Annotated in this window: 94 protein-coding genes, 7 pseudogenes and 1 riboswitch (1 of these 102 running past the window's edge); of the genes and pseudogenes, 79 read left to right on the forward strand and 22 right to left on the reverse strand. The window is 47.6% G+C overall.

Features of this window, described 5'->3' with window-relative positions; all coding sequences use genetic code 11:
* Nucleotides 1–453: 453 nt before the first annotated feature.
* From ASG81_RS05345 to ASG81_RS32505, 3 pseudogenes are all read left to right on the forward strand, one after another.
* Nucleotides 454–918, forward strand: a pseudogene (locus tag ASG81_RS05345) (reverse transcriptase domain-containing protein); the annotation flags it as partial.
* 1 nt (nucleotide 919) lies between these two features.
* A pseudogene (locus tag ASG81_RS05350) lies at nucleotides 920–1,850 on the forward strand (reverse transcriptase domain-containing protein); the annotation flags it as partial.
* A 184-nt stretch (nucleotides 1,851–2,034) separates the two neighbouring features.
* Nucleotides 2,035–2,217 (forward strand): annotated as a pseudogene (locus ASG81_RS32505) (group II intron reverse transcriptase/maturase); the annotation flags it as partial.
* A gap of 72 nt (nucleotides 2,218–2,289) precedes the next feature.
* On the opposite strand, the gene ASG81_RS05355 reads toward ASG81_RS32505, so the two are convergent.
* The 4 genes from ASG81_RS05355 to ASG81_RS05375 form a co-directional block, all read right to left on the reverse strand.
* The gene (locus tag ASG81_RS05355) at nucleotides 2,290–2,673 is read right to left on the reverse strand and encodes a hypothetical protein (protein WP_056630109.1); all 384 of its coding nucleotides are present in this window, start codon (nucleotides 2,671–2,673) and stop codon (nucleotides 2,290–2,292) included.
* Between the two features lie 20 nt (nucleotides 2,674–2,693).
* Nucleotides 2,694–4,085, reverse strand: coding sequence for a hypothetical protein (locus tag ASG81_RS05360; protein ID WP_056630113.1), 1,392 nt, complete (start codon nucleotides 4,083–4,085; stop codon nucleotides 2,694–2,696).
* A gap of 464 nt (nucleotides 4,086–4,549) precedes the next feature.
* Nucleotides 4,550–5,065: a hypothetical protein gene (locus ASG81_RS05370; RefSeq protein ID WP_235548739.1), complete on the reverse strand. Its 516-nt coding sequence runs from the start codon at nucleotides 5,063–5,065 to the stop codon at nucleotides 4,550–4,552.
* 86 nt (nucleotides 5,066–5,151) lie between these two features.
* A complete protein-coding gene (locus tag ASG81_RS05375; protein WP_056630123.1) occupies nucleotides 5,152–6,723 on the reverse strand; it encodes a DNRLRE domain-containing protein in 1,572 nt (523 codons plus the stop codon).
* A gap of 217 nt (nucleotides 6,724–6,940) precedes the next feature.
* Here ASG81_RS05375 and ASG81_RS05380 point away from each other — a divergent pair, with 217 nt between their 5' ends.
* Nucleotides 6,941–7,177 (forward strand): hypothetical protein, encoded by a 237-nt coding sequence (locus ASG81_RS05380; RefSeq protein ID WP_235548740.1) that lies wholly within the window; start codon nucleotides 6,941–6,943, stop codon nucleotides 7,175–7,177.
* A gap of 106 nt (nucleotides 7,178–7,283) precedes the next feature.
* On the opposite strand, the gene ASG81_RS05385 is transcribed toward ASG81_RS05380, so the two are convergent.
* Nucleotides 7,284–8,048: a DeoR/GlpR family DNA-binding transcription regulator gene (locus tag ASG81_RS05385; RefSeq protein ID WP_056630128.1), complete on the reverse strand. Its 765-nt coding sequence runs from the start codon at nucleotides 8,046–8,048 to the stop codon at nucleotides 7,284–7,286.
* A gap of 174 nt (nucleotides 8,049–8,222) precedes the next feature.
* On the opposite strand from ASG81_RS05385, the gene ASG81_RS05390 reads away from it, so the two are divergent.
* The 5 genes from ASG81_RS05390 to ASG81_RS05410 all read left to right on the forward strand — a co-directional run bounded on the left by ASG81_RS05390 (nucleotide 8,223) and on the right by ASG81_RS05410 (nucleotide 13,977).
* Nucleotides 8,223–9,266 (forward strand): oxidoreductase, encoded by a 1,044-nt coding sequence (locus tag ASG81_RS05390; protein WP_056630132.1) that lies wholly within the window; start codon nucleotides 8,223–8,225, stop codon nucleotides 9,264–9,266.
* Between the two features lie 268 nt (nucleotides 9,267–9,534).
* The gene (locus ASG81_RS05395; protein WP_056630135.1) at nucleotides 9,535–10,578 is read left to right on the forward strand and encodes a multicopper oxidase domain-containing protein; all 1,044 of its coding nucleotides are present in this window, start codon (nucleotides 9,535–9,537) and stop codon (nucleotides 10,576–10,578) included.
* 17 nt (nucleotides 10,579–10,595) lie between these two features.
* Complete coding sequence (locus ASG81_RS05400) at nucleotides 10,596–11,795, forward strand: ZIP family metal transporter (RefSeq protein ID WP_235548741.1); 1,200 nt, start codon at nucleotides 10,596–10,598, stop codon at nucleotides 11,793–11,795.
* Between the two features lie 33 nt (nucleotides 11,796–11,828).
* Entirely contained in the window at nucleotides 11,829–12,014 is a 186-nt protein-coding gene (locus ASG81_RS05405; RefSeq protein WP_056630138.1) for a twin-arginine translocase TatA/TatE family subunit, read from the forward strand.
* 202 nt (nucleotides 12,015–12,216) lie between these two features.
* Nucleotides 12,217–13,977 carry an ABC transporter ATP-binding protein gene (locus ASG81_RS05410; protein WP_056630140.1) on the forward strand — a complete coding sequence of 587 codons (1,761 nt, stop codon included), beginning with the start codon at nucleotides 12,217–12,219 and terminating at the stop codon, nucleotides 13,975–13,977.
* Nucleotides 13,978–14,045: 68 nt separating this feature from the next.
* Here ASG81_RS05410 and ASG81_RS05415 read toward each other — a convergent pair whose 3' ends face one another.
* From ASG81_RS05415 to ASG81_RS05425, 3 genes are all read right to left on the reverse strand, one after another.
* Nucleotides 14,046–14,513 carry a MogA/MoaB family molybdenum cofactor biosynthesis protein gene (locus ASG81_RS05415; RefSeq protein ID WP_056630143.1) on the reverse strand — a complete coding sequence of 156 codons (468 nt, stop codon included), beginning with the start codon at nucleotides 14,511–14,513 and terminating at the stop codon, nucleotides 14,046–14,048.
* Nucleotides 14,514–14,597: 84 nt separating this feature from the next.
* On the reverse strand, nucleotides 14,598–15,605 hold the full coding sequence (locus ASG81_RS05420) for a CobW family GTP-binding protein (RefSeq protein ID WP_056630146.1): 1,008 nt from the start codon (nucleotides 15,603–15,605) through the stop codon (nucleotides 14,598–14,600).
* Between the two features lie 76 nt (nucleotides 15,606–15,681).
* Nucleotides 15,682–16,704: a CobW family GTP-binding protein gene (locus tag ASG81_RS05425; RefSeq protein ID WP_056630150.1), complete on the reverse strand. Its 1,023-nt coding sequence runs from the start codon at nucleotides 16,702–16,704 to the stop codon at nucleotides 15,682–15,684.
* Between the two features lie 223 nt (nucleotides 16,705–16,927).
* On the opposite strand from ASG81_RS05425, the gene nikA reads away from it, so the two are divergent.
* From nikA to ASG81_RS05480, 11 genes are all read left to right on the forward strand, one after another.
* Nucleotides 16,928–18,457, forward strand: coding sequence for a nickel ABC transporter substrate-binding protein (nikA, locus tag ASG81_RS05430; RefSeq protein ID WP_056630153.1), 1,530 nt, complete (start codon nucleotides 16,928–16,930; stop codon nucleotides 18,455–18,457).
* Nucleotides 18,458–19,411: a nickel ABC transporter permease gene (gene nikB, locus ASG81_RS05435; protein WP_056630156.1), complete on the forward strand. Its 954-nt coding sequence runs from the start codon at nucleotides 18,458–18,460 to the stop codon at nucleotides 19,409–19,411.
* A gap of 50 nt (nucleotides 19,412–19,461) precedes the next feature.
* Nucleotides 19,462–20,250: a nickel transporter permease gene (nikC, locus tag ASG81_RS05440; RefSeq protein WP_235548747.1), complete on the forward strand. Its 789-nt coding sequence runs from the start codon at nucleotides 19,462–19,464 to the stop codon at nucleotides 20,248–20,250.
* Nucleotides 20,247–21,047 (forward strand): ABC transporter ATP-binding protein, encoded by an 801-nt coding sequence (locus ASG81_RS05445; RefSeq protein ID WP_056630162.1) that lies wholly within the window; start codon nucleotides 20,247–20,249, stop codon nucleotides 21,045–21,047. The genes nikC and ASG81_RS05445 overlap by 4 nt, the downstream gene beginning before the upstream one ends.
* Nucleotides 21,044–21,808, forward strand: a complete 765-nt coding sequence (locus tag ASG81_RS05450; RefSeq protein ID WP_056630165.1) for an ABC transporter ATP-binding protein — start codon at nucleotides 21,044–21,046, stop codon at nucleotides 21,806–21,808. Before ASG81_RS05445 ends, ASG81_RS05450 begins: the two co-directional genes overlap by 4 nt.
* A gap of 25 nt (nucleotides 21,809–21,833) precedes the next feature.
* Entirely contained in the window at nucleotides 21,834–23,150 is a 1,317-nt protein-coding gene (locus tag ASG81_RS05455) for an MATE family efflux transporter (RefSeq protein WP_056630167.1), read from the forward strand.
* A gap of 151 nt (nucleotides 23,151–23,301) precedes the next feature.
* A complete protein-coding gene (locus ASG81_RS05460; protein ID WP_235548742.1) occupies nucleotides 23,302–23,760 on the forward strand; it encodes a Fur family transcriptional regulator in 459 nt (152 codons plus the stop codon).
* A gap of 35 nt (nucleotides 23,761–23,795) precedes the next feature.
* A complete protein-coding gene (locus ASG81_RS05465; protein WP_155971239.1) occupies nucleotides 23,796–24,503 on the forward strand; it encodes a metal ABC transporter ATP-binding protein in 708 nt (235 codons plus the stop codon).
* Entirely contained in the window at nucleotides 24,449–25,375 is a 927-nt protein-coding gene (locus ASG81_RS05470) for a metal ABC transporter permease (RefSeq protein WP_081417147.1), read from the forward strand. Before ASG81_RS05465 ends, ASG81_RS05470 begins: the two co-directional genes overlap by 55 nt.
* On the forward strand, nucleotides 25,359–26,330 hold the full coding sequence (locus ASG81_RS05475; protein ID WP_056630174.1) for a metal ABC transporter substrate-binding protein: 972 nt from the start codon (nucleotides 25,359–25,361) through the stop codon (nucleotides 26,328–26,330). The genes ASG81_RS05470 and ASG81_RS05475 overlap by 17 nt, the downstream gene beginning before the upstream one ends.
* Before the next feature lie 24 nt (nucleotides 26,331–26,354).
* Nucleotides 26,355–26,723 (forward strand): (2Fe-2S) ferredoxin domain-containing protein, encoded by a 369-nt coding sequence (locus tag ASG81_RS05480; RefSeq protein WP_056630176.1) that lies wholly within the window; start codon nucleotides 26,355–26,357, stop codon nucleotides 26,721–26,723.
* An 83-nt stretch (nucleotides 26,724–26,806) separates the two neighbouring features.
* On the opposite strand, the gene ASG81_RS05485 is transcribed toward ASG81_RS05480, so the two are convergent.
* Entirely contained in the window at nucleotides 26,807–27,718 is a 912-nt protein-coding gene (locus ASG81_RS05485; RefSeq protein WP_056630179.1) for an alpha-E domain-containing protein, read from the reverse strand.
* A gap of 41 nt (nucleotides 27,719–27,759) precedes the next feature.
* Nucleotides 27,760–29,223: a circularly permuted type 2 ATP-grasp protein gene (locus ASG81_RS05490; RefSeq protein WP_081417148.1), complete on the reverse strand. Its 1,464-nt coding sequence runs from the start codon at nucleotides 29,221–29,223 to the stop codon at nucleotides 27,760–27,762.
* A 473-nt stretch (nucleotides 29,224–29,696) separates the two neighbouring features.
* Between ASG81_RS05490 and ASG81_RS05495 the strand changes: the two genes are divergently transcribed.
* The 10 genes from ASG81_RS05495 to ASG81_RS05545 all read left to right on the forward strand — a co-directional run bounded on the left by ASG81_RS05495 (nucleotide 29,697) and on the right by ASG81_RS05545 (nucleotide 45,616).
* Nucleotides 29,697–32,420 carry a response regulator gene (locus ASG81_RS05495; protein WP_056630182.1) on the forward strand — a complete coding sequence of 908 codons (2,724 nt, stop codon included), beginning with the start codon at nucleotides 29,697–29,699 and terminating at the stop codon, nucleotides 32,418–32,420.
* A 40-nt stretch (nucleotides 32,421–32,460) separates the two neighbouring features.
* Nucleotides 32,461–33,279, forward strand: a complete 819-nt coding sequence (locus ASG81_RS05500) for a CheR family methyltransferase (RefSeq protein ID WP_442952807.1) — start codon at nucleotides 32,461–32,463, stop codon at nucleotides 33,277–33,279.
* Nucleotides 33,251–35,029: a PAS domain S-box protein gene (locus ASG81_RS05505; protein WP_056630186.1), complete on the forward strand. Its 1,779-nt coding sequence runs from the start codon at nucleotides 33,251–33,253 to the stop codon at nucleotides 35,027–35,029. The genes ASG81_RS05500 and ASG81_RS05505 overlap by 29 nt, the downstream gene beginning before the upstream one ends.
* 90 nt (nucleotides 35,030–35,119) lie before the next feature.
* Complete coding sequence (locus tag ASG81_RS05510; RefSeq protein ID WP_056630193.1) at nucleotides 35,120–36,178, forward strand: LacI family DNA-binding transcriptional regulator; 1,059 nt, start codon at nucleotides 35,120–35,122, stop codon at nucleotides 36,176–36,178.
* Between the two features lie 295 nt (nucleotides 36,179–36,473).
* Nucleotides 36,474–39,278, forward strand: coding sequence for a beta-galactosidase (locus tag ASG81_RS05515; protein WP_056630195.1), 2,805 nt, complete (start codon nucleotides 36,474–36,476; stop codon nucleotides 39,276–39,278).
* Between the two features lie 26 nt (nucleotides 39,279–39,304).
* Nucleotides 39,305–40,273 carry an ABC transporter permease gene (locus ASG81_RS05520; RefSeq protein ID WP_056630197.1) on the forward strand — a complete coding sequence of 323 codons (969 nt, stop codon included), beginning with the start codon at nucleotides 39,305–39,307 and terminating at the stop codon, nucleotides 40,271–40,273.
* A 12-nt stretch (nucleotides 40,274–40,285) separates the two neighbouring features.
* Nucleotides 40,286–41,197: a carbohydrate ABC transporter permease gene (locus tag ASG81_RS05525; RefSeq protein ID WP_056630200.1), complete on the forward strand. Its 912-nt coding sequence runs from the start codon at nucleotides 40,286–40,288 to the stop codon at nucleotides 41,195–41,197.
* A 76-nt stretch (nucleotides 41,198–41,273) separates the two neighbouring features.
* Nucleotides 41,274–42,884 (forward strand): ABC transporter substrate-binding protein, encoded by a 1,611-nt coding sequence (locus ASG81_RS05530; RefSeq protein WP_056630202.1) that lies wholly within the window; start codon nucleotides 41,274–41,276, stop codon nucleotides 42,882–42,884.
* Between the two features lie 423 nt (nucleotides 42,885–43,307).
* Complete coding sequence (locus ASG81_RS05540) at nucleotides 43,308–45,287, forward strand: PrsW family intramembrane metalloprotease (protein ID WP_235548743.1); 1,980 nt, start codon at nucleotides 43,308–43,310, stop codon at nucleotides 45,285–45,287.
* Nucleotides 45,287–45,616 carry a hypothetical protein gene (locus tag ASG81_RS05545; protein ID WP_056630217.1) on the forward strand — a complete coding sequence of 110 codons (330 nt, stop codon included), beginning with the start codon at nucleotides 45,287–45,289 and terminating at the stop codon, nucleotides 45,614–45,616. The genes ASG81_RS05540 and ASG81_RS05545 overlap by 1 nt, the downstream gene beginning before the upstream one ends.
* A gap of 105 nt (nucleotides 45,617–45,721) precedes the next feature.
* On the opposite strand, the gene ASG81_RS05550 is transcribed toward ASG81_RS05545, so the two are convergent.
* On the reverse strand, nucleotides 45,722–46,261 hold the full coding sequence (locus ASG81_RS05550) for a MerR family transcriptional regulator (RefSeq protein ID WP_056630218.1): 540 nt from the start codon (nucleotides 46,259–46,261) through the stop codon (nucleotides 45,722–45,724).
* Between the two features lie 256 nt (nucleotides 46,262–46,517).
* Between ASG81_RS05550 and ASG81_RS05555 the strand changes: the two genes are divergently transcribed.
* From ASG81_RS05555 to ASG81_RS30620, 3 genes and pseudogenes are all read left to right on the forward strand, one after another.
* Nucleotides 46,518–47,279, forward strand: coding sequence for a sugar phosphate isomerase/epimerase family protein (locus ASG81_RS05555; RefSeq protein ID WP_056630222.1), 762 nt, complete (start codon nucleotides 46,518–46,520; stop codon nucleotides 47,277–47,279).
* A gap of 155 nt (nucleotides 47,280–47,434) precedes the next feature.
* Nucleotides 47,435–48,091: a ThuA domain-containing protein gene (locus ASG81_RS30615; RefSeq protein WP_056630223.1), complete on the forward strand. Its 657-nt coding sequence runs from the start codon at nucleotides 47,435–47,437 to the stop codon at nucleotides 48,089–48,091.
* Nucleotides 48,092–48,108: 17 nt separating this feature from the next.
* Nucleotides 48,109–48,654 (forward strand): annotated as a pseudogene (locus tag ASG81_RS30620) (Gfo/Idh/MocA family protein); the annotation flags it as partial.
* Nucleotides 48,655–48,722: 68 nt separating this feature from the next.
* Here the strand turns inward: ASG81_RS30620 and ASG81_RS05570 are convergent.
* The gene (locus ASG81_RS05570; RefSeq protein WP_056630224.1) at nucleotides 48,723–49,352 is read right to left on the reverse strand and encodes an SGNH/GDSL hydrolase family protein; all 630 of its coding nucleotides are present in this window, start codon (nucleotides 49,350–49,352) and stop codon (nucleotides 48,723–48,725) included.
* A 463-nt stretch (nucleotides 49,353–49,815) separates the two neighbouring features.
* Between ASG81_RS05570 and ASG81_RS05575 the strand changes: the two genes are divergently transcribed.
* The 3 genes and pseudogenes from ASG81_RS05575 to ASG81_RS05585 all read left to right on the forward strand — a co-directional run bounded on the left by ASG81_RS05575 (nucleotide 49,816) and on the right by ASG81_RS05585 (nucleotide 51,259).
* Nucleotides 49,816–50,010 carry a hypothetical protein gene (locus tag ASG81_RS05575; protein WP_056630234.1) on the forward strand — a complete coding sequence of 65 codons (195 nt, stop codon included), beginning with the start codon at nucleotides 49,816–49,818 and terminating at the stop codon, nucleotides 50,008–50,010.
* A gap of 262 nt (nucleotides 50,011–50,272) precedes the next feature.
* Nucleotides 50,273–50,348: pseudogene (locus ASG81_RS33815) on the forward strand (DUF3934 family protein); the annotation flags it as partial.
* A gap of 353 nt (nucleotides 50,349–50,701) precedes the next feature.
* The gene (locus ASG81_RS05585) at nucleotides 50,702–51,259 is read left to right on the forward strand and encodes an NUDIX hydrolase (protein WP_056630240.1); all 558 of its coding nucleotides are present in this window, start codon (nucleotides 50,702–50,704) and stop codon (nucleotides 51,257–51,259) included.
* A gap of 41 nt (nucleotides 51,260–51,300) precedes the next feature.
* Here the strand turns inward: ASG81_RS05585 and ASG81_RS05590 are convergent, their stop codons facing one another.
* Complete coding sequence (locus tag ASG81_RS05590) at nucleotides 51,301–52,611, reverse strand: arsenic transporter (protein ID WP_056630420.1); 1,311 nt, start codon at nucleotides 52,609–52,611, stop codon at nucleotides 51,301–51,303.
* 268 nt (nucleotides 52,612–52,879) lie between these two features.
* Complete coding sequence (locus ASG81_RS05595) at nucleotides 52,880–53,794, reverse strand: helix-turn-helix domain-containing protein (RefSeq protein WP_056630242.1); 915 nt, start codon at nucleotides 53,792–53,794, stop codon at nucleotides 52,880–52,882.
* Between the two features lie 132 nt (nucleotides 53,795–53,926).
* On the opposite strand from ASG81_RS05595, the gene ASG81_RS05600 reads away from it, so the two are divergent.
* The 13 genes from ASG81_RS05600 to ASG81_RS05655 all read left to right on the forward strand — a co-directional run bounded on the left by ASG81_RS05600 (nucleotide 53,927) and on the right by ASG81_RS05655 (nucleotide 70,248).
* On the forward strand, nucleotides 53,927–54,988 hold the full coding sequence (locus ASG81_RS05600) for a Gfo/Idh/MocA family protein (RefSeq protein ID WP_235548744.1): 1,062 nt from the start codon (nucleotides 53,927–53,929) through the stop codon (nucleotides 54,986–54,988).
* Nucleotides 54,981–55,769: a ThuA domain-containing protein gene (locus tag ASG81_RS05605; protein WP_056630252.1), complete on the forward strand. Its 789-nt coding sequence runs from the start codon at nucleotides 54,981–54,983 to the stop codon at nucleotides 55,767–55,769. Before ASG81_RS05600 ends, ASG81_RS05605 begins: the two co-directional genes overlap by 8 nt.
* 197 nt (nucleotides 55,770–55,966) lie before the next feature.
* Complete coding sequence (locus ASG81_RS05610; RefSeq protein ID WP_056630255.1) at nucleotides 55,967–57,289, forward strand: extracellular solute-binding protein; 1,323 nt, start codon at nucleotides 55,967–55,969, stop codon at nucleotides 57,287–57,289.
* 79 nt (nucleotides 57,290–57,368) lie between these two features.
* Entirely contained in the window at nucleotides 57,369–58,328 is a 960-nt protein-coding gene (locus tag ASG81_RS05615) for a carbohydrate ABC transporter permease (RefSeq protein ID WP_056630258.1), read from the forward strand.
* 12 nt (nucleotides 58,329–58,340) lie between these two features.
* Nucleotides 58,341–59,174 carry a carbohydrate ABC transporter permease gene (locus tag ASG81_RS05620; protein WP_056630261.1) on the forward strand — a complete coding sequence of 278 codons (834 nt, stop codon included), beginning with the start codon at nucleotides 58,341–58,343 and terminating at the stop codon, nucleotides 59,172–59,174.
* Between the two features lie 4 nt (nucleotides 59,175–59,178).
* The gene (locus ASG81_RS05625; RefSeq protein ID WP_056630264.1) at nucleotides 59,179–60,984 is read left to right on the forward strand and encodes a glycoside hydrolase family 66 protein; all 1,806 of its coding nucleotides are present in this window, start codon (nucleotides 59,179–59,181) and stop codon (nucleotides 60,982–60,984) included.
* 115 nt (nucleotides 60,985–61,099) lie between these two features.
* Entirely contained in the window at nucleotides 61,100–62,434 is a 1,335-nt protein-coding gene (locus ASG81_RS32515; protein WP_056630267.1) for a glycoside hydrolase family 66 protein, read from the forward strand.
* A complete protein-coding gene (locus ASG81_RS05635) occupies nucleotides 62,365–62,811 on the forward strand; it encodes a CBM35 domain-containing protein (protein WP_235548748.1) in 447 nt (148 codons plus the stop codon). Before ASG81_RS32515 ends, ASG81_RS05635 begins: the two co-directional genes overlap by 70 nt.
* 69 nt (nucleotides 62,812–62,880) lie before the next feature.
* Complete coding sequence (locus tag ASG81_RS05640; protein WP_056630273.1) at nucleotides 62,881–65,382, forward strand: glycoside hydrolase family 66 protein; 2,502 nt, start codon at nucleotides 62,881–62,883, stop codon at nucleotides 65,380–65,382.
* The gene (locus ASG81_RS33480; RefSeq protein WP_268795760.1) at nucleotides 65,354–65,488 is read left to right on the forward strand and encodes a hypothetical protein; all 135 of its coding nucleotides are present in this window, start codon (nucleotides 65,354–65,356) and stop codon (nucleotides 65,486–65,488) included. Before ASG81_RS05640 ends, ASG81_RS33480 begins: the two co-directional genes overlap by 29 nt.
* 115 nt (nucleotides 65,489–65,603) lie before the next feature.
* Nucleotides 65,604–67,373, forward strand: a complete 1,770-nt coding sequence (locus tag ASG81_RS05645) for a cache domain-containing sensor histidine kinase (RefSeq protein ID WP_056630275.1) — start codon at nucleotides 65,604–65,606, stop codon at nucleotides 67,371–67,373.
* Between the two features lie 49 nt (nucleotides 67,374–67,422).
* Nucleotides 67,423–68,970, forward strand: a complete 1,548-nt coding sequence (locus ASG81_RS05650; RefSeq protein WP_056630279.1) for a response regulator transcription factor — start codon at nucleotides 67,423–67,425, stop codon at nucleotides 68,968–68,970.
* Nucleotides 68,971–68,988: 18 nt separating this feature from the next.
* The gene (locus ASG81_RS05655; RefSeq protein ID WP_056630282.1) at nucleotides 68,989–70,248 is read left to right on the forward strand and encodes an extracellular solute-binding protein; all 1,260 of its coding nucleotides are present in this window, start codon (nucleotides 68,989–68,991) and stop codon (nucleotides 70,246–70,248) included.
* Between the two features lie 96 nt (nucleotides 70,249–70,344).
* On the opposite strand, the gene ASG81_RS05660 is transcribed toward ASG81_RS05655, so the two are convergent.
* Nucleotides 70,345–73,689, reverse strand: coding sequence for a DEAD/DEAH box helicase (locus ASG81_RS05660; RefSeq protein WP_056630284.1), 3,345 nt, complete (start codon nucleotides 73,687–73,689; stop codon nucleotides 70,345–70,347).
* A gap of 170 nt (nucleotides 73,690–73,859) precedes the next feature.
* On the opposite strand from ASG81_RS05660, the gene ASG81_RS05665 reads away from it, so the two are divergent.
* Nucleotides 73,860–74,834: an aldo/keto reductase gene (locus ASG81_RS05665; protein ID WP_056630287.1), complete on the forward strand. Its 975-nt coding sequence runs from the start codon at nucleotides 73,860–73,862 to the stop codon at nucleotides 74,832–74,834.
* A 114-nt stretch (nucleotides 74,835–74,948) separates the two neighbouring features.
* On the opposite strand, the gene ASG81_RS05670 is transcribed toward ASG81_RS05665, so the two are convergent.
* Nucleotides 74,949–76,322: a YheC/YheD family endospore coat-associated protein gene (locus tag ASG81_RS05670; RefSeq protein ID WP_056630289.1), complete on the reverse strand. Its 1,374-nt coding sequence runs from the start codon at nucleotides 76,320–76,322 to the stop codon at nucleotides 74,949–74,951.
* A gap of 62 nt (nucleotides 76,323–76,384) precedes the next feature.
* Complete coding sequence (locus ASG81_RS05675; protein WP_056630292.1) at nucleotides 76,385–77,137, reverse strand: YheC/YheD family protein; 753 nt, start codon at nucleotides 77,135–77,137, stop codon at nucleotides 76,385–76,387.
* 219 nt (nucleotides 77,138–77,356) lie between these two features.
* Between ASG81_RS05675 and ASG81_RS05680 the strand changes: the two genes are divergently transcribed.
* From ASG81_RS05680 to ASG81_RS05690, 3 genes are all read left to right on the forward strand, one after another.
* Nucleotides 77,357–78,400 carry a YheC/YheD family endospore coat-associated protein gene (locus tag ASG81_RS05680; RefSeq protein WP_056630294.1) on the forward strand — a complete coding sequence of 348 codons (1,044 nt, stop codon included), beginning with the start codon at nucleotides 77,357–77,359 and terminating at the stop codon, nucleotides 78,398–78,400.
* A gap of 253 nt (nucleotides 78,401–78,653) precedes the next feature.
* Nucleotides 78,654–79,673, forward strand: coding sequence for an NlpC/P60 family protein (locus ASG81_RS05685; protein ID WP_081417151.1), 1,020 nt, complete (start codon nucleotides 78,654–78,656; stop codon nucleotides 79,671–79,673).
* 226 nt (nucleotides 79,674–79,899) lie between these two features.
* Entirely contained in the window at nucleotides 79,900–81,015 is a 1,116-nt protein-coding gene (locus ASG81_RS05690) for a CapA family protein (RefSeq protein ID WP_056630299.1), read from the forward strand.
* A 130-nt stretch (nucleotides 81,016–81,145) separates the two neighbouring features.
* Here the strand turns inward: ASG81_RS05690 and ASG81_RS05695 are convergent, their stop codons facing one another.
* Nucleotides 81,146–81,664 (reverse strand): C40 family peptidase, encoded by a 519-nt coding sequence (locus ASG81_RS05695; RefSeq protein WP_056630302.1) that lies wholly within the window; start codon nucleotides 81,662–81,664, stop codon nucleotides 81,146–81,148.
* A gap of 296 nt (nucleotides 81,665–81,960) precedes the next feature.
* Here ASG81_RS05695 and ASG81_RS05700 point away from each other — a divergent pair, with 296 nt between their 5' ends.
* The 4 genes from ASG81_RS05700 to ASG81_RS05715 are packed head-to-tail and all read left to right on the forward strand — an operon-like array spanning nucleotide 81,961 to nucleotide 86,045.
* Nucleotides 81,961–83,451 (forward strand): spore germination protein, encoded by a 1,491-nt coding sequence (locus ASG81_RS05700; protein WP_056630304.1) that lies wholly within the window; start codon nucleotides 81,961–81,963, stop codon nucleotides 83,449–83,451.
* Nucleotides 83,452–83,485: 34 nt separating this feature from the next.
* Nucleotides 83,486–84,643, forward strand: a complete 1,158-nt coding sequence (locus ASG81_RS05705; RefSeq protein ID WP_056630307.1) for a Ger(x)C family spore germination protein — start codon at nucleotides 83,486–83,488, stop codon at nucleotides 84,641–84,643.
* Between the two features lie 12 nt (nucleotides 84,644–84,655).
* Complete coding sequence (locus ASG81_RS05710; RefSeq protein ID WP_056630310.1) at nucleotides 84,656–84,901, forward strand: hypothetical protein; 246 nt, start codon at nucleotides 84,656–84,658, stop codon at nucleotides 84,899–84,901.
* A 31-nt stretch (nucleotides 84,902–84,932) separates the two neighbouring features.
* Nucleotides 84,933–86,045 (forward strand): GerAB/ArcD/ProY family transporter, encoded by a 1,113-nt coding sequence (locus ASG81_RS05715; protein WP_268795761.1) that lies wholly within the window; start codon nucleotides 84,933–84,935, stop codon nucleotides 86,043–86,045.
* Between the two features lie 43 nt (nucleotides 86,046–86,088).
* Here ASG81_RS05715 and thpR read toward each other — a convergent pair whose 3' ends face one another.
* Both thpR and ASG81_RS05725 read right to left on the reverse strand, forming a co-directional pair.
* Complete coding sequence (thpR, locus tag ASG81_RS05720; RefSeq protein WP_056630317.1) at nucleotides 86,089–86,658, reverse strand: RNA 2',3'-cyclic phosphodiesterase; 570 nt, start codon at nucleotides 86,656–86,658, stop codon at nucleotides 86,089–86,091.
* Between the two features lie 91 nt (nucleotides 86,659–86,749).
* A complete protein-coding gene (locus ASG81_RS05725) occupies nucleotides 86,750–88,534 on the reverse strand; it encodes an ABC transporter substrate-binding protein (RefSeq protein WP_056630320.1) in 1,785 nt (594 codons plus the stop codon).
* 98 nt (nucleotides 88,535–88,632) lie between these two features.
* Between ASG81_RS05725 and ASG81_RS05730 the strand changes: the two genes are divergently transcribed.
* The 7 genes from ASG81_RS05730 (at nucleotide 88,633) to ASG81_RS05760 (ending at nucleotide 96,772) form a co-directional block, all read left to right on the forward strand.
* Nucleotides 88,633–90,165, forward strand: a complete 1,533-nt coding sequence (locus ASG81_RS05730) for a DUF4153 domain-containing protein (RefSeq protein WP_056630324.1) — start codon at nucleotides 88,633–88,635, stop codon at nucleotides 90,163–90,165.
* Nucleotides 90,166–90,230: 65 nt separating this feature from the next.
* Nucleotides 90,231–90,683, forward strand: a complete 453-nt coding sequence (locus ASG81_RS05735; RefSeq protein WP_056630328.1) for a metallophosphoesterase — start codon at nucleotides 90,231–90,233, stop codon at nucleotides 90,681–90,683.
* A 60-nt stretch (nucleotides 90,684–90,743) separates the two neighbouring features.
* Nucleotides 90,744–91,220: a UPF0158 family protein gene (locus ASG81_RS05740; RefSeq protein WP_056630331.1), complete on the forward strand. Its 477-nt coding sequence runs from the start codon at nucleotides 90,744–90,746 to the stop codon at nucleotides 91,218–91,220.
* A gap of 337 nt (nucleotides 91,221–91,557) precedes the next feature.
* Nucleotides 91,558–92,712, forward strand: coding sequence for a type III polyketide synthase (locus ASG81_RS05745; RefSeq protein WP_056630335.1), 1,155 nt, complete (start codon nucleotides 91,558–91,560; stop codon nucleotides 92,710–92,712).
* Nucleotides 92,705–93,439 carry a methyltransferase domain-containing protein gene (locus ASG81_RS05750; RefSeq protein ID WP_200961433.1) on the forward strand — a complete coding sequence of 245 codons (735 nt, stop codon included), beginning with the start codon at nucleotides 92,705–92,707 and terminating at the stop codon, nucleotides 93,437–93,439. The genes ASG81_RS05745 and ASG81_RS05750 overlap by 8 nt, the downstream gene beginning before the upstream one ends.
* Nucleotide 93,440: 1 nt before the next feature.
* Complete coding sequence (locus tag ASG81_RS05755) at nucleotides 93,441–94,583, forward strand: NAD(P)/FAD-dependent oxidoreductase (protein WP_056630341.1); 1,143 nt, start codon at nucleotides 93,441–93,443, stop codon at nucleotides 94,581–94,583.
* A 38-nt stretch (nucleotides 94,584–94,621) separates the two neighbouring features.
* On the forward strand, nucleotides 94,622–96,772 hold the full coding sequence (locus ASG81_RS05760) for an MMPL family transporter (protein WP_235548745.1): 2,151 nt from the start codon (nucleotides 94,622–94,624) through the stop codon (nucleotides 96,770–96,772).
* 56 nt (nucleotides 96,773–96,828) lie between these two features.
* Here the strand turns inward: ASG81_RS05760 and ASG81_RS05765 are convergent, their stop codons facing one another.
* Entirely contained in the window at nucleotides 96,829–97,887 is a 1,059-nt protein-coding gene (locus ASG81_RS05765) for a ParB/RepB/Spo0J family partition protein (RefSeq protein ID WP_056630344.1), read from the reverse strand.
* Between the two features lie 395 nt (nucleotides 97,888–98,282).
* On the opposite strand from ASG81_RS05765, the gene ASG81_RS05770 reads away from it, so the two are divergent.
* Nucleotides 98,283–98,879 carry a methyl-accepting chemotaxis protein gene (locus tag ASG81_RS05770; RefSeq protein WP_056630347.1) on the forward strand — a complete coding sequence of 199 codons (597 nt, stop codon included), beginning with the start codon at nucleotides 98,283–98,285 and terminating at the stop codon, nucleotides 98,877–98,879.
* A gap of 198 nt (nucleotides 98,880–99,077) precedes the next feature.
* Here ASG81_RS05770 and ASG81_RS33820 read toward each other — a convergent pair.
* Nucleotides 99,078–99,653: pseudogene (locus ASG81_RS33820) on the reverse strand (AlkZ-related protein); the annotation flags it as partial.
* A gap of 193 nt (nucleotides 99,654–99,846) precedes the next feature.
* Between ASG81_RS33820 and ASG81_RS05780 the strand changes: the two are divergent.
* The 14 genes and pseudogenes from ASG81_RS05780 to ASG81_RS05840 all read left to right on the forward strand — a co-directional run.
* Nucleotides 99,847–100,749, forward strand: coding sequence for a copper amine oxidase N-terminal domain-containing protein (locus tag ASG81_RS05780; protein ID WP_056630353.1), 903 nt, complete (start codon nucleotides 99,847–99,849; stop codon nucleotides 100,747–100,749).
* Nucleotides 100,750–101,335: 586 nt separating this feature from the next.
* On the forward strand, nucleotides 101,336–102,469 hold the full coding sequence (locus ASG81_RS05785) for a glucose-1-phosphate adenylyltransferase family protein (protein ID WP_327205145.1): 1,134 nt from the start codon (nucleotides 101,336–101,338) through the stop codon (nucleotides 102,467–102,469).
* A gap of 866 nt (nucleotides 102,470–103,335) precedes the next feature.
* The gene (locus ASG81_RS05790) at nucleotides 103,336–104,076 is read left to right on the forward strand and encodes a spermidine synthase (RefSeq protein WP_056630356.1); all 741 of its coding nucleotides are present in this window, start codon (nucleotides 103,336–103,338) and stop codon (nucleotides 104,074–104,076) included.
* 63 nt (nucleotides 104,077–104,139) lie between these two features.
* Nucleotides 104,140–104,347, forward strand: a riboswitch (cobalamin riboswitch).
* 130 nt (nucleotides 104,348–104,477) lie between these two features.
* Nucleotides 104,478–104,996: a hypothetical protein gene (locus ASG81_RS05795; RefSeq protein WP_056630359.1), complete on the forward strand. Its 519-nt coding sequence runs from the start codon at nucleotides 104,478–104,480 to the stop codon at nucleotides 104,994–104,996.
* A complete protein-coding gene (locus ASG81_RS05800; protein ID WP_056630362.1) occupies nucleotides 104,986–105,489 on the forward strand; it encodes a hypothetical protein in 504 nt (167 codons plus the stop codon). Before ASG81_RS05795 ends, ASG81_RS05800 begins: the two co-directional genes overlap by 11 nt.
* 34 nt (nucleotides 105,490–105,523) lie before the next feature.
* Entirely contained in the window at nucleotides 105,524–105,670 is a 147-nt protein-coding gene (locus ASG81_RS33825) for a CbtB domain-containing protein (protein WP_442952812.1), read from the forward strand.
* 445 nt (nucleotides 105,671–106,115) lie between these two features.
* Nucleotides 106,116–107,951: pseudogene (locus tag ASG81_RS32520) on the forward strand (ATP-binding protein); the annotation flags it as partial.
* A 108-nt stretch (nucleotides 107,952–108,059) separates the two neighbouring features.
* A complete protein-coding gene (bluB, locus tag ASG81_RS32525; RefSeq protein ID WP_235548750.1) occupies nucleotides 108,060–108,722 on the forward strand; it encodes a 5,6-dimethylbenzimidazole synthase in 663 nt (220 codons plus the stop codon).
* 30 nt (nucleotides 108,723–108,752) lie between these two features.
* Nucleotides 108,753–110,492 (forward strand): precorrin-3B C(17)-methyltransferase, encoded by a 1,740-nt coding sequence (cobJ, locus tag ASG81_RS05815; RefSeq protein WP_056630369.1) that lies wholly within the window; start codon nucleotides 108,753–108,755, stop codon nucleotides 110,490–110,492.
* Between the two features lie 34 nt (nucleotides 110,493–110,526).
* Nucleotides 110,527–111,603, forward strand: a complete 1,077-nt coding sequence (locus ASG81_RS05820; protein WP_056630372.1) for a sirohydrochlorin chelatase — start codon at nucleotides 110,527–110,529, stop codon at nucleotides 111,601–111,603.
* Between the two features lie 15 nt (nucleotides 111,604–111,618).
* Nucleotides 111,619–112,386: a precorrin-6A reductase gene (cobK, locus tag ASG81_RS05825; RefSeq protein WP_056630376.1), complete on the forward strand. Its 768-nt coding sequence runs from the start codon at nucleotides 111,619–111,621 to the stop codon at nucleotides 112,384–112,386.
* Between the two features lie 53 nt (nucleotides 112,387–112,439).
* Nucleotides 112,440–113,090 carry a precorrin-8X methylmutase gene (locus tag ASG81_RS05830; protein WP_056630426.1) on the forward strand — a complete coding sequence of 217 codons (651 nt, stop codon included), beginning with the start codon at nucleotides 112,440–112,442 and terminating at the stop codon, nucleotides 113,088–113,090.
* Nucleotides 113,091–113,105: 15 nt separating this feature from the next.
* On the forward strand, nucleotides 113,106–114,215 hold the full coding sequence (locus ASG81_RS05835) for a cobalt-precorrin-5B (C(1))-methyltransferase (protein WP_056630380.1): 1,110 nt from the start codon (nucleotides 113,106–113,108) through the stop codon (nucleotides 114,213–114,215).
* Nucleotides 114,208–115,343: the 5' portion of a bifunctional cobalt-precorrin-7 (C(5))-methyltransferase/cobalt-precorrin-6B (C(15))-methyltransferase gene (locus tag ASG81_RS05840; protein WP_056630382.1), read on the forward strand. It continues 115 nt past the right edge of the window; the window shows 1,136 of its 1,251 coding nt (coding positions 1–1,136); its start codon is at nucleotides 114,208–114,210; its stop codon lies beyond the right edge, outside the window. The genes ASG81_RS05835 and ASG81_RS05840 overlap by 8 nt, the downstream gene beginning before the upstream one ends.

Genomic DNA, 115,343 nt, shown 5'->3' on the forward strand with positions numbered 1-115,343 from the left:
GCGGCAAATCTCCGGTCTGAGGAACACGAACTTCATATAAGGCTAACGTACGTTGGATGAGACTGCGCAACAAGTCAAAGTCCTTACTGCCGAAGGCGTGCGGGAGTAAATGGAGCAGATAGATGGAGAGGAAGATAGCGTTCTTACCTGGGGAGATCTGTATGGAACGCGAAGTCATCTTCGTAACCCTGCCCGAGAGGACAGGCTGAGCGTACASAAGTCAGCAGAAGCYATAGTACGCGGGGCTGTTGCAACAGCTTGCGGAAGGGCTGAACATGAAATAAGCATTTGTACATCAAGGCGTTCAGGATGAGTGATGATGAGTGATGAAAGCAGAAAATCCGAAAGGACCTGACTGAAGAAGGAAGCGGTGAATTCCGTGTGGGGCTTCGGCAGGGCAGAGCTTATCTCTGGCACAAGAGGAAAGTACAAATCACGTAAGGAGTTGTAGAAATGTTGGAGCAGTTGCTGTCACGGGAAAACCTTCTTGAAGCCTTAAAGCGTGTGGAAGCGAATAAAGGAAGCCACGGCGTAGATGGGATGTCCGTAAAATCCTTACGCGAACACATCGTACAAAACTGGCCGACGATACGCAAGGAGATAGAAGAAGGAACCTACCAGCCTAGCCCCGTAAGACGGGTCGAAATCCCGAAACCGAATGGCGGAGGCATTAGGATGCTAGGTATACCTACCGTGACAGATCGCATGCTTCAGCAAGCAATCGCACAGGTGTTAAACCCATTGTTTGATCCACAGTTTTCCGAACATAGCTATGGCTTCCGCCCTAAAAGGCGCGGACATGATGCTGTGAGGAAAGCAAGAGCATTCATGAAAGAAGGATACCGATTCGTGGTCGATCTGGACTTGGAGAAATTCTTTGACCACGTCAATCATGACGTCTCATGTTGAAGGTTTCGGNTAAAAGGCGCGGACATGATGCTGTGAGGAAAGCAAGAGCATTCATGAAAGAAGGATACCGATTCGTGGTCGATCTGGACTTGGAGAAATTCTTTGACCACGTCAATCATGACCGTCTCATGTTGAAGGTTTCGGAGAAAGTGAAGGACAAGAAAGTTCTCCTACTTATCCGCAAATACCTGCAATCGGGCGTYATGGAGAATGGATTGGTTAAGCCGACGATGGAAGGAGCGCCGCAAGGTGGTCCACTCAGTCCGCTATTATCCAACATCGTTCTAGACGAATTAGACAAAGAATTAGAGGAGCGTGGACACCGCTTCGTCCGCTATGCGGACGATTGTAACATCTACGTGAAAACCCAAAGAGCAGGCGAGCGAGTCAAGGCATCGGTTACCAGATTCATCGAGACCAGGCTGAAATTAAAGGTAAACCAAGCCAAAAGCGCGGTAGATCGTCCATGGAAACGGAAGTTTCTTGGGTTTAGTTTTAGCTTGAACAAAGAGCCTAAGGTAAGGATTGCAAAGCAATCCTTACAGAAAGCAGAGTCGAGGATTCGGGAGATAACCTCCCGAAGAAGATCGATGAAGATGGAAGAGCGGATAAAGGAACTGAACCAATTCCTAATGGGATGGAGCGGTTACTTCTCGCTTGCGGATACGCCAAGTGTCTTTCTGAATATGGATAAATGGATCCGAAGAAGGCTAAGAATGTGTCTTTGGAAGCAATGGAAGAAACCGAAAACCAAAGTAAAAAGGCTTATATCCTTAGGCATGCCCAAGGAAAAAGCCTTTGAATGGGGAAATACCCGAAAAGGGTACTGGCGAATTGCAGGAAGTCCGATTTTGAACCGAACATTGGATAATCGCTATTGGGAATCTAATGGATTGAGGAGCTTAGCGGACAGATACAACGAATTACGGAATATTTCGTGAACCGCCGTATACCGAACGGTATGTACGGTGGTGTGAGAGGTCGGGGGCTAGCCGCCCCCTCCTACTCGATTTGGAAAACGTGCTGCCAGCTCATTGATCCACAAGCGAACCGAAGGGCTAAGAGCTGCTGAATCNTATTTAACACTGACTCACCCGTATATTTTTGTGGTCCTGTCATCGCCTTTTTAGGCTTATATCCTTAGGCATGCCCAAGGAAAAAGCCTTTGAATGGGGAAATACCCGAAAAGGGTACTGGCGAATTGCAGGAAGTCCGATTTTGAACCGAACATTGGATAATCGCTATTGGGAATCTAATGGATTGAGGAGCTTAGCGGACAGATACAACGAATTACGGAATATTTCGTGAACCGCCGTATACCGAACGGTATGTACGGTGGTGTGAGAGGTCGGGGGCTAGCCGCCCCCTCCTACTCGATTGTCACCAATTAAAAACCCCTGGTTTACCGTCTAAAGCATCGGGAACATAGATTGAGACACGGTATAACCGATTCTTTTTTGGATTAAAGCTTGTACCGTCTTGTTTGGTAAACTCCGTTAAATTCAGACTGGTACCGCCCCTAGGAATGTCGGATTCGTAGAAGTAACGATTATTTATGGTGATTTTTGCGTTATTCCACACATAGCTATTTCCGTTATCGATCATGATATGCTCGGGAGTCGCTGAAAGGGCGACGATTAAATCTACTTTGTCAGACTCATTCGCAGTGCCGCAGGCACTTATACTCAACATCAGTAAAGATGTTAGGAGACATTGCTGTAGGATGTGTGCTATATCTTTTTTTGGATTGTTATGTCTAAACACAATGGACCTCCCCGTATCTGTCATTCCTCATAAGATAAGCTTAAATCAAACAGCAGATTAGGCGCTTTGGGATGACTGCGATGAACTTCCACAGCAATGGTGTTGGTTCCTTTCACCAGCTTATTGATATGGTTTTTTAATGAAAAGATGTTGTAAAAGTTGTATTCGCTAGGCAGTGACAGCGACCTATAATCGACTAAGCCTTCTCTTATGCTGTCGCGATAAATTTCTGACCCATTCAAATAGGCTACAAATCCATCTTCGTATGATATGTGCAAGAGCAGATTGCTTAATTTACCGGGATCATCATCGATTACAAATGTTTTACGAAAATAGTAGACGGGTGATTCGCCATTTACAGGCAGCGTTTTTTGGATTTTTCGTTGATCCGCTTTGTCTTGCGTATGGCCCAAAGGGGCTCGTCCAACTTCCCATGAAGAGTCGTCGTATTGCGGGCTGCGCCAGTCATCTGCCGGCAGGGTAAATGGTTTTTGAATGGGATTTTCCCCTGTTATATCAAGCTCTAGCGGTACAGCTGCCTTGATATCCTTACTCCCGGGGTGATAATGCCATAACGATTGTATACTAATATAAGCACGCTCATTTACGCTGTCTGCGAACCTGATACTCGCAACATCCTGCTTTAATTGATCTAATTCATTCCCTTTCTGATCCTGCACTTTTACTGTTAATTGAGTGTCTATTCCTTCAATGATAAGCATATGGGACTGAGAAAATTGATGATATACGTCCCAAAGCCCCCATTCCGGATAGGCAGTTGAACGATATTCTGCACTTTCTTGCGTAAGGACAGCATGTGGGACATAAACGTTATCCTGAATGAGCACAAGATTTACGCCAAGCTTGCGAACGGTTTCCCAGAAAGCCGGAAACCCGGGATCCTGATTTAAAAGAACGAAATGATGGACTTGCTTATTCTCGCTGACGGTCTTCTGCAACCAATCCAATTGGGCGTTGTTCCCCTCTGTTATGCCAGCTGCATCTAAGAACAGTAATCGGGCATTTCCATAATCCATGTAATAGACCGACCTTCCATAAGAAGGCAATAAGTTATTGGGGAGATAGGAATAATTTTGTTCGAAGTTTTCCGGGTTCGCTGATGACGATGAATCAAATACAGGAAGGAAAGAGTGAAGCGGTAATTTATCGTTTTTTTCAAACAAATGGTCTGCCGCTGCAAATAACGAAACGCCCTTGGATTGATTTATCCAGCCGCGAAGATCAAGCTGATTTTTTTGTTCGCCAAAATAACCGAATCGGAAGGATACGGGAGCGTTATTAGCTTGCAGATAGCCATGGAGAGGGAAATTTGTTGTAAACAAGGAGCCGAATAAAATGAAAATCAGTAAAGAGATCAGGTAAAAAAGTTTATATTTATAGAAATGAGACATATGTATAAACCCCTATCTTTTAATAAGAAGTGGTAGGATTCCAACCGAAAAGCGCGTGAATCACAGGAGGCCAGATGAAAACCGTGATGATTATCATACCGGCAACAAAGGCATAAATCGAATGCCTTAATGAAAATTCCCGGTTTTTTAGCAGGAAAAAAAGCAATAACCAGCTCACTAACCAAACGATAAGTCCGATCGTTTCTTTCCCTGCATAGGGACCGATTTTTTCCCATCCCGGTATCCAAACGCTCATTTTTAACAGAAATAAATTAGCGCGTTCGGGTTTAGCTACACTCCATAGATGACTGCAAACCAAGCTTGCTAATCCGAGCCATACGGAAAGCAAAGTGGCCGCAATTTCTCCGGAATTCCGATTTCCGGAACTTCGATTAAAGGATTCTGTCATTTCTTCACTCCTCAAGAGTTTAGCTTTAGCAAAACTGGCATCATAAGCATAGTCTTTAGACTATTTTTAATTTAGTGATACCGAGTCCAAACACGAAACCAATCAACAGAAAAAACCACATTAAAGTTACAAGCAAAGCGATGACAGATGAAACCCCTTTAACGGCTTCGATATCGCGTTTAAACCTCCACAGTAAAAAGCTTGCAGCCACGCCTAAAGGCAAAGGGAACAAAGAGGCAAATTCCTTAAATTCCATCATCACTAAATGACCTAGCGGAGCATTATATAAAAACCATTGCTGTGCGCCATCGGGAGCCCGATAGCCTATGTAAAGCCAGTTTCCAATAATAATTGTCACGAGAATTAGAATATTCGTTATCCATAGCGGGAGTTCAAGCTTCTTCACAGATCCTTCTTTAGCGCGCAGGAAAGGATACAACGCATGCAGGACATAACAGCTTAAAATAACGGTTAAGGTTGCCCCTAATCCGTGCAGGATACTATCAAGCTTGTGGGTGCTTAGACCGAATAAGTTAAAAACGGGAATAAGAAGAAAGAAGAAGGCGGCCATAATGCCTTGAGTGACCGCCAAATCCCGAGAGTTAAATATAGGCTTCATCTATGAAATCATCTACCTTTTTATTATGAATGTACTCTTTACTCGTACGTTACGGTTAACTTTGGACGACTGCTCGCCGTAGAGTATTCACTGGATCTGATATCGAGTCCATCTGCATTGCTGCTGTCCGTAATGATCATTCCATAATTAGTTGAAGGGTTGTTTATCCAAGATTGTACGAGAGCCTTGCCGCTCGTATTTAAGTTGATCGTATAGGTTCCTATACTGCTAGCTGTCATCGTCCCGAGTACGGTTGTCCCTCTATCCGTTGATCCGCTGGCTCCGGCCGTTGTCCAATTCGAGCCGCTGGCAAATTGGTTCCATGTAGCTCCGCCTTCCGTCCAGTTTCGTTTCATTTCATAAAGCTCATAGGTATTCGCACTTGCGTCGAATACACTCAGGGCGATGCTTGCCGAGGTCACTGTTTTTCCAGTTGGAATACTCGAAGTGTCCCATTTCATAATCGATGCTAAATCCTTCGTGCTGCCGCTAGGATCATCGCCATCTACAAGAAGTGTTGCTGAAATACCGTAGTTTGCTGTTGCACTGTTTTGCGAAATGTAAGTATCTAAGTTTCCAGCGTAGCCAGTTGAAGGATACACGCCATTTTGGAACGACGTTGTAGTCGACGGAGGAGGAGTGGAACCGTCGCGCGTTACCGAGAAAGAATCAATCTGGTTATTGTTAATATCGAATGTGGTAAAGGTAGCTGTCGCGTCCGCGATATCCACAACCGTATATTGATAGCTGGCTGCAGGCCCAACCACGACATTTGTTGAATTGGTATTTGTAGAAGAAAGGGGGGCGCCGCCTCCGCCAATCGTCAATTGATAGATCGTATTGCCGAACGTATATCCGTTCCCGTTAAACGTACTGTAAATTTTTCGGCGATTGTAATTGTGCTCATGCCCAACTAGAACGGCTGTAACATTGTTTGCGTCCAGAATATCCCAAACAGCATCGCGCTGAGCAGCGTTAGCGTCAAGCGAAGCGCCGTAATGAGCTCCGATTGGATAAGCCGGAACGTGAAATTGTACGATATTATGTGTTTTTCCACCGCTTTGAATGGTATTCTGCAACCAAGCGCGTTGGTTAGAATCAATAATATATTTGCCGTTTGCATCTTTGCGATTGGAGTTCAATGTAATAATCCGCGTATTTCCGTAATCAAAATAATAAGCTGATCTTTGGTATCCGGACAATTGTCCTGTAGGCAAATGTGTAAATGCATTGCTGAATATGGTTTCATCATTTTCGTGATTTCCCAAAGTCGGATAAATCGCAGTCATCGGATAATAATCATCCATAATATTTTTCCATGCAGTCAGCTGATTGCCGACATCTGCGCCTCCTGTCACCTGATCCCCTGTAAATAACACAAAGCTTGGCTGAACGGCTAAGCCTTTTACTTTTGTCATTAAACTGCGAAGGGTTGTTTCATTAACCCCATTTGTCGATCCGCGGCTATCCCCCAAAACGACAAATCGGAATGATGTTGTTACGGCATCGACCTTGTTATTATGATTCACTGCAAATACGGCGAACAGTGTAAACATCATGGCAGCGATGAGCAAGTAGGCCAGCCATTTTTTTTGTGAAATGATAATCATTACTTACCCCTCCAACTATTTTATTTTTGGTTAAATGTGTCCTGACATGTAACCAAATATTACTATAAAATAGTTTTGTGCTCTGAAAGTTATGAAAATGCTAAGTTTATATGGTGATATTATATTGGTTTTGTGAAAATTATTTTTGTATAAATTCTTCCTTGTTCATGCAAATTAAACCTTATGGATGATGAGAACTTTAGGAGGCGAAATTAGCGTGGAAGACGACCGGAAAGACAGGGTAAACGAGGATAATGATGGAGTTCTCATGGAGGAGTTGGAGGTTGATTCCGATGTTAATGAGGATCGTAACCGGGAACAGCAATTGGACGATTCATTTCAGGACTGGTACCGTAATATTGGGTATTGGGTACAGCAAAAAGATGATATAACTCAGGTGCCGAAGGCGAACGTTTTCGATGCCTTTCCCGATTTAGATGACGAATACGTGTAAGATAAAGCGGAAAAGTTTTTTTGTGTTAGGGGATCGAGTGATGAAACTCGATCCCGCTTTTTATTATGTAAGCCTGTCCGCCGGATGTATGCTTCCACGTGCACCCCTAGTTAAGCCCGGGGACGATCATAAGTTCAACTTGTTTATCCGTTAAAATTTCTATCATTTTACGATCGGGTTCCTGATCCGTAACAATGACATTAATTTTTCCGAAATCGCAAATTCGGTGGAAAAGATGTTTTTCGAATTTTGATGAATCAGCCAATACGATAACTTGATCAGCTCTTTCAATCATCTTTAATTTCAAATAAGCCTCGTCAACAGAAGGGGCCGATAACCCGTCGGATGAAATGCCGCATGCGCCAAGAAACAATTTATCTACTTTGAAGTCTGCTAACATTTCTAATGTACGGGGTCCGGAGACATTCCGGTGCCAGGCATTTAATTCGCCGCCCAGCAGCTGTGTCTTTATATCCGGGTTTTCACACAAAACGCTGGCTATATCAATGGAATTGGTTACAACGACGTTGTTTTTCGTACATAAGTATTCAGCGGTAAATTGTACGGTTGTCGAGGTATCCATTAATAGATAGTCTCCATCTTTAATAAGAGAAGCCGCGAATTGACCAATAGCGCGTTTGTTTCCCGAATCTTGAAACCGTTCCCTGTAGCTCCTTATATTTTTCGTAAGAGTGGGCAGCATGGCTCCGCCCCGAATACGAATAATAGCTCCGTCTTCTTCTAATTTGACTAAGTCGCGTCTTGCAGTATCGCGGGAAACGCCATACAGCTCACAAATATCCTCAAGCTGAATTTTTTGTTTTTCTTTCAAATATTGAATGATCGATTGTGTTCTTTCATCTTGATTCATCACTAGACCTCTTCCAAAAAAGGATTTCACTTATAAGTATAAGTTTCTTGTCAAAATGTTTCAACATTACTTAAAATTATAAGCAAAAAACTTAAATATCTTGCTTTATTTAGTTTTTTGACTTATTATGAGGTCGTATTTAATCATTTTTTGCAGATGAAGGGGATGGATTATTTGAGAAAAGTAAAGGTCGGCATCATTGGTTACGGTTTTTCCGGGAAAACTTTTCATGCGCCTATTATCCAAACGGTTGAAGGATTAGAAATTTCAAAAATCGTTTCTTCAAATGCTCTGAAAGTAAAGGAAGATTATCCTGACGTCCAGGTTGTTCCCGATGTTGAACAGCTGTTTACGGATCCTGCTATAGACCTAATTGTCATCACTACGCCAAACACTACGCATTATCCATTTGTCAAACAAGCCTTATTATCGGGAAAACATGTTGTGGTCGAGAAACCGTTCGTTATCCATTCTAAAGAAGCGCAAGAGCTGATCGAAATAGCTGCCGCGCAAAATAAAATAATAAGCGTTTATCAAAACAGAAGATGGGACAATGATTTCCTTACCGTTAAGGAATGCTTGGAGTCGGGCGTTATGGGTGAAATCTATTCGTATGAAGCGCATTATGACCGGTTTCGTCCTGAAGTAACCAGCCGGTGGAGAGAGCAAAATATGGAAGGCTCGGGTATGCTTTATGACCTTGGCTCGCATTTGATCGATCAAGCTCTTCATTTATTTGGGCTTCCCGAAACGGTGTTTGGCGATGTGATGGCCCAAAGAAACGATTCGGTCACCGATGATTATTTTCATATTATTTTAGGATATGGAAGATTAAGAGTTATTTTGCATTCCGGTTCGATCGTGAAGAGCGCCGGTCCTAAATTTCAAATACACGGGGATAAGGGCAGTTTTATTAAATATGGCTTGGATTCGCAAGAGAATTCATTAAAGCAAGGGAAAGTGCCTGGCGACGCTCTTTGGGGCAAGGACCTTGAAAAAAACTATGGAGAATTAACGGTAAATGTAGGTGATATGCAGCTGAAAGGAAAGCTTGAAACAAAAGCAGGCGCATACGAATCTTTCTATAATGGTATTTACGATTCCATTGCTGAAAGCAAACCAGCTCCTGTAAACGCAGCCGATGCCATGAATACGATAAAGGTTATCGAGTTGGTTAAAAAGAGCAGTCAGGAAAAAAGAGTCGTTTCATTCGAATAATGGTATAGTGCATACACAAATTACAGCCGTATAACGGAGAAATTGTCTCAAAAAAGCTTCCTGCACCGGAAGTTTTTTTTTATGCCCGCAAGTTTATTAAAAAGCAAAAAAAAGTAGATTTATAATAGGCATGAGCAGCATATACTTTAATAAGAGGAAAGTTTCCGCAGGGAAACATTTTGTTCTCCGGTAAAATAATATTTTTTTATTAATTTTGTTGCATTGATGCAACACAATTTTCTTATCTAAACTTGGAGGTGAATGTATAATGTCACTTGGTCAAAAAAATAATTTATCAAGAAGAAGTGTATTGAAAATCGGAGCAGCAGGAATTTTGGGTGTATTAGGCAGCAGCTTTTTGAATACGAGTGCATTATTCGGCAAAACGGCGAACGCCATGGGGAAGGAAGAAACGAATCATGCCCTTCATAATCAGATGAAGCATGGCATGGCGCATGGCTACGACCCAGGCACCGATTCCACTCCGGGTTTGGAAGCAGCGGTCAAGGCATTAACTTCATTTGATTATGGTGTAATCAGCAAGTCTCCAGACGGAAAAACAATAAGAGAGTACAGCATTATCGCATCGGAGACAGAGGTGGAAATTGCCAAGGGAATGAAGTTCCCGGGATGGACGTATAACGGCACCATTCCAGGGCCGACTATTCGCTGTACAGAAGGAGACATCATACGAATAAAATTTGGAAATGCTTCGTCACACCCGCATTCCATTCATATGCACGGCATCCATCCTACGAATATGGACGGTTTGGAGCCGATTGCCCCGGGTGAGGAATTTGTTTACGAATTTGAAGCGAAGCCTGCCGGCTTGCAAATTTACCACTGCCATGTACCGCCGTTAGCGAGACATATTCATAAAGGGCTTTACGGCAATTTCATTATTGACCCTAAGAAACCGCGGAAACCGGCAAAAGAGCTCACGATGGTCATGAACGGCTTCGATTTGGACTTGGATGGCGAGAACGAGGTATACACCGTAAACGGCTACGCATTTGCTTATCAGTCCAGACCGATAAAAGTGAAAACGGGAGAGCTGGTACGTATTTATTTAAGCAATTTGACGGAGTTCGACCCGATTAACTCGTTTCATTTGCATGCCAATTTCTTCGACTATTATCCGATAGGGGCAGACCCGGATGCGCGTTCGCTATATACGGATGTCATCATGCAGTGCCAAGGTGAAAGAGGTATTATTGAGGTCACGTTTCCTTCGTCCGGAAAATATATGTTCCATGCGCATCAGAGCGAGTTTGCGGAGCTTGGATGGATGGGATTCTTTGAAGCCGAATAAAAAAGGAGGAGTATCATGTGCAGACTGAATTGATGAACAAAAAGTCAAACCATCTATCCGTTTGGCTGCTGGGAATATTGCCGTTGCTCCTGCTCGCAGGCATGATCTATTTTATCGGCAAATGGGGTACAGGAGTTGAAGAGCAGCAAGCCGCGCCAATTGAAGTATTAAATATTGAAAGAATCACTTTAACGGACAACGGGTTCGAGCTTCGTGTGCTAAATTCAGGGCCTGAGGAGCTGACGGTTGCACAGGTTACGGTAGATGACGCTTTCTGGAACGTGACCTATTCACCTAGCCCAACGATTAAACGCTTTGAAAGGGCTACCGTATCTATCCCGTATCCGTGGGTAGAAGGAGATCCGCATGAGATCAAGCTGATTACGGAAAATGGATTGATTTTTAGCGGCGAAGTAGCAGCTGCGATGAAAACTCCGGAAGCGGATACGAATCGTTTCCTGCAGTATTCTTTAATTGGTTTTTATGTAGGCGTTGTTCCTGTTGGACTTGGCTTGCTATGGTTTCCGTTCATGCGCCGATTCTCTTCAAGAGGAATTCAAGGCGTATTGGCATTTACGGTCGGTCTGCTCTTTTTCCTTACAGTCGATACGGTTCAAGAAGGTTTGGAGCTTGGTGCTGAGGCGCCCGGCATCTTCCAAGGTACAGGACTCGTGTGGTTCGGAGCGCTGCTTAGCTTTTTATTTTTGATTGCAGTAGATCAAGCTGGCTCGAAAAAATCAAAGCTTAACAGTGACAGCGGCAAAAGGGTAGCCTATAAAATGGCCGGGGGAATCGGGCTGCATAATCTTGGCGAAGGACTTGCAATAGGAGCCGCCTTTGCAACCGGCGAGGCAGCGCTTGGAACGTTTCTCATTATCGGCTTTACGCTCCACAATATTACGGAGGGTGTAGGTATCGCCGCACCGCTGCTGAAAACAAAACCATCGCTTAAAACATTTTTGGCATTAGCTGTTATGGGCGGAGGACCGGCCATCCTAGGAACCTGGATCGGTGGATTTGTGTTTAACCAGACATTGGCGGCATTGTTCTTTGGCATAGGCGCCGGCGCAATTGCCCAAGTTATTTATGTCATTTTCAAAATGATCTTAAGAGACGCCAAAGCAGAGGGTACGCCTTCCCTATCATGGATTAATTATGGCAGTATAGCGCTCGGTATCTTGGTCATGTATGTAACCGCACTTTTGGTTAACTTCTGATTTCACACTTTACACAAGAACGGAGTGATTCCTATGCCAATGAACATAGGCGTAGCAGGTATTGTGCTGCTTGTAATACTAGGCTTGCTGCTATTTGGACCATCCAAGCTGCCTCAATTGGGGAGAGCGATTGGAACGACTTTGTCGGAATTTAAAAGAGGGGCCAAAGGAATGATCGACGAAGAGGAGAAGCCGAAGAATACAAAGGAAGAGGCTTGAACAACGAAAAGCAGTCCAAAACCAGAAAGTGTGGTTTTGGACTGCTCATTTTTTTAGACGACAATTTGTTTTTTTACCTTCTAATTCGTAGAGTTGTATTTTAATAGTTAGCAAATACATGTATAATACATCGATTGATCCTTTATGGTACCGGCAGGGCCGGGAAATAAAATCGAGTATCAAGTTATAAAAGGAGTAATCTATGTCGAGCTTCAAAACCTATTTTACATTTGTAAAACCTTATTGGAAGTTAGTAATCGTTACGCTATTGATTGGGATGGTTAAATTCGGGATTCCGTTGACACTGCCACTCCTTATAAAATATGTTGTTGACGATTTATTGCTAAGCTCACTTCCTGCAGATGTGAAAATCGAAAAATTAAGTTATGTAATGCTGGGCGCCATTGCGCTGTTTGTTGTGGTTAGGGCGCCCATAGAGTACCTCAGACAATACTTTGCTCAATTAATAACGAGCCGAATTCTATACGACCTTCGCAATCGTCTCTTTGTACACATTCAAAAGCTGTCCTTAAGGTATTATCAAAATCATAAAACCGGTGAAATCATATCCCGGATGATTAATGACGCTGAACAAACAAAGAGCATCGTGGAAACCGGCATGATGAATGTATGGCTGGATCTATTCACGCTGTCCATCGCTTTGGGATTCATGTTTCATATGGATTTTGAATTAACATTAGTCTCCATAGCGGTATTGCCCTTTTATGCTTTGTCCGTAAAAAAGCTGTATAAAAGGTTAAAGGCATATACGAAGTCAAGGTCACAAGCGCTGGCAAATATGCAAAGCTATCTTTTTGAGCGGGTCAACGGCATGCCGGTCATCAAGAGCTTCACGCTGGAGGGCGTCGAAAAAGAAAATTTTGACGGGAAAAACCGGCACTTTCTGCAACGAGCTTTAGCTTTGACCAAATGGAATGCATTGACAAACGCCATTATCAATACATTAACGGACCTTGCTCCTTTATTGGTTTTGTTTTATGGAGGCTATCAGGTTATTCAAGGAAATATTACGTTAGGCGCCTTTATCGCATTTTTTGCATACCTGGATCGGCTATATAGTCCGCTTCGCCGCTTAGTTAATTCTTCGACGGAATTGACTCAGGCAAGCGCCTCGCTGGAACGTGTGGTTGAACTCATGAATGAACCTTACGATATTGTGGATTCACCGCAAGCGAAACCGATAACGGATGTAAAAGGAAAAATTGATTTTAACGATGTCAGTTTCCGGTATGAATCATCTGCCGGCTGGATTTTAAACAATCTTGGGCTAAGCATTCGTCCAGGAGAGACGATCGCTTTCGTAGGGATGAGCGGGGGAGGCAAATCATCGTTAATCAGTTTAATTCCCCGGTTTTACGATATCCAGCAAGGAAGCATACGGTTGGATGATACGGATATCAAGGATATAACCATAAAAAGCTTGCGAAGCCAGATTGGAATGGTGTTGCAGGATAATATCTTATTTAGCGGCAGCGTCCGCGAGAATATACTTTTTGGAAATCCTGATGCTGCAGAAGAACAAATCATTCAAGCGGCTCAAGCCGCGAATGCGCATGATTTTATTTTGAATCTGCCAAACGGCTATGACACGGAAATCGGAGAACGGGGTGTAAAGCTGTCAGGGGGACAAAAGCAGAGGATTGCTATTGCCAGGGTGTTTCTAAAAAATCCGCGGATTTTAGTCCTTGATGAAGCAACCTCCGCCCTTGATTTGGAGTCTGAGCATTTAATTCAAGAATCTCTTGAAAGATTGGCTAAAGACAGAACGACTTTGATTGTCGCACACCGCCTGTCAACGATTACTCATGCGGATCAAATTGTACTCATTGAGAATGGGGAAATTAAAGAGAAAGGGTCTCATGAAGAACTGATGAGGAAAGATGGGGGATACGCCCGTTTGTTTAATGTACAGAACCTAAAAGAAGTCGACCCCGTAAGTTAATACTTCTATAAACGTGAAGGAAGAGCTCATCGCTCTTCCTTTTTATATAGTGCAGGGTTAGGAGCAGGTTACGCTAAATCCTTGCAGATCTCTCGCATCACATGCCTGAGCTCTGGAATAATAATGTGGTTAACGGCAAGCTTCACAGCTCCGCTTGAGCCCGGCATTGAGAATACTGCCGTATCTTCATATACACCGGCGATAGCCCGGCTGAGAATAGCAGCCGTTCCGATATCCTCTGCGAAGCTTAAGTAGCGGAACAGCTCGCCGAACCCGTGCATCTCCTTAGTTAACAGGTCTCTTACTGCTTCGTACGTCGTGTCCCGCTTGGCGATCCCTGTCCCGCCGTTCAGGAGAATGGCTTCTACTGAAGGGTTAGCCGCACCGCTGCGGATGGCGGACTGAATTTCCTCATATTCATCCTTCACAATTGCATATTTCATTACCCTGTAACCGGATGCCTCGAGAAGCTCCCGCAGCAGAGTTCCGCTCTTGTCCGTTTCTTCCGTTCTTGTATCAGACACGGTAATAATCATACAGTTGACGGAGGAAGGCGCCTCCTTGCGGTGCTGTTCAACAGATGCTGACACTGTGATCCCGCCCTCTCTTTGTGAAAAGCCTTACGAAATGGCTACACAGTTTGTAAATTGTTCGTTAAACCATTCCGTGTCCAGATTTCTGCCGATAATAACGAACTCGCTGACCCGCTGTTCATCCGCTCTCCAGTCGCGGTCAGGGTAGGAGCTGAACAACATATGGATGCCTTGGAACACAACGCGCTGCTTGACCCCTTTAATATGAAGCACACCCTTGTAACGGAACGTATCAGTGCCATGATCCGTCAACCACTCCTGTAGGAACCGTTCCAATTTCGCCAGATCAAGCGGCTGTTCCTCACGGAAGAACAGGGAGTAGACATCATCATCGTGATCATGGTGCTCTTCCTCAAGGAAGCCGGGATCAAGCTCAAGCTTCTTCTCCAGGTCGAATGCTCCGATACCCAGAATATGATTAATATCGACTTGAGATTGCCGGGTATGGTATAGCTTGGCAGCAGGGTTCATGGATATTAGTCGATGCTCAAGTTTCTTAAGTTCGTTTTCCGTGACAAGATCCGTCTTATTTAACAGCAGCACATCAGCGAAAGCGACTTGCTCTTGCGCTTCATGACCATCATCTAAATGCTGGTCAGCATGCTTCGCATCAACGACAGTTACAATGGCATCCAACTTGTAGAACTTTGCCATTTCCTCATCCACGAAGAAGGTTTGAGCTACCGGAGCAGGGTCGGCCAAACCAGTTGTCTCAATAAGCACACGGTCGAAGTTAGCTTTACGCGAATCACCAGCACCTCTCTTGGCATTCATCAGCTCACCGAGAATTCGGATAAGATCTCCCCGGACCGTACAGCAAATACAACCATTGTTCATTTCGAAAATCTCTTCATCCGCTCCTACGACGAGTTGATTATCGATTCCAACTTCTCCAAATTCATTCACAATTACCGCGATCTTCTGACCGTGATCGGCCGTAAGGACGTGATTCAACAGGGTGGTTTTGCCTGCTCCAAGGAATCCGGTCAAAACGGTGACTGGTATACGCGGATCGGCTGCTACAGCTTGCGACATAAGCGACACTCCTTTTATGTAGGATTTTAATCGTAAATATTACTATTAATGAGTATAAAAGGTTCAGTAATATTTGTCAAAGAGGACGAATCCCGTCTATTTGCAGCAAACGATTCCATTCCGTTTCCAGCTGATGTTCATTAAGGTTTATGCCTATGAAGACGATGTAGGATTCGCCGCTATAGCCGGACTCCGTCCAAGTTATCCGTTTGCCTGCGTATTGCATCAGCATGACAGGCTCATCTGCTTTAAGGCGAATATAGCCTTTAGCCCGGAGCAGCTGTTCCTTGAATTTAAGAAGAAATTTTTCAATTTGCCTGCGGCTTGGCTGTGTTGTGGGTACGATCGGCAGCGTTATGGTCTGAACTCGGGAGAAAGACATCGTTTTTTCGGGCTTGATCTGATCTTTAGCTCCATGATGTCCGACGGGAACTGCCTTTAGCATCCGGAACGACCGGGCAACGGGGATCACTTGCTGTTCCTGCTTCTTAACGGATGCAAGGAGCAAATCCAGATCGACCTGGCTATGAGTGGCAGGAATGACAACAGCCGTATCATTCTGTTTGCGAATCGCCTTGTCAATCTTGCTCAGCTTAGATGCTGTTACAAGATCCGTCTTGTTTACGATAATGAGGTCGGCCGTTTCCATCTGCCGCCGTAAGGTTCTAAGCAGCGATAGATCAGATTCAAAAATACTGTTGTAGGCGAGTACATGCTCGGCATCGATCAAGGTTACGATCTGTTTGAGCAGAACGAGACCGAGCAATTGCGGCTCCGTAAGCGCATCAGCTATTTCTTCGGGATTAGCTACTCCTGTCAGCTCGATAAAGATGACGTCCGGCATCTGCTTGGACAAGGTTTGGATGCTGCTTGCCAACTCACTGCGTCTGCTGCAGCAGACGCAGCCATCCAACAGTTTCTCGATCACTGTATCCGAGTGTCCATTCAGAATATATCCGTCAACATCCATGCTGCCTAATTCATTCATAATTACGCCGGGATGCAAACCCCGGTTTTTCGCTTCGTCCAGTAACCGAAGGAGCAGTGTTGTTTTGCCGCTGCCTAGAAATCCGCTTAGTACAATAACTGGTATTCTCATACGCTAATTCTCCTTTTATCTTCGTTTAGTTGTATGTATTCATGGGGCGGATGAAAGAGTCCTTCATTCGTTAAAAGAAATGATTACGATTTAATACATTCATCATACTATATAATTCAGCATTTTTATTAATCGTAATTATAACTGTTTACGATCACGAAGTGATGTGATAACCTTAATCGTAATGTATACGAATTGCGTGCGAAAAAATGGAGGTAAAACGATGTTTAAGGGATACAAGTTATTATCAGTTTTCATTTTATCCGTTTTTATTTTGGCAGCTTGTTCTTCTGAGCCTACTGAAAAACAAGTTGAGGGAAGTAAAGAGGTAAACCTGCTCTTTAATTTTGCGACTAGCTCGCTTGATCCTAATGTGGATACAAGTTATGTCTCCGTTCGTGCAGGAATAACGGAAACTTTGGTACATCTCAATGATACGGACTTGACCATTGAGCCTTGGCTTGCAGAAAGCTGGGATAGTCAAGATGGCCAATTGTGGACAATTGAGCTAAGAAAAGACGTGACCTTTCAGAACGGCAAACCTATGGATGGAGCAGCTGTTAAAGCCTCTCTCGAGCGGGCAATGAAAGATAGCCTTGCGATAAAAAATGCCTTGCGTATTGTATCAATAGAAGCTAATGCCAATACGCTGACGATTAAAACAGAAGTTCCATTTCCCGAATTCCCATCTGAATTAGTACATCCAAACACTTCAATTATTGACGTAACGGAAGCAGACTTTGTTAATAAACCGATAGGAACAGGACCATTTGCTGTATCTTCTTTTACACCGGGTACGGCTGTGGATCTTGTGCGTTATGACGGTTACTGGAACGGAGCTGCAAAACTGGAATCAGCGAAATTCTCGTTTAACGAGGATGCCAATGCCCGCTCTCTTACACTTCAATCAGGAACCGCTGATATTGTCTTCCGTCCTGAAGTAGAAACACTCACTAATTTAGAAGCTTTACCGGAAGTAAAAGTTGAATCCACATCTACGTTCCGAGTGCACCAAATGACGATGAACCTGGAACGGAAATCGCTGCAAGACATCCATGTTCGTAAAGCTGTTGATGCATTAATTAATCGGCAAGCTATCGTGGACACTATTTTAAGAGGACATGCTGAAGTTGCGACTGGACCTTTCCCATCCACCTTTTCGTTTGCGCCGGACTATCCTGAAAAAGAGACCGGAATGGACGCTGCTAGAGCCTATCTTCAAGATGCCGGGTATACAGAAGTGAATGGGGTTATGCAAAAAAACGGCGAACCGCTTACATTTAAACTCCTAACTTACAGTGCGCGTGCTGATTTGCCCTTGATAGCACAAGTGTTTCAATCGGATGCAGGCCAGTTGGGAATAGATGTTCAAATAAAGCAGATCGAAATTCCGGAAGAGTATATGGCAGCCAATCGAGATTGGGACCTGACCACATACAGTAATTTAACTGCACCTCGAGGGGATGCAGGTTACTATTTGAATGCAACGTATCATCCAAAAGGCGCTTTGAATTTCAGCGGAGCGGATGATAATCATTTAACAGCTCTTATTGATGAGTTAAACGCAACCGTTGGACAAGAAAAGCGCTCGGTTAAAGCTGAACAAGTTGCCCTGTATGTCGATGAGCAAGTATATAATTCTTTTATACTGCATCCGAACACACTCGTTGCTTATAAGTCTGATAAAGTTCTGAACTGGGTGACCTCCCGAAGTGAATATTACATGTTAACGAATGAATTGGATGTGAAGTAAATGTTTCGGATTCTAAGCCGGCGGTTAATCGAGGTTGTGATCTTTCTTCTGGTTATTACGTTCATAAGCTTTCTATTTGTGCGTCTCGCTCCTGGCGATCCGGTTCTTTCCATGCTTAGAGTCGATGATGTATCGGTTACAAATGAACAAGTGGAAGCACTTCGTGAACAATTAGGATTTAATGATCCTTTGCTCGTGCAGTATGGTCGCTGGTTGGCTGACTTTGTAAGATTAGATTTTGGTAACTCATATATAACGAATCAGCCTGTGATGGAAATGATACTAAGCGGATTACCGGCAACACTCGAATTGTCTTTCGGTGCACTTATCGTCATGCTTAGCGTGGCTATTCCTCTTGGTTCACTCGCTGCTCTGTATCGGGGAAGCTGGATTGACCAGGTAAGCCGGGGAGTATCGTTACTCGGCGCCGCCATCCCGAGTTTTTGGCTGGCACTCATTTTCATTGATTTATTTGCGGTACGGTGGGGCATTCTCCCTCCGATGGGTCGGGATGGCATTATTTCTGCCGTCCTTCCATCCATTACTTTAGGACTTGCCATAACAAGCGTTTACGTTCGATTATTGCGTTCAAGTTTGCTTGACTCTCTCAGCAATGAATTTATACGGGCAGCACGGTCCAGAGGACTATCGGAAATGCGTATTTTTTTCGCCCATGCATTTCGTCATAGTCTGCCGCCTGTTATTACCGTGTTCGGTATCAGCTTAGGCAGCTTGATCGGTGGAGTTGTCGTTATTGAAGTTATTTTCGCCTATCCTGGTATCGGCAAGATGGTAGTTGACTCGATTCGATCACGGGATTACGCTGTCATCCAAGGATACATTTTTGTCATGGCGATTATCGTATTTTTCGTGAATAGCGCTGTTGATTTATCTTATCGATATTTAAACCCGGAACTGCGGATTAAGGAAAGGAAGAACAGCACATGGAGTTAGCGGTTACAAAAAAACGCAAGAACAGTCAAAAGCGCTGGAAAATTGCCCTAATGCTCTCTATGCTAACTTTGTTGCCAGCTGTGATTGCTTACACCTTCCTTGTGCTGAATCATGACCCGTCATTAGTTAAGCTTACCGAACGATTGTTGCCAATGAGCCTAGAACACCCGCTTGGAACAGATCATCTGGGGCGTGACGTATTAACACGTTTGCTATTAGGTTCACAGCTGACGGTTGGTTATGGTCTCTTAGCACTGTTAATTGCTGTTATCATTGGTGTGCCGTTCGGTTTGTTGGCTGGCTTTAAAGGTGGTATTGTTGATCGGATTTTCATGCGTATAGCAGACGTTTTTTTGTCATTTCCGGATACCATAGTGGCGATCGTGTTGAGTGGTTTACTAGGTGCCGGCATTGAAAATCTGCTTCTGGCCATTGTTCTGGTTAAATGGGTTAGTTATTCCCGGCTTGTTCGAAGTACAGTATTAACTGAACGGCAAAAAGACTATGTCACTATAGCTAAAATTAATGGTCTTAGTTCTGGGCGTATTATGATCAAACATATATTTCCGCATGTTATTGGAAACGTACTCGTGCTTGCCAGCCTCGATTTAGGGAAAATCATTCTGCTCATTTCTGCTCTTTCCTATATTGGACTCGGCGCTCAGCCTCCGGCACCTGAATGGGGGGCAATGCTCAATGACGCTCGTCCGCATTTTCAATCCAATCCGACACTCATGATTTATCCGGGACTCGCGATTGTGTTTATCGTTCTCCTGTCAAACTTAACCGGAGATTACTTCCGAGATAAATTTGACGTGAAAAAGGAGGTTGGAAATTGAACGTTTTAACCGTTAACCATTTATCCGTGACGGGTAAACAAAATAGGATCGTTAATGATATTTCGTTTAAAATTCAAGAGGGAGAATGGTTTGCGCTTGTTGGGCAAAGCGGCAGCGGAAAGAGCATGACTGCATCGGCAATCGGACAATTACTATCTCCGAACCTTCAGGCAACAGGTGAAATAAATTATGCAGGCAGCAATTTATTAGCTCTATCCCCTTCGGAGATGCGTAAAATTCGCGGTAAACATCTTTCTTATATATTTCAAGACTACCAAGGTTCGTTTACACCGTTTCTTACCATCGGGCGTCATTTTGAGGAATATCAACAGCGGCATTTAGATTTATCCAAAACCGCAAGAAAACAGCAAGCCAAGCAAGCACTTGTTTCTGTAGGCCTATCTGAAGAAATTTATACCAGATACCCGGTTCAATTAAGCGGCGGCCAGCTGCAGCGGGTATCCATCGCGATTGCTCTGCTACTAAAGCCAGATCTACTGATAGCGGACGAACCAACTACGGCATTAGACAGCGTCACTTCTTTTAAGGTTTTGGAACTATTGTCTCAGCTGCAAGCGGAAACAGGCTGTGCGATTTTGTTTATTACGCATGATTTACGTCACGTCAGAAAATATGCGGATCGCATTGCTGTAATGAAAGACGGAGTAATTATTGAAACGGGTAACAAAGATCAGATGCTGAATCATCCAAAGCATGCTTATACAGAGCTGTTGATCAAATCATCGCCATCACTTAGAACCAAGCTCTCATTATCGACTGAAGGAGTGATACGATGAGCTTATTAGAAGTAAATCATGTTTATAAGAAATACGATAATGGAGCCGCTGTGCTCCAGGATGTGAGTTTTACAATGGAGAGGGGGCAATGTGTAGGTCTTGCAGGCGAAAGCGGCTGCGGTAAAAGCACGCTTGCGCGCTGCCTTTTACACATTGAGCCAATTGATGAGGGAAGTATTCTGTTCGAGGGCATACCTCTGCATAACAAAAACGAACGGAGTTTAAAACCCTATCGAAAACATATCCAAACGGTTCTGCAAAATCCTTCTGCAGCGTTGAATCCGAAGCTTAAAATAAAAGATTCCCTAATGGATCCCTATTTGCAATTTGGCAGCCAGGCAACGATGAAACATTTTCAGTATACGAATAATAAAGACTTTGTCGCACAATTGTTAGATGCTGTAGAGCTTCCGGCAGGTCTAGCTGATCGATATCCTCATGAACTGAGCGGCGGGCAGAAGCAGCGGGTGACTATTGCTCGCGCTATTAGTATTGAACCTGATATTATTATATTGGACGAACCAACTTCAAGCCTTGACGTTCTATCTCAAGCTGCCGTTTTGCGTTTATTGGATGATTTGCGGGAGCAGTTAGGCACCTCTTATCTATTCATTTCACACGATCTCTCAGCAGTGTATACAATGAGCCAAACCGTTATGGTAATGCGCGATGGCGCTATTGTGGACCGCTTCGAGAAGGAAGAGCTCTTTTCTAAGGGACGCCATCCGTATACGCAAGAGCTTGTAGCCATGTTTGAATGATAAATGTGTATAGGGAGAGGTATCTTTGAATCATCGGTCTTATCTGGCATTAGCAATTCCCCTCATTATCTCAACTTTAACAACCCCTTTACTTGGTGCTGTAGATACAGCAGTTGTCGGGCACCTGCCTGACCCTGCTTATATTGGCGGAGTAGCTGTAGGGAACATTATTTTTAATACAATGTTCTGGTTATTTGGTTTTTTACGAGTCAGTACTTCGGGTTTTACTGCCCAGGCACATGGAGCAAATAATGAAATTCAAGGAGTTTTAGCTCTTACAAGGCCGTTTTTCATTGCTGCTGCGGTAGGGATAAGCTTTATACTCCTTCAAGGACCTATTGAGCATTTGTCTTTAGCTCTAATGAATCCGGAAGCTGACGTTCGTACGGTCGCGTCTGACTATTTCAGTATTCGCATATGGGGTGCCCCGTTTACTTTGTTGAATTACGTGATCCTTGGATGGTTAATGGGAATGTCCAAAATAAAAGTTTCTTTGTTCATCCAAATATTTATGAACCTTATGAATATCGTTCTTGCCTTATTGTTTGTGAGCGTGTTTGCTTGGGGGGTACCCGGTGTCGCGACAGCAACCCTTATATCAGAAGCAACAGCCTTTGTCATTGGAATGATTTTTATATGGAAGGTTTCTCCTTTTCAATTTAGGCTGCCTCCTATAAAAGAGATCGTTGATTCCGCCTCATTGGGAAAAATGATGACCGTCAACCGGGATCTGTTTATCAGAACCCTTTGTTTATTAGCCGTATTTAATCTCTTCACGGCGAAGGGGGCTTCTTTTGGCACGGAAGTCTTGGCTGCGAATGCTGTTCTCATCCAAATTCATTACATTATGGCTTACTTCTTTGATGGATTTGCTAATGCTTCAAGTATACTAGTTGGAAAAGCCGTAGGCTCGGGGAATCAGCGGCTTTATAAGAAGACTCTTATGTTATCGTGCCAATGGGCTGTCCTTTCGTCTCTATTTATCGCAGGTACTTACTATCTGTTTAGTGAATACTTCATTCAGTTATTTACACGTATACCGGATGTCATCAATTTGGCTAACACGTACGGATTGTGGATTTTGCTGTTTCCGCTTTCGGCAAGTTTCGGTATTATTCTCTATGGTGTGTTTACTGGGGCAACCGAAGCTTCATCCATTCGAAACTCGATGATTTTGGCATTGATGGTTTATCTGATTGCTCATTTTACATTGGTGCCTAACTTTCATAATCACGGCCTATGGTTAGCTTTCATTGTATTTAGTATAGGGCGGTCGGCGTTTTTAGCGATCTTTATTCCGAAATTGAACCGGAAGCTGTTCTCTAAAGCGTATAATGAATGAGTGCTCTGTATTGACGAATGAGAAGTCAGTTGATACAATTTATTAAACGTAATCATTACCATTAAGCCGACCTTGGTCGGTTTTTCTCTCATGTAAATATCGTAATTATTACGAATTAAACTCGAAGCATCTAAGAAAGGCGGTACAGTCAGTGAAGGAACGGGATGCAGAGCTTATTGTTCAGTCCATGACCAGACATGGCCTGCGAATAACAGAACAGCGCAGAACGATTGCCCGGCTGTTAGCTAACGCTTCCGGATTTTTGACGGCTAAGGAAGTGTTTCTTGGTATGGTCGATAAATACAACGGTCTTAGCTTTGATACGGTATATCGTAATTTGAAATTGTTAGAGGAATTAGGTGTGATCGAGCAATTTCAGATAGAGGATAGCAACAAGTATCGAGTGGGCTACTTCGGACATCATCGCCATCATCATCACTTGATCTGTCTGACATGCAGCCGTCTTATTCCGCTCGAATATTGCCCTATGGACCATTTTCAGGCTCCTGATCAATTTCAAATTGTAAAGCATAAATTTGAAATTTATGGCTATTGTGACAATTGTCAGCGGCATGGTGTGGGAGAAGCAGCCGGTACGATGCCGGCTTAACCTCCTGCAAATTTAAGAATGAAAGGATGATTACATTGCTCTTAGCTTCCATGAATAAAGTGGTGTTCGGTTATAGCGATGCGCCCTGCTTAGAAAATGCAAGCATGGATATTTATTCTGGCGAATTCGTCGCGGTAACGGGCCCGAACGGCGCTTCCAAATCAACGCTGCTCAAGCTGGCGCTGGGCTTACTCAAGCCGTGGTGCGGAGATATTTACTTGGCTAAGCAGAATCAGATTGGCAAGAAGCTGGTTATTGGTTATGTTCCACAACAGATTGCCGCATTCAACAGCGGATTTCCAAGTACGATTCTGGAATTTGTGCGGTCGGGTACCTATGTAAAGGGTTCTTGGCTTCGTAAGCTCGGACCAAGAGATCACGCCTTTACGGAGCAGGCGCTCCGTCAAGTGGGGATGTGGGATCACCGCAATAGGAAGATCGGCGAGCTGTCAGGCGGACAGAAGCAGCGGATTTGCATTGCCCGAGCTTTAGCTCAGCAGCCGGACTTACTCATTATGGATGAGCCTACTACCGGAATGGATCAGGAAAGCAGATTCGGCTTCTATGAATTGATGCACCATCATGTGAAAGAGCATGGAAGGACCGTCGTTATGGTTACCCATGGTCTTACAGAGGTCCGCTCTTATCTGGATCGAATTATTGAGCTGGAAAGGAAGGAGGACGGAGGATGGAAATGCTGCACTACGACTTCATGCAGCGGGCATTTTTCGCCGGTGGGATAATCGCTCTTGTTGCTTCCGTACTTGGTGTGTATCTTATGCTCAGGCGCCAGGCGCTGATGGCTGATATGCTCTCGCATGTCTCGCTGGCAGGAGTAGCAGGAGGCGTATATCTTCATCTCAATCCGGCGCTTACCGGCTTTGCTATTGCGGTTGTCGGGGCCATTGCTGTGGAATATGTAAGAAGATCGTACAAGACTTACAGTGAGATCTCTACAGCTATTATTATGATTGGCGGCTTGTCCAGCGCGGTTGTTCTAATGAGCTTGAATCAAGGCATGAACAAAGGCTTCTCCTCCTATTTGTTCGGGTCTGTCGTAGCCGTGAATCAAACAGAATTGTCATTAATGATAGCAGTAGCCATTATAGGGGCAGTATTTTTTATTGTGTTCCGCAGACCTTTGTATCAGTTAACCTTCGATGAGGAGACGGCTGCGACGAATGGTATTCCGGTCAAGTGGATCTCACTGTTTTTTAGCGTCATTACCGGTATGATTGTCGCAGCAGCTATGCCGATTGTCGGCGTTCTGTTAGTATCCTCTCTTATCGTACTGCCCGCTGCACTTGCAATCCGGGTTTCACCAAGCTTTACATCTGCCTTATTCATCGCTATGGGAATTGGATTAACTGGCGTTTTTTCCGGTCTAACTGCCTCTTATGAGCTTAGCACGCCGCCCGGAGGAACGATTGCACTTGTACTCTTAGTCCTGTTGTTTGCTGGAATTGGCGTAAAGAAGCTGACGTTATACGCAGGCAAATTAAGAAATAAGAAGACAAGCAGCAAGGCGGATATCGTTAATACCGTATTTCCTCGATTCACTAAGAACTCATCTATTCATACAAATGGAGGCAAAGAAAATGAAAGCATGGTCTAGCAAAATCATTCTAATCTCTGCAGTAACCGCATTACTATTAGCAGGATGCGGAGGGAATAACGATGGTATTAAAAACGGCAACATCGAGTCTGAGGGCAGCGGCAAGAAGTTAAAGGTTGTAACGTCTTTCTATCCGATGTACGAATTCAGTAAGCAGGTTGCCGGCGAGCACGCTGACGTTATCAGCTTAATTCCGGCAGGCGTAGAACCGCATGACTGGGAGCCAAGCGCCAAGGATATGGCTAATATTAAAGAAGCGGATCTATTCGTCTATAACGGGATTGTCGAAGGCTGGGCAGAGCAAGCACTAGAGAGCGCACCGAATGATAAGCGTGTCGTGGTAGAAGCAAGCGGCGGAGTACAGCTAATGGAAGGCGTAGAGCATGAAGAAGAAGGCCATGAGGAAGAAGAGCATGAAGAAGAGGGGCACGGCCTCGATCCGCACATCTGGTTGAGTCCGGTATTGGCGCAGCGGGAAGTGCTTGCGATTCAGGAAGCATTCATGAAGGCGGATCCGGAGCATAAAGATGATTATAAGGCGAATGCGGATGCATACATGGCTAAGCTGAAAGAACTGGATGATGCCTTTAAATCCGGACTTCAAGGCATTAAGCATACCGAATTTGTAACCCAGCATGCGGCATTCGGCTATCTCGCTAAGGAATATGGTCTGACCCAGGTTCCGATTGCGGGGCTGTCGCCGGAACAGGAGCCGTCTCCAGAGCAGATGGCGGAAGTGGTTGCGTTTGCGAAAGAGCGTGAGATCAAAACGATTTTATTTGAGACGCTCGTCGATCCAAAGATTGCTCAGACGATCGCGGATGAGATCGGAGCTAAAACGGACGTGCTTAATCCGATCGAAGGGCTGACGGAAGAGGAAAAGAAGGACAATCTCGACTATATCGGCATTATGGCCAAGAACCTGGAAGCCTTGAAAAAAGCATTAAACGAATAGGTGATGAAAGGGGCTTAGCGAGTAATGGCGACATGGAATTTGTCCGGAACGAAGCATCATCTTCTTCTATGCAACGGTGGAAGCTGCATGCTAAGTCATGCGGAAGAGGTGACGCATGCCATACGAGACGAGATTAACTTGCATAGTGCGGATTCGCTCATTCATACGACGAGAACACTGTGCAACGGAAGGTGCAGCGATGCTTGCACCGTCGTTCTATATCCCCAGGGTATTTGGTATCATAACCTCACTCCTTCTCTTGGAAGGGAGCTCATTCGTCGGCTTCTAGAAGAAAAGAATCCTCTGCTTGAACAGATTTCCTATACGTATCAGCATCAGCAGTTTGTTGCAACCGGCCGTGCCGCAGTTGGAGAATTTAAATCAGTAAAGTGAACCCGATGAACGTGAAAAACCCATGAAGCACCAATGCTTCATGGGTTTGGGTTTCGGTCGGTTTGGACGGGCTGCTTCCATTATCATGCTCCGACGACATTCGCTTGAAAAAAAGCTTTTGAAATCAAGAAACCCAGCTGATTGCAGCATTGTAACCATTCATGAAGCGAATCGGAAACGCCAAGCCCGGGATCTGGCAGTACCGCATAATCAAAGCCTTCCTGCTTGATTGCCTTTAAATAGCTTTCCAACGATGTAAAAGCAAATGGGATGGAGCGCGGAAAATGGGGATTCAGAATCAAAAATTCCGTCACTTTTGCAAAAGTTACGTGATCAGCATGTAATTTGCGGAAGGCTTCATAGCCGCCGACTGATTTTAACAGCACGATCATGCGGTTATAATGGTTCTGGTCTTGAGAAGAAGCGGGATCACGAATCAAATTTGTATGGACGGTTTGAAGAATACGTACCGTGTTTTCCGTACGCTCCAAATATTTGCCGGCTTGAAGGAAATTCCATTCCTGTTCCCGAAGCATGGTTGAATCCGCTGCGCCGTTAAAGAGAGATATCCACTCTCTCACGCGCTGATAGAACTTGGAGGGGGATTGCTGCATCATCTTATTGATATCCTGATCATGCAGCCAGAGATATAAGGAATTCGTAATTTCCCACAGCTCTTTCGGCAGCAGCTGCCGTAAAGCCCGGATATTATTTCTTGTCTGCTGAATAATAGAATAGATCGAATTGCTGTTCGTACGCTCAAAAGTCAGAAAATGAAGGACAGTCCATTCATTCGCAATGGCGTTATCTTCCTTGAATTTGGCGAGATCTCCTACTGCCGCCACAAGCTTTTCCCATATGTAATCCCGATCATTATCGTTTCCTTTTAATTCATGCCGCATATGATAATTGGCATCAATCAGCCTGGAATGATTTTCGGCTCTTTCCATATAACGTCCTGCCCAGAATAACCATTCCGCGTAGCGATTTATCATTGTTCATCCGCCTTTATAAATAGTGAATTACTTTGGAAAATTTATAAAACCCACGTATCTTTTGTGCCCCCGCCCTGTGAGGAATTCACGACAAGCGAACCCTGCTTGAGTGCTACCCTTGTCAGCCCGCCCGGAACAATATGAGTCTCTCTCCCCATAAATACGAAAGCGCGCAAATCAATATGACGGGGAGAAACTTCGCTGTCCGTGAAAGAAGGACTGCATGACAGCTTCATAGTCGGCTGGGCAATATACAGCTCTGGCGATTCTTTAATTTTGCCCGCGAACGCTTTAAGCTCCTGCTCGGAAGCGGCAGGACCGATCAACATCCCATATCCTCCGGAAAGCGATCTTTCTTTAACCACCATCTCAGACAACCTTGCAAGCACATACTCTCTTTCATGCGGTCTTGATAGAATATAGGTGGGCACGTTCTTCAAAATCGGTTCTTCGTCCAGGTAGTAGCGGATCATATCGGGTACGTAAGCATAAACGGCTTTATCATCTGCAACTCCTGTGCCCGGAGCATTGGCAAGTGCGACATGCCCGGCGCGATAAGCTTGCATCAGTCCCGGCACGCCGAGTAAAGAATTCGGATGGAACGCGAGCGGATCCAAGAATTCATCATCGATCCGCCTGTAGATCACATCAACCTGCCGAAGACCCTGTATGCTTTTCAAATATACTTTCTGATCAATGACGGTTAAATCTCTGCCTTCCACCAGTTCAATCCCCATTTCTTGTGCCAGAAACGTATGATCGTAGTAAGCAGAGTTATGAATGCCGGGTGTGAGCAGCACAACGAGCGGATCCGGCTTAGCATTAGGGGCGAGACTGCGCAAGCTGCTTAACAAAGCGTTCAAACCTTGATCGATATCGCGTACCCGGTTTTCAAAATACAGCTCGGGAAAAAGGTTTGTCATCAAGGAGCGGTTCTCATAAACATAAGACAAGCCTGAGGGCGTTCTCAAATTGTCTTCCAATACATAAAATTCACCCGTTTCGCTGCGGATGATATCAATTCCCGACAAAGGGATATACCTGCCGTTCGGAACATCCAGACCGACCATTTCCGGGCGGAAATAGGGATTATCAACGACCAATTTCCTTGGGATAATGTCATCCTTCAGAATCTTTTGCTCATGGTAGATGTCCCCGATGAATGCATTCAATGCTTGAACTCTTTGTTTCAAGCCCTGCTCAAGCAGCGTCCATTCATCTGAAGTAATGATTCGCGGAATCATATCAAAAGGAATGGTCCGTTCCAGGGATGTGTCTCCAAGGCTTTCACTATTTAATGTAAACGTAATGCCTTGCGTAACCATATGGGATTGCATGAATTCGTTTCTTTTGTTCAATTCCTCAATCCCCATCTTCGAAAAACGTTGAAAAGTTTTGCTGTAGGAGGACCTCACTTTACCGTATCGGTCAAACATTTCATCATAAAATGCGGGGCTGCCATATTGAGTAAACAAATGCTTGCGTTTCGTCATCAGCATGTTCATGAGTCATCCTCCAGTTTCTTCTTATCTCTCCGCTCAATTAAGTGCTACTTTTCATCACGTGCTGAGAATATGGTTAAGTATAGGGGATGGAAACCATTAATGTATGTCGAAATTACCCCTCTAAATTGTGACGATATTGTGTCTTTCTGATCCGCTCCATTTCACTTGTTAATGTTATGTAAATTTATGTGACAAACATAGTTAATTATAGTTACATTGAGAGAAATGGAGTGTTTTCGCAAAAAAGGATAGCTGAGCTAGGTTTCTGAAACAATTTCGCCCGAATTGGGGCTTTGTCAAACAAAATGGACTGATATATGATAGGAATAGAATAAATAGCAAGCTGGCAATGACGCCCTTTCCCAAGACAACGATGTCTCTATCCGATGGATAGAGACATTTTTTTTTACATGACTTATTTTTGGATTTCATAGTTATAAACTAGAAATAGACGATAACGGCGGTGTGTACAAATGAGGTTTGCGATTGGAAAAAAAATATTTACAGGGTTTTTATCTGCGGCTGTTTTACTCGGCGCTGCAAGCGGAATCTCCTTTTACTACATGAACAAAGTCAACGACTCCTATTCCGATTTAATTAACCGCCAGGTAACGATACTTACCGCCACCAAGGATATACAGGTTTTGGCCTTGCAGCAAACCAACGGTTTGCGTGGCTATCTGCTGACGCAAAACCCGGATTTTATTCATGAACTTGAAACGGCAAACGAACAATTAAACGTTCGGATTGAACAAACGGGAAGTCTTGTGACTCAGCCGGAAAGTAAAGACTCTGTGCAAAAGTTAACAAGATTAAACCGGCAATTTAAAGAGAACTATGATCAGCTGCTGGCCAGTTATGCGCAGGACCGAAATCAAGAGGAAGCCTTAAATACCTTCAAAACGAAAGTGCTGCCTGTGGGGATCCAACTGGGGCCGTTGGCCAAGTCAATAATGGACCGTCAGCAGCAGCTATTGAATCAAGGAACAAAATTGAATACGGAAATGGTCAATCAAGCCAATAAAGCAGTCAGCTTGTTAAGTATGCTTACATTTGCTCTAACCCTATTGATCGGCTTTGTCATAACGCGGCACATTACGGGTAATTTATTTAAAATCACAAAAGTGATGGCTGGCGTTACTTCAGATTCCAGTTCAAGAACAAGATTGCCTCGTATCGATGTTCGTACCCGGGATGAAATTGGTGACATTGCCTATTCTTTTAATGAAATGGCGATAGCTTTGGAGAATTATTCAGCCCACGAGCAGGAAAAAAGCATGCTCGAAACAAACATTGCGGAAATGGCTACGATGTATCAAGGGATTCATGACTTAAATACGCTGGCGCAGCTGTTCATCACCAAGATTACGCCGATGACGGGAGCTAGCTGCGGTGTGTTTTATCTTAAGCAAGGCGCCGGGGACAGGCAGCGGCTTCATAGGCTGGCCGGTTATGCTGACAACCGGCAGGAAATCGGTTTCGAAAGCTTCCTTTATGGAGAAGGGCTTGTCGGGCAATGCGCTTTTGAAAACCGGACCATTATGCTCACCGACATTCCGGAGCATTATATTCAAATCATCTCCGGTACCGGGAAAGCATCACCTTCGAACTTGATCATCATGCCGGTGGAATATGAAGGGCATGTCGTTGCCGTCATTGAATTAGCCTCGTTTACGAAGTTTAGCAAGGCCCAGCAAACTTTATTGCAGCAGGTATTGAACCATGCCGGGATTACGATTAACAGTATTGCAGGCCGCATGCAAGTGGAAAGATTGCTGCAAGAATCACAGGCTTTAACGGAAGAACTGCAAAATCAGTCCGAAGAGCTGCGATTGCAGCAGGAAGAACTCAGAAGGATTAACGGTCAGCTGGAGGAGCAGTATAAAAAATCCGAACAGAAGACTAAGGAAATAGAAATCACGAAAATGGAGCTTGTAGAGAAGGCCGACCAGCTTGCGCTCAGCTCCCGGTATAAATCGGAATTTCTGGCCAATATGTCGCATGAATTACGAACGCCGCTTAATAGCTTACTGATCCTGTCCAATCTGCTTGCTGAGAATTCTGAAGGCAATCTTACGGAGAATCAAGTGAAGTTCGCTCAAACGATCCATTCATCCGGAAATGACTTGTTACATTTAATCAATGACATTCTGGATTTGTCCAAAGTCGAGTCGGGGAAAATCGAGATTGTCCCTGATGAGGTCAGCTTAACGTACATCTGCCAATTTGCGGAGCTTGAATTCCTTCAGGCCGCGCAGCAAAAGGGGCTGAAATTTACAACAGAGCTGGATGCCGGACTACCGCCGACAATCTGTACCGATACACATCGATTAATGCAAATATTGAGGAATTTACTGGCCAACGCCTTTAAGTTTACGGAACATGGTGAAGTGGCGTTTCGCATACACAAAGCGGACAACCAAATTTTCTCCGATTACCGTGGACGGATAAATCTGGAAGCGGCCGTTGCCTTTTCCATATCGGACACAGGCATAGGAATTCCGGAAGAGAAGCTGAGCCTCGTATTTCAGGCGTTTCAACAAGAGGACGGGACGACCAGCCGGAAATACGGAGGCACGGGATTGGGACTTTCGATCAGCCGGGAATTGGCTCATTTGTTGGATGGCTTCATTGAGGTTAGCAGCGATAAAGGGAAAGGGAGCACTTTTACGCTTCTATTACCAGGTTATGGAGGGAGCACGGCAGCCGAGCCCCCTATGAATAATGATGAAGCCGCGATCGTTCATGTTGAATTTGAAGAGAAGGAATGGCAGGCTCCTGTCATACACCATGAGGATATTTTCTTCGCGGGTAAGAAAGTGTTAATTGTCGATGACGATATGCGCAATATATTTGCTATCACAGCCGCCTTGGAAAACAAACAAATGAAAGTGGTGTTTGCGGAAAACGGAAGAGAGGGCATTCGTGTCCTGCAGGACAATCCGGACATCGATCTCATCCTTATGGATATTATGCTGCCGGAGATGGATGGTTATGAAGCGATGCGTATCGTACGGCAAATGCCGGAGTTTCACTACTTGCCGATTATTGCGCTTACGGCGAAGGCCATGAAAGATGATAAAGAGAAATGCATGGAGGCTGGCGCCTCGGATTATATCAGCAAACCTGTGAGCTTGGAGCAGCTTTTCTCGTTAATGCAGGTTTGGCTGTACAGACAGGCGGGATCGTATGCGTAACAAACCTTTTGACATTTACGCGACGATTGAAGCGGAAGAAATGGATGAGCTGGAAAAGATCGAGATGGAAATGTTCCTGGAAGCTATTTATAGACATTATGGATGTGACTTCCGAAACTATGTGACCCCTTCGATTCGTCGTCGATTATGGCATCGAATCCATGCCGAAAATTTATCCACCGTTTCCGGCTTGCAGGAGAAGGTTCTACATGATCGCCAGGTGTTAAAAAAGCTGCTGTCGGACTTCTCCATTAACGTGACGGAAATGTTTCGTGACCCGAATTTTTTTATGACTTTCCGGAAAAAAATCGTACCATTACTTCGTGACTATCCTTCTATTCGGATTTGGCACGCAGGCTGCTCAACAGGTGAAGAGGTCTATTCGATGTCCATTCTTTTATACGAGGAAGGCCTGCATCACAAAACAAGAATTTATGCCACGGATATGAATGAAGATGTCATTGAAGAAGCAAAAAATGGCGCTTTCCCACTCGAAAAAATGCAAACCTACACAAAAAATTATGTAAATGCCGGGGGGGCGAAAGCCTTTAGTGAATACTACACCGTAAAATACGAGCGAGCCGTTTTCCACCCTTTTTTGAGTGAAAATATCGTTTTTGCCCAGCATAATTTAGCCGTCGACGGCTCGTTTAATGAATTTCATGTGATCATTTGCCGAAATGTCATGATCTATTTTAATAATGTCTTACTAAATCGTGTTCATAATTTGTTCTACGAAAGTTTAGTATTGTCCGGATTTCTGGGACTTGGGAATAAGGAAAGCATTGCCTTTACCAGCCAATCAGCGAATTATGAGGAGATGGATGCGAATGAAATGCTTTATCGAAAATTTAAGTAGCCGCGTTCAAAAAGTAAATATTTTATTGGTGGATGACCGCCCTGAAAATTTACTAGCCCTCGAAGCTTTGTTGGACTCCCCTCATTATCGCTTGTTCAGTGCAAATTCCGGCGAGGAAGCATTGAAGTATGTTCTTTCTGAAAACTTTGCGGTAATTTTGTTGGACGTACAAATGCCCGGTTTAAACGGGTTTCAAACGGCAAGCCTTATCAAATCAAGAGAAAAATCGAAGCATATCCCGATCATCTTTATAACCGCAATCAGTCAGGCTATGGAGCATGTCAAACACGGTTACTCCGTAGGCGCGATAGACTATATATTCAAACCTTTCCATTCGGAAACCTTAAAAATGAAAGTAGAAGCGTTTGTGAAAATGCATCAATATCAGGAGCAGATTAAGCTCCAGAACGAATTAATGAAAGTGATCGGTGAAACATCCAGCGATACCATCGTTACTACGGACGAGGAAGGGAAAATGTTAACCGTTAGTTCCGCAGTGGCGCGAATGTTCGGCTATCGCCCCGAAGAGTTAATTGGACAGCACATCGACACCCTTGTCCCTGCGATATTTTTCCATTTTTCAGAGGAGCAGGAACTAAGTAAGATCATTGAAACCTCGGGGTTGCGAAAAGATACAGGTATATTCCCGGCCGATGTCCAGACTGGAGAAGCAAGCATAGAAGATCAGCGTATATGCGTCTTTTGCATTCGCGATGTGACCGAACGCAAGCTAATGGAGGAGGAACGTTTCCGTAAAATATTCGATGCGTCTCCAAATGTAGTTGCCTTGAGATCGCTTAAGGATGGAAGATATATTAATGTGAATAATAGTTTTCTGAACGCTACCGGTTATCGGCAAGAGGAGGTACTCAACCAGACTACAGATTTGCTGCAATATATTATCGCTTCTGATGGAAAGGGGGCAGTTGAGGATATTTATGAACCGGGAAATCCGGATAAAAATGTAAGAATAAGCTATATGACGAAATCCGGTGATCTGCGTGAAGGATTAATGTCATCTGAAATCTTGGAGATACATGGCGAACAATGCCTGCTTAGCGTAGTGACTGACATTACGGAACGTCTGTTTCTTGAGAAGGAAATGGTCAGGCTGGACCGTCTGAATTTGACGGGGGAAATGGCAGCCGGAATTGTGCATGAAATCCGTAATCCAATGACAACTGTACGCGGTTTTTTACAATTGTCAAGAAGTCGTCCTTCAGCGGAATATACGGATATTATGATTGAAGAACTGGATCGGGCTCATAACATCGTGACGGAGTTTCTCGCCGTTGCTAACACGAACCCGACAAACCGTAAAATAAAGCAGCTAAATGTTGTGGTTGAAGCGCTGTTTCCGTTAATCCAGTCGAAGGCGATGTGCGATAATCATCATGTCAACCTTGAACTTGACCATTGCCCTGAATTGCAATTGGATGAAAAAGAAATTCGCCAGCTGATATTAAATCTCGCACTCAACGGTTTGGACGCGATGCCTTCCGGAGGAATATTAACCCTTAAAACGTACAGGGAAGAAAACGAAGTTGTCTTGGAGGTAAGGGATCAAGGCTGCGGGATCAAAGAAGAGCTGATCCCCAAATTAGGGACTCCTTTCTTCAGTACAAAAGTGAATGGCACCGGGCTCGGCTTATCTGTAAGCTATGGTGTTGCCGCCCGGCACGATGCGGTCATTAAAGTGAAGACCGGCGAAAAGGGAACGATATTTTATGTGCACTTTAGGCTGCAGTAATTACAAATAAAGGGAATCATCCGTTTTCATTTCATCAAAAGTCTGTTATTCTACTGAAGAATGAAATTATAGTCAGAGGAGTGAACAGCTATTAAGCAGGTTACTGTATATGATATCGCTAGGGAAGCAAACGTCTCAGTAGCCACTGTGTCGCGCGTAATCAACAACACGGCTCCGGTAAAAAAATCGACGAGAGATCGGATAATGGAGCTGATCACGAAGCATCAGTTTCAGCCGAATGCGCTTGCCAGAAGTCTGTTTAAGAAGGAAACCGGGATGATTGGCGTCATTTTACCGGATATTACGAACCCTTTTTTCCCCGAAGTGTTGGCCGGTCTCGATCAGGAAGCGAGAAGTAAAGGCTACACGTTTTTTCTATGCGATACCGTTTCGACAAACGGCGATTCGGAGGAGCAGTACGTGCGCGAGTCGCAATATTTGAATATTCTTATCGAGAAGCAGGTAGACGGCATTATTATGTTAGGCGGCCGGATCAACCTGGCCAAGCCTAGCAAAGAATTGGTAAACGAGGTTGTTGAGGTCAGCAAGCGCGTGCCGATGCTGTTAATTAACGGCAATATGCCGGGCGAAGGGCTGAACCGCGTATATACCGATGAAAAAGAAGGCGCTGAATTAGCGACACAGCATTTAATTGATCTCGGTCATCGCGACATTGCTTTCGTTGGCGGCTTTCGGCATATGTCCAATACGATCCAGCGTATTCAAGGCTTTGTGAAAACGATGGAGAAAAACGGTTTGCAAGTTCGGAAGGAATGGATATTGAACGGCGGCTTTTCTGTAGATAGCGGAAAGGCATTTTTGAATCAGCTTCTTGGTCTGTCCGAGCGGCCGACCGCTGTTTTTTGCGCGAACGATCTTCTCGCCATCGGGGTGATGAAGGCGGCGAGCAAAGCGGGACTTCGGGTGCCGCAGGATCTATCGCTTGTCGGATTTGACGACATTCCGTATGCCTCTAACAGCATCCCTGAATTGACGACCATCTCACTGAAATGCTATGACGCAGGACGGAGCGCGGCTGAGATGCTCCACCAAATGATTATGAAAAATAAGGTCAGCAAAAGTTTGAAGCTAAGACCTGAGCTCATTGTAAGAGAATCTACAGCACCTCCCAGAGATGGAAATGGTTAATAAGTAATTAATATTTTTAAAAAAAAGATATTGACAACGCTTACATTGTTGAATAAAATCAAGATGTCTAAAGATTGAATAGTGTCGCCGGCAAAAATGTAACCCGTTACATAATAGCCGGGCTGCCGCTTTCAATCGAGTCTTCACGTAAATACACATCAGTTTACCGTGCAGAAATGTTGTTCTGATTATACCGGTCATGGAGTGTATTTATTTTTTATTTAAAAATGTAACGGGTTACATGTAACGGGTTACATTAATAATGCTTTTAGCCAATTCCGTTGGGGGTTAAGACATGAATATGGAAATCGGAGCAAGAGCGGTTGTGAAGTTTGATGCGGAAGCCGTGAAAATTAATGAAACTCCTCATATTTTGCTATGCGCTTCGCTGTTTTACTTCCGCATTCCAAGAGCGCTTTGGAAGGAGCGGATGGAGCAGCTGAAAGCATTCGGCTATAACAGCATCGATGTCTACTTTCCGTGGAACTATCACGAAACGGCGGAAGGGGAATGGGATTTCAGCGGGGAGCGTGACGTTGCCGCATTTCTGAAAACGGCGGCGGAGACAGGCTTATACGTCATAGCAAGACCGGGTCCCTACATCTGCTCCGAATGGGATGGAGGCGCTCTGCCCGCCTATCTGCTGACTAAAGGCTTGAAGCTTCGTGACAATGATCCCGGCTTTCTAAGCTGCGTTTCGGGTTGGTTTGACCGCATTTTGCCTTTATTGAAGGCGAGTCAAGCGGGAGAGGGCGGAACCGTGATCGGCGTTCAGCTCGATAATGAGCTTGATTTCTATGATTGCCAGGACCCAAAAGGATATATAGCTGCCCTGCGCGATATGGCGCTTCAGCACGGCATTACGGTTCCGCTGTTCGCCTGCGCCGGGCAAGGCGGCTTGCTTCAAGCTTCGGGGCTCGCGGACAATGTGGTGCCGACCTGCAACTTTTATCCGGATAACCGGGAGGCCGAATTTGAGGAGAAGGTGCTTCACTACGGCAATGCCGCAGCTAAACTCGGTTACCCGCTGCTCGTAACGGAGACGAATCGGTCGCATTACCTGCTGCGCAGATTGCTCTCCTGCGGAGTCAAGCTGCTCGGTCCTTATCTTCAGGTGTCGGGTACGGATTTCGGCTTTACGAACGCGACGAACAACTGGGGCAAACCGCTGGCGTTCATGACCTCGGATTATGATTTCGGCGGCATGATCTCTCCGGAAGGTCATATCCGCGGGGAAGCGTATGAGGGCAGGCTGCTAAGCCGGCTAATCGCGGCTTACGGAGCCCCGCTTGCAGAGGCTGCGGCAGATAGCGGCGTATCCGCCAAATGGTCGATGGCCGGAGATTGCGGGAGAGTGGCCGGTCCTTATGCCTTGCAGCTAAAAGGCGGCGGAAGCCTTCTGTTCGTAACGAATCTGGATGACAGGGATAAAGAGGCAGCAGTTGTCATTGCCGGCGAAGCGAATGCTGCAGCCGAAATCGGCCTCACGCTCAGAGCCGGAAGATCGCTGGCGCTTCCTTTCCAGGTTCCGCTCGGCCTGTGGGGCTGCGGGGGACAGCTTGAAAGTTCGACGGCAGAGCTTTATATGGCACAATCTTCCTATGAAGGAGTAAGCCTTGCCTTTCATACCGAAGGAAAAGGAGAAATCATTCTGCAGCTCGAAGCGCCGTTTGAAGTGAAGGCGGTCAATGTAACGGCCGAATCGGTTGAAAGCCGGTTAACGGTAGCTTTTGACGGGAATGAGGATGGCTTCTGTACGATTCTTACTGCTGACGGGCGTGAGCTGAAGCTGTTTATAACCGACAGAATGAAAGCGCTTTATGCGGAAGGCGTAGACGATTGCGGCGTCATGCAGTATGGCGAACCGCTGCTTTACCCGGAAACCTCTGAGGAGGCGGCAGCCGATTGGCGTCTCCGCATCTTCGATGCTGCAGTGCCGATGACAGCGGAAGCCGAGGGCGGGCGGCCCACTGAGGAGAAGGCGGATTACTTGGAGCACGGCGGCATATACCGCGGTTACGCCTGGTATGAAGCGGCAGTTCGGCTGCCTGAAGATAAGGCGGTACAAGGGGTGCTGATCCGGCAGGGCAGTGACGTCATATCGCTGTATGCGGGAGGCCAATACGCCGGTACGGTTGCGCCGGGCGGAGGCAGCTCCTTCCTGCCGCTCAGCGGCGGTCTTCGTGACGAAAGGCTGCTTGCCAGAGTAGAAATTTGGGGACATTCGAACTTTGACGACGCTAGACTGCCCGGGCTGCGCCTGCATGCGATGAAGGGGCTTACAGGGTTGTCGGCCGTAACGGAGATTCGTGACCTCAGCCGCAATTGGAGCGTATATCGCACGGCGGATCGGGCCTTGCGCACGGAGCTGACTGCATCACCCGACTGCAGTTTGTGGCCGGTCGTAAACTTTGGGGGCTGGCTGTCTCCCGATCACCCGGCGTTCGAATATTACCGGAAAACGTTCCAAGCATCCGAGTCTGCCAGCTCTTGGACGCTGCATTTCCAAGGCATCCAGTCATTGGCCCGGCTGTTCGTAGGCGGCAAGGAGATCGGAGCGGTGAATCCGTTCGACCCCTACCTCGATATTTCTGAGCATGTAACGGCTGGAGAAATAGTGGAGCTGACGGTATACGTCGAGAGAGTGCTCGGTTTACCGTCCGGACAGGTGTACTTGTATGAAGGCGTCGCTGCTGCAGAGTGGTCGGTTAGCGGAGCGGAGGAGAAGGAGCTGTTCGCGCATGCAGAGATGCTGCGGACGGATGTAAGATCGGCAGAGCTCCCCGTCGTCTTGGAGCCGGGCGAGACAGCCTGGCTGTATGCTTCTACGGTCAATTCGGAAGCGGGGACGGGCTGGCGTGCAAGGGCAGCCGGGTCAGGACTTAAGCTGACTGTGTTCTTAGAGGAGCGGATCGTTGGACGGATTTGGCTGCCAAGCAACGATGCGAGCCGGCCTGTCTTTTCGGGCGGAAGCCCGGATTCCTTCTATTTGCCGGGAGCCTGGTATGAGGCGGATAAGGGAAGGCTGGCGATTTTAGTGGAAGCGGTGGACCGGAATACGCAAGGCCGATTGGAATCGGTTCAATTCATAGCCGTCTAGCCTATGACAACGAGAGGGGAATGAGGATGGAAACAGCTTTAGTCGAAAGGGTGCCCGCGAAAAAGCTGCAGCGAACGAGCAGCGCCAAGTTGAGACGATTTTGGAATAACAAAACGCTGCTGCTCATGTGCGTGCCGGCCATCATCTTTTTTATCGTTTTTGCCTACCTGCCGATGCCCGGCCTGTATTTGGCTTTTATTAACTACAATTACTCCGACGGCATCTTCAAAAGTCCATTTGTCGCATTTGATAACTTTCGCTTTCTCGTCATTAACGGAGACTTGTGGCGGCTTTCGTTCAATACGGTTGCCTATAATCTTGTATTCATCGTTTTAGGAAATGTGCTGCAAATTTTTGTCGCCATCCTGCTGAACGAGATCCGCAGGAAATGGTTCAAAAAAGTAACGCAAACGCTCATGTTCCTGCCTCACTTTATATCGGCGGTCCTTATCGGCCTGATCGCCTACAACGTTTTGAGCTACGATTACGGCTTGCTGAACAGTATTTTAGGATCTCTGGGCATGGAGCCTGTCAAGACGTATTCCGATCCGAAAATATGGCCGTTTATTATCGTGCTGACCTTCCTGTGGCAGTCGACGGGATACGGATCCATCGTTTATTTTGCGGCTATTATGGGGCTAGATAACGAGATTATCGAAGCATCGGAAATCGACGGCGCCAATGCGTTCCAACGCATCATTTATATCGTGCTTCCTTGGCTGAAGCCTACCTTCATCATTCTGATGCTGTTCTCGCTCGGCGGCATTCTCAAAGGAAACTTCGGTCTGTTCTTCAACCTGGTGGGAGCTAACAATACGGCATTGTATCCAACGACGGATATTATCGAAACGTATGTGTTCCGCTCCCTCATGACAAACTTCAACTTCTCGATCGGCAGCGCCGTGAGCCTCTATCAGTCGGTATTTGGCTTTGTCGTCGTCTTGACCGCTAACTGGCTCGTGAAGAAGACTTCGCCCGAAAACTCGTTATTCTAGGAGGTGTCGAATATGGAAAATACGGAAGAATCACGGAGCATTCGTACGGACATAAGCGGAATTGTCGTTAAAGTCTTCGGATATCTCTTCATTTCGTTCTTTGCGCTATGTTGTCTATTGCCCTTCTTGCTCGTTCTCGGCACCTCGCTCACAGCGGAGGGCACGATCAAGAAGTACGGCTTTAACTTTTGGCCGCGCGACTTTAGCACGTTTGCCTACAAAATCGTTTTTGAAAATCCTGATCTTATTATCGGCTCTTATCTCGTCACGATGGGGATCACGGTTGTCGGCACCGCACTGGGCCTCTTCCTCGTAGCGATGACCGGCTATGCGCTGCAGCGCCCGGATTTCGGCTACCGTAACGGTATCTCGTTTTTCATTTATTTCACAACGCTGTTCTCCGGCGGGCTTGTCCCGTTTTACCTGCTGGTGACGCAGTATTTGAGCTTGAAGGACAGTTACCTTGCCGTTCTGCTTCCGGGGCTGCTCAGTCCGTTTCTCATTATTATGATGAAGAGCTTTGTCCGTTCCATTCCGCATGCAATTACCGAATCGGCTAAAATCGACGGCGCCGGAGACTTTACTATTTTTATGAAGCTGATTTTGCCGATGACCACGCCCGCGTTAGCGACAATCGGTCTGTTTATCGCACTCGGCTACTGGAATGAGTGGTACAACTCCATGCTTTTTCTGTCGCCGGATTTGAAGTACCGTCCGCTTCAGCTGTTTTTGTATAACGTCGTTACCAGCGCAGACTTTATCCGCAATTCCGCGGCCGCCTCTAATGTGGAGCTCCGGGACATGCCTCTGGAATCGATGAAGATGGCTACCGCAGTTGTAGCCACGGGGCCTGTCATTTTGTTCTATCCATTTGTGCAGCGGTATTTCATCAAAGGAATTACAGTTGGCGCTGTAAAAGGCTGATGTGCCGGGGGTCTATAAAGGGCCTCTTCACATAACGGGCAATGCCCGATTCATAAAAACAAAGGGGAGTAACGCTATGTCCAATTTCAAGAAGGTTTCCGCTTTGATGATCGCGATCATCATGATCTTCAGCCTTGCAGCTTGTTCAGGCTCGGGCAACAATGGAGAAAGTAAGGTAGGCGGCAAGAACGAGGGCACAGGCAATAAAGGCAGCACGAATACGGCAGCGGGCAATAAAGGCGCAGATACGTCCAAGTTCGTAAAAATCAGCTACGTCGTACTGGGCAATAAGCCGACCAACGGGCAGTTCGAGAAAGTGCTCGCTGAAGTAAACAAATTGATGAAAGAAAAAATTAACGCCGAGCTGGAGTGGAAGTGGGTTGAATGGGCAGATTGGCAAACCAAATACAACCTGCTGCTGGCATCAGGCGAACCGGTAGATTTAATTACGATCGGTACCGACTGGCTTGATACTTGGGGCAATGCGCAGCGGGGAGCCTTCATGAATCTTGATGATTTGCTGCCGGAATATGCGCCTCAAACGTGGAGCTCCATCCCGGAAGAGGATTGGTCGGAGAGCAAGTATAAGGGGAATATCGTGCTGATTCCGGAAAACAATTATACGCAATGGGTTAATCATGGCTTCTTCTACCGCGGAGATTGGGCTAAGGAAGCGGGCATGACCGAGCCGATCAAGGATTGGGATGGCATTGGTCAATATCTGCAGTTCGTTAAGGACAACAAAGAAGACGTTATTCCATGGGATGCCGTTGCATCAGTAAGCACATTTGGCGGATATGCGCAATCCTACACGGATAATTTAGAACTTCCGATTTCGACTGGCTATTTGCCTGTATTTACGACTAAATCGTTTGAAGAGAAATATACGGTAGTAAGCCCGGTATTCGAGGATACCTTCCTTCATTTTGCTACCCTTATGAAAGACTGGGCGGATAAAGGCTACTGGCGCGAGGATGTGCTGAACAACAAAAACGATAACCGTTCCGCTTTGCGTGCCGGATTATCGGGACTGGATCAGCATCATACGCAAACCTTCGGCGGTCTGCGCGTTACGATGGATAAGGATCAGCCTGGCTCCGAGCTGCAAATGTTTCCTTTTGCGCGGACATCGGGCAACAATCTGACTGAGCTGTCCATCACGCATGGCGGAACATCCGTAGGCGCACACAGCAAAAACCCTGAACGCGCGCTCATGGCTTACGACTTGATTCGCAATGACGAGCAAATTTATCACCTCATCAACTATGGCTTGGAAGGCGTGCAATATGAAATCAAGGACGGCAAGCGTGTTCAGCCGGAAGGCTATGACGAAGCTAAGGATGCCTTCTACGCCGATTTCTGGGGCGGACGGGTCGATAAATTCGAAATTCCGAGCGCGACGACATGGGATCAGCTGGAAGAAACGCTCTACGCGGAATATGACAAAATCAAAAAGTCTTATCCTTACGGTCAATTCGTATTCGATAAGACGCCGGTTGAAGCCGAGCTTACAGCGATCACACAGGTTACGGGCGAGATGGGACCTGCGATTACGTACGGCAAAGCTGGAGATCCTGCGAAAGCTGTCGAGGAGTTCCGCAGCAAGCTGAAAACGGCCGGCTACGACAAGGTGCTTGCCGAGCTGCAGCGTCAATTGGACGTCTATAAGCAGCTGATTGAAGGCTAGAAGGCTAACGGTAAACAGCGCAAGAGGAGATTCCATGCACGAGGGTGCATGACTCCTTTTGCGCTGTTTTTTCATGTTGGCTGAACATCATAAATGCCTGTTCGATTGATCATTTGTTTGCTGCTCATAGTCAAAATCTCCCCGGACTCCGGCTTCATTAATGTGGGAAAATTGTACGATGTTTCCTGTTTTGCGTTGTGATAAAGTGAGTGAATAATTGCGGCATGCGAATAGGAGGCGACCGTAACGAATACGATTTGGTTCATTCGCACCGGAATCCGGGACCGGCTCGAGGCCATTTACCGGTTATGCCAAGCATGGATTGCGAAATATCCGTTTATCAGGTTGGCGTACACGATCTTTTCATGGCTTTCGTTGACTGCGTTTGTCTTAAGCCTGTTTTTCATTGAAGACTCCCGCACCATGATGGTTCAATATTTATGGTCGTTTTATGTCTTGCTGCAATTTTGGTTTCTGTGCCGGAGCAAAACGCTGCCGTGGAAGACTGTCGTTCTGTTCGTCCTGGCGGGCATCTTTCTTGTCGTGCCGATCACGGCGCTTACGGTCAATGCCGTCCATGCGCTCGTCGGCGGGCAAACATCCGACACCTGGTCCGTTGCCGTCATTACGCCGATTTTTGAGGAAACGTGGAAGCTCCTTCCGCTCGGCGTTTTTCTGCTGTTCTCGCGCCGCGCTTCCGCCTTGAGCTTAAGCGATTATACGCTGATCGGCGCGGCGGCGGGAGTCGGCTTCCAGCTGATGGAGGAGTTATCCCGCCGATGGCTGAATTCAGGTTTAATCGGGGATAAGTTTGGCTACAGCCATACGTTGCTGGGCGGCGAAACGATCCACTGGGACTTGTTCGCGCTGTTTCCCGGACGTTTCGAAGAAAGCTGGCTGCCATCGATGATGAGTGTCGGCCATCCCGTACATACCGCCATGATCGCGCTGGCCTGCGGAATCGCTTACCGGCTGCGGACAAGATTGACGAGATGGGTTTTTCTGTTCCCGGCACTGATTCTGCTCTGGTCAATCTTGGACCACGCTGCCTATAACGGCCAGTACAAGCTGCCGGATTGGCTGTTTACCCTTCATGAATGGGCTGGCAACGGATATAAGACGCAGCCGGTGTTCCTTATGATGCTTACGGCATCGCTGTTTGCTGATTATTGGTCGCTGAACAAAGTACAGAGCAGCCTTCCTGCGTTGCCGAACGAGTTTCTTCTTAATCCGTTCTCTGAGCTGTGGAACATCGTCCACGTTCTTTTCCTGGACCGGGGGAAATTCGGCTATTGGCTCTGCTTCTACCGGGAGCGGCGGGAGCTTGGATTTAATTTGCTTTATGGAAACGAGGAAGCGGCAGGCAGACAGGAGCAAGTCCGTGAACGGATGAGGGTTGTTTACCTTGTGCTTACCGGACTTGCGGCCGTACTGCTTGCAGCCGGTCTGTTCGCAGGCATGGAGGCCTACTTGGGCGACGATGAAACGGCTTGCTTCTCTTGTCTGTTCGACTCCTTGCAAAATTGGTGGGATCGTCTGGAATGGTATGAGCAAGGTGCGATCATGCTAGGCGCTCTTGCGCTATCGCTGCTGTTCGTCGGGTTTTGGCCGGCTGTCGGCATCGCGCTGACTGCTTCGGGTATCGCCGGCAGCGGACATGAGATTGCAGGCTATATCCGCGATCCCAAGAAGCTGCTGACGCCCGAGAATGCACTCGCCGCAGCGGCAGGCATTATACTAAGCCGAATACCGTTTGGCAGAGCGCTCGGATGGGCGGGGAAGAAGGGGCGCGGCTATTTGCGCAAGCTCCTCGATAAGCTGGGCTTCCGGAGACCGGATGCCGACGTTCCCAATAAACCACCGAAGAACGATGGCACAGGCCCCGGCAAGCATCCGGAAGATCCGAAGAAGCCGGATGACGATGCTCCGGAGGATAAGGATAAGCAAGATGATAATGACGACGATAAGGCAGCAGTGGCAGGTAAACAGTACAACGAGGTCGAAATTGTCGATCATCGGGGAAATCCGCTTGGCGAGTTCGATGAAATCGATCTGGAGAAGGGCATTTTCTACGAAGATAAGACAGCCAAAGGGCTGGATCGCATCAATCCGCGAACGGGACAGCCCTCGCAGACGCCGCAGCAATTTGCCGACAAGCAAATACTCGGAAAGACGCGAACGCGGATTGAAAATATGATGGAAAAAGCGGTCTCGACAAGGCCGACACCTAACGGGTCTCCCGATGTGCCCGATTTGCAAGAGATTAAATCGATCCGCGACTTCGTATTCCGGCTGGATGGAGACACCCCGGCGCTCCGAAGCGCCGTCGAGAATAGCTTGAATCAGCTGAGAGCGGAATTTCCGGAATATACATTTAACGTTCTGTTTGGAGGGAAACCGTAATGTCCATTAGCGCTTTTATACCCGAGCCCGTCAATGATTTCGAACGGAAATTCAACGTGCCCGTCGCGGCCGAGTCATTCTTCTCGGAATGCTGGGAGCCTGCCGCGGAAGCATTAGGCTTGAAGTGGGTGCCCATCTTCTCCACCGGGATCGACGTCATGAAAGAAGATTTGCCTGCGGTGCTGGATGAGCTGGCCCGGTTGAAGCAGTGGGCCTTAAGCCAAGCCGGCGGGGAACGGATGGCAAAGCTGGCGAGCCGGATCGAATTGCTGCAGACGGAGCTTCCCAAAGCATTGCAGCGGGATGGGGCCGTTGTTTATATCGGGTAATGCTGCTGCAGCCGATTGAGTGGATAACAGAGCTTTAAAAAGAAATAGTGGCTGTTCCTAAGATCATTGTTGACCTTAGGGGCAGCCACTCTCTATTCCATCGCCTTATAAGAATGAGAAAAAAGAACGCAAAAGCCCGCGCTTCTTTGGCGCAGCCTCAAGCTTGGCGATGGCAGCCGGGTGACTCTCGTCATGTGACGGGTAATTGCTGCTGCTTGACGTCTGAATCGTTTCTATGGATGCGGCTAATTGTTTGATCATTTGGCGCAGCTCAGCGAGTTCCTCGCGCTGCTGGAGCAGCTGTACCGAGACGACTTCGTCGGCTTTCTGATCAATCGAGCGTTCAATATGCTCGATTCTGTTTAACATCTCTTCCATAGACGGGTCAAGCGTGTGCAGGGGAGTCTCAGCTTGAAGAGGCAATGGCGGCTGCTTGTCAGTCATGAGAGTAATGCCATTCAATGTTTCCCCTTGATCGATTCGGTCTTTAATATGAATGAGCAGATCAATTTCCTGCTCCGAGAAGGTATAGTGGCCAAACCGGTCCTTTTGAAAGAAATTAGGGAAGGTGGAAGCCCAACGTTTGATTGTCGTTTGGCTGACGGAAAGCAGATCTGCGGCATCCTTCGTTTTCAAAATACCCATTTCGATCCCTCCGTTTCGGATGGTCAGTTATGGATAATTCGCTGTTATTGAGCGATTCCCTGCACGGGTGACAAAGGAAGTGCTGATTCGATAAACAAAGTGTTTTTACGAGCAATCATGCAGTTTTTGGTCAATTATAATCAATTGGCGGCCTATGGTTCGCTAACCTCAGTAAAGTGGCGCTTTCATACAAAATGCTACAATTACTAATGTAAACGGTTAGCAAATCACTTTTTGATAAGAAGGCGGCGGATCTATGAATTTATCTACTATCGCAGTGCAGCTGTATACGTTACGCGACTATTGCAAGACTGAGGCTGACTTGGAACAGACACTGCGTAAGGTGAAGGATATAGGCTATCAAGCGGTTCAGGTTTCGGGTGTGGGTCCTATTGCGCCAGAAAAAATTAAACAATTTGCGGATGCTGCGGGGCTGCGGATATGCGCGACGCATGTTAGCTACGATTCGTTAGTAAATGACTTCGACAATACGGTTCAGAAGCACAAGCTGTGGAATTGCGCGTATGTCGGGATAGGCTCTATCCCGGAAGAGTACCGGACCAGCGCGGAAGGCTATTCAACCTTTGCGAAGAAAGCGTCCGAGATCGGAAAACGGTTGAAGGAGCATGATTTGCAATTCATTTATCATAATCATCAGTTCGAGTACCAGAAATTCGAAGGCAGAACCGGAATGGATATTTTGAGAGAAGAGAGCGACCCGGCCGCATTCGGCTTCGAGCTGGATACGTACTGGGTGCATGTAGGCGGAGTGAATCCGGTTGAAGCGATTCATCAGGTGAAGGGACGCATGGGCGTTGTCCATCTGAAGGATTTGGAAATTATCGATCATCAGCAGGTATTTGCGGAGGTTGGCGAAGGGAACTTGAATTTCAAAGCCATCATTGATGCATGCCGGGAAACGGGAGTGGAATGGTTTGTTGTCGAGCAGGATGTTTGCAGGCGTGATCCGTTTGAAAGCCTGGCAATCAGCCTTCGAAATTTGAGGCAATATTTGTAGTTTGAAGGGAAGAGCAGCCTTCGATCCCAGACAAAATCAGGTGCAGAAATGCACCTGATTTTGTTTGTTTAGTACTAGGTCAAACGATTAACTTAAATCTGTTACAGCTAAGCTCTGCAGAAACATTTATAATCTAAATTAAGGAAATTAACTAGATGGAGGGAATGATCGAGATGAAGGTTGGCGTAATTTGTGACGACTATTGGCATCCGGGCAAGACGATCATGGCGGGCTTGGAGCCGCTCAGCATGCAGGGCTTCCAGTTCGATTATATTCAGCATGCATCGGAGTGGTCGCGCAGCTGGATGGATCGGCAGGATGTAATCGTGCTCGCGAAGTCGAACCAAATTTCGGCGTCCGATAAAACGCCATGGCTTACGGAAGAGATTCAGCAGCAGTTCCAGAGCTATGTCGAGCATGGAAAAGGGCTGCTTGTTCTGCATGCAGGCACGGTGGGATACCGGAATGAGCCCGTTTTCTTCGGGCTGGCAGGCGGTGTGTTTCAGCATCATCCGGAGTCTTGTCCGGTTACAATGGCTTTTACAGACAAGGCGGTATTCGGCAGCCCGGCTGCGGAAGACTTTACTGTACACGATGAGCACTATCATGTGGAGGTCATTGAAGAGCGCATTCAAGTATTTATGACCTCGGTGTCGGAGCATGGTACGCAGCCGGCGGGCTGGTTAAGGGAGCAAGGGGAAGGCCGGGTATGCGTGCTCACGCCAGGGCACTTCCTTTCGGTGCTGCAGCAGCCGGAATATATGGCCGCGATAGGGCAAGCTCTTCAATGGTGCGGCGGAGGCAGTAGCTAGAATCGGTAATCTGCCGGAGGGTGTTGAAAGCGGATTTTGGCTTTGATATCGGCTGGGTGCCGGAGAGCCGCCTTCTTGATCCGCAGCTCGGCGGCGGAGCGCTTCTTGATGCCGGTATTTATCCGGTTTCCTTTGCTTCTATGATATTTGGCGGCGCACCGGCAAATATTATGAGCAGCGCCCGAATTGGCGAGACAGGCGTAGATGAACAGTTCTCGCTGTTGTTCGAATATGAGGGCGGACGGACCGCAGCGTTAAACGGAGCGGTTCAGCTTGGAATGGTTAATGATGCTTATATTTATGGTACAAAAGGATACATTCATATACCAAACTTTTTGTTCGGCAAATCGGCCACGCTTCACGCAAAGGACGCGGAGCCTGAATCGATCGTCGATGACCGTCAATTCGCGGGCTATGCATTCGAAGCGGAGGAAGCGATGAACGCACTGCGCGAGGGCAGACTCGAAAGCTCTGTTATTCCATTGGATGAGACGCTGGCTATCATGAACACGTTAGATACGATCAGGAAGCAGTGGGGCTTACGCTATCCATCCGACGTTTAGAAGCCAAAAGGCAGGCGAGAAGAGGAGCAGGCTGCCTAAGCGTCCTGCTCCTCTTGTTGTGTATCATATTATTGTGCTTTAACGGCTTGCAGCCATGCGTTAGCGATGAGTGCGGCACCGGCAGGCGACGGGTGAACGCCATCGGGAGCCCAATATGCGGGACCCGTCTGGGCGGCAGCCTGAGCGAATAAGCCGTCGAGCGGTACGTACAAGGCTTTGAACTCTCCGGCGAGCTCGCGAACCGCTTGAATTTTCGGATCGAGATCCTCCCGCCATTGCTTCTGGCTCTCGTTAACAGGCAGCACGAAGGGCTCGACTAGAATGAGGTTTGCATTCAGCCGCTCCTTCGCCCGTTTAATCAGTCTTTGATATGTAGCGTAGTACTCGCCTGCACTCATCGGATTATTGTTGTCATAACGCCGCCAAGTGTCGTTAACGCCAACGTAGATAGACAGCCAAGTAGGCTTCAAAGCGAGACAGTCCTCTTCCCATCTCCGTTCCAGGTCGACGACGCGGTCGCCCGATATGCCTCTATTCAGGAAGGTGGCTTGCTTGCCTGGATATTTGCTCGTAAACAGAGATGTTACAAGGTTTGCATAGCCCGATCCGAGGTTTTCCCCGTCATTTCGGTTGCGGTTGGCATCGGTAATGCTGTCGCCTTGAAACAGAACAACTGCGTTTTGCTCGATTAATGTCATCCGTTAAACCTCCGATCATTTCTAATAATGGTCTTCATAAAATAAAGTATCATAAATAAGCTGTAGCGGTACAGCAGGAAAGCTGCCGAAGGGCTGACTAGGTGAGTAAAAAATAGGAAACATTAAATTTTGAAGTTTCTCTTTTAATTTGTTGCTTTTTGCTATTTAATAGAAGATAGAGGAATGTACGGAAGGAGAGGTGGAATGGGAGATAAACAATTCCAAGGCTGCCGTCTTCAGAAGCTGCTGCGTGTATGGTATGATTACCTGTAACAGCTGCCGCTCCTACGACTACGAGATGATTTGAATGCGCTTACGATCTACAGGATGGCGAATAGGATGAAAATGGCGATAAATTGCGTCGATTATTGAGGGAATATTCTAAAAACTTAGCAATATATTTAAACGATGAATCTGCTAGATAATATTCTTGCTCTATGATCGAACTAAGGGAGTGATGGGCATGACCTCTTCTTACTTCAATGAATGGCTGGATGAATATAATGATTACAGAAGATTGTATATGCTTTTTGGCGATGAGTACTATCTGGAGCAGGCTGAAGAAGCGTTAAATTCCTTAAAGGCTTTCGTATTGCGGGCAGAACGCTATAAAAGTATAGTTTGGAAAATCATGAGCGATTCGATTCATGCCTATTGAGAAGCGGCAGGCTGCGACAGGCAATTCTTGTAAAGGGCTCTAATCGGAATGAAAATATGATCATTTGAACGGAACCGAAATAGCTGGCGGCAGCAGCCCCGCGATCTCGGTTCTTTTGCTTGCAGACGTGTTGGATGCAGAAATAGTGGTATAATGACTAATAATGATAACGAGGAACAAGGATCTGTATAGATGCTGCTGCTGCATTTCATGTAAATGTGCAACAGGTAACTCGACATAGAAAGCATAATGGAGTGATGATATGAGTAGTGCTAAGGGTAAGGGCGGAACCGGAAGAGGAACGGACAAGAAGGGCTGGAACCGCTGGCAAGCAGGGGAAAAAAAGAAGTTAGCGAAAAAGGTGTTTGGCAAAAATAAAGGCGCTAAAGGAGCCGAAGGCGAAAAAGGCGAAACCGCTTCTAAAAGCACGGCCAACGCTAGAAGCGCAAACATGCCTAAGGGCAGCACCGCATTTAAAGGCGGCAGCGCGGCTAAAGGCAGAAATACGGTGAAATAGGCTGAAAGTCAAGGACCGCCGGAGAGAGTAAACAGGATCGGCCGCGACTTCACTGCAACGTGGGGCTAGCGGTTTTTTTTATTCTTGAAGATCCTCCATACGGACGGTCTATGCAGCGATTGAAATCATTCGTATAATCTGATGAGACAAAAGCTTAATGCAGAGGTGAGACAGGTGGAAGTAAAATTTTGTATGGCATGCGGTCATGAGCTGGAATCTCGCAGCGTTGACGGGACGATGAGAATGGCTTGTACGAGCTGCAGCTTTATTCATTGGGGCAGCTACAGTATTGGAGTCGGAGCGCTGGTCGTTAAAGAAGATAAAATTCTGCTCGTCCGCAGGGCACAGGAGCCTGGAAAAGGCAAATGGACCAATCCGGGCGGATACATTGAGCAGCTGGAAGCGATTCAAGACACCGTTCAAAGAGAAGTGATGGAGGAGTGCGGCGTACAAGCCATCGTCAAAAGCGTCGTCGCATTACGCGATCAGCCGAGGAGTATACATAATCTTTACGTCGCGTTTGAGATGGAATATGTAAGCGGCGAGCCAGCTCCGGATAATGTGGAGGTTGACGCTGCCGGCTTCTTTACGTTGCAGGAGCTGAAGTCGATGGACGTTGCCAGCTTTACGCAATGGCTTGTCGACGTTGCGTTCCATGGCCGCTCGCAGGGCCTCAGGGCGGATAGTGAGCCTGTCGTTCCGCTGAACGGCTACGGACTGTTCCGTACATAAAATAACATGCGGCCTTCCTTACGGAAGGTCTCTTTTATATTTTAAAAAAACCAGGAAACCCAAAAGGACAATAGAACGAGCGTGAAAATGACGGTAATCGGAATGACGATTGAGGTTACCTTCAAATATTGGCTCCAGCTGATACGGACTCCTGCCTTCTGCACGATATGCATCCACATGAGCGTAGCCAGCGTGCCGATCGGCAACAGGAGAGAGCCGATGTCGCTGCCTATGACACTAGCTAAATATGCAATTTTTAGCGTCATAGGGTCGAGACCCATGTTCGTTAAAGTGAGCGTGCCGACCATTAAAGCGGGATGATTATTAAATAAATTAGACAGCACGCTTAACAATACGCCCATTAGGACGCTTGCATGGAGCAGGCTTCCCGAGACGATAGGCTGCAGCAGCTGAATCAGCCATTCCGTTAGTCCGATATTGTTAAGGCCGTAGATGATAATATACATGCTGAAGGCGAAAATAAGAATATACCACGGCGTTTTTTTGAGCAGGTCGGCAGGCGGAATTTTTAAGTGGATCCATCGCCAGCCGAGAAGCAGAGCGGATCCGATGACAGCCGTAACGGCGACGGAAAACTGGATATACGATGCGGCAAACAAGCTCAAGCGGACGCAAAATATGAAAATAATAATATTGCGCATGAAGCGATTGCGGTTTTCTTGCGGTTCGTTTTGCTGGAGCGGATGACTTCCCGGCATGAGGCCCCATTTGGAAGCAGGCGGCAGTTCTTTCGGAAGCGTACGATAAAAGACAGCGAATAGAAGAAGAGTCAATAGAACAAGTCCAAGCGATGCGGGAACGAACATCATGGCGGTATACATATAGAGATTCATATGAACGATTTTTAAAGAGATTAAATTGACGATGTTGCTTACGCCGATCGGGGCGCTGGCTGCCGTTGCGATTAAGGCTCCGGACAGCAGATAAGGTATTTTCTGATGGTTTTTAAGACCCATATTTTGCATCAGCATCAGCAGTATAGGTGTAGTAATTAGGATGCTTCCATCATTATTTACGAACAGTGTCATGAGAAAACAAAACAAATTGGTTAGCCAAAAGAGGCGAATGCCGGAGCCGCGGGCTTTTTTGATGAGCAACTCGGCCGCCCAATAGAAGAATCCGAAGCTTTCTAATACAATGGCCATGACGATAGTGGCTATAATGGTAACCGCGGCTCCGCTTATCGTTGCGGTGATTTGACCGAGGTCGGTAAGCGAAACGCTCCCGCTGAGGAGAACGATCAAAGCGCCGATCGTTGCGGGTATTGCTTCATTGATATGCGGGCGCCAAAAGATGAAGCCGATCGTGAACAGGAACGCGGAAATTGTCATAATGATCATTAAATCATTCATGTATTAACCTCTTTTCAAGGATGCGGTTTCCTTCGTTGCAGGAAATAAGCTCCTCCTTTCTCTCAGATGTAACAGCAGCTTGTATTGTAAGTATACGTACGAGACAGATCGTTCGTACTGGTCAATATCCCTATCTCTAGTAAAATCTGCTAGTATCAATTGGTGATGAATGTCCCCTCATGATAGATATCAACAAGGGAATATCACCCATAGAAAAACCTCCGAACGTGATCCGTCAGGAGGTTTTTTACTCATTTTTTCGTATGCCCTTAAAATACTGCGTGGGGGAAAGGCCGACATATTTCTTGAATACTTTACTGAAGTGATACGGGTCGTTAAGGCCGATTAAATAGCCGATTTCGCCTATGCCGAGAGAAGTCGTCTCGATTAATTCCTTTGCTTGATTGATGCGGACCGTATTGATGTACCGGCTTATCGATTGGCCGGTTACGAGCTTGAAGGCGCGATTCATGTAATCGTAGTTGCTCTCGAATGCGAGCTCAATGTCGCTGCCGGATATTTTCTTTTGGTAGTTCTGATGAATGTAATCGAGCAGGGCATTAACCTTCACAAATGACTTGGAGGGAAAGCGGTCTTTGCGCCTCAGATCGTCCATAAAGTTTTCACGTGACAGCTCGATGAGCAGCTGCATAAATCTTAAAGCAGTTAGGCTTCGATTGTAATGCCTGCGCTTATAGAGCTGCAGCATTTCATTTAGGTCATGCAGCGCGAGGCTAAACCTTGTTTTATCAGAAATCGTATGGAATTTGGGAAAGCAGCAGATGTATGGATTTATACCGTTAATGGCAGGCTTATGCGGGATAAACGGAGATTGCTCATGCTCCACGATAAAATAGTTGGCAAGAGCAAGCATATCATCGACTTTGATCGATTTGATATCCGGGTGCTCGAAATGAATATAGTAGTAATCGCAAACATGCTTTTGCGTACCTTCATGGGTCAAATTAGGTTCAAGAATAAGCATGTCGCCCTTCCTCAGCACATAATGGTTGTCCGCCTCTTTGAGATGCAGCTCGCCGCTTCGGATAAAATAGAGCACATACTCGTTAATATTCCGCTTGAAATGAATCCATGGGCTCTTGTAGGCAACAAACCCCATAATTTTGATGCGGGGAACCAAATCCACGTTAATAGCCAGCAATCCAAATTCCCCCCTTAGCTATATAAAAGTCGCTTTTGTACAAACAGAGTCTCCATCTGACATTCCCGTTTATTTTAACACAAACTATACTGGGTTTGTAATTAAAGCGACTTTAAGGATGGGATGATGCATATGAAAAAGCTGAAAATCGGCGTTATCGGACTTGGCGGCATCGCGAACTTTCATATCGAAGGGATATTGGCAAGCGGCAGCGCAGAAGTATGGTCGATTTGCGACTGCAATGAAGAAGCGCTTTTGGCCAAAGGAGAGGAACTGAACGTTCCTCCGGAACGCAGGTACGTAAATCATTTGGACATGTTAAAGGATTCGGAGGTGGACGCCGTTACGATCGGCACGCCGAACATTAATCATTTTACAATCGCATATGACGCCATTAAGCATCGCAAGCCGTTTGCGCTGGAGAAGCCGATCGCGCTTGATGCAAAGGAAGCGGAAATTCTTCGGCTGGCATTAGGTTCAGATCCGCTTCCGCATATGGTTTGCTTCACCTATCGGTATAAGTCCGCGGTTCGTTATGCGAAGCATCTGCTTGAGCAGGGCGCACTCGGCAAAATCAATCACGTATACAGTCAATATTTGCAAAGCTGGAGTATCAACGAGGATATTCCGCTCGTGTGGCGATTCCGTAAGGAGCTGTCCGGCTCGGGTGCGCTCGGTGATCTGGGTTCTCATATTTTGGATCTTAAACGCTTTCTCGTCGGTGAAACGGTTCGGGTCATCGCGGATGCGGGTACGATCGTGAAGGAGCGCGGCCAGCTAAGCGGCGATGGCAAGGGCGAGGTTGATGTAGATGACTTCTGCCATGTGCTGGCCCGTTTTGCTGACGGAGCGTCCTCCTCGATGAGCATCTCCCGTTTCGCCTATGGACGCGGCAATTATCAGCAGATCGAGATTTACGGTACGCAAGGAGCGCTCGTCTACAACCTGGAGGAAGAGGATACCATTCATATCAAGCTTGGCGAGGAGCAGCAATTCCGTAAAATAGAAATTCCCGGCTCGTTCGCAGCGAATCAGATGCAGTCCTTTTTCGATTTGCTGAACGGCAAGGGAGACGGTCTCGATGCAACAATCGAGGATGGCTGCATCAATCAAGTAACGCTCGACGCCATCGTACAGTCCTTCACGGAAGAAAGATGGATTACAATCGGACAGGAGGTTCTCATTCATGGCTAACCTAAAGGTGACCGTATGGAACGAATATCGGCATGAGAAGCAGAATGAGCATGTTGCAAGCATCTATCCCGAAGGCATTCATAACGCGATTGGCAGCTATTTGAAAACAGTGGACGGCTTTGAAGTCAGGACGGCGGTCCTTGATGAACCCGAGCACGGCTTAAGCGACGAGGTGCTGCACAATACGGATGTGCTCATCTGGTGGGGACATCTCGCCCATGCGGAGGTGCGGGACGACATCGCCCTGAAGGTCCGCGCCCGCGTTATGGAAGGAATGGGACTAATCGTTCTGCATTCCGGACATGGCTCGAAAATATTTGAGCGCTTGCTTGGCACGAAAACCGGAGATCTCAAATGGCGCGACGATGGCGAGAAGGAGCGGATTTGGGTTATAGAGCACGGACATCCGATTGCGGACGGCCTAAATGATTATATTGAAATTCCGAAGGAAGAAATGTACGGCGAGCGCTTTGACATTCCGGCTCCCGATGAGCTGGTATTCATCTCGTGGTTCGAGGGCGGGGAAGTGTTCCGGAGCGGCTGCTGCTACCGGAGAGGGAAGGGGAAGCTGTTTTATTTCCGCCCCGGACATGAGACGTTCCCGATTTATCATCACCCCGATGTTTTGAGAGTGATTGCGAATGGCGTGCGATGGGCGGCTCCCGTCCAAGGCGCCAGTATATCGTTAGGCCGGGTTGCGCCTCTCGAGCCGATTGGATTGGAAAGTAACATATATACACAAAACGGATATGAACAGGATAGCTTAAAGCGCGTGAAGTAGGGATCTAATTACTGTTATTTAAGGTGCATTATTTTTCTGTTCAAGCAGAAAAATAATGCACCTTTTTTATTCCAGCCAAACATTTACATTTGGAATGGAGTAAAATGCGACACCTTTTTCGCAATGAAAACGGTTTCTTGAATGGTCCGTTCTTAGCATAATAAAGGAGCAGCACAAATAAAAGGAGGGTCAAAGCTATGAAATGGTATAAAACAATTTCTTATGGGGTTCTGGCGGCGGTAATGGCTTTCACGATTACGGCATGCTCAGGCGGCAATAACGCACCTGCAAATAACGGAGGCAGCGCTCCGGCAAATGAAAGCGGTAACGCTCCTGCTGCGGACGGTAAGAAGGTAACGATCGAGTACTGGCATACTTATAGCGATCAAGAAGAGAAGGTGCTTACGGATGAAATTAAGCCTCTCTTCGAGAAAGAGAATCCGGGCATCGAGCTCAAGCTGACAAGAATGCCGTACGAGGGCTTGAAAGAGCAGGTTATTGCCGGTGTAGCGGGCGATGCGGCACCTGATCTTATGCGGATGGACATTATCTGGGTTCCGGAGTTTGCAAAAATGGGAGCGCTTCAAGATGCCAGCAAAAACGATGGTTTCGATGAATTGAAAGCGAATTCCTTCGAAGCGCCGATGGAAACGAATGCCTATAACGGCGGCTACTACGGCGTGCCGGTTAATACGAATACAAAAATCGCGATTTACAACAAAGCGGTATTGGATGAAATCGGAGTAAATGCGGCGCCTGCGACAATGGATGAGTTTGTAGAAGCAGCGAAGCTTGCGGTCGCAAAAGGCAAGCCGGGCGGTATTGGCATCGGGGGAGCGAACGTATGGGCGGCATCCCCTTACTTCTGGAGCCTTGGCGGCTCGCTAACGAACGAGGACTATACGAAGGCAGACGGTTACTTGAACAGCCCGGAGAGCGTGAAAGCACTTGAAACGATCGTGCAATGGAACAAAGACGGCTTGGTAACGCCAACGATTCTTGGCGGAGAGCCGGGCGCTTGGGACGGCATGAAAAACAATGATTACATGATGATCGATGACGGCCCTTGGTTTTTCAGCATTCTCATGAACGAAGTGGAATCCGCGTTCAAACCGCTGGAGCAGACGGTTCGCGGCTTGATTCCTGCAGGCGCAGGCGGCAGCCGTTCCGTTGTAGGCGGCGAGGACCTCGTTATTTTTGCAAACTCGAAGCATCCGCAAGAAGCTTGGACATTCGCGAAATGGATGCTTGGCGATGAGCCGCAGAAGATCATGAGCAAGCTTGGCCTTATCCCTACGAACAAAACGGCAGCAAACGACCCGGCTTTCCTTGAGCAGCCGTTCGTTACCGAGTACGTGAAGCAGCTTGAAACCGCATTGCCGCGTACGCCGATTCCGCAGTACGGCGAGATGGAAGGCATTGTTAACCTTGCATTCGAGAAAGCGATTCGCGGAGAGCTTTCGCCGAAAGAAGCGCTCGATGAGGCAGCGAAAAATATCGAAGCCATCTTAACGAAGTAACGGCAAGGCCAGAGCCTTCGTCTATCGCATAGGGTAGACGAAGGCTCACTCTAGATGAAAGATAGGAAGGAGCATCACCATGTCTATACCAGTGGTAGGGCAGCCGAAACCCGTACAGCGAATTCCGGCAGGCGTAAAGTTGAAAAAGGGCTTGCAGCAGTGGATAAAGGTTTTGCCTTATATCTTTTTTGGTGTTTTGGGTACTGCCGTATTTGTCATCTACCCGATGATCAAAAATATTATTATAAGCTTTCAGGATTACAGTATTATGCCTAATGCAGAAAATCCTTTTATTGGCTTTGAAAACTACGTATCCGCCTTTACGGATCCGAATAATAAAGTGTTGATGGCAATCCGAAATACGTTTTTGAACGTCGCAGTAACGGTGCCGATCAACTGGTTTCTCGCTATCGTATTTGCAGTATTAATCAATATGCATTTTATCAAGCACAAAATCGTGTTCCGTACGGTATATTATTTGCCGATCATTACGTCATGGATCGTAGTCGCATTCCTGTTCCGCTTCTTGTTCGCGGGCGGTGAATACGGCTTGATCAACTTTATCTTTTATAAACAGCTTGGCCTTTTTGATGAACCGGTTAATTTTCTTTCAAACTATTGGTCGGCGATGATCGTCATTTGGCTGTTCCACATTTGGAAAACGGTTGGTTGGGGTGTCGTCATCTATTTGGCAGCCCTGCAGGGCATTTCGAAGGAGTATTATGAAGCGGCGCAGATCGACGGCGCTAACGGCACAAAGCAGTTTTGGAGCATTACGGTTCCGATGCTTGGCCCTGTTACCGCCTTCGTTATTATAAATCTGGTTAACGGCGCCTTTAACTTTTTCCCGCAGGTTTACTTTATTACACGGGGCGGCCCGATGGATCAGACCCAAACGCTTCCGAGCCTTATGTACTTGCAGGCATTTAAGAACTTTAACTTTGGTTATGCATCCGCGGTAGCCGTCATGATGGGGATCGCCGTGTTCTTGCTCACGTATTCCCAGATGAAAAAATTCGGTAACCAGCGGTTTTTGTAGGAGGGGGAAGCGATGAAAACGAAATGGCATATTCAGCTCCTGGTTTACGGCATTATTGTACTTGGGGCGCTGGCTTTTCTATTCCCCTTCGTCTATATGATTATGACCAGCTTCATTAAAGGGGCTTATTCGCTGCCAAGGCCTAAGGAAGTATTTTCGGTTATTCCGAATCTTTATAACTACCAGCTTGTATGGAGCAAAAATAATTTTGCGAGGTATTTCCTGAACAGCTCGCTCGTTACGATCGTGTCTATGACGGGAAGCCTGTTCCTCGGCTGTCTTACGGCATACGGATTCGCCAGATTTAACTTTCCGGGCAAAGAGCTGTTGTTCCGCGTGTTTCTTCTGACGATGATGATTCCCGGCGTTATTAACATTATCCCGCAGTTTCTTATAATCAAATCATTTGGTTTAGTTAATACGTACTGGGGTCTTTGGTTAATTTATATCGGCGGCGGCGTTGTCGGCAGTACGTTTTTCCTCCGCGGCTTCTTCCAAAGCATTCCAAAGGAGTATGAGGAGTCCGTGCTGATTGACGGAGGCGGCAGCTGGCGAATTTTCTGGAACATTTATTTGCCGCAATCGATGCCGGCGATCGCAACGCTCGCGGTGCTGTCCTTCCAAGGCACATGGGAGGAATATTTCACGGCGCTCGTCATCATCAAGGAAGAGGCGCTGCGGACGCTGCCGGTTGCGCTGCTTATGTTCAACGACAAGTACGCAACTAACTATTCATGGGTATTCGCTGCTTCTATTATAGCGCTCGTACCGACCGTACTGCTCTATATTATTTTCCAGAAGAGATTTGTGCAGGGCGGGTTTAATGAAGGCGGAGTGAAAGGATAACTAGATGAACAGGGAAGGACAGATGAATGTGATCCGCAAAAAAATGAAGTCGGCTGCCATCGCAGTGATGAGCTGTTTTGTCATTCTGGCAGCAGGCTGCAGCAAACAAACGGAGATCGCGGCGGAGACGGTGGTCAGCCAAGGAATGATAAGCGGATTGACCACAGACAAAGCCGCTTACCGTCCCGGCGAAAAGGTTAGCTTCAAGCTGGACTTGGGCAAAGCGGAGCCGAAAGCGAAGGTGATCGTTCAGTATCGTCATCTTGACGAGAAGATCGGCGAGCAGGAGGTAAAGGCGGAAGGCGGACAAATTACCTGGGATTGGACGCCGCCAAAGGAAGACGGCAAAGGCTACATGGCGGAGGTGTTCCTGTCGGCAAAGGGAGAGGTGATGGATCATCAGAACATCGCTGTCGACGTTTCCGCGAATTGGAGAAAATTTCCCCGCTACGGCTATTTGGCCGACTTCCACGGCATGAGCAAGGATGAATTGACGGCAGTCATTGAACGCTTGAACCGGTTCCATGTTAACGGTCTCCAATTTTATGACTGGCAGTACAAGCATCACGATCCTGTGAAGCTGGACGGCAATAAACCGGCAGCGGAATGGCCGGATATTGCGAACAGACCGGTCTCTTTGGACACGATCAAGGGCTATATTGACCTCGCGCACAGCAAAAATATGATGGCGATGAACTATAACCTGCTGTTCGGCGCGTACGAGGGCGCGGAAGCGGACGGCGTCAAGAAAGAGTGGGCTCTATACAAGGATCCGACTCAAACGAACCAGGATAAGCATCCCTTGCCGGATAGCTGGGCCAGCGACATTATGCTTTATGACCCAAGCAATACCGAGTGGCAGAACTATCTGATCGACAAGAAAACCGAAGTGTTTAAGCAGCTGCCGTTTGACGGCTGGCATGTCGACCAATTAGGCGACCGCGGAGCATTGTGGAATGCCAAGGGGGAAAGCGCGAAGCTGGCTGAGGGGTATGTGTCTTTCCTGAAAACAGCGAAGGAGAAGCTGGATGTCGACTATGTGATGAATGCGGTGGGACAGTACGGACAGGCCTTTATGGCTACTCAGGCGCCTCTCGAGTTCCTTTATACGGAAGTATGGGACGGGCATCCGAAGTACAGCAGCCTGAAGGACATTATCGACCAAAACAGCAAGTACAGCAAAAATAAGTTGAACACCGTGCTTGCAGCTTACATGAACTATGATTTGGCCGACTCAAGCGGGGAGTTCAACACGCCGGGAGTGCTGCTTACGGATGCGGTCATCTTCGCATCCGGCGGCTCCCATCTGGAGCTTGGGGAAAACATGCTTGCCAAAGAATATTTTCCAAATAAAAACCTGACGATTCCGGCTGAGCTGGAAGAGCATCTCATTCGCTATTACGACTTCCTTGTCGCTTATCAAAATATTTTGCGGGATGGACTGGAAGAGACGAAAGTGGCCGTTTCGGGCACGGGAGATGCAGCCATTACTTCAGCGCCTGAGCAAGGCAAGATTTGGTCCTTCGCGAAGCGGAAAAACGGCAGCGACATCGTTCATTTCATTAACTTCACAGATGCAACGACGATGGAATGGAAAGACAACAAAGGCGAGCAGGCGGCGCCTGTGGAGCGCAAAGATGTAGACATTACCATTCAGACAGAGCGGGAGGTAGCCAGCATCATGTTTGCCTCGCCGGACTATTATAACGGTTCGCCTGTTAAGCTGAGTTTCGAGCAGCAGGACGGCAATGTTAAGCTGAAGCTTCCAAGTTTGAAATACTGGGATCTGTTAACGATTCATTACAAGTAGAGCATCATGCGATAGGCAGACAGACCAAAGCGGTACGAATGAGAATTTTCGTCCGCCTTGGTTTTGATGTGGCTTGAAAGCGCTTGCTATAAACCAAATCAAAAGGAGATTGGCAATGTCAAAATCAAAGCGTTCGTTAAAGCGGAAGTTATTACTTATGTCGATGTCATTTGTTATGCTGCTCGGCCCCTCATTCACCGTTATAGGCCCGCCGCCTTCCGTTCATGCGGAGGAAGCAAGCCTGCGGTCGTCCATTCCAGCCGAGCCGATCAAGAAGCTGACAATCGGCAAAGCGAGATATGCGCCGGGAGAAACCGCGAAGTTTACGCTCTCCTTTAACGAGACTAAGGGTTTTAGCGGCAAGCTTATTTTGGAATTTTATCTCGTTAATAAGCTGGTAGGAACGGTTAGCCGCAAAATAACGGTGCTGCAGGGTACAAGCTCCGATCTAACCGTGTCGTGGCAGCCGCCGAAAACCGACTTCCGCGGATATATCGTGAAGGCTTATATGGAGGGCAGACCGGGTGATTTCAAGACGGCGGCTGTCGACGTATCCAGCGAGTGGACACATTTTCCGCGATACGGCTATACGTCGGACTTTCCGAGCGAAACTGCTAAAGAGAGCGAGGAGAAGATTAAGCAGCTGTCCCAAGAGTACTATTTGAACGGCTATCAGTTTTACGATTGGATGTGGCGGCATGATGTATCCGTATACTCTCAAACGGATGCGGACGGAAAACCGCTCAAGGATGCGAATGGAAATTTTATTTCAGCTCCTTATGATGGAAACACCTCTTATTCCGATCTGCTCGGCAGGCATTTGTATCCGATAGCGGTTAAGCAGCAGGTGGAAGCGGCTCAAAAATACGGCTCGGCCGCCATGGCTTATCAGATGAATTATGCGGCCCGGGAAAACTATGAGGATTTTGGCGTCAAGCGGGAATGGGGCCTCTACAACAAAAATGCCATATTCCCGAGTCCCGATCCGCTTAAGTATCAGAACGGCTTCTTCTTTGATTGGGTGCCTTCCGCCTTGTACCTCCAGGACCCGGGCAACCCGGAATGGCAGTCCTACATCACAAAACAATTTAACCGCTCCGTTAACGGCTTCGGATTCGACGGCATTCACCTTGACCAGTGGGGCGCGGCGGATAACGATTATTTGTACGATTATGAAGGCAACGAACGCTATTTCTCCAGAAGCTATGATGAGCTCATTAATGCCGTTAAGGATTCTTTAACGGAAAATAACGATTCAAAGAACGACGTTACATTCAACATGGTTGGCGGCAACGGGGGTTACTCAGAGGTTCCTGACCCGGTACGAAGACGGACTTCGATTACAGCGAGCTATGGACCGACAAGGACAATTACCGCGACATCAAGAAGGTTATCGAGGATACGAGGGCTGCTAATGGCGGCAAAGCGATGGTCATCGCAGGCTACATGAACTACAAGCAGGCGGTTGGCGATACGTTTCCGGCCTCCGATATCCCGAATGTAGCGAAAACGGTAGATTTTTTATCCCGCATTAATCAGGTGGCAGGCTGGGTAGGCGATTTTGGCAAAAAAGACGAGGATCAAATCATTTGGACCATTAACGCAGAAACGGCAGGGACCTATGACTTGACCTTGAAATACGGCCATGATAACGGCTCGGGAAGCCCGGTCGGCAGGCTGACCGTAAACGGTCAAACACTCGAAACGGAAGTGACGTTCGACGAGATGACCGGCTGGGGCAATCCTATTGCACAGAAGACGGTACAGGCTGATCTCCAAGCAGGCGAGAACAAAATCGTGCTCCAGTTGAATACGAATGACTTATGACTGAACGTAGACAGCCTTGTCGTAAGCGGACAAGGGATTGAGCGGGAATTTGAGGCGGAATACGCCGAGTTGATCAGCTGCAAGGTGGATAAGTACGGTCATGTCTATTTCTTCGAAACCGAAGGGGACTATGTGACGTTTCATGTTGACTCTGAAGAAAGCGGCACCTATCCGCTGCAGTTTGGATATAGCGCGGGAACGGCTGTCGTTACAAGGGACTTAATCGTTAACGGGGTGACAGTTTTGGAGAACGCCGCCTTTGCGAAGACGAGCAATTGGGATTCGTTCAAGAGCAGCTCAACCTTTAATGTGCCTCTGAATGCAGGCGATAATACTGTCACATTGAAGCTAAACGGCGTGTCGGATGCGGGCATGAAGCTGGACTATTTGCAGGCTGGCGGCAAGCGCTACGAAGCCGAGAAGGCGGCATTCGGCTGGAAGCCCGCCACATCGCCACAGATTGAAGTGCATGACGGAACGGCAGACGGCGCCGAGAAGATCAGCTACTTGGACGGCTTTAAGCAAAAAGGAGATTATGCGAAGCTGTCGCTGGGAGTGGTCGGAACGAGCGGGTCATATGATTTGAAGGTGTATTACCGCAATGCGGGCGAATTAGTAGTCCGAAGCATCTATGTAAACGGGAAAAAAGCAGGCGCCTTCACATTCCCGTCAACAGGCGGGGAATGGTCGTTTATTACAGTGCCGGTCTATTTGTTCAGCAATCAGACCGCAAATACGGTGCTCCTGAAGATGGAGCAGGATACAGAGCAAGAAGGCATCGCAATTGACCGCGTCGAGCTGGACGGCACCTTATATGAAGCGGAAGCGGCCGAGCTTGGGTGGGAGCCTGTCGTGGCGAAGACGGGCGGCGTAACCTATTCGCTCGGCAAAACCGACGATCATGGCAAAGCGGGGCAGACGGTTATTTTCAACGTTAATTTGGAGCAGGCGGCCGAGGAGCTGGTGTTTAAGTACAGATCGGGCAACAATCCGGCCTTCGATATCGTTGTCGACGGGCAATTGGCTGCCGATGACGTTGTATTCGGCGTAACGCCGGGAGGCTGGGACGGCGGCATGGCTGACAAGGTCATCAAGACGCAGCTTTCCGCGGGCGAGCATACGATTGAGCTTGTCATGGCCTCGGATGGCCAATATATCAATTTGGACAGCCTGGTTGCCGGAGGAGCGGAATACGAGGCGGAGGCGGCGTCCTTTGCTCCGGACGATCATGGCTTGAAGACGACGACCGGGACGGTTTCCGGCTTTGGGGATGAGAACGACTACCTGACGTTTGAGTTGAATCTGGCGGAAGCGAAAAATGGTGCGCTTGGAATAAGCTACAAGAATAAGGCGGCTTCCAGGCAGCCTGCAGTGCGGGCACTGTATATTAACGACGTGAAGCAAGCGGAGCTTAGCTTTGCTTATACCGGCGATACTTGGGCAATGCTTGATGTACCGGCAGCTGCGCTGGCGGCAGGGACGAACAAAATAAAGCTCGTTCTTGAAGGCAGAGACGACGAGGGCATTGAGCTGGATTACCTGCTGGCAGGCGGCAGAAGGCTCGATGCGGAGAAGGCCGATTCGACGCCTCCAATCGTTATTTATAAAGATCTGCTGCTTAATTTCGGCCATACGGGCGACGAAGCGGCTTTCGATATTAATGTGGAGCAAGCCGGAGAAACATCGCTGATCTTCACCTATTCCAATGAAGGCTCGGCTATGACCAAGACGCTCTATATTGATAATAAGCCCGTTCTGGATGAGAAGGGCAAGCCGGTTCAAATTTACTTCTCGCCGACGGCTAACCGCGATACGTTTAACGAGGATGTTTATTTTATCGTTCCTTACATGAGCGAAGGCAAGCACACCGTTACGCTTAAGCATGAAGCGGCGGATAAAGGCACGATCACGATGCGCAGCTTGACGCTCGGTTTCTTCAATGAGCCGTCCATCAGATTGATGGATGCGGCGCTCGCCGCGATGGGCGCAACCCACATCGAGCTCGGCACGGCGGAATCGTTTGGGGAAGGCCCGAATATGCTGGCGCATGAATATTACCCGAACCGCAGCAAGAAGATGAAGGCTTCGCTGAAAGAGTCGATGAAGGAATACTACAAGTTTTTTGCAGCCTATGAGAATCTACTGTTCGACAGCAAAGAGGATGCGGGCAAGGCGGTCGCGATTGCCGCAGCCGACGGCTCGGCAATCGCGACCAGCAGGGACGGAGCGGCCAATACGGTCATGACGATCACCCGCGATAACAGCAGCAACAAAGGCTTCGAGCAGTACGACAGCATTCAATTGGTCAACCTGCTTAATAATGATGAGAACTGGCGCAACGCGGCTGCGGAGCCGGAGCTGCAGACGAATATCAAGGTTACCTACGGACTCGGCTTGAAGCAAACGGATGTTCCGAATCTCAAGGTGTACACGGCTTCTCCTGACCGGGATGGCGGCATGTTCAAGAAATTGAGCTATACTTGGAGCGGAACGGATCTCATTATTTCTGTTCCATCCCTGGCTTACTGGGAGATGATCATTATTGACCAGGGGGAACGGCGCAAAGGCTAAAGCGCCTTCCTCCGGCAACGGCACGCTGCCAAGCAAGCCAAGGGAGGGCAGCGAAGGAAGCGGAGCTGCTGCTGTACCGGATTTTAAAAGTATAGTCGTTGTATAATAAGGGAGCAACGCAGCCGACTGAAGGCTGCGCTGCTCCCTTTAAATAACATTCTATGTAAATCGCAATGAATTAGGTAAACTATGAGTATCTTCTTTAGCAGGGTGGACAGCATATGGCGCGTTTCGAGAAAATATCCAACCGTTTTGCTTCGAAAATGATTTTGGCTTTCTTATTGATCATTCTGATTCCGACTACTTTATCGGGGTTCTCTTTCTATTTGGAATCTTCTGCGCTTGTGAAACGAAATGTCAGAGCATCTACCGTTCAGGTTACGAAACAAACCGCGGATGCGCTGTCTTCTATTTTCAACGCGGGAAGCGATACTTCCGATTTAATATACAGCGACTTGAAGGTCCAGAAAGCGGCGATGCAGTTCAGCGTAAGTCCGCTCAGCAAGCAGGCGGAGATGTCGCAATCATTAGAAACGCTGCTTAATAATGTCGTATATTCAAGCTCGTTCGTTAGAGTCGTTCATATTATTAAAGGAGGCGGGATCGGCTGGGGGAGCGGCACGTTCTCTATTGCTAAGCTGCGCAAAGTCGATCTGAATCAGCAAAAGTGGGTCGCGGAGGCCAAAAAGCAGGATGGGGGGCTGGTATGGCAGGCCTTGCGGAAGGATCCCTTCAGCGGTGCCGGGGAAAATACCGATCTTGTGCTGCCGATCAGCCGCACGCTCAAAGATTTTGAGTCGCTTCGGCAAATCGGATTTCTTGTCGTCAATTTGAACGGCAAGGCCATTATTAATACGATTAATCAGGTTAAGCTTGGACAAACCGGCCGTTATATGGTCGTAAACCCCGATGGGCAAATTATGATCGCTGCCGACCTCTCGCGAATCGGACAAACCGTCGTGGATTCTACCTTGCATGAGCTTATCGTGCACAATGACGAGGTTGAATTCGAATACTTCAATAACGGCGTTCATTACTATGGCGTAAAGCAAAGGCTGAGCAACGGCTGGCTGCTCGTCGGTACGGTGCCTACGGTTGAAATAACGGGCGCGCTGGACAAGCTGCATACCCGTATTTTACTGACCTCGGCCTGCTTTGCATTGCTCGCGGTGCTCATTGGCCTTCTGATCGCAAATCGGGTTACAAAACCGATCAAGCAATTGACGTTGGAGATGAAACGCGTGCAGCAGGGCGATTTATCCGTGCGGACGGCGCTAACCTCTACGGACGAAATTGGACTGATGAGCAAGCATTTCAACAAAATGCTGGATGAAATCGAGCAGCTCATGGTGCGGGTGGGGCAGGAGCAGAACGAGAAGCTGGAGGCGGAGGTGCGTGCGGTCACGTACCGAATTCATCCGCATTTTCTTTATAATACGCTTAGCACGCTAAGGTGGCTCGTTCGGGCGCGCGAGACGGAGCGTGCGGATCAGGGACTGGCGGCTCTGACCAGACTGCTTCAAGCGAACATGGGCAAGAACGGACAGATGGTCACGCTTGAGGAAGAGCTCGAAATCATTCAGAAATATATCGTGATACTGGAAATGCGGTACGAGCAGAAATATGCTTTGCTCATTGATGTGCAGCCCGGTACGGAGCAGGTGAATATACCAAGGATGCTGCTTCAGCCGCTGGTCGAGAATGCGGTGTTCCACGGCTTCGTTCCGCTTAACCGCGGAGGTGAAATTACGATTAAGGCTGCGAAGCGCCAGGACGAGCTGCACATTGAAATCAGCGATAACGGAGCGGGCATGGCACCCGAGAAGCTGCAGACGTTGAATGCCAAGGAAGGCAAGGCGAAGCGGGGAATCGGGCTGCAGCATGTCCACGATTCCTTGAGGCTTTATTTTGGACCGGGCTCGGGTATGACGGTTACAAGTGAACTGGGGCGCGGCACGCAAATAGATATCGTCATCCGCCTTCAAAGCTGATGCTTCCAAATTCAGACACGTCTTTCAACAACTTGGAGGAGGGAATAACGTGAACGATAACGTTCTGATCGTGGACGACGAGCCGATCATTCGAAACGGGCTTAAAAGCTTTATCGATTGGGAGGAGCACGGGCTTGCTTTAGTGGGGGATTGCGCGAATGGCCTCGAGGCATTGGAGCTGCTGCGCTCCCGTCCCGTTGATATTTTAATAACCGATATTAAGATGCCGGTCATGGACGGCCTGGAGCTGACGCGGAATGCGCTGGAGGTTAATCCGCAAATGAAGGTCGTTCTTATCAGCAGTTACGATGAGTTCGATTACGTTCGCGAGGGGATGAAGCAAGGGGCTGTCGATTACCTGCTCAAGCCGTCGCTGGAAGCGGAGGAGCTTATTGCTGTACTTGACCGCTGTAAGGATATGCTCCTGGAAAACCGCAGGCAGGCGATGCAGAAGAAGCAGCTCGACGAGCAATTGACGCTGCTGGAGAGAAGGCGATCCGAGCAGGAGATGAAGCGGCTGCTCGCGTCCGGGCGGTCGGATTTTCGGTTTAGTGATATTTTTGGCCACAAAAATTTATGCTACATTTGCGCTTTGGTCGTATCGGATGGACTAAATGAATGGCAGGAGCATTATGGGCATTTGCATATCAGCATTATGTATGAGGATATGCAGTCCATCTTTTACGAGCAATTTCAATCCGGCAGCGCGCACATTTTAACGGGAGAAGGCCTCTTCCTCATCTATCCCTATGAGCAGGATGCCGAAGGGAAGCTTGAGCGCTTCAAGGCGCAGGTAGCCGCTGAGTTATCCGTATCGGTTTCGATCGGCTACTGCATCGAGAAGGAAAGCGGGCTGGTGGAAGCGGGACTGCAAAGAAGCTGGACGGCGGGAGAACGGCGATTTTTTGAAGGGACGGGCCGGCTGTTTGCCTGGGAGCTGCCGCCGGATGAGCGCGAAGGTGGGCATGAATACGAGGAAATGAAGATGCACGCGATCGTCGAGCGGCTTCGTTCCGAGAACAACGCCAAAGCGGTAATCGACAGCTTCGTTTCGAGGTGGGTGAAGGACGGTCCGACGCCGGAGCTTGTGAAGAGAGAGGCTTATGAGCTGCTCTCCGCCTATGCTTACTTAAACGGGGATTCCAAAACGCTGTCGGATTTCCGGGATCATATTTCGCGCTGCGATACGGTTGTCCAGCTGGAGTCGGCCATCCGTCATTTGTTCGAGGAGATGGAGCATCCTAATCAGCTCCGCTTGAATGATAAAGGCCATAGCGGACAATTAATCACGAAAGCGATTGAATACATTAAACTTCATTACCGGGACGATTTAACGCTGCAGGAAGTAGCGGATACTATTCATGTCAGCAAAAGCTATTTCTCGAATTTGTTCAAAAAACAATCGGGCCAAAATTTTATCGATTATTTGATCGACTTGAGGCTGCATGAAGCAAAACGGATGCTCGTTCAAAATGAGTATAAGATTTATGAGGTAGCGGAAAAATCGGGCTTTAACGACGTAAAATATTTCAGCAAGCTGTTCAAAAAAATGACGCAGATGACTCCTGTCGAGTATCGGGAAAAGCATCAACAATAGTTGATAGAGGAGATAGACATGTTTGCCATAAGGCTGATTATGATCGTGTGCTTCCTTGTCGTTGCTGCAGGCTGCGGCCAGCAACCCATCATATCCAGGGAAAGCGAAGTTGAGAAGATCAACAATACGGAGGACCATGAGATTGAGTTCTGGCATACGTACAGTGACGAAGAGACGCGAATTTTGGAGGACGTGCTCATTCCTGCGTTTGAGGAGGCGTACCCGGCTATTCATGTCGTGCCTGTTCGTCAAAGCAATAATGCGGAGCTGAAAAATACGCTTATCTCCAAGGCATCTGCCAATAGAGCGCCAGATGTTGTCCGTATGGACATCGTATGGGTGCCGGAGTTTTCACAGAGCGGGCTCTTGCTCCCACTTAGCGAAAACGGTGATTTTGATGAAATCACCCAAACGCTGCAGAGCAATACAGGCTCGGCCGGCTATTATGAGGGCGCCTACTATTCGTTACCCGTGAATATGAATACGAAGGTTGCTATATTTAACCGCGCATTGCTGAAGCAAGCCGGCTTGTCAGAGCCGCCGGCCACTTTTCAGGAGGTCATTGCGCTCGCTAAGAAGGAACGCTACATGATCGGCATGAGCGGGCTGGTGCCATGGAGGAGCCTGCCTTATATTTATGCCCTTGGCGGGCGGATGACGGATGAATCGTATACGAGGGCATCCGGCTATCTGGACGGTGAAGCGACTGTAAAAGCGGTAGAACAGCTCTTATCGTTATATAAGGAGCAGCTGATTGACCGGACGGTCATTAACGGCGGCGGCGATAATTGGGAGGGCGTAAAATCCGGGAAGGTTTTGGTCACAGACGATGGGCCGTGGTTCTATAGCGTCTTCCAAGGCAATGAACTGAAGAGAGCGGTAAACGCGACGATAGCGGTTCCTTTTCCCCCTGTTTACGGTCCGGCTTCCATCTTGGGCGGAGAAGACCTCGTTATTATGAAGGGCTCCAAAAATCCAAAGCAGGCATGGCTGTTTATGAAGTGGATGGTTAATACACAGTCGCAAATCGCGATGTCGCAAACCGGCTTGATCCCGGCCAACCTGAAGGCCAAAGAAATAAAGGTACAGGGCGAGTCGTTTATTCATCCGTTTGCGGAAGCGCTCAACCATACGTTTTTACGGCCGCCAGTGAAAAACTACAGTCGAATTGACGGTATTTATACGGCGTATATGACCAAAATTTTTCAAGAGGAGCTTTCGGTTAAACAGGGCTTAACGGAAGCGGCAGCCGAGATTGACCGATTATTGAAGCCGTAGCCTTCAAAACAGGTGGGGAAAAATAGGCATTCTTAAAAGTTGATGACACAATAAAAAGCCTTGATCGACAGATTGTCCGTTGATCAAGGCTTCTTCTTATTCAATCATCAGAATCTCACGAATCTCCTGCTCCGATAGGGAGGACAACGCCTCTTGACCCGGCTGGATCACCTCGTCGATCAGGTTTTTCTTCTTCTGCTGAAGCTCGTACATTTTATCCTCCACCGTGCCCTGCGTGACGAGGCGGATGACCTGCACGACGTTTTTCTGTCCGATGCGGTGAGCGCGGTCGGCTGCTTGCTGCTCGACGGCCGGATTCCACCACAGGTCGTAGAGAATAACCGTGTCCGCTCCCGTCAGGTTCAGTCCGGTGCCGCCTGCTTTTAACGACAGGAGGAAGAGATCGCGCTCTCCGTTGTTGAATCGGCTGCAGAGGGCGACGCGCTCAGCGGCTGGTGTTTGTCCGTCCAAGTAGAAATAAGGCAAACCCCGGTAGCCAAGCTCGCGCCCGATCAGACCGAGCATTTCCGTAAATTGCGAGAAGATGAGAAGCCGCTTGCCCGCACTCTGGCATTCCCCGATTATTTCGAGGAGCTGCTCGAATTTGGCCGCGCTTCCCTCGTAGCCTTCGACGAACAGCGCAGGGTGGCAGCAGAGCTGGCGCAGCCTCGTTATGCCCGCCAAAATCCGAATCCGGTTTTTTTGGAAGCCCTCCTCGTTCAAATGCTTCACCGTGTCCTGCTGCAGCTTGGCCAGGAAGCCCACATACAGCTGCTTCTGCTCCGGCAGCAGCTCGGACGCCTGAATCGATTCGATCTTCTCCGGAAGCTCCTGTAGAACATCGCTCTTCAGTCTGCGCAGCAGAAACGGACGAACCCGCTTAGCGACGGCTTCTAGGGTGAGCTCGTTAAAGGCTTGCTTGCTCGGGAATAACTCAGGGAATACGGCGCCAAAAATCGACCAAAGCTCCTCCAGCCTGTTTTCCACTGGGGTTCCGGTCAAAGCGAAGCGATACCCGGCCTCGATAGCTTTGACCGCTTGCGCGGTCTGGGTCGTATGGTTTTTGAAATATTGCGCTTCGTCCATAATCAGCGTGTGAAAGCGCTGCTTCTTATACTGCGCGATATCTTTGCGCAGCAGGGGATAGGAGGTAATGATGACATCCGCCTCTAAATCGCCCTTCAGCACGCTGCTGCGTTCCGCTTTGCTTCCGTCTGCGATAACGGCGCGAATTTCGGGAGCGAATTTTTTGAGCTCATTCAGCCAGTTGTATACGAGTGAAGCCGGGGAGACGATTAAAGCAGGCTGCTCCCGCTTTCGGATTTCGGGCAGTACGGAGACGATAAATGCGATCCCCTGCACCGTTTTGCCAAGCCCCATATCATCCGCGAGAATACCGCCAAAACGGTAGTGTGCCAGCGTCTTCATCCATTGGTAGCCATACTTCTGATAATCCCGCAGCACGGGCGCGAGATGATCCGGTACAGGGAAATCCAGATTGTCCGGATTTCGCATATTTTCTAACAGCCGGCGGAACGATTTGCCGAGCTTTACGGCGCTGCCGCTCTCATGCGAGTCGATGAGATGCAGGCCGCGAACCGCGGGAATGCGGAATTCAGTCCCGTGGATATCCCCTTTGCGCAAGCCGACATCATTCAAGAAGCGAATGATCTCTTGAAACTCAGCACCTTCGAGCGGTAATAACGAGCCGTCCGGCAAACGGTGATATTTGCGCTTAACCTCAAGCGACTTCAGCAGGCTGCGAATTTCCGATTCCGGTATACCATCCATATTGAACTTGAATTCGAGCCAATCGGTGCGCTCATCCACATTAACCGTCACCTTTGGCGGCGCATGCTTGGTCACGATCCGCACCTTCACGGCGGAGGTGGCATATACGGCAAGCAGCTTCTCTAGCTGCGGGACGACGTTGTGCAGAAACTCGAATTCCGAGTCCTCATCCTCCATAAAATAGCCGCCTTCGGTTTTGGCGAAGGGGACCAGCTCCATCAGCTCCAATATGCGCCGCTCCTGCTCCCCGTCCCGCATCAGGATGCGGTCGGAGCCGCGGTTTTTGCCGCTGCCTTCTAACGGATTGATCATAATGTCGCCGTATTGGAACTCTAGTCCGGCGAGCAGCCTGTCTCTTACCCGATCGAGATAGAGCTTCGCTTTAAGCTGCGTATGCAGAATGCGGTCGGATATGGTTTCCGCGATGCCGACGCTGCCCAGCTTCATCAGGCCGGGAACGACTCTCTCCATGAAAGGCTCCATTTGCTCGGGGGCAATATGAATTTTCGGCTTGCGGGAGGTGTCGACCAGATGCTTCAGCTCCGCAAGACGTTTGCAGGAATCCGGCTGCAGCTTCAGCAGCTTGCCTTCCGTAATGACCAGCTCGTACTCCTCCATTACGGTCATTTGGCCGAGGCCCTGAATATCCAATTGATAGCCGTCGCCCGTCGCTTGATCGAAGGCAAAATGAAGCGGAATCGCTTCGTCGGTCAGCGTAATGCCGGCAAACGTCCGATTGCCGTACACAAGCTGAGCCGAGGGAGCCGCGATAAGCAGAGGGAGCAGCGCTCCCCAAGAGAAAGGGGGCACAAGCAGCATGCGGTCACCGCTCGCTGGAGCTTCTTTTAGAAATGACCGGACCGACGTTTCGCGGATGAGCGCCTCATTGCGATAGATTTGAATGAGCTGCCTGATCACCTCATCGTTGCCTTGCAGGAAGCTGTGAATAGCCGGATCATACGTAAAATGCTTCGAAAAAACGAATGCCTCCCGGCGGTCGACCTTCTCAAGAAATTCTCGTATTCGCTGTACGATATAGAGCCGCTTAGGCCCAACCTTCAGCTCGATGCCGAACATATGCTTCCGGTAGCCGTAGGGGTAGAGCTTGCATGTAATTTCTACATCGAGAGGAGTCCTCGCATCGAAGAGCGAGCGGCTCGCGCCGGTTCGAAGAGGCCGGCCGCTGAACAATTCCAGCAAGCCGTTAGCAAGCCGGGGATCTGCTGCTTCAAATCCTGCATGCCCGGCAAACCGGGGACGTATATGCGCTTCATCTCCCTCGTCATCAACATCCTCATCCCCGTAAGGTCTATCCTCCGGATGAAGGAGGGAGGGATAGACGCGGGCGGATCTGGCGCTTTCTTGCTGGTGATCAAGGATGTGCAGCAGAGCGGCTGCCACATGCTTGCAGTATTTGTCGTAGGTGCTGAATGCGAGACAGGTGCATGCCGCATCGACATCTCCATCAAGATCGATATCGATCGTAACCTCGTAGCGTCTTTTTCCCAGCACGGCCGCCTCATAGCTTGCCGCCTGCGGATTTGAGCTCGTAATCGTTACTTTTCCCTCTCTATAGTAAGCTTCTCCCCGTTCGTAGAAGGCATCGCCGCACAGTAATTTAATAACCCGCTGGGATAATTGATCGCTCATCGCCTGATTCCTTTCCGGAAACGGAAACGTTTGTTCCGATTTATCATTTAGCTCTTATCATATCAGAATTTATGAGCCAGGTCATAATCGAAAATACTGAAATCCCATACAATCAAGTCTATAATGGAGAAAATAGAAAGACTTATAATGGAAAAAAGGAGCTGAGCATGATGCAATTTCGCCGACTTGGCAATAGCGGACTTAAAGTATCTGTACTTGGACTCGGAACGAACTCATTCGGCAAGCGTGCCGATTATGAGACATCCAAACAAATCATTCATTATGCATTAGACAACGGAGTCAATTTTATGGATACCGCTAATATTTATGCGGGTACCGAATCGGAGAAAATCATCGGGCAAGTGCTGGAGGGGAACCGCCATAGCGTCCTGCTGGCGACCAAAGCGGGGTTAGTGAAAGGGGCAGGCGTAAATGAGCGGGGCTCGTCCCGCTATCATTTGCAGACGGAACTGGAAAATAGCCTGAAGCGTCTGAAAACCGACTATGTCGACCTGTATCAAATTCATACATTCGATCCGGAGACCCCTCTTGAAGAAACGCTGCGCGCGCTTGAAGATATGGTGCGCTCAGGCAAGGTGCGCTATATCGGCGCGTCCAATTACTTGGCGTGGGAGCTGATGAAAGCGATAGGCATCAGCGAAAGGCTGGGGCTGAACCGATTCGTTTCCACGCAGGTGAGCTACTCTCTCGCGGATCGTACGCCTGAGAAGGAGCTTGTCCCGATGTGTCTTGATCAAGGGGTCGGCATCATTCCTTATTTTCCGCTGGCGGGCGGTATTTTGTCCGGCAAGTACAGCTCCTCGGATAAGGCGCCGGAAGGCTCCCGGGCGCAAACCGATCCGAATTTCAGCAAATTTTTGGATGACAAAACGATTGCGCTCGGCGAACAGGCGGGAAAACTCAGCAAAGAGCTTGGGTGTACGCCAAGCGTCCTGTCGCTTGCATGGCTGATGAATAAGCCCGCCGTTTCGACGGTTATTGTAGGGGCTGCGCGAAGGGATCAGCTTGCGGAAAATATGAAGAGCGTTTCTCTTCAGCTGGATACAGAGGCCCAAAAAAAGCTGGATGCGATGAGCAGCCCGTTTCGTAACGGCGAGCCTTTCGCCTTTTACCGATTGCCGTAAGCATCAGTGGATCTCATCAATTGCGGGCGGCTCCCGCCTACGCCCGGCCAAGATGAGCGCCATCATGCATGGACGTTCATCTTGAATGGAGCTGCCGGGCTTCATGGCGGACAACTAGTCGCTAATATTTGCTGAATAATTAGCATACTGAACAAACTTCGTTACGGACGGCCGAATTTTGCCGGATGCGGACAGCGGGGCTTTATCGTTTTTCGACGGCTTGGAATTCACTTCGATCAGCCATACATGACCTTGCGTATCAATAGCCAAATCAATGCCAAGCTCGGCAAAATGCCCCGTCATTTGCGTCTCGATGCCTTTGGCTATTAGCAGCGCAGCCCGCCTCAGCTTCGCCAATCCGCCGGACGACGCGGCAGCGCCTGTTCGCGAGAGCGCAGCTTTGACGGTTGTTATCGTTCCGCCGCGGGCCTGATTGGAAACGAATTGCTGATTGCCGGCAATTCTAGCGACAATAGAGGTGATGCTCCACTGCCCGGTGTCATCGCGCTGTACCACCGCCCGGAAATCGACCGGCCTGCTGCCTACTGATAGGAGATTAAGACCCCGCTGAATTTGATAGCGGTTTTTTTTCATTTTGCTGGAGATAGCGTTAAACAATTTCTCTATGCTTGTGAATGATTGTTTGCGGACGCCGTTGAAACTGTTGAAATGACAAGTGTACGTTGTATCGGCATTCCGGTTAATGCGGATAATGCCTTTGCCCAGGCTCCCGCTGTTCGGTTTTAGAAACACGACGTTATGATTGCTGCACATCGTTTTCAACAGCGCAAAATGGCTGAGCAGATGGGATTCCGGAAGATACACATGCAGCTCGGGCTCTTGTTTAAGTGCCTGGAAAACTTCTGTTTTATTTAAATATTTCTCATTGAAAAATACGGTGTTATAACGGCTTTTGGCGTATATTATAAACTGCTGAACGCTCGCCAGTCTTTCCAGTTTACGGGAGGTTACGCGGTTATAGATCACATTGGGGATTGGAAAGCGATACCGCACCCATTTGTTCGTATATCTCCAGCCGTTAATCGTATCAGACTGCCTTTGTATATCCGCATGCGTGAAAAAAAAGATGATAGAGTAATCCAGCTTGCTTGCACGGATAAGCTCGCGGCAAAATGACGTATTGACGCCGAAGGGGTTACTAGGCATTTTCCTATTAATGTGACTGAGCATCACGCCGATAAGCGGGCCGATTTGAAGCGTTTTAGTGCTGGGTTGATATTGAACGGACAGCTCGTCACCATGAGCGAGCCCCCATTTAGAAGCGAGCGCAGCGCTGATGAGCAGAACATCTCTTTGTGGCGAAGGCTCGACCAGTACCTCCTGACTAGCTGATCCGAAGCATAGTTTCAAGGATTGCCCAATGGGGATCGTCCACATTTCGACAATCGATTCATTGAGCATGAGGACCGATCCGTCTGAAGAGGCGCTGCCATTTTGTATTTGAAGCTTAACCTTTGTACGGTTCATGCGAACTCCTTCCCAGCACCGACTTGTCATGAAGAAAGACTTCGAATGCTTGAAATCCTTATTTAATCAGCAGTATTTCTGAGCAAGCGGACAGAATAGGAGATTTGCGCAAACAGGCGCGGGTTCGAGTGATATTTGAATAATTGAAATTGAGGTTTGGTGTTTGCTTCCAACAGCCAAATTTTATGATTGGTATCGATGGCAATATCTAAGCCCAGCTCCGTTATTTTAGGAAAATGCAGCTTCATAGCGTCCGCGATCAGAATGGAAAATTCCTTGATACGCGTATCCCATTGCGCCCCGTTTTCTTTCGGAATTCTAAGCGCCTGATGCAGGCGAATCGGCCGTCCTCCGCTGCTGTGGTTCGTTATGAACTGGTTCTTCGCCGCCACCTTCCCCATAATTCCGAAAAACCGCCACAATCCGTTCGGTTTAAGATGCAATAGAGCGCGGAAATCGACCGGGCTTCCATTCACTCGAATCAGATCGATGCCCTGCTGCACGAGAAATTTCTCTGCACCGATCAGTTTTTTTAGTTTAAGAGCAGCTTTCTTCAGATCACGGTATATAAGTTTCTGTGAAGCCGTCTGGATGACATAAGTGTCGTCCTCATGCGTAACCTTCATAACGCCTTGTCCCTGCATTCCGATGTCCGGTTTGACAAAAAGGACAGGATATCGTTCGATCATTTGGATGAATGCTTGCGGAGAGAACAGCTCTGTTTCGGGCAAATATTCACGGAGTTCCGGTTCGCCCCAGAGTGACTCGTGCTTCAACCATTTCCTTCCGGGATATTTAATCAATCTAGCTTTCACTGTGGAATCTCCTCCGTTGATTAACAGCAGTTCACGTCATGAAATAGGCCTCGATCGACGTTATTCATGTTATTCCGGCATTTCACAAAGAGTACCTATCCGCAAGATTATTCATGATTTGGGCGAATATCTAAAGCGGGACAATAGCCTTTGAGCATAGGATATTATACGGTTCATGCATTGGAGAGCCTAGCAGACGATAAAGATCGGAGATCGAGTATGAATAATATTTTAGGCATCATGACACACCGTATCGCGCGCCCGGAAAGCTTTCGCCGTCATGCCCAATCTGCGCTGGCAGAAAAATTCGACGGCGTCGTTGTTTTTACGCCAAGGGATGTGGACTTGGAACAGCGGCAAATTCGCGGCTGTCTGTTTCAGGACGGCAGCTGGACCAGGAAAACCGTCCCTTACCCCAAGATTAATATGGATATCGGTTTCTACCCGCCAGCGTTAACTGCAAGGGCCAGCCTTGTGAAAAAGAGCAAGCAGCTGCGCTTTACCGGTTACGGCCTCGGCAATAAATGCAAAATTCAGAGCCATTTGCATGGTTCCTCGGTTCTTCAACCGCTCTTGCTGCCAACCGAACAAATAACGAATGCCCAGCAGTTCATCAAATTTTTGAAGAAGCATGGAAGTGTTATGCTGAAGCCGATCAATGGGTGGGGCGGAAGAGGAATTATAAGGGTATCGATTGAAAAAGAGCATTTCGTCATTCAAAGAGACGGGATGCGCAAGCAGATTTTGCCCAGCGCCCAGCTGGACTCCTATATTTGGAGTGTACTCAAGAAAGGCCGGCATTTGATGCAAAAATGGATAGACATCAGAAACAAAAATGGGAAAGTGTTCGACATTCGCGCACTTATGCAAAAGAAAGACGAAGGCAACTGGAAAATGACAGGAATGGCCGTCCGGGAAGGTATGAAGGACAAAATTACCTCGAATATTAAGAGCGGCGGCGACGCATATAAGGTGGCAGATTACCTGGAGAGAGAGTTTGGCAGCGAGAAAGGAGAAGCGCTCACAAAATCGATTGTCGAGGTGGCGGAATACATTCCGGAATTTGTGGAAAAATCATACAACTCCCGCTTGTCTGAACTCGGGATCGATCTCGCTGTTGATACTAGTGGACGGCTTTGGCTCATAGAGATCAATATTAAACCGGGGAAAATGATTATAAGACGACTGCACGGGAAAAAGGCGTGGGAACAATGTCTTCATATCCCTTATCAATATGCTCGAAATTTGTCGGTAAAAAAGTGAAAAACAACGGCCCTTCACCCGAACTCGCATGCGGTGAAGGGCCATTTATTTAAAATATAAGAAAGTATAAATTTGAACCTTATACGATGCTTATATTTCACCGCGAAACGAGCTTTTGCCGCAAAGACGGCGTCAGCCGTTTACACTTGTGGGGAAAGATGGAAGCAAAGAGGGTTTGGATATATGTACCAGCGAATTTTACTAGCAAAACTTGCTATCATAGGAATATATCTCATAAGGAGTTGGTAGATCTATGAAGAAAAAGATTATTGGCCTGACATTGGCTTTGTCATTAAGCACAACAGGAATAGCCTTCGCCGCAACAGATTATTCTAAGTCCGAAGCGGTGTCTAAGTATAACAAGTATATTGAAGCGGATAGCTATGTGAAAGACGAATTGTACAATGTGGCGGATTTCCGCAGTAAATATGCCTCTCTAAAAGGAACTTTGGCTTATCGGGTCATTGAGCGCGCTATATGGTATATGGAAAACGGTTACTTTATTTACGGTCATGGCTATAAAGCTTACGGCAAATATGGCTATGAGGATTGTTCCGGATTCACAAGCCTCGTTTTCGGCGACTTTGGCTACAGTATTACGGAATCCTCCGGCAGCTATGATTCCGTAGGAACGAAGGTTGCAGGTGTCGGCAAGAAAAAGGTAGACGGGAAATGGCAGCTGACAGGCACCCAAAACTTACGAATCGGCGACATTTTGACGTGGCAGCAAAGTGATCATATTTCCCACGTCGCCATTTATATGGGAACCAACCGAGCTGGACAACCCGTCGTTATCGGCACAAGAGGAGAAGGCAATCCTACGGCGCTAGGAACGGTAGACAGCTGGTCGTACTGGTGGGGAGAGAAGTTCCATTCCGCGAGACGCGTTTTGCCTAATGCTGCCCTGAGCGGAATGGCAGGAAAAACAGAAAAACCGCCTGTAATCCCGCAATCATACATCCTTCCGCCGCAGAAGACCGTACCTGCATGGACAAATGGAATTGCGCAACAACCGGCGCCGGCGCCGCAACCGCCTGAAACCATAAATCCGGATGAGCAGCAAGCGCAGAAACGATATGTTGTTACGAAGCAAGGCTGGGTATCCCTAAAAGCATCCGCCAGTCAAAGCTCAGATACCGTTGGAAGGCTGGAGCTGGGAGAGAAAGCTGAATTAATTAAGGAAGCTAACAGCTATTGGTACCAAGTAATAGTGGATGGTAAGACAGTATACATAACGACAAACAGCACGTATACCACAGTAATAACGGAATAACGGGATAGTAATCAAACGAAACGGGTATGACGCCAAGTAAATGGATGCGGCCGGGAATTTCTCGCCGTACGCATCATTACGGGCGCTCATGCCTTTTTTTTATTGCGGGATAGAATGCGGAATATGGGCGAATATCCAATGCCGGACTCGTGTCCTGATCATATGATAAGATGTGGCTCCGCGCTTTTCGAGAGTTCAAAAAAGATTTAGAGAACGGAGATGAATCATGAGTACGGATATTACGATCGCCGCGGTCGGAGACTTTTTGATAAAGACAAGGATTATTAACTCAGCCAGAGTTTCCGGTGAAAAAGGCTATTCTTTCGATAAAATATTTGAACCCGTTGCCTCTTATTTGCGTGACGCGGATTTTACGATTGGCAATCTGGAAACGAACTTTGGCGGAACCGGCTCTGAGGGCAAGCCAAGCGAGAAAACGATTGATGCCGTATACTCCGTAGTGAAAAGGCATCCTAAAACCGGATGGCCCATGTTTAATTGTCCGGATCAGTTCGCTGGCACACTCAAAAATCTCGGTTTTGACGTGCTAACCACAGCAAATAATCATTGTATGGATTGTGGAATTAACGGTCTCAAACGAACATTAAAGGTGCTTGATTCCCAGGGTCTTGCTCATACAGGAACGTTTCGATCACATAGCGAGTCGCAACAATATTTAATTAAGGAAGTCAAAGGAATAAAAATCGGTATTTTAGCCTATACGAAAACAACGAATAAAATTCCCGTGCCTTCCGAACAATCCTGGGCTGTCAATCTGATCCATGCAGGCAAAATCACTGCAGACATCAAGAAAATAAAAGCCCAAGGCGCCGAGCTCGTTATCGTATGTATGCACTTCGGAAGAGAATACGGTATGTTTCCGAATGTTCAGCAAAAGGAGTTTGTTCCGTTATTATTTAAAAACGGGGCGGATATTATTCTAGGCGCGCATTCGCATGTCATCCAGCCGGCTTTATTTTACAAGGTAAAGGACAATACGGGAGTGAGCAAACAAAGGTTTGCGATTTACTCCTTAGGCAATTTCATTTCTACCCGGCTTTATTGGAACGACCATACACTAACGGGGCTCATAACCAGGCTTAATATACGGAAAAATGATGACGGAACGATACAGATTATGCAAGCGGAATTTATTCCTACCTGGACCCGTATCACAAGATCTGGCGAAAGGAGCGTATTTCGGATACTGCCGTTGAAGGACGCGATTAAGAAACAAACGGACATAGGCGGCAAAGAATGGGATAGGATGAAGACGATGTATGAGCATGTCAAGCGGCATATTAAACGAAATACGGATGCTCCCGAATTAAAAGTGCTTTAACGGAAATCGTTAAAAATATAGACAAAGATCACCCTCATCCTGCCTTGCAGGATAGTAGGGTGATCTATTAACGGAAAATTCCTGACGAATAGGAATCGATATGACTGTGCTTCCTCACGAGGCTGCGTGATTACCTAATAACCCGTCTTGCTACGACAAATCTGTTTTTGTACCAGCTGTTTGTATAAATGTTTGAAATGATAACATCTCTACTGGAGCTAATGTTGTGAATCATTTTTCCATTGCCAATGTATATTCCAACATGACCGACATTACTCTTGTTGCTGCTGTTGAGCCAAAAGAAAACCAAGTCGCCTTTTCTAAAGTTGCCCCATGCGACTCTCGTACCTACTCTAGCTTGATCGTCGTCATCTTTGTTGACAAGCCTTACACCGACATTAGCAAGTCTGTACGCCAGGTATGTGAAACCGGAACAGTCTGTTCTATAGGGGGCATAACTTTCTTGTCTGTATCGCCAGTTTACATATTCGACCTTATTTGTAAGACTTATTGCAGTCCGGACAACCTTATCTCTTTTCTCTGCTACTGATAAGTAGGCTTCGGCTTTCTGTACTTGTAATAATGATGTTGCAGGCAAGCTGATGGCTAACATCAAGATTGCGATTTTTCTTTTAAATCCTTTATTCATGTGATGTTCTCTCCTCTGTGTTAGTCTCACATGTATTATAAGTTTACTTGATAGAGGGAATAAACCTGCAAAAATTGGTACGAAACTGTAAAAAGTACATAAAAAGGTTAAAAAAAACGAGTTGAATTGCGGTTTTTTATTCATTTTTAATGGCGTCAGCCGTGCCGAATGAATATTTTTTCACTTGTTGTATACTCTTCCGTATGTTAGAATGCCTGATTTTTTGTATACGCTCATAAGTTAGGGGAATAATGGTTAAAAATGAGTTGAGGCTATTGAAATCAGGTGATACCTACATGACGAACCCTCCGAAAACACCCATTTCCGAGCGGCTGACGGAAAATTTGCGGTACTTGGAAGCGATATTTTCGATAAGCACGGATATTATGTATAGGCATTGGAATTATGGACCTGAGCTGAAGTACACCGCTTGTTCCATTTATTACGGATCGCTTGTCCAAGAAGACACCGAAAATTATATGAAGATATCTCTTCAAGACCTCGTTACGCATGAGATTGGTCCCGGTATGGACCTTACGCCTTTGGATATCCGTACATTTTTCGAGCATGATGTCGTTTCGGGAAAAAAAGCTATCATCCTTAACGATTTGCATAACGTGGTGGAAGAAATATCGGAAGGCCGCCTCATCATTTTATTTGATCAATGGGATAAGGCATTAAGCTTTAAGTCACAGTCTGTTGAGAGCAGACAGGTGACTGATCCGGTTAACGAATCGGTTGTTCAGGGACCGCGGGAGAGCACGGTCGAGAATTTGCAGAAAAATATCGGCCTGCTTCGGCTGCGCCTAAAAACGCCTAAATTCAAAATAGAATCGATTACCGCGGGCGGAGATACAAAAACCACTGTCGCATACGGTTATATTGAAGATAAAGTTGATGGTGAATTGTTGGCCGAGTTTAAAAAAAGAATAGAGCAAATTAAAGATCTTGAGATTATGGAGACCTCGTATATCGAGCAGCTCATTGAGGACTCTACCTATTCTCCTTTTCCGCAGCATCGCTATACGGAAAGGACAGATATGGCGGTGGCTGCGATGATGGATGGAAAGATTGCGGTCATGGTACAAGGCACGGGCGGTATTTTATTATGTCCGGGTCTTTTTACAGAATTTTTTCAATCCAGCGAGGATTATTATCAACGCACGTTGCTTTCAAACTTGGTTCGTTGGCTTCGCATAGTTGCCTTTATCATCGCTCTGACCTTACCAAGCATCTACATTGCTCTCTCGACTTTCCATCCCGAGTTGATCCCTACCGTTTTGCTGCTTGCGGTTCTAAATGCGCGGGAAGGCATCCCTTTTCCAGCTTTTTTTGAAGCGCTGCTCATGGAATTTTTCTTTGAGCTGATGCGGGAGGCAGGGGTCCGATTACCAAGGCCGGTCGGTTCTGCCGTGAGCATTGTAGGGGCGTTAGTCATTGGAGATGCCGCCATAAGCGCGGGTATTGCTTCTCCGATTGTGGTCATCGTCGTCGCGCTGACGGGCATCGCCTCATTTTCCATTCCGCAATATAACATCGCCATCTCCTTGCGGATATTGCGATTTCCGCTAATGCTTAGTGCGGCCATGCTCGGGGGCTTCGGCATGATGATTTGTTTTTTATTTATTCTGCTTCATCTCTGTACGCTGCGCACGCTTGGACAACCTTATTTGTCACCGCTGGCACCGTTTAGACTGGCCGAGATGCGGGATGTCATCGTAAGAATTCCATTGAAAAAACTGCTTCGTACCCCCCGGAACCTGCATAAGCAAAAACCGGTCAAATAACTCTTACTTAAGCATCATGCGGAAAGAATGAGGGATGATGAAAAAATTGGCGATTGTACTCTTCCTGACGGCTATATTTATCATGCTGCCCGGCTGCTGGAGCAAAAAAGAGCTGACGGAATTAGGCTTTGTAATGGGTATCACGCTTGATCAAGGGAAAGACGGGAAAATCGACATGCTGACACAAGTATACCGTCCTACTTCCATACAGAGTACAGCGACTGCATTAACCAGAGTCTCCAGCATTAATGTTAAGACAAGCGATGATTCTGTCATGGAGGCGGTACGCGATATTCCCATACATTTGGGCAGAAAAGCGCAATTCAGCCATATGCGGATTATTGTTGTTGGAGAAAAGCTGGCCAGGTCGGGTAACATTGGCAAGCTCCTCGACCTTTTTTACAGGGATCATGAGCCTCGAAGCAGCGTTTCCCTCGTGATTGCTAAAGGCAAGGCGAGCAAGATGTTGGAAAAGAAGCCGTTAATTGAACAGACCACGGCACAGCAGCTATTGCGGGCGGAGGAAACGGCTTATAGAAGTTCGGCCAAAACGTTTGATACCTCACTGCTGTATTTGGTGATGCAGATGAAGAGCGCTCATCCGGATACGGTCGTGTCTTATGTGTATGAAGATAAATTATCAGATAAAATGTATAACTCAGCGGGCCTTGCGCTGCTTCAGAATGGAAAAATGAAAACTGTTTTACCATCCAATAAGGTGGAAGGACTGCTCATGCTGCGAAATGAGTATAAATCCGGCGTAATTGAAATTCCATGCGCGGCTAAGAAAAGAGAAGTGGAGAATACGGAGATTCTTACTATACATACGCGAACAAAGCCGGTTATCAAGGGGGATAAGGTATCTGTAAGCGTTAAGCTGCAAGGGGATGTATCGATTGGCGAATTGAAATGTTCGAAATTGGACACCGAGAAGGATGAGGCCGAATTCATTCACCGAATCGAAGAAAAAATGAAGGAGCAAATGAAAAGCACGATCCGTTTCCTGCAGGCGAATAAAATAGAGGTTATCGGAATCGGTAATGCTATCTACAAAGCGGATCCCAAGAAATGGGGGAAGATCAAGCAAACTTGGGATGCGCAATTTGCGGAAGTCCCCTTTGACATTAAGGTCAAATTGAGGCTCATCACAAACGGAACCATAACCGGCAAACCCGCAGTAGAAGCTAACTAGAGGGGGTTGAATATGGTCGAACGGGTATTTATCTTAGTGATTGCTTTCGGCAGCATGCTGCTCTATGACGGGTTTAAATTAAAAAATAAAATCAGCAAGAGAGAGAAAACCGTCTATGGTATCCTCCTGATCTTCTGCTTGTATGCAGCTCTCGATTATATAGTGAATAAAAATTGGCTTGATTATTATGATGTAATCAAGTCTATTCTCGGGGGCACAGCGAAAAAAATCGATGATTTTTTAAATGTAAACAAATAATCGTACCGAAAGGGCAAAGGAGGGGAGCAGCATCGACAAGCAAACCGTCAGCCATTTCCAAATGGGAGTGCTTTTTTTCGTGTTCATGACCGGTTCTTCGATCATCAATATTCCGGGTCCGCTCATCGGTAAAGCGAATAACGGGGCATGGCTTTCGCTTTTGTTGTCAGGCGGGTTCGGCTTTCTTCTATTAAGCTGCATGCTGTTCCTGTATCGCCGCTTTCCCGATATGACCTACGTGGAATACAGCCGCAAATTAATCGGAACGCCGCTTACCGTTATCTTTTCCGTCTGCACCATGTCTCTTTTCATCCAAATGCAGGCGGGTATCGTTATAGATGTGAGCTTGTTCATGGTGAGCTCCATGCTGAGGGAAACACCGATGTACGTATTTTCTTTTCTTGTCTACGCCATTTCAGCTGCAACCGCCCGTGCCGGACTTGAGGTTATGGCGAGGATGTTTACACTGATCCTGATCCTGATTACTTTTTTTATTATTGCTGTATTGCTGGTGGCGATTCCCGATTATGATCCGTCGAACCTACTTCCCGTTATGCCTAAAGGAATCAAACCGGTGCTTCATGGCGCTTATTTCTCTTTTGGATTTCCTTACGCCGAGGTTTTCCTCTTCTCGATGCTGTTTCCGTTTGTCAACAAAAGCTCTTCGCCTAAATTGTGTAAAATAATGCTAATTACGCTTGGGCTCAATCTTTTTATATTGTGTTTATCCACGGTGTGCGCCATTATGGTTTTTGGAGCTTATGCAGGGGAGCGGCCATACGTGCTGTTTTCTTTGGCGCGGATTATCGAGTTCCAGGAAATTATTCAAAGGATGGAATCCATTATAGGCATGTCGCTCATTTTGGGCTCTTATATGAAAACAACGATTACCTTGTATGTGTTTAGCTTATTTTTAAGTCAGCTATGCCGGTTTAAGGACAGTCGAATCTTAGTTATGCCGCTGGCATTATTAACCTTTCTTATCGGACTCGTTGCTTTTGACGGGGCTGCGGAGTGGGGGTTTATCGTGTCCGTCATACACCCGCTATGGACGTATGCCGCGTTTGTTGCTCCGCTGCTGCTGCTGACAGTGGTCGCATTGTTCAGAAAGCAAGAGCAGTCGAAGGAGGAAGGGATTTCATAATCCTGCTTCCCCTTATATGGAGCATATTGACTTCCGTTATTGCTCAGGATAAGGGAAACTCGCCGATAACCTCATACATCGGTGAAGCATTCATATGGGTACGCATGAGCACGAAGCGATCGGCCTCCCATTCGAATAAGGCGGGAGCGGAGACAGTCGCTTCAGGAGGCATTTCGCCGCTTCCGGCAAATCCTCTAGCTAGTGTGATATGCGGTGCATATGGGCGATCCTCCGGCTCGAATCCAATCGAACGTGTAGCTTTTATGACCTCCCGATGGAGAGAAGCTAACCGCTCAAGGTCTCCGTTAACGGCAGCCCAAAGGACGCGGGGTGCTTTCGGCGGGCCGAAGGTGCCTGCCCCGTTCAATGCCAGAGAAAGAGGCGCCGCTTTCGCTTCCCGCAGAACGGCCTGCAGCGCTTCTTGCTTTGCTGCCGGCGTTTCGCCCAGAAACTGCAGCGTAATATGGTAATCACGCGGATGGGACCATTTTCGAAAAGGAAGCTTTTCTTTATGGGCGCGCGTCCAGACTTCCAGCTTCCTCGAAATATGCTCCGGTACCGGAATGGCGACGAACAAGCGCTGTGTGTGCTCTTTCGAAATAGTTTGCTCCATTTTAGATAACCCCTTTCTTTATTGAAGAACCTAAAGCCCTCAATCACTTTCTCAGTATGTATCTATAGCAGCCTGAACATGCAATCCCCTTCTATGTAAACCAAATATCCCGAAAGCGGACCCAGCCCAGCGACTCGAGTGAAATGCCGCGAACGGAGTGGTGGAAAGCCGTCTTTAGATGCTTGCGGTAGAGGAACAGCAGGCTGTGCCGTTCTTTGAGCTCCGCTTCAATTTGCTTGAATATCGCTGCCCGGCGCTCCGTACCCGGCTCTGATAAAATAGCCCGAATGCTCTTCTCGAGTCTTTCATGCATTTCTGGCTGGGCATGCTGCTGCATGCTCTTGAACAGATCGATGAGACGAAGCTCGCGGTGCTCGTCCAGCATGACCGCAAATAGCAATAAGTCGGCTGACATGCGGGCCGTTCCTTTGAATTGCTCCGCATCGATGAGGCTGATCTCAAGCGGAACGCCCGACTTCGCGCATACCTGTTGAATGATCCGGGCATCAGCTGCGTATTGCGGAATCGTGGCAAGAACGAGTGATTCACCGTTGTAACCGGCGGCTAACAGCGCTTTTTTAATGGCATTAATTTCCCTCGAAGCCTCGGGTTGACCGCCATCAGAAGGTTCCGGCCAGAAGCTGTCCACGCCTTCAATAACATCCCCCGACAGCAGCTTCAGAAGCTCCGTCCGCTCGATGGCGTGGTCAATCGCCGCTCGTATGGCGGGGTTTGCCAGCAAACCTTCCTTCTGTTCATTTACCGTAATAAACTTGCAGGTCATGCCCGACTGCCGTACCTGCTGCCACCGTTCAGCTGCCGCATCCGACAATCTCGCGTTGTGCATGACCTGAAACGATTGCAGCTCAGCGCTATTCTCACGCGTTGCCTCCTCTGCAATGGTCCACACCTCTACCCGATCGAGAAAGGCCCTTCCTTGAAAATAAGCGGCAAAAGCCTCCAAAATCCAAACACCCTGCTCGTTTCCAGCAAATCGGAAGGGACCGGTGCCGATCGGCTTCCCGCCGAATTTCGCTCCTGCCGCTGTGCAAGCATCTTGGGGGACGACCGATGCGCGATTGGTCGACAAGAAGGCGAGAAATGCTTCATTGCGTTCGGCCAATTGAATGCGTATGGTCGTATCGTCCGGCGTGTCCATAGAGACGATACCGGAGTAGACCCAGCTGTAAAGCCCAAGCGGCGCCAAAAGCTTGAGCCGCTCAAGTGAATATTTGACGTCAGACGAATCAAGCTCGCGGCCATGATGGAACAGCACTCCTTTGCGCAAATAAAACGTCCATCGCGTCCGCGATTCATCGACCTCCCACGCATGCGCAAGCTGCGGCAAAATTTGCTCGCCCTTCGGATCGATGCGGACAAGCCCGTCGAACAGCTGGTTGACGAGATGGGACTCGCCCGTATAATGGATAGCTGCCGGATCTAGCGAATAGATCGTTTGCGAGAGGGGAAAGCGCAAAATATCGGTGCGCCGCTTGCCCTGCACCTCGGAATGAAAGCCGAATTGACCGGACAGCCAATCCTGAAACTGATCGCGCAGCTTGGGCGACTCCTCTACCTGCTGCAGAAGCTCGAGCGCCGCATGCAGATCCTGCTTTTGCATCATTTCCTGTGCTTCCTGCAGCGCGACCTGCTCCTTGCTTACGAGGAAGGAGAGCGACGAGCGGTTGCCCCGTCCCCTCTTAGGCTCCCAGGTCAGCCATTCCTCCTGCTGCATCCGCTTCAATAGAAGCACCATATTTCGATGTGTGCAATCGAGCAAATTTGCAAGCTCCTGCGTTGTTACTTCAAAGGAGACATTCTCTTGAATGCCCGGATAAGATCGTCTAAGCGCTAAGTAATGCCGACGTATTTTCATGCAAATTACTCCCGCCTTAAAATATGAAGTTTTCCAGTTATAACTTACACTTTTTGTTCTTGTTTTCTAGGTTACAATAAAAGGAGGAAATTAACAAATTGTATGCTGAGATGGGTGGAGTGAGCGACATGAGAGATCCGGCGCCATGGCAAAAAAGGTACGAAAGAATGCTTCTTCTTGCCCTTTTGTTCGGTCTAGTAAGTCAATATTTGTTTGTCGGAGCGCCGTCAGGCATTTCGGTTTTAGTGTTCATTGCTGCATTTTATGGCTTGTTCTTCTATTCCATTAAAGGGAGAATGGGCGGATTCGAGAAATGGCAGGGGCAGGCAAGCTCGGGCTGGCTGCTGTTCATTCCGATTTTTTTGCTGACCCTGACCTATGCTCTCTATGCGAACAGCTTGTTCCGGCAGCTGAATATGTTTGCATTATTCGCGCTAATCGTATCTCAGACGGCGCTTATGACCAGCAGCAGTACAAAACCGTGGTATCGGGGCATTTTTTATACAGAGCTTTTATTTCTGGCGCTAATAAAGCCTTTTGCGTTCATCGGCGTGCCATTCACCTTGTTTAACGACCGCTTAAAAGGGAAGGATAGTCCGAGTTCTGGGAGGAGCAAGCTTGCAAAAGTATTGCTGGGCTTGTTGCTCTCGGCGCCTATTCTGATCGTTGTGATCGCCTTGCTGGCGTCAGCTGATGAAATATTTCTGTCGTGGATGATTGAAATTCCAGACGCATTAGAACGTTTCTCCTTAGGAGACGGCATTTGGCGGTTAATTGTAGCGGCGTTTTTTGCCCTGTATGCCTTCTGCTACATATGGGGCCTGCTTTTCAGTAAATTAACGGATACGGTAAGCGGTCCGGCGGCCGATTCGCAGGAGGCCGTATTGAAGCAAAGCAGGCGGTTGGAAATCGATCCGATTACGGCAGGCACGCTGCTTATTAGCATCAATCTCGTTTACGTGCTGTTCGTCTTTATTCAGTTCTCGTATTTATTCGGAGCGGCAAACGGTCTGCTCCCTGAAGGAGCGGCTTATGCCGATTATGCGCGCAGAGGCTTCGCCGAATTGGTCTTGGTCGCGTTGATCAACGTCGGTCTGCTCATGTGCGGCTTGCATTTGATCCGGAGGACGGGCGCAGCGGCGGAGTGGGTCCGCAAGCTGTCGCTATCCGTACTCATTGGCTGTACCCTCGTGATGATGGTATCGGCGTTTAGCCGCCTGTCGCTGTACGAGGAGGCTTACGGCTTCTCGCAAACGAGATTATTGGTGCACGGGTTTATGCTGTACTTGGGCGTGCTGCTCGCGATTGCAATGCTTCGCATTTGGAGAGAGCATTTCTCAATGGGCAAAGCTTATATATGCGTGTCCATCATTGCCTTTGTCGCGATGAACTATGTTAATTTGGATGCGCGCATCGCTGCCAAAAACATCGACCGCTTCGAGCGGACCGGAATTATTGATATCGCCTATTTAGGGACGCTATCGACGGATGCTGCGCCAGAGCTGCTGAAACTGCAAGCGAAGCATCCTCATTTGGAAGGGATAAACGAGGTGATCGTCCATTTGCAGGAGCAGGCGCGCTCGCATAATAAGTGGCAATCGTGGAGCTTATCGAAGCAAAGGGCGAAGTGACAGGCATGAAGAGGGAGATCCGTTACGCCGAAAGTAGCCTATGAGAAGTAAGGAGTTTTGTTGTTATGCGTTTGACAAAAAAACGTTTGCTGGTTATGTTGCCTTTGATTATTTTAGCTGTGATCGCCTTCCTCTATTATGAGAACAACGCTATCGGCATCACGAAGTATAGGCTGAGCTCCGATAAGCTGCCGGAGGGGATTGAATCGTACCGCATCGTTCATCTAACGGATTTGCACAGCAAATCCTTTGGCAAGGAGCAGAGTACGATTACCCGCAAGGTGAAAAAGCTGAGCCCCGACCTTATCGTGATGACGGGCGATCTGGTTGACAGTAAAAGGTACAACGCGGAGATAAGCCTCACGCTGATGCGCAGGATGACTGAATTAGCGCCCGTTTATTATGTAACTGGAAATCATGAATGGGGATCGAGGTTTCCTTCGCTCGAGAAAGGGCTGAAGGAGCAAAATCGATTTGACCTTTTCCTGTCATGCGCATGGCGGACAGGTTCCTTTTGAATAATTAAGGTATTTTGATTAAAATGTTATCTATAAGCTTTCAATGAAAGGAGATATGAAATGAAGAAAAAAGTACCGGTCAAATTAGAGGATCTAATAAATGAGGTGGAAATTCAAATGGATGAGACCTTTACATTTATAAACACACAGTCAGGAGAAGTTATAACACTATCGAGGGAAGAGATGAGAGCGGCAGAAGATGAGGAGCCGCTTGAAAAATATCCGGATTGGCAAAGAGAGAACATCGAAAAAGCAGTAAAAATTATAGAGGATGAAAACGAGGAGTATCTCAATTTCACACTAAGAAACGAGTTCCATGAGTATGAAATTATAGAAGAATTTATCGGAACATTAAGCGAAGGAGAGGTTCAAGAAGAATTGTCCGAAGCTATTCAAGGAAGAGGGGCATTTAGAAGATTTAAAGATGGGATCAGAGAACATGACGTTGAAAAACAATGGTATGAATTCAAAGAAAAAAAGGTAAAGGAATTAGTTATTGAATGGTGTGAAGAGAAGGGGCTTGTAATAGAGGAATGAAGTAAGTAGTACTAAATATTAGAAGTGAATTGAGTGGAAAAACGGAAAGGAAGGAATATTTAATTACGCTTCATTCTAATTGGACATGCAAAACACAAAAAGAGACCCACAGCATTCGGTGCTGTGGGTCTTCAATATATATATTACAAAAGGGGGTTGTTTTTATTATAGGCTGCTTTCATTAAAACGAGATGAAAATTAGATTTCAAGATGATTACAAATGATGGGAAAAGCCGTTAGTATTCGCATTTGCGCTCCCAACCCTCGTCATATCGGGGAGAAGCGTTGAATAGACTTGTTAAAAGGTACTTGTCCAGAGAGGGTGGGAATTAACGATATGAGCCAAACACAACCGAGTGCTGCGGTATTGGGCATAGGCACAGCAGTGCCGCCATATTTGATAGATCAAGCCGATACGGCGCGAAGACTAGTTGATGCGTTAAGCGACAAGCCCGATTCCGCCCGCTGGGGGAGAAGGATCTTCAAGCAATGCGGTGTGGAAAGCCGTTATACATGTGAGCCGAATCTGCTTGCGGAAGCGGCGGAATGCCGCTACTTTTCGAGCGCCTCAGCCGAGGATGCGCCTTCGACGGCGGAGCGCATGGGTGTCTATAAGCGGGAATCGGTTCCGCTCGGACTGCGTGCGGCGAGACAAGCACTGGCGGACGGAGATGTCGAGCCTGCTGCGGTTACGCATCTCATAACGGTAAGCTGCACCGGACAGTTTCTGCCTGGAATGGATGCCGTTATTGTGCAGCAGTTAGGACTGGCATCTACCGTAACCCGCATTCCGCTTAATTTTCTAGGCTGCGCCGCGGGCCTTAAGGCGGTCGGTATATCGCGTCAAATCGTAGGGAATGATCATGCTGCCCATGTATTAATCGTGTGCGTGGAGCTGTGCACGCTGCATATTCAGCCTTCAGGCGACAGGGAATCGTTATTCGCCGCTTCGTTCTTCGGAGACGGGGCGTCTGCCTGCGTGATTGGCGCGGCAAAGCCTCATCACAAGCCTATTTTTCTGCTCGGACAGGAGCGCTCCGTCCTTCTGCCTGATTGTGCCGGGGAGATGGTGTGGGAGGTAGGCAATCATGGCTTCGACCTGTACCTTTCCCCGCAAATTCCAAAGCTGATCGGTGAATTCATTCCCGCAGAGGTGGAACGCTTGTGCGGTAAGGAAGAGCTCGAGCTATGGGCGATCCATCCGGGAGGCAAGGGCATCATCGATATTTTGCAAAATAAGTTTGAGCTTACCGATGAGCAAACGGCGCATAGCCTGGGGATTCTTCGCGATTATGGCAATGTATCCTCAGCTACGATCCTTTTTGTGCTGAGCGCGATGAGGAAGCATCTTCAGGAGACCGGCTCGGAACCGGTCAGCGGAATCGCGTTGGCATTCGGGCCCGGCCTTACGGCCGAGATGATCAAGATTGCTTATGTACCGGCAGCTATAACGCAGGAGCTGGAGCAGACGGTGGATGGGACCTATGTCTAAAAGCTTGCGCAATCGGGCTGTTGAGGCGGAATTAATGGATGATCTTTCAATTGGAGGGACTGAGCTTCGTGAAGCGCTGCGGCAGCTTCGCCTGCTAAACCGTATATTCGTTGCCGCAGCGCCGACGCTGCATGGGGTAAAGCGGCTTTGGGAGAATGCGGGGAAGCCGGGAAGCTTGTCCATTCTCGATATCGGAGCGGGCTCCGGCGATGTGAACGGTCAGCTGCTAAGGTGGGCGGACGAGCAGGGGATCGGGCTTGCCATTTGGCTGGTGGATGTTACTGAGGAAGCTTGCGAGGAAGCAAGGCTTATTTATCAAAATGAGCCAAGAGTACAGGTAAGGCGGGGCAATTTATTTGCCTTGCCTGAAGAATGCGCAGACATCGTGACGGGAACGCAGTTCGTACATCATTTTGCCGAGGAGGAGCTGCCGCATGCAGTCGTAAGCATGCTGAAAGCGGCAAGGCTTGGGGTTGTGATCAATGACATCCATCGTCACTGGCTCGCTTGGGCTGCGGTGTGGCTGACGACCCGGATCATCTCGTCCAACCGGTATATTTTGCATGACGGCCCACTGTCGGTGGCGAAAGGCTTTCGCGCGGACGATTGGAAGCGTCTCGGGCAAACGCTTGAACTCCCCGCAATGTATTGCAAATGGAGGCCATTGTTTCGGTACGCTGTCGTGATAAGCAAGGCGCAGCAAAGTCTAATCGGCGGAGTTGAATAGGATGACGCATATTTTCGACGCGGCTGTGCTCGGAGCAGGCCTTGCGGGCAGCAGCCTTGCCAAAGCGCTTGCGGATAAAGGCTGGGAAACGCTGCTGCTCGACCGTCAGACCTTCCCGCGTCATAAGGTGTGCGGGGAGTTTTTATCGCCTGAGTCGCAAAGCACGCTGCACTCGCTTGGCATAAGTGAATCCGTAGCGGGACTTAGGCCGAGCGGAATTGAGCGGATACGGTTGATTTTTGAAAATGGGGCCGAAATGGAGGTTCCGCTTCCCTGTAAAGCCTTAGGGCTTAGCCGTTATTCGCTCGATTCCGCTCTTCATCTGGCTGCGCAGCAAGCGGGCGCAAAGCTGCAAACGGGAACAACGGTGACAGCTGTTCACCCTACGGATCGTGGCTACAATATCGAGATGGTGCAAAATGGGGAAATGAGCTGCGTAGAGGCGCGAACCGTTATTGCGGCGTGGGGGGCGAGCAAGCGGCCGGGACTGCCGGGCTACCGCAAACCGGATTCCGGAAAGCGTTCTTACATCGGGGTGAAATCACATTTTCGCGGCATATTGCTGGAGAAGGTTATCGAGCTTTATTTTTTTCGGGGCGGCTATTTGGGGCTATGTCCGATTGAAGGCGGGCTGGTAAATGCGTCGGCGCTGCTGCAGCGGGACGCTTTGGCGAATGCGGGAAAAACGATTGTTGCGATTATGCACGCTGCAGCGGGGCGAAATCCGAGGCTTCGCGAGAAGCTGGCGCATGCCGAGCCTGTTTTGGGTACGCAGGCGGCTGTTGCGCCTGTATATTTAAACCGTAAACCGCTGGCATGGGAGCAGCTTCCGCTTCTCGGCGACGCGGCTGTGATGATTCCGCCGCTTTGCGGAGATGGCATGTCGATGGCGCTGCGGTCGGCCGCCTTATGCGCGCCGCTCGCAGACGGCTATTTGCGCGGGAACCTTTCTATAGCTGAATGGCAGCATATTTATACGGGGGCTATCAAGCGCGAGTTTAAAGGGCCGCTGCGATGGGGCAGCTTTCTGCAATGGCTATTCGGAGTGCCGACCGTGTCCGGCTGGCTGCCGTACGTAGCGCGAATGGCCCCGGGTTTAGCGGATGGGCTTGTACGGGCGACAAGATTAAAGCCGTTTGAATAGTCATGCATTCATTCGATAATGCCGGGAGGGGCAAGTTCATGGGTATGCACAGACTTGCGCTTTTTTCCTTCCGTTTTCCGAGATTCATGCTCTTCCTATGGGCGGTTGCGCTGCTCTTTATCGGCTCTTATGCATTTAAGCTGCATACCGTCCTTCAGGATCACGGCTTATATCCGCAGGATGGCCAATATGCGCAGGTGCAGAACATGCTTGCTTCCGACTTCGGTATACCGGATAAGCCGGTTATGCTGCTGTTCGAGAGAGAGGACGGCATACCGAATTCACGCTTTCAGCGGTTTATCGGGCAAACGCTGATTCAAGCGCGGGAGCTTGACGGTTTGAAGGGGCTTGTTTCTCCGCTTGAGCGGCAGGGGATGCTGAAGGGCAATTATGCCTATGCGCTCCTGTCATTCACTTATCCGCCTTATCGGATGAAGGAGGCGCTTGAGCAGCTGGAACGGCAATTGCCGGCCTATAACGGCATTTCGGTCAAGGTGACTGGCCAATCGGCCATACAAGCCGATGTAAATGAAGCGAGCCATCATGATTTGGCCAAAGCCGAGCTGATTGGAATACCGCTTGCGTTCCTGATTATTTGGTTTGCATTTCGCAAAATCGTGATCGCAATGCTGCCGATTGTTATAGGGGTTACGGGCGTGACGGTGACTATGGGAATGATGTACGGGATTGGCGCGAAGCTGGCTCTTTCGAATTTTGTCTTAAACGTTATCCCGATGGTAGGGCTCGCTCTAAGCATCGATTTTGCGCTTATGCTCGTCAGTCGGTTCCGTGAGGAACTCAGAAAAAACAAGCCGCCGGCCGAGTCGCTGGTCCAAACGATGAGAACAGCCGGACGGGCTGTCTTCTTTTCATCGGCCAGTGTTTTTATGGGCTTGCTAAGCTTCGTCTGGATACCGCTGCCGATGTTTTCGTCCATTGCGCTTGGGGCTATGACGGTGTTGGCCGTCTCGCTGCTGCTGGCGTTCACGCTGCTGCCTGCCCTCTTTGCGATCTGCTTGCCTGCGCTGCAAACGGCGGGAAAGCGCCCGGAAGCATCCGGCCAAGCGGAAATTTGGGTGGGGCTTGCCCGCTTTGTGATGAGGCGGCCGGCTGCGATGGGCTTGCTGGCTGGGGGGCTTTTAATCGTATGCATGCTGCCCGTGAGCCGTATGAAGGTTGCGGTCCCGGGTGAGACATCTCTGCCGCAAAGCTACGATTCCCGTTTGGCAGCTGCTGCTTATGACGCTAATTTTGAGCAGCCGGCCACGTCAAAGGTTTGGGTTATCGTGGAGGGCAACGCGCTGTTTCTGAAGATGGCGGATTGGACAGATGCCTATGCGCTTGCGGAACGCTTCAAGCGAGATCCAAGCGTGATACGGGTCGATTCGGTCTTCTCAAGCCTTGAGATGCCGCCCAAGCAATTGCTTGCAATCGCCTTGAAGCCGCTGCAAAAAAAGAAATACGAAGCGGCGCTTCAGCCTTACCTGCACCATAACCGGATGCTGCTGCAGGTGACGATATCGGGTGATCCCGCCTCGGGCGCAGCGATGAATTGGCTGAGGGAATGGGAGCAGAGAGGGAAGACGTCGCTGCTATCCTTCTCGCTAGGCGGAGAGGCAAAATATGAGCAGGAAGTGTTCGACCATGTTTTTGGCAGCTTGGGCCGTGTGCTTTTTTTTCTATTCTTCTCGAATTTTATCGTGCTGTTTGCCGCCTTCCGCTCCATTCTGCTTGCGCTAAAAACGATCCTGCTGAACCTTCTGAGCATAGGAACATCCTTCGGTATTTTAGCGTGGATATTCGCGGATGGCCGATTGGGGATCGAGCCGGGCAGCATCGCCATCATGATACCGGTATTTATTTTCGGCCTCGTGTTCGGAATTAGCATGGATTACGGCGTATTTCTCGTATCGCGCATGTATGAGGAATATGGCAGGACGCGCAGCAATGAGCTGGCTATTGTGAAAGGGCTGGCAGCTTCCGGGAAAATCATTACTTCGGCAGCCGCCATCATGATTGCGGTCACCGCTCCGTTCGCTTTCGGCGAGGTGGCCGGGGTGAGGCAGCTTGGAATTGGCATCGCGACTGCTATTTTCATTGATGCAACGATCGTCAGAATGGTGCTGGTGCCCTCCTTAATGAGCATGCTCGGAAAATGGAACTGGTGGGCGCCAAGCTGGTTGAAATAGCGGCAAAAAAGGCTGATCCCAAGCCGCATAACTTTGGGAACAGCCTTTTTGCCACATTATTCTGCTGCGGAAGCCGCTTGCCATTTCGCAGCCGCAAGCTCGCGAACCGCTTTCCATTCCGCCAAATGCTTCTCCAAGCGGTCGATCAACGAGTCAACGCCTTGGATGAAAGGGGCTTGCCCGCTCGCCTCGATCGCTTCTACGGATTGAAGCGTGTCTGCTGATAGGGAGCTGTGGGCCGTAAGAGCGGCGGCCAGCTGCTGAAGGATAAGCTCGATTGCAGCCGCAGCGGCCGCTGAGGCTGCAGGCGGGCTGATCTTCGGAGCGTCCTCAGTCTTTTGCTTAGCTTGCTTCTCGGATTTCGGTGCGGGCGCTTTCGGCTCGGCAGCCGGCTTAGCGCGCTCCGCTTTGTTCTGCTCATGGGTCGACCAGGTTTCGATGAGGCCGCTTCCTGTCTTGAAGAGAAGCTTGTCCTTGGTGCTGTCTGAGATGGATTTATCCTTAAACAGCTTGGCGATTTTTTTCACGTCGCTCACCGGCAGCTCATCCCTTGCCGCAATAAGCGCAAGCGGATCACGATGTTCGATAGGCAGGTCCTTTAGAGGGAGCAGCTGATCCTCCGTCAGCTTGTCCTTCTTAATCTCGGTGCCGCTTACGATCAGCTTCTTCACCGCATTGCCGAATTTCAGCAGCTCGCATTTGTTTTTGATGTAGGCTTCGGGCTTGCCCAGCTTGCCGGACAAAAATTTGGTCGAGCTTCTGAACTTTGGATCGTTCAGCAGCTTATTAAACGCCTCCGCCTCTTCAATCGGCGAGAAACCCTCGCGCGTCAAATTTTCTGCGATTTGCTCCAAATAAATTTCCATCTCATCCGTAACGGTCGAGACGATGCATGGAATCGTCGGCCGCCCGAGCATTTTGCTTGCCTTATAGCGGCGGTTTCCATAGATGATTTTATATCGTCCGTTGCTCGTTGATCTCACTTTAATCGGTGAGAGCAGGCCGATTTCTCCGATGCTTTTCATCAATTCCTGCAGCGCTTCCTCGTCGAACTGGTACCTGGGCTGATCGGTATCCTCGTCAATTAAATCGGTAACAATTTCAATAATATCCATAATGGTTCTCCTTAAAGTTTTGAGTATCCAAACATATTTCGTAAGCATGCGATTAGTTTTATGTAACAAAACTTGCTTCGTAAGCATGTACTATGTTTTCAACGTCCGATGGCGATCTTATTCTATTATATATCAAGGGCGGAAATGAGGGAACGATTGGCGGCGTTAAGCGCACCTAAAGGACTATATGAACTAGGCATAAAGTGTGGAATATATTTCCTTAATGTCGAAAAATGGTGGTATGATGAGGTGTATATTAAAAAAACATCGGCCTGATTTTTCTAGTAAAATAACTTGATCGGTAGGGCGCAAAGGGGAAGCCAGCGAATGGTCACGGTATTGAAGAAACCGCTGCTGTACAGTCGCTGGAAATCGCACAAGCGGGCGAATCCGCCATGAAGCAGCTAAATAACCAGATCAGAAGCATCTCAGAGTCTGCCGCTCAGACGCTCGATATGGCTAGGCAGCTGAAAGGCTACACGGGAGAGATCGGTCATGTAATCGGCTCGGTTCGCGAATTTGCGGATCAGACAAAGCTCCTTGCATTGAACGCATCCATTGAAGCGGCAAGGGCAGGGGAGCATGGCGCAGGCTTCATGGTTGTAGCTAAAGAGGTTCGCAAGCTGGCGGACGCTTCCGCATCCTCCGTACAGCAAATTTCATCGCTGCTTGGCAATATTGAATTGGAGTCAGGAAGAATTAGCGATGAAATGGAGAAGGCCTCGGGGGAAATTGGCGAAGGTGTCTCATTATCGGGCGAAGCGGCGGAATCGTTCCTGCATGCCGTCGAGTCGTTCCGTCTTGTAAGCGAGCAAATCATGGAGGTATCGGCAACGACGGAGCAATTAACCGCCGGCTCCGAAGAGGTCGCGGCTACGGTGAGCAGCATTGCTCATATAGAAAGCGGAGTATCTGAGATGACGGAGCAGATTCAAGCGTTGACCGCCCGGCAGCTGGATATGATCAAGTTCGCGATGCATTTGCCGTGTTGAGCGCCAATACGAAGGATATGAGGCAGGCTATATCACAGGTCAATGTTTAAAGCCTGCGATTATCATAGAGAATGCAGCGTAATATATGAGAAAAAGAGAACTTGAGGAGACTTTCGGAAAGTATTGGAATAAGACGCAAACAGGGAGATGCTTAGAGTTAGCCAACGCTAACCCTAAGCATCTCCCTGTTTGCTGAAGCTAGACATTAAACCGCAGCTTCTTGTCCAAATATTTCAATGCCTTCTCTGTGCATACTTCGCTCAGTTCCGCTTTGACGGCAGCTCTAATGTCAGGAAGATCAGTCGCCTCCGCAGCTTTTTTGCCAAGCGTTACTTGCAGCCAATGGTCTGATCTTTCAAAGCACATGCTGCTCCAGCCGCCGTCGAAATCGCTCTCTTGTGCACCGGTAATGACAATATCAGCAAAATTCTGAAGCTCAACCAGCGCACGTTCGTAATCCTTCTTTTGCTCCTTGGCCGTAAGCTTGCTTTCCTTCCGCAATTTGCGCGAATCGATATTTCCGGCTTCCTTGATTATGTGATAAATATTTCTTGCGTCCTGCGATAGGAAACCGCTGCCGTATCTTTCTTCAACGCTTTTCCCATACGAAAGCAGCGTTTGAATAAGAGGGAACAGATCAATATGTATGAAGGATGCTTTGGTGCCGAAAAACTTGCCGTAAGCCGCATGCTCATCCTTTACGATCTTGACGCGCCATAGCCATGGATCCAGCTCGGCCCCCGTATGCCAGCTGTCATTGGGAACGACGGAGGTAAGGGAAGGATGCTAGGGAATAAGATCGGAGAATGGGAGAATCTTGTACCAACAATGATCCTTTCCTTCAAGGTATAATTTTTGACTAGGGAAGTAACTTTTTTACAGTTAATAACGTCTTAAATCATTACAAAGGCACATGAAACAAAAAGGCACAAGAAATAAACATAACCATACATAGGAGGCAATTCTATTGAAAAAGTGGAAGAAAGCGGCGGCAGCCGCGTTAACAGCAGCTGGAGTATTGGCTGCGGGAGCGGGAGCTGTCGTTATGGCAGCGCCTGCGCAGCCCGTAAAAATATTCATTAACGGTTTGTATCAAGAGGATGTATTGACTGTGAACGGTAGAACGATGGTTCAGTTAAGAGCATTTAAAGACCCTAAATTATTCGTTTATTCCTACAATACGGCTACGAAGACGATTATCGCGAACAATCCGGTTCAGAAAATGACGGTGCATCTAAAGAATGGTTTAAAAACAGCTGAAGTGAACGGCAAGCAGGTGAAGCTGGATGCTCCGGTCACCGTGAAGAGAGGACGGACTTATGTTCCCGTTCGCTTTATAACCGAAACGCTCGGCGGTACGGTTGCTTATGACAACGTTGCGAAGCAAATCATCGTCCGGACCCCAACCGGCGAAGAGCAGTTTAAGACGTTAATAAACGGAGACCTGGCAAAAGCGCGTGCGCTTGCGATTAATATTCCCCGGTTAAACAATCATATTGAGATTGTGCCTTATGGTGAAGGCTTCACGACAATCTACACGTTTCCTAAGGGTGAAACGCTTCGTTATTTTGTAGAGTATAAAGGTTTAGTGACCTATGTAGAAATCGACGCTAGGGGGATAGCTGAGATTAAGTGGCAAAAGGATACCTTGGGCAAAAATGGCGAAGCAGGCATAGAGCCGAAGCCCTTTGGCGAATCCGTCTATTTCTTGGATAACTTTATGGGGGAGACGTTAGGTTATGGCATAGTGGACAGCGAGGGTAAATCTACTGAGCTTGGCTCCATTGAACGTTATAAGGATAAAGAGTTTGCGAATGTTATCATTGTGCCGATTGAAGGAGAAGAGCGGACAGATGCAAGAGTAGAATAAAGGGAAAATGGCGGGTCAGGAACGATTCCTGTACCGCCCTTTTTTTTGATCGCTAGTGTCTTCCTTGAGCTTGTTAAACAGACAGCATAAGTCAACACTAATGGAGCAATTGAGGAATTTAACTCCTCCCTATATTTGGAATGCAGTAAATTTTATGCTTGTTATAGGTATAATTCTCTCTATCGTTGGAATTGTATTGTTCGGGTTATATTTCTATTTTAAAAATAGAAAAGTTGTTATCAGGGGGGTACCACAAAAGTTCTAAAGATATTGTCGAAATAAGTATGTCGAAAATAGTAAAAATGATACTTGAAAATGACACGAAGCCGAGTTGTAAACTACAATGGAAATCGCGGATATGTCGTAATTCCGTAGCAAATGCTCCGAATAATGGAGTGCTAATGGAGGCTGTTTCCGATTTTTTTCTTCCTTTTATTTTGTCGATAAATATTTTTCAGTTACACCAGATTATGACAAGCTTCGTAACGATCATCTGGTACTATTTTTTGAGTTACTCTTTATGGCTTAGGAGCAAACTACACCAATAGAGGAGATGGTCCCTATAACACAGAAGAAATGTATTGCTATGATACTTGCAGGTGGGGAAGGAAAACGGCTTGCTCCGCTAACCCAGAAGCTCGCTAAGCCTGCGGTGCCATTCGGTGGTCAATATCGTATTATTGATTTTCCGCTCAGCAATTGTTTGAATTCAGGAATCGACACGATTGGGGTATTGACCCAGTACAAGGCAGAAACCTTACATATGCATATTAAAGACGATGGATTATGGTTAAATGACAAAGAAACCGAAATTACGCTTCTTGATGCCAGTCGTCAGGCTACTAATGGCCTCTATACGGGAACGGCTGATGCCATCTACAAAAATTTGGAGTACATACAGCGGCATAATCCGGAGCACGTGCTATTGCTCTCTGGGGATCATATTTATAAGATGGATTATAACGCTATGATTCAGTTCCATGAGGAAAGCGGAGCAGAAGCTACGATCTCGGTAAAGCAGGTTCCGTGGAAAGACGCACATCAATTCGGCATTATGAATGTAGACGATTCGTATAAAGTAACTAACTTTCTCGAAAAGCCATCCAAGCCTGAAAGTAATCTTGCTTCAATGGGCATTTACATATTCCGTTGGTCTTTCCTTAAGCGTTATTTGCTCCAGGATGCTGAGAATGAGCTTTCTTCTCATGACTTTGGAAAGGATCTCATCCCACAGATGCTGGCGGCCGGGTCGAATGTGTATGCTTATCCTTTCCAGGGATATTGGCGTGATGTGGGTACGGTGGAGAGCCTTTGGGAGGCACATATGGAGGTGCTCGGCGGTGAGATCGTTCTTGATGACGGACAATGGCCGATGTACACAAATAAGCGTCTTCAACCATCGACAATGAATCTCTACCCGACTGCTGAATCTCATAGGTCGATGATTCATCCCGATAGCATAATTGAAGGAGAGTTAGTACGATCCGTCGTATTTAGCGGCGTACATATCGGCCCAGGATGCGAAATCCGGGAAAGCATCATTATGCCGGGCGTCAAAATCGGAAGTAATGTCCAAATCTATAAAGCTATTCTTGGCGAGGGAAGTGTGATAGAAGACGGGGCGGTTATAGGGAAACCGAATGGAGAAATTACCGCGATCGGAAAGGACGAATTCATTTCAGCCGACTCTTCAGCTGTTCTTGACATCATTATTGCTTAAATGGGTTGGTGAAAAAAGCTTCCGCCTAAAAAAGCTGGAACATGAGAGAATCATGTTCCAACTCAGGCTGTCGAGAAACCTCGACAGCCATTTTTCCGTCCATTGTTACGCCCGGCAATGTTCATGATTCAATGCCTAATGTGGAACGACTTAATATTTTTACTTTTATCAGAAAAGTGTATGCGTAAAATAGCCCCCACTTTGTGAATGGATGAGGGCTATTTTACGCTTATGATTCACTCGAAAACGGAATCGAAAAGTATTGCCTTAGACTGGATGTGTTGAATACGCGCAGGTTTTGAATTACAAAGCCCTGCAGACTCCGTAAAATAAAGTATCAGACTGACCCGAAAAAAAGAAACAGCGGCAGCCATGGACGAAAAAATAAAGTCCTAGACTGTCGGTTGTTTTATTGAATTATTGGTCTCCGTTTGCAATAATTTAAGATTTTATTCAATAAAGCAAATGTAAATTTGATTAAAATCAAATTGTCCCTTGTATCCTTCATCTGTGGCAGATTATGCTTATAAGTAAGTGCTAAGCAAGGCAGAGCCACGGAACACGGCGTCGTTAAGGATTTTCGAGAAGCTAGGCTTTATGTTTGACCGCGTGCTAAAGGGGTTGGCAGAAGACTATTCGTCATTCCACGTTGGCGTAACAAGGGACTAAGTGAGTTTCTCGTCAATCAAGCTTTTGAATATCACCAAAGAAACGGTCGAACGAATGCTGAGACATTGGTAAATGGTCAAGATGAAGAAGGTAGGCTTATGTTGGAATCAATGGGTTATTGCTTTCCTGTAAAACTGGAGCTACTGGCATTGGACATTAAGTAGGACCTTTTAGAGAAATATAGGGGGATCGATCATTTGCATCAACTAGCCAAGGAGTTTAGTTTATCTCAAGAGATTACCGTTTATGATGCTAATCAATTATATGGAGAAATAGGGAAATACCGATTATTGCAGTTTTCAGATGATGCTGTGCAAGGCGCAATAGATTTGAAGAATCCGGAGCGAATTGTGCTCGAGTATCCGAGAGCTATGATCCATCTCATGGAGAATAACGATCCGTCGTTCAAAAAATTGTTTATTATAGGACACGGAATCGGGACCATCGCCAGTCATTATTCAGACAGGAAAGTTATGGTAGCGGAAATCGATGAGAAGGTAGTGGAATTAAGCAGAGAGTATTTTAATTATCGTAACGATAATGTTGTGATCGGAGATGGACGCCAAATTCTTAGCAAGGTAGAAGCGGCTAGTCTTGATTATATTATTGTAGATGCCTTTACCAAGGAGGGTACTCCGTATCATTTAACAACGATGGAGTTTTTCAAAATGGCCCGTGAAAAGCTCGATTCCAAGGGATCTGTCATCGTGAATCTTATGGGCAAAATCAAAAACGATAAATTCATCAATGCTATTTATACAACCCTTAATGAAGCGTATGCTTACTCAAAAGCTTTTTCGCTGCCAGGCAAGATTGTATCTGATATCCGAAATATCATTGTGATCGGCAGCAACAAAACGATTGATTTCCAACCAAGAGCTATCGCCGGTTTTGTTGAGATCGATTTAGAGCAAGGCCATATCATAAGGGATAGATAACCGGATTGTCATAGACATTTTCCGTGATCCCGATTATACTAAGCATGTCTTTGAACTACAATTGAAAACTTTTCAGGAAAAGGTGGAACGCTGAGGCGTTTCTTAAAAGGGAAGAACGGTGCAAGTCCGTCGCGGTCCCGCCACTGTAAATGGAGAGCATGCATAAGCCACTGTGAAAAGTGGGAAGGCTTATGCAGCTGAATCGATTCAACATTCAGTTTATTGCACTTGATCCATAAGCCAGGAGACCTGCCTTTTCTTTTGAACACTAAATAACCTACGAGGATAGGGAAGTGTATAGATCGCGCTATTTTTTGCGTTTCTGTAAACACTTCTATGCTTTTTTGGTAGAAGTGTTTTTTTGTATGTTTAAAAATCAGTAATAAAGGAGCGAAGAAGTGATGACAAAGTGGTTTAGCGTCGGGTTTGCAGCTTTTTTTATTTTTGGAGCGGTTTTACTGACTTCTGCTGCGGCGAAGGATGCGGCAGCTATTGAACTGAACGAAGAGGTGCTGGCTACCGTTCGCCCGGATTTGGATACGCCTACAGTGGAACTGAATTTCCAAGATGTTACTAACGGTTCGGCACATATTCAGCTAAGCAGTCCGGAGCCTAAATTTTTCTCGCCTACGGACTTTCCGTGGGTAGAGGGAACGCCATTGATAGATTCAACAGTATCGATTGAGAATGGAAAGGCGTCATTTGATTATATGTTTCCGATTCGCGGGGAATATGCGATGACGCTGGATTTAATGGATGATACCGGGAAAACAATTGGCACCCAAGAACTAAAGATCAACATTCATGAAAATCCAAAAGAGGTTCGGAACGGTATTATATTCATTGGATTGTTAGCGATATTTGGATTGTTGTGCGGATGGGTATTTTCGAAACGGAGGATGAAGCTCGATGCGGTTTAATAGAGTAGCAGGTTTAATTTTAATTCTAATGTTGACGATGCAAGCGTCCGTTTTTGCGCACGGTTCAGATGAATCGGAAGCCGATATTCATACCCGTGTAGGCGAGCTTGCTTATGTTGAAGGGAAATTTGATCAAATCGGGAGTAATCCGGTTGCAGTAAAGTTTAAAGCGGTAAGGCTTGAGGATGGGGCAGACATATTATCTATGGAAAGCTCCTCTGTTGACGGTACTTATAAGTTCGGTATGCAATTTTTTGATGGAGCGGAACATGAGGTGACGGTCAAGGCTGTAGATCCTGCTAACGGATCAGTCATAGCCGAGCAAAAATATATTGTAGGCGTACAGGCATTCAATCCGCCCGCTGGAGTGAAGTTCAAGACATTGGCCTTCCTGCTTGCAGTCATCGCAATTGGAATGATAGCAGGCGTTGGTATTAGTAAACTAGGCAAGAGCATACGATATGCAAAAGGAGGAAATTTTAATGCTAAATAAATATGAGCATCAGAAGAGTCATGGTTTTAAAAAAATGCTGCAATCCCTTACGTTCCAACTAACCGCTATCACTGCTCTTGCAGGCATTTTCATTTATACTGCCCTTTTTTCTACATACGCTCCGGTGCATGACACGCTTCACGAATTGCGACATGCTTTGATGTTTATTCCATGCCATTAAGGTGGTCGTTGCTTTGAACCGATTTGTCATTCGTTTATTTGCCTCAGCATTGGATCATTATGCCCGTAAAGGCAAGGTTGTTGCGATGGAACGGACGATCGCCTTGATCATCCGATATTTTGAGAAACAACCCGAGCAATGGATTGAAGCATTATACCTGTTTTCCAAGGATACGCGCTGGATTCTTCGTTACTTGGCAGGCCGGGAGATTGGGCGGTTGATCGTTTATGACCAAGTCGAGGCAGCGGGCATCGCGATGCGTCTTGCAGGCGATTCATCCCTTTATGTGCGTGAAGGTATAGCAAAAGGGATTGTGCAATCGGCTATAGCCGGCTTTGATCAAGTATGGCAGTTTTGGCAAAAAGCTTTTGACGATCATTCAGATGAAGTGCGGCAAACGGCTGCTATGACTCTAATCTCCCTGCTGAATATGCCGGAAATAAAGATGAAGCTGCTGCCTGAAGCGGAAAAAATTCGCCATGATGGCTCAGTAAAAGTGAAAGCCATCTTTGACAACTACGTCGCCCCGATTCTCGATGAACAAAGCTCAGCTGCTGAGCAAAGAAGCGATTATGCAACAACAGCCGAGGTACCCGTACCGAAAAGGATCATTGACCAGGTTGTGGGCCAGGATGAAGCTGTATTCATCATTCGCCTTGCCGCTTCCCAAAAAAGATCGGTGCTGCTCATAGGAGAACCGGGAACCGGGAAAAGCATGCTTGGGCGAGCAATGGCCGAATTGCTGCATGGAACTCATTTGACGGATGTTGTAGTTGAAGTTGGGGTAAAAGAACGCAGCATTCCATCAATCCGCTTAATGCCAGCCGGAGAAGGGGAACGATTCATAAAAGAGTACGAGCACTCGCATCGTACAAATGCTGCTTCGTTACGTTGGATATTGGGATTTGCAGCATTTGTCTGTTTGTTTGTAACGGTGTTCTACTCCTTTACCCGCGATAATCCGGTTTATATGATGAGCGGACTTTTAATCCTATTAATCATTTTTTGGTTTGGAAAAACACTGAAAATCACACCTAACAATAAAACGCCTAAATATCTGATTAATAATTCAGGCAAGGAAAATCCCCCTTTTATTGACGCAACCGGATTGCATGCAGGCGCTCTGCTTGGCGATGTAAGGCATGACCCTTATCAATCAGGAGGTATGGAGACGTCGCCTCATCATCTGGTTGAACCGGGGGCCATTCATTTAGCTCATCAAGGAGTACTCTATATCGATGAGGTTTCGACACTGTCCTTAGAATCCCAACAAGCTCTTCTAACTGCGTTTCAAGAAAAAAAGATGGCTATAACGGGTCGAACCCCCGGTTCAAGCGGAAGGATGATTCGCACCGAGCCTGTGCCAAGCGATTTTATTTTGGTGCTCGCCGGTAATATGCAGGATGTTGAGAAAATTCATCCCGCATTGCGTTCAAGGATACGCGGTTACGGGTACGAAGTATATTTGAATGACACGATGCCTGATACGGCGGAAAACCGTTTTAAACTGTTTCAATTTGTAGCTCAGGAAGTTCATAGAGACGGGAAAATTCCTCATTTTACTTCTGCAGCCGTTAATGAAGTGATCCATCAAGCAAGTCGAAAGGCCGACCGGGCTGGATATTTATCCTCCCGCTTTCGTGAGCTCGGAGGCTTGATCCGGGCAGCCGGCGATGCAGCAGTTCAATCCGGCTCGGCGCTTGTTTATAAGGATCATATTTTGAAGGCGCTAAATATTTCTATACCGCTGGAAGAACAAATAGCTTTAAGGGAATACGGGAGCTTGAAGCTCCTTCGAGTTGATTCATGCTGTGGGAGGGTAAAGGCGCTCGCAAGCAATCAAGACGCTTTCGGAACAATGGTGGTGCAATGTTGGACAGATTTCCAGCCTTCAAGGGCGGTTGAAATAAATACAGCAGCAGGTGATGGGCCTGGCAATCCGGATGTCTCACCGATTGAAGCAGCCTTAAACCGGTTTCGGCTTCCTGGAAAATACTTTATTGAAATCGAAGGGGCAGAATCGAACCACAGCTTTAAACATTTTTCTTTGGCAATCGCCCTTTCCGCTTTATCGGCAGCGCATGAGTCGATATTGCCTGAATATTTAGCGGTTTGCGGGAGTATAAACGTGCTTGGGCTGGTTAAGGAAAGCCGTTATTTTGATCGAACGATCGCAGCGGCACAGCATTCAGGAATACGAACGCTGATTGCGCCAATAGGCAATCGCAGAGCCGAACTTCCAGGTGAGATCCAATTTATATGGGTGCATTCCCTTGATGAGGCTTGGCACGCCGTTCAGTCACAAAGTGCAGCGCTGGCCTTGCCGATAAAAGAAGCTGCCGCACAACCAGTCCAACAATCTGTTTCAAGAGGCCATTCATTGACGGATATTCCCCGAACTGACTTTGCATTTACGGAACAGGACAAGGCGGCCGTGTATAGAGCGATTGAACAAAGAAGAGATATTCGAAGCTTTAAGCCCGATCCTGTCTCGGATGAACTGCTGAAGCGTCTGCTTACCGCAGCTCATCACGCTCCTTCTGTCGGTTATATGCAGCCGTGGAACTTTATTGTTATAAAGTCGGAGGTGACGAAACAAAAGCTGAAGGGTGTGGCGGATAAGGAAAGACGTGCGCTGATGGTTCATTATGAAGGGGAAAAAGCCAATAAGTTCTCAAAGTTGAAAATAGAGGGCCTCACTGAAGCGCCTATTACGTTATGCGTAACACTCGATCCAACTCGCGGCGGTCCCCATGTTTTTGGCCGGAATTCCATTCCCGAAACGGATCTGGCTTCCGTATCCTGTGCGATTCAAAATCTTTGGCTGGCTGCAAGAGCCGAAGGGCTGGCTGCAGGATGGGTCAGCTTCTATAAAAAGCAGGATGTAAGGGGGGTTCTTGATATTCCTCCGCATGTTGACCCGGTTGCTTTAATTTCCATCGGTTATACGGATGAGTTTCCCGATCAACCGATTTTACAAAAGGAAAATTGGCGCAAGCGCATCCCTCTTGAAGAACTCATATACTCCGAGTTTTGGGGAAAAGAAGGTTAATAGGCTTACTATGAAATTGGAGGTGGCATGATGGGAGAGAAAAGAGGAAAGCTGCTTGTCATCGGATTTGGACCAGGTGCTTTTGAACATATAACGGAACGGGCCCGGAATGCCATACAGGAAAGCGAAGTGGTGATCGGATATAACACTTATGTGGATTTGATCCGGGATCTGTTGACCGGCCAGGAAATTGTGCGGACAGGGATGACGGAAGAAGTAAGCCGCGCCCAGGAAGCGGTCCGGCAAGCGGAAATGGGCAAAAAGGTTGCCGTCATTTCCAGCGGCGACGCAGGTGTTTATGGCATGGCAGGATTAGTTTACGAAGTATTGATTGGTAAGGGGTGGAAATCGGCCACAGGAGTCGAAATTGAAGTCATTCCCGGCATATCCGCTATCAACTCGTGCGCTTCATTGCTTGGAGCCCCGGTCATGCACGATGCGTGTACGATCAGCTTAAGTGATCATTTAACGCCTTGGACCATAATTGCTAAACGCGTCGAAGCGGCAGCTTCCGCGGATTTCGTTATTGCTTTGTACAATCCGAGAAGCGGCCGGCGTACCCGGCAAATCGTGGAAAGCCAGCGGATTTTATTGAAATATCGTTCTCCCGATACGCCTGTCGGGTTGGTCAAAAGTGCTTACCGGGATCGGCAGCAAGTAGAGATTACAACGCTGTCACGCATGCTGGATCACGATATTGGCATGCTGACTACGGTCATTATCGGCAATTCGACGACTTTCTTATATGACGGCCAAATGATCACTCCAAGAGGATATCAACGGAAATATACGCTTGATACTGCAGAACAAAGTCTAAGACCCCATCAGCGGCTGCAAACTGCGGCTGAGCCTTGGTCGCTAAATGCGATGGAAGACGACCTGGAAAGTGAAGAGGAAGAAACAACATACGAAGATGGATTAGACACGGATGCATCGGGAGACGGATCGGGCGCTTCACTATCAGATGATGCCGCATTGCCTATATCGCAAAGCGAAGACAGCAAGCCGGAGCATCCATCTGTTCTTGCATTAGAGGCACTGAAAATGCTTGAGGCTAAAGGAATCATTTCAGGAGGATATTTAGGATCTGCAGCCAATCCTGATACAGCTAGAAAAAAAGAGATTTTGATTTTTGAAGTTGGAGTAGCTCCAGGTATTGCAAACAAGAAGTATACGGCCCGGCAAATGACGCTGCTCGCGCAAATCGCCGGAGATGAAGGCGAGATGGAGTATACGCCGCACCATCAAATTATTTTACGTGTGCCCACGGATGCTCCTGAGGAAATAGTAGCCAAGCTAAAGGCAGAACAGCTGCTTGTTTCTCCGATCGGCGACGTTTCTCAAATTAAGGCTTGTGATTTTTGCAATTTGGAAAAAGACGAATCGATTCCTGTTGCAGAAGATATCCACCGGGCGATTGGCGGGCTCAGAACACCTAAAGAGATTAAGATCGGATTTAACGGCTGCGGCATGGCTTGCTATGGAGCTGCCCTAGAAGATATCGGCATCGTGTTCCGCAGAGGCGCATACGATTTGTTCCTTGGCGGAAAAACGATCGGACGTAATGCCCATCCGGCGCAATTGGTTGCTGAAGGTATACCGGGGGATCGGATTGTGGCTACGGTGGAGAGCATTTTTCAGCAATACGTTGAAAAGGCTCATCCCAATGAGCGATTCCATAAGTTTTTTAAGCGTAAAGGAGAAGTTCTTGGCTATAAATATCGTGAGCAAGCTCAGCCGGTTGAGGTTGATCCGTTATGCGGCGATTAATTAGGGACGTTTATAAAACGTAGGAGGTCAAAGAATGGAAGCTATTTTATTAGTCGGGCACGGCAGCCGTGATCCTGAAGGAAATGCGGAGCTGCTGCGTTTTGCGGATATGATGCGGCAAAAGGCTCCGCAATTCGTTATCGAAACTTGCTTTTTAGAATTCGAGGCACCCAATATTTCCAAAGGCATTGACCGCTGCGTGGAACTGGGAGCCCATCGTATCGTAGTGGTCCCGATTACTTTGTTTGCGGCAGGCCATGCGAAGATTCATATTCCAGTCGAAATCTGCAAGGGGAAAAAGCGGTATCCTCATATTGAATTTACATATGGCCGTCCGATCGGTATTCATCATAAGGTAATCGATATTTTGGAATCCCGCCTGAAAGAAGCCGGCTTTGCGGGTGAGATCGCATCCGCGCAAACTTCACTGCCTGAAGGCGGGGCGGGCAGCAAAGCAATAACCTTGCGTAATGAAGATACGGCTGTCCTTGTATTAGGAAGAGGAAGCAGCGATGCCGAAGCAAACGGCGATTTATTTAAAATGACCCGTCTGCTGTGGGAACAAGTTCCCGTGAAATGGGCGGAGAGCAGCTTCATCGGTGTTACCGAGCCTTCTTTCCCGGAGGGACTTACGCATTGTTTACGACTTGGAGCCAAGAAAATTTACGTCCTTCCTTATTTTCTGTTTACAGGTATTTTAATAAAACGAATAGAGCAAATGACGGCTGAATTTGCTGCAATACATAAAGATGTAGACATACAGCTGGCAGGATATTTCGGATTTCATCCGCAATTGGTAGAGACGCTGTTGGACCGGGTAACGGAGGCTATCGAGGGACAGCCGTTTATGAGCTGCGATATGTGCATGAACCGTATGGAAGCAGCGGACCATCATGATCACGACCATCATCACGATCACGATCATCATGACCACAGTCATGACCATCATCACGATCACGATCATCATGACCACAGTCATGACCATCATCACGATSACSATCATCACGATCACGATCATCATGACCACAGTCATGACCATCATCACAACCACGACCATCATCATCACAACCATGATCATGATCATACGAAGCCATCAGTAGTAAAAGGATAATCAGGGGGCAGCCAAATGATTTTTATGCTTTGCGGTACAAGTGATGCAAGGGAGCTTGCTGTAAGAATCAAGGATAGCGGTTATCCTGTCATGACTTCTGTCGTTACCGAGTCTGCGGCAAAAAGCTTGGAAGAAGCAGGACTGCCGGTCCGTATGGGGCGGCTTTCTGCGGATGAGATGACAAGCCTGATTGAACAAGAAGGTTTCGAGACCATTGTTGACGCGAGCCATCCTTTTGCGGAAGAGGCCCACAAAAACGCGATCGAAGCCGCTCAGAAGGCTAAGGTTCCATATATTCGTTTTGAGCGTGCATCACTCGTCTATGGCGACCATCCGAAGCTTACCGTAGTCTCATCCTATGAAGACGCAGCACTGGAAGTAAAGCGGCGCCAAGGATCTGCAATGCTGACAACAGGCAGCAAAACGCTGCATATTTTTGCGAAGCATTTGATAGGCATTCCGGAAATACGCCTTGTTGCCCGCATGCTGCCGCGGCGTGACAATATGGAAAAATGCGAAGAGCTTGGCGTAGAGCAAAAAAATATTATTGCGATGCAGGGCCCTTTTTCACGGGAAATGAATGAAGCTCTTTACCGCCAATACGGAACGACGGTTATGGTGACAAAGGAGAGCGGCAAGATCGGTTCTGTAGATGAAAAAGTAGAGACTGCTTTGCAAATGGGAATTGATGTTGTGTTAATCTCAAGGCCCGAGATTGAGTTTGGAACAGTGTTTACCGATTTTGATGGCGTGATTGGCCAGTTGAAAGAAGCTATTAAATAAAATATGTATCGTAAGGTGTTTGTTTTATATTGAGGGAGGGAATCGATATGGATATGGATTTTAAAACAGAATTTAAGCCATTGACTGTACAGCCCCAGGAAATTGAAGGAAAAAGCTTTGAGATGATTACGGAAGAATTAGGGGAGCATCCGTTTACAACTGACCAATATCCAGTCGTTCAGCGGGTTATTCATGCTTCGGCAGATTTCGAGCTTGGCCGCAGCCTTGTCTTCCATCCAAGAGCGATTGAGGCGGGTATCGAAGCCATTCGAAATGGTAAAAAATTAGTTGCCGACGTTCAGATGGTTCAAGTTGGCATAAGTAAAGACCGTATTCACAAGTTTGGCGGAGATGTGAGCGTATATATTTCAGATCCCGATGTTATAGAAGAAGCGAAAAGGCTGAATACAACCCGGGCGATCATTTCCATACGTAAAGCGATTAAAGAAGCTGAAGGAGGCATTTATGCCATTGGGAATGCCCCGACAGCTCTGCTTGAATTGATTCGTTTAATTAAGGAAGGCGAGACAAAGCCGGGCCTTATTATCGGTATGCCGGTTGGTTTTGTATCCGCTGCTGAATCCAAGGATGAGCTCCGCAAACTGGACATTCCATTCATTACAAATATCGGCCGCAAAGGCGGAAGCACGGTTGTCGTCGCAGCCGTAAATGCCTTATCTATTATGGCTCAAAACCAAAATTAATTTGAAGGTGATCGCATGAGTGATTTTAAAGATCCAGAGAAAGATCCCAAAGAGATGCGTCATGGATATACAACAGGCGCTTGCGCAGCTGCGGTGACCAAAGGCGCTGTAACCATGTTGATCACCGGACAATTCGTATATCAATCAGAGATTTGGCTTCCTGCGGGTTTTTTCCATCAATTCGACTTAATTGAGAGTGAATTTACTGCGGATATGGCGCAATGTGCAACGATAAAGGATGCAGGCGATGATCCGGATGCGACGCATAAGGCGAAAATCGTAGCGACCGTAACTTGGACGCAAGGCAGCGGCATCGAACTCGATGGAGGCATTGGTGTTGGGCGTGTAACGAAACCGGGGCTTCCGGTTCCTGTCGGTGAAGCGGCGATTAACCCGATTCCTCGGAAGATGATTCTCAAAGAGGTTGAACAGGTGCTAAGCGAGTACGGCGTTGACAAAGGTGTACGAGTCGTCATTGCTGTGCCGGATGGAGAGGAAATAGCGAAGAAGACGTTAAATGCAAGGCTTGGCATTATCGGAGGAATTTCGATTTTAGGCACACGAGGAATCGTGGTGCCTTTTTCCACATCTGCCTATAAAGCAAGTGTCGTACAAGCCATTCAGGTGGCCAAGGCAGCGGAATACAAACACGTCGTGCTCACTACCGGGGGCAGCAGTGAAAAATACGCAATGAAATTAAATCCTGAGCTGAAAGAGGAGTCCTTTATTCAAATGGGTGACTTTGTCGGCTTCTCTTTAAAGCATGCCAAGCGATTAGGAATGAACAAAATCAGTTTAGTCGGGATGATGGGCAAATTTTCAAAAGTCGCTCAAGGCGTGATGATGGTGCATTCCAAAAGTGCGGCTGTTGACTTCGGTTTCTTAGCAGGAGTGGCTAAAGAAGCAGGAGCATCGCATGAACTGCAGACTTCCATACTGGAAGCTAATACGGGATCGCATGTTTCAGATATTGTCATCGAAGCCGGAATACGCGAGTTTTTCGATAAGTTATGCGAATATGCTTGCCGGCATTCCTTGGAGCATATTGGTGGAGGATTGGCCATCGAGACCGTGTTGGTCACAATGAAAGGCGACGTTTTGGGGAGGGCGGAAATCAATGGATAATCGTATCAAAATAATTGGTATCGGTGACAATGGCACGTATGATTTGTCACCTGTTTGTCTGCAATGGGTTCATGAGTCGGACATTCTTGCAGGCGGTGAAAGACATCTTTCTTTTTTTTCAGAATATAGCGGACAACGTAAAGTGTTAAAAGGAGGTTTAGCCGCCGTAATCGAGCAATTGGCTGAGCTTCGTCATCATCAAAAAATAGTCGTATTGGCGTCAGGCGATCCATTATTTTATGGTATTGCTAGTTTCATAGCCAAAAAAATAGGTTCGCAGGCGGTAGAAATTCATCCGCATTTAAGCTCGATGCAGTTGGCTTTTGCGAGGATGGGTGACAGCTGGCAGGATGCGGCTTTTGAAAGTGTTCATGGCCGGCCGATGAAGGGTCTTGCGCAGAGAATGGACGGAAAAGCGAAGATTGCGATCTTAACGGATGAGGAGAACAACCCGTCGGCGATCGCCCGTTATTTAATAGAGTTCGAAATGAAAGAATATGACGTGTTTGTAGCGGAAAATCTCGGCGGCGAACATGAAAGGTATGGTTTTTGGACATTGGATGATATGCTTCATGCGGAATTTTCTCCTTTGAATGTCGTGATTCTGAGGCGAAAGCCGGACGCTCCTGAACCGATTAGGGGGTTTGGTATAGAAGATGAGCAATTCCATCAGCGAAAACCGGAAAAAGGCTTAATCACTAAAAAAGAAGTTCGAGTCCTCAGTTTGAGCGAGCTGAAATTGAAAAGTGATAGCGTGGTATGGGATATTGGCGCCGGATCAGGTTCAGTCGCTGTCGAGTGTGCGCGGCTCGCACCCTACGGCCAAGTGTTTGCCCTTGAAAAAAATGAGGGGGACATGATGAATATTGAAGCGAATCGAAAAAAGTTTCGCACCGATTTTACGGCGATCCATGCAAAGGCTCCTGATGAATTGGATAAGCTGCCTGATCCGGATGCCGTTTTTATCGGCGGCAGCGGGGGAGAATTGCGTGAGCTTATCCATATATGCTGTACCCGGCTGAAAGAAGGCGGCCGTATTGTGATCAATGCGGCGACAATCGAAACGTTGTCGGCGAGCCAGCAAGCGCTGGCCCAGGAAGGATTTACCGTGCGTATTTCACTGGTGCA

This window comes from Paenibacillus sp. Soil522 (assembly GCF_001428245.1).
In the GTDB taxonomy this organism is placed as follows: domain Bacteria; phylum Bacillota; class Bacilli; order Paenibacillales; family Paenibacillaceae; genus Pristimantibacillus.

Bases quoted from the DNA above. Each gene is read 5' to 3' on its own strand.
- ASG81_RS05360 (WP_056630113.1), bottom strand. From the start codon at position 4,085: ATGTCTCATTTCTATAAATATAAACTTTTTTACCTGATCTCTTTACTG.
- ASG81_RS05370 (WP_235548739.1), bottom strand. From the start codon at position 5,065: ATGGCCGCCTTCTTCTTTCTTCTTATTCCCGTTTTTAACTTATTCGGT.
- ASG81_RS05375 (WP_056630123.1), bottom strand. From the start codon at position 6,723: ATGATTATCATTTCACAAAAAAAATGGCTGGCCTACTTGCTCATCGCT.
- ASG81_RS05385 (WP_056630128.1), bottom strand. From the start codon at position 8,048: ATGAATCAAGATGAAAGAACACAATCGATCATTCAATATTTGAAAGAA.
- ASG81_RS05395 (WP_056630135.1), top strand. From the start codon at position 9,535: ATGTCACTTGGTCAAAAAAATAATTTATCAAGAAGAAGTGTATTGAAA.
- ASG81_RS05405 (WP_056630138.1), top strand. From the start codon at position 11,829: ATGCCAATGAACATAGGCGTAGCAGGTATTGTGCTGCTTGTAATACTA.
- ASG81_RS05410 (WP_056630140.1), top strand. From the start codon at position 12,217: ATGTCGAGCTTCAAAACCTATTTTACATTTGTAAAACCTTATTGGAAG.
- ASG81_RS05415 (WP_056630143.1), bottom strand. From the start codon at position 14,513: ATGATTATTACCGTGTCTGATACAAGAACGGAAGAAACGGACAAGAGC.
- ASG81_RS05420 (WP_056630146.1), bottom strand. From the start codon at position 15,605: ATGTCGCAAGCTGTAGCAGCCGATCCGCGTATACCAGTCACCGTTTTG.
- ASG81_RS05425 (WP_056630150.1), bottom strand. From the start codon at position 16,704: ATGAGAATACCAGTTATTGTACTAAGCGGATTTCTAGGCAGCGGCAAA.
- nikA (WP_056630153.1), top strand. From the start codon at position 16,928: ATGTTTAAGGGATACAAGTTATTATCAGTTTTCATTTTATCCGTTTTT.
- nikB (WP_056630156.1), top strand. From the start codon at position 18,458: ATGTTTCGGATTCTAAGCCGGCGGTTAATCGAGGTTGTGATCTTTCTT.
- nikC (WP_235548747.1), top strand. From the start codon at position 19,462: ATGCTCTCTATGCTAACTTTGTTGCCAGCTGTGATTGCTTACACCTTC.
- ASG81_RS05450 (WP_056630165.1), top strand. From the start codon at position 21,044: ATGAGCTTATTAGAAGTAAATCATGTTTATAAGAAATACGATAATGGA.
- ASG81_RS05470 (WP_081417147.1), top strand. From the start codon at position 24,449: ATGGAAATGCTGCACTACGACTTCATGCAGCGGGCATTTTTCGCCGGT.
- ASG81_RS05475 (WP_056630174.1), top strand. From the start codon at position 25,359: ATGAAAGCATGGTCTAGCAAAATCATTCTAATCTCTGCAGTAACCGCA.
- ASG81_RS05480 (WP_056630176.1), top strand. From the start codon at position 26,355: ATGGCGACATGGAATTTGTCCGGAACGAAGCATCATCTTCTTCTATGC.
- ASG81_RS05485 (WP_056630179.1), bottom strand. From the start codon at position 27,718: ATGATAAATCGCTACGCGGAATGGTTATTCTGGGCAGGACGTTATATG.
- ASG81_RS05490 (WP_081417148.1), bottom strand. From the start codon at position 29,223: ATGAACATGCTGATGACGAAACGCAAGCATTTGTTTACTCAATATGGC.
- ASG81_RS05495 (WP_056630182.1), top strand. From the start codon at position 29,697: ATGAGGTTTGCGATTGGAAAAAAAATATTTACAGGGTTTTTATCTGCG.
- ASG81_RS05500 (WP_442952807.1), top strand. From the start codon at position 32,461: ATGGATGAGCTGGAAAAGATCGAGATGGAAATGTTCCTGGAAGCTATT.
- ASG81_RS05505 (WP_056630186.1), top strand. From the start codon at position 33,251: ATGAAATGCTTTATCGAAAATTTAAGTAGCCGCGTTCAAAAAGTAAAT.
- ASG81_RS05515 (WP_056630195.1), top strand. From the start codon at position 36,474: ATGAATATGGAAATCGGAGCAAGAGCGGTTGTGAAGTTTGATGCGGAA.
- ASG81_RS05520 (WP_056630197.1), top strand. From the start codon at position 39,305: ATGGAAACAGCTTTAGTCGAAAGGGTGCCCGCGAAAAAGCTGCAGCGA.
- ASG81_RS05525 (WP_056630200.1), top strand. From the start codon at position 40,286: ATGGAAAATACGGAAGAATCACGGAGCATTCGTACGGACATAAGCGGA.
- ASG81_RS05530 (WP_056630202.1), top strand. From the start codon at position 41,274: ATGTCCAATTTCAAGAAGGTTTCCGCTTTGATGATCGCGATCATCATG.
- ASG81_RS05540 (WP_235548743.1), top strand. From the start codon at position 43,308: ATGATGGTTCAATATTTATGGTCGTTTTATGTCTTGCTGCAATTTTGG.
- ASG81_RS05545 (WP_056630217.1), top strand. From the start codon at position 45,287: ATGTCCATTAGCGCTTTTATACCCGAGCCCGTCAATGATTTCGAACGG.
- ASG81_RS05550 (WP_056630218.1), bottom strand. From the start codon at position 46,261: ATGGGTATTTTGAAAACGAAGGATGCCGCAGATCTGCTTTCCGTCAGC.
- ASG81_RS05555 (WP_056630222.1), top strand. From the start codon at position 46,518: ATGAATTTATCTACTATCGCAGTGCAGCTGTATACGTTACGCGACTAT.
- ASG81_RS30615 (WP_056630223.1), top strand. From the start codon at position 47,435: ATGGAGGGAATGATCGAGATGAAGGTTGGCGTAATTTGTGACGACTAT.
- ASG81_RS05570 (WP_056630224.1), bottom strand. From the start codon at position 49,352: ATGACATTAATCGAGCAAAACGCAGTTGTTCTGTTTCAAGGCGACAGC.
- ASG81_RS05575 (WP_056630234.1), top strand. From the start codon at position 49,816: ATGACCTCTTCTTACTTCAATGAATGGCTGGATGAATATAATGATTAC.
- ASG81_RS05590 (WP_056630420.1), bottom strand. From the start codon at position 52,611: ATGACAATTTCCGCGTTCCTGTTCACGATCGGCTTCATCTTTTGGCGC.
- ASG81_RS05600 (WP_235548744.1), top strand. From the start codon at position 53,927: ATGAAAAAGCTGAAAATCGGCGTTATCGGACTTGGCGGCATCGCGAAC.
- ASG81_RS05605 (WP_056630252.1), top strand. From the start codon at position 54,981: ATGGCTAACCTAAAGGTGACCGTATGGAACGAATATCGGCATGAGAAG.
- ASG81_RS05610 (WP_056630255.1), top strand. From the start codon at position 55,967: ATGAAATGGTATAAAACAATTTCTTATGGGGTTCTGGCGGCGGTAATG.
- ASG81_RS05615 (WP_056630258.1), top strand. From the start codon at position 57,369: ATGTCTATACCAGTGGTAGGGCAGCCGAAACCCGTACAGCGAATTCCG.
- ASG81_RS05620 (WP_056630261.1), top strand. From the start codon at position 58,341: ATGAAAACGAAATGGCATATTCAGCTCCTGGTTTACGGCATTATTGTA.
- ASG81_RS05625 (WP_056630264.1), top strand. From the start codon at position 59,179: ATGAACAGGGAAGGACAGATGAATGTGATCCGCAAAAAAATGAAGTCG.
- ASG81_RS32515 (WP_056630267.1), top strand. From the start codon at position 61,100: ATGTCAAAATCAAAGCGTTCGTTAAAGCGGAAGTTATTACTTATGTCG.
- ASG81_RS05645 (WP_056630275.1), top strand. From the start codon at position 65,604: ATGGCGCGTTTCGAGAAAATATCCAACCGTTTTGCTTCGAAAATGATT.
- ASG81_RS05655 (WP_056630282.1), top strand. From the start codon at position 68,989: ATGTTTGCCATAAGGCTGATTATGATCGTGTGCTTCCTTGTCGTTGCT.
- ASG81_RS05660 (WP_056630284.1), bottom strand. From the start codon at position 73,689: ATGAGCGATCAATTATCCCAGCGGGTTATTAAATTACTGTGCGGCGAT.
- ASG81_RS05665 (WP_056630287.1), top strand. From the start codon at position 73,860: ATGCAATTTCGCCGACTTGGCAATAGCGGACTTAAAGTATCTGTACTT.
- ASG81_RS05670 (WP_056630289.1), bottom strand. From the start codon at position 76,322: ATGAACCGTACAAAGGTTAAGCTTCAAATACAAAATGGCAGCGCCTCT.
- ASG81_RS05680 (WP_056630294.1), top strand. From the start codon at position 77,357: ATGAATAATATTTTAGGCATCATGACACACCGTATCGCGCGCCCGGAA.
- ASG81_RS05685 (WP_081417151.1), top strand. From the start codon at position 78,654: ATGAAGAAAAAGATTATTGGCCTGACATTGGCTTTGTCATTAAGCACA.
- ASG81_RS05690 (WP_056630299.1), top strand. From the start codon at position 79,900: ATGAGTACGGATATTACGATCGCCGCGGTCGGAGACTTTTTGATAAAG.
- ASG81_RS05695 (WP_056630302.1), bottom strand. From the start codon at position 81,664: ATGAATAAAGGATTTAAAAGAAAAATCGCAATCTTGATGTTAGCCATC.
- ASG81_RS05700 (WP_056630304.1), top strand. From the start codon at position 81,961: ATGACGAACCCTCCGAAAACACCCATTTCCGAGCGGCTGACGGAAAAT.
- ASG81_RS05705 (WP_056630307.1), top strand. From the start codon at position 83,486: ATGATGAAAAAATTGGCGATTGTACTCTTCCTGACGGCTATATTTATC.
- ASG81_RS05710 (WP_056630310.1), top strand. From the start codon at position 84,656: ATGGTCGAACGGGTATTTATCTTAGTGATTGCTTTCGGCAGCATGCTG.
- thpR (WP_056630317.1), bottom strand. From the start codon at position 86,658: ATGGAGCAAACTATTTCGAAAGAGCACACACAGCGCTTGTTCGTCGCC.
- ASG81_RS05725 (WP_056630320.1), bottom strand. From the start codon at position 88,534: ATGAAAATACGTCGGCATTACTTAGCGCTTAGACGATCTTATCCGGGC.
- ASG81_RS05735 (WP_056630328.1), top strand. From the start codon at position 90,231: ATGCGTTTGACAAAAAAACGTTTGCTGGTTATGTTGCCTTTGATTATT.
- ASG81_RS05740 (WP_056630331.1), top strand. From the start codon at position 90,744: ATGAAGAAAAAAGTACCGGTCAAATTAGAGGATCTAATAAATGAGGTG.
- ASG81_RS05745 (WP_056630335.1), top strand. From the start codon at position 91,558: ATGAGCCAAACACAACCGAGTGCTGCGGTATTGGGCATAGGCACAGCA.
- ASG81_RS05750 (WP_200961433.1), top strand. From the start codon at position 92,705: ATGTCTAAAAGCTTGCGCAATCGGGCTGTTGAGGCGGAATTAATGGAT.
- ASG81_RS05755 (WP_056630341.1), top strand. From the start codon at position 93,441: ATGACGCATATTTTCGACGCGGCTGTGCTCGGAGCAGGCCTTGCGGGC.
- ASG81_RS05760 (WP_235548745.1), top strand. From the start codon at position 94,622: ATGGGTATGCACAGACTTGCGCTTTTTTCCTTCCGTTTTCCGAGATTC.
- ASG81_RS05765 (WP_056630344.1), bottom strand. From the start codon at position 97,887: ATGGATATTATTGAAATTGTTACCGATTTAATTGACGAGGATACCGAT.
- ASG81_RS05770 (WP_056630347.1), top strand. From the start codon at position 98,283: ATGAAGCAGCTAAATAACCAGATCAGAAGCATCTCAGAGTCTGCCGCT.
- ASG81_RS05785 (WP_327205145.1), top strand. From the start codon at position 101,336: ATGATACTTGCAGGTGGGGAAGGAAAACGGCTTGCTCCGCTAACCCAG.
- ASG81_RS05795 (WP_056630359.1), top strand. From the start codon at position 104,478: ATGACAAAGTGGTTTAGCGTCGGGTTTGCAGCTTTTTTTATTTTTGGA.
- ASG81_RS05800 (WP_056630362.1), top strand. From the start codon at position 104,986: ATGCGGTTTAATAGAGTAGCAGGTTTAATTTTAATTCTAATGTTGACG.
- ASG81_RS33825 (WP_442952812.1), top strand. From the start codon at position 105,524: ATGCTGCAATCCCTTACGTTCCAACTAACCGCTATCACTGCTCTTGCA.
- cobJ (WP_056630369.1), top strand. From the start codon at position 108,753: ATGGGAGAGAAAAGAGGAAAGCTGCTTGTCATCGGATTTGGACCAGGT.
- cobK (WP_056630376.1), top strand. From the start codon at position 111,619: ATGATTTTTATGCTTTGCGGTACAAGTGATGCAAGGGAGCTTGCTGTA.
- ASG81_RS05830 (WP_056630426.1), top strand. From the start codon at position 112,440: ATGGATTTTAAAACAGAATTTAAGCCATTGACTGTACAGCCCCAGGAA.
- ASG81_RS05835 (WP_056630380.1), top strand. From the start codon at position 113,106: ATGAGTGATTTTAAAGATCCAGAGAAAGATCCCAAAGAGATGCGTCAT.